A 95754-nucleotide genomic window follows, 5' to 3' on the forward strand; every position below is an offset into this window, starting at 1 on the left:
CCTGTTTTTCGGAAATGGACAGTTTGTGCCCTAACTTTTCTTTTGCAGCGGTCTGGATCATTTCCAGGTCAATCTGATCAGCTGTTTTCTTTTCTGCTATGGCTTTGATGACTACTGCTGCAATCAGTTCATGTGCATCTCTGAAATCAAGATGCGCAGCCCTAACCAGTACATCGGCCAGATCGGTCATGGTTGAGAAGTTTTTTCTGGTATAATCAAGCAGAATTTGTTTGTTGACGTGTAAGGTCCTGACCACACCGGTCATGGTATGGGTCGCGGCCAGGATTGCATCCAGTGCTTTGGGTTCCAACATGAGCCGGACCCCGCTGTGTTGGTATTCTATACCATTCAGGGAAGTCAGTATTGACATCAGCTGACCGCTGGTTAATGCTGCCGCTTTACGGGTCCTTTCCAGGGCATCGGGATTTTTTTTCTGTGGCATCATACTGCTTATACCTGCATAAGAATTATCCAGTTCCACTGAATTGTACTCATCTGTACTCCAGAGTTGTAGTTCTGAAGCCAGGCGGCTCAGTCCATTCATGTAAATCGCATTATCGGCTGCAAATTCGGTAATGTGGTCCCAGCCTGCGGCCCCCTCTATCGTATTGACAACAAGTTGTTTGAAACCCATAAGCTCGGCAACTCTTTGTCTGTTTAAATCCCAGCTGGTGCCGCCGCTGGCCCCGGAGCCCAAAGGACATTGGTCAATGCGGTCATAAAGTTCAATATAGCGCATTAAACTTTTGGAGAGGCTTTCATCAATAGCTGTTAAATAATGTGCCAACGTACCTGGCTGTGCCTCTTTTCTATGTGTGTAAATTGGCATAATGGTTTCCAGGTGAAGCAGCGCCGTGCTTTGGATGGCTTCGCGGAGCTGGATAACAGCACTGATTACCTCCAGCAACTGATCACGCAGATATAAGCGGTTGGTGGTGTTGTCCAGGTCATTACGGCTGCGACCGATGTGCATCTTCCCTCCAGTGCTCCCCACTTCTTTGATCAGCTGGGATTCGTAGGGGAGGTAAACCTGCAGTGCAGTGTTTTTGACGGCCAGTTGATCGACTTTCAGGATGCCCTGAAGAATATTTTTCGCTTCATCAGGGTTAAGGATTTTTTGTTCGGCCAGCATAATTACATAGGCTTTATGCAATAAGGTTTGGTAAGGAAAGGTCTCGCCGATCAGGTTTTTGGAACTGACTTCATAATCATAAAGCTCCTGAAATTCTGCCGCTTTTGAACCCGAAGCCCGCCCAATCCGGCTGGCATCGGAAAGATTTTTAAGTCTGGTGTTTTTTGAACTGTCGGTTGTTGAGACTTTCTCGTTTAAGAATTGTGCCTTTGACTTTAAAGGCAGCAAAAAATAAGTCAGGACTGCCAGGCTATAGAGGGGGTAAAATTTGAATTTCATCATGAACGCAAATTAAATAAAAGCATTTAATAAATGAAACTAAGTTGCGTTTATAAAAAACATAAATAGGCAGACATTCAGTACAAAATGATCAGCAGTGACATTAGTTTTAATATCAATGGCCCTATGTTTTAGGTGAATAATTTATGTTTTTTTTGTTAATTAATTGATTATGATAATGTTGTGTATTTTTTAATATTAATTCTATCAAATTAGTATACTTAATATTAAAAAAGCATACCTTTGTCAAAAAAACATTTTCCATGTTAAGCCATCTTATTATTCAAAGCAGATCCCTTTTGTTCAGATTACCGTTAGCAAGTTCAGCCTTTACCACGAGCTGTTGTTGTCTCTAATTCACTGCTGACCGGTCCCGGTTAGCCCCATTAATCATTTTTCATTTTTTATGCCATGCCGTCAAACCAGAAGACGTGCATACTGGAATTGTATTACCTCATTTTTTATCAAATTTTATGACCCATTTATTCTACAAAATTTTATTCTTTTCCCTGTTTTTTCTATTTCAGGGATATGCCCAGGCGCAAGACCTGACCATCAGCGGAAAGGTGATCTCGGGCAGTGACCGCTTGCCCATACCGGGTGTTTCAGTACTCAATCAAAAGGGCTTTCCCAATACGGTTACAGATGCGAACGGAAACTTTACTGTTCACACGAGTAAGGGTAGTGTATTGACTTTTACCTTTATTGGGTTTTTGTCTAAATCCGTTACGGTTACTGATGCTTCACCATTGAGCATCACCTTATCTGAAAATGTTAAGGGCTTAAACGAAGTGGTTGTGGTTGCATTCGGCAGCCAGAAAAGAGAGGAAATTACGGGGTCTGTTCAGGAGCTTAAAGCGAAAGACATTACTTCGCTGCAAAATGGGAATATTTTACAGGGCTTGGGGGGTAAAGTTGCCGGTGTTCAGGTCTTTACCACAGGCCAGCCAGGCTCCGCGGCCACCATCAGGATGCGGGGCATTGGCTCTATTAATGCTTCCAGTGACCCACTGATTGTTCTGGATGGTATTCCTTATGATGGTTCGCTGAATTCCATTTCCAAATCAGATATTGAAACACTTTCCTTTCTGGAAGATGCGTCTTCCAATGCCCTTTATGGCTCCAGAGGGGCAAACGGTGTAATTATTGTCACGACAAAAAAAGGTAAGGGCCAGGGTTTGCAGATAGAGGCTGATGTGAAAGCTGGCATAAATTTTAGGGCAACACCTGATTATTCCATTCTGAAATCGCCAAAGGATTACTACCTGGCTTATTACAACAGGGCCAGGATCGGGGAAATTGTCCGGGTACAGAAGGGAGGAAGCGTTACTTCGAGTCCCCGTCAGGTAGCCCTGAATTCTATGAAGAGTACCCTTGGATATAATGCTTACGATGTACCATTTGAACAGTTGATTAATGACAATGGCAGTTTTAATGACGCTGCCAATTTGAGGTACCAGGACGACTGGGCCAAACTTTTATTTCGTACGGCATTCCGGCAGGAAGCGAGTTTGGGCTTGTCTGCAAATTCGGAAAACCTGAAATCTTATACTTCATTTAATTACCTGAACGATAAGGGCTATTTGATTGCATCTGGTTTTAAAAGGTTGGGTTTAAGGTCTAATTTGGTCTATGACCTGAGCAAGAGTTTAAAAATTGGAAGCAATTTAAGTTATGCGTATACCAGCCAGGATTTTGGGGAAAGCGGTGGGTTTTCCAATCCTTTTCAGTTTGCCAGAAATATAGCACCTTTTTATCCGGTTTATCTGAGAGATAACGATTTTCAAAGGGTCTATGACGCTAAGGGAAGGCCAGTTTATGATTACGGATCGGGAAAAGGGCCTTTTGGGGCGAGCCGATCCTATGCGGTTTTCGAAAACCCGGTAGGCAACAGACAATATGATAAAGACAATACGTCAAACAATCAGGTCAATGCCAATCTTTTCCTGAATTATAAATTTTTGAACGATTTTGAGTTTACTTACAATTTTGGCGCAAATGTCGATAACACCAGGAGGCTGGTTTTTGGAAATACCTATGGGGGAACATCTTCTTCGGCGGGGGGGAGCCTGTCCAGAACCTCGCTGTATAAGTATAACCTGAACCATCAGCAATTGTTGAATTATACCAAAAAAATAGATAAGCACAGTATTGCCGTATTGCTTGGACATGAATTGAACAAAACGGTCAGTGATCAGTTTGCAGGTTCAAAACAACAATTGTTATTGCCCGATTTATTGGTTTTTGACAATGCTGCAAAAATTACAGGTTTAAGTGGAAGTCAGTACGGATATGCGGTGGAAGGCTATTTTTCGAGGTTGGTATACAGCTACAATAACCGTTACTTTTTTAACGCCAGCATCAGAAGGGACGGCTCGTCTGTGTTTGCACCTGAAAGCAGGTGGGGAACTTTTTATGGTTTAGGCGGTGCCTGGGATATTGCAAAAGAAGATTTTTTAAGTGAAAACAAAATCGTCAATTCCCTGAAACTAAAGGTTTCCTATGGACAGCAAGGGAATGACAACGTTACCCTGAGTAGTGGTGCAAGGGATTATTACACTTATTATGATACCTATTCGATCAATGACTTTGGTGACAATACCCCTGTGGTTTCACTGAACAAACTGGGGAACAGGGACCTGAAATGGGAAACTTCAAAAAACCTTAATGCAGGTTTTGAGGCAAGCCTGTTTGACCGGAGACTTACAGTAAACGCAGAATATTTTGAGCGGAAAGTTTCCAATATGATTTATGCGCAGGCCCTGCCGCCATCCAATGCGGGTTCTTATGCCAGGTTCGCCAATATTGGCGATATGAACAATAAAGGAATACAGCTTAGCCTGGCAGCAGACCTGGTCAGAACGGCCGACATCAACTGGAGTGTTACCGCCAATGCAACACATTACAACAATAAAATCACCAGGCTTCCTGATGCGCAGAAGGCAACCGGACTGGTAAGCGGATCTTTCATTTTAAAAGAAGGGGGTGACCGCTATGCTTATTATTTAAGAGAATTTGCAGGGGTAGATCCGAAAAACGGAGATGCTTTATGGTTTACCGATCAGTTGAACGCATCGACAGGCCAGACCGAAAAACAAATTACCAATGATTATTCTAAAGCTACAGTATATAACATTGGGAAATCTGCCATACCAAAAGTGTACGGAGGTTTTGGGACCGCGTTCAGTTACAAAAATGTAAGCCTTTCTGCTAATTTTGCCTACCAGTTTGGGGGCTACGGATTTGATGACATTTATAGGAGCCTTTTGCATTCGGATAATTATGCTTCTAATTACCACACAGATGTCAATAACAGCTGGACCCCAGAAAATCCCGGAGCAGCCTTGCCACGGGTGGACCTGACCAGTGCCAACCAAAATGCCTCTTCGACCTTGTACCTGATCAAATCTGATTACATCAGTTTACAGGACATCAGTTTAAGCTATGATTTCGCCAAAGAACGCTTAAAATGGAGTGGTCTGGCAGGTGCAAGGGTATATGTAACAGGGAATAACCTGTATTTGTGGTCTAAAAGAAAGGGCTATGATCCAAGGACTTCTCTAACAGGGCTTTCATATGCTTATACCTATCCTTTATTGTCCAGTGTATCCATTGGCGTAAACCTTAAATTTTAACCTCAACCATGAACGATAATACATATAAACAAATGGCAACGAACATAAAATTATTCATTACGGGCCTGTTTTTAGCAAGCATTGGCTTTGCAGGCTGCAGTAAAAACTTAAATATAGAACCCGGAGGCAATGTTTCTAAAGAGCAAATTGCACAAGATCCTGCAGCACTGAACAAGGCTTTAAATGGAATATACCTGGACCTGAGGAGCAACGGTGCAGGAGGGACTACGCTCCACTCGGATTTTGGACTAATTGGTATCCGCTCAGGAGCAGATTTAATGTCAAATGATGTGATACAGGCAAAAAGCCAGCATTTAGGGATGTTTTATACTTATGATGCCGGTATTTCCAATAATGTAGGAACATCTATTGTCTGGACAACTTATTATTCGAGGATATTTTCTATAAATGGCCTTTTAGGAGAGATCAATAAAATAGGGGTCAACAGCAGCAACAGAAGTTCTTACGGTCAATTGCTGGCGCTAAGGGCACTGTCCTATTTCAATTTAATCCGTTTTTACACCTTTACTTATAAAGGACATGAAAATGATCCGGGTATTCCGCTGGTCTTGAGCAACAATGACCTGGAAACAGGTTTGCCAAGGGCTGTGGCATCGGAAGTCTACAATCAGATCACTAAAGATATAGAAGGCGCAATTGTGGCATTGGATGGTTATAACCGTCCTTCCAAAGCACAAATTGACCAAAGGGCAGCAAAAGCCATTGCTGCTGATATTTATCTGGAAAAAGGTGACTATAAAAAAGCAGCGGATTATGCGTACCAGGCCAGAAAAGACATTAACCTGATGACTGAATCGGACTATACAGGTACAGGTTTCTCAAGAATAGATAATCCCGAGCTGATCTGGGGTTTTGACAACAACATCCAGACCATCAGCATCGGTAATTACTTTGCTTCTTTTTTCTCTATGTTCGACAGTACCAATCAGGGTTATGCAGGTGCTGCACAGATTTATAAATTAATTGATAAAAGATTGTATGAGTCCATTCCGGCCAGTGATTACCGGAAAAAAGTATTCAACGGAGCAAATTCCAGTCCTTATTCCTTTAACGGGACCACCAAAACTTATCCACCTTATGTCAACTGGAAGTTTAAAGATCCTTCTCTTTTTGAAGGTGATTACATTTATATCCGCTCTTCCTCTTTGTATTATATAGAGGCTGAGGCCTTGGCCAGACTGGGTAATGAAGCCCAGGCGAGGCAAATATTGTTTGACATTACCTTTACCAGGGACAAGGCTTACCAATTGTCCCTAAACTCAGGTCAGGCATTATTGGATGAAATTTACCTGCAAAAAAGGATTGAATTATGGGGTGAGGGTTATGCCTGGTTTGATATGAAACGTTTAGGTATTGCGCTGGAAAGAGACTATACAAATTCCAATCATACTTTCGGCAAATTTAATTTACCTGCAAACAGTCCGAAATTCAGGTTCCAGTTTCCGGATAAAGAGATCAATAACAATCCGAAAATTATACAGAATTCATTGTAAAAAAATGGGCTGGCTAATCAGCCGGCCCATTTTTTATTTGTCCATTAAAGCTTAAGCCGGTGATTTTTTATTGGGGTCTATAACTATTTTTTAGTTGTATAACTGAAAAATAGTTGTGTAACTAAATTTTAAGTTATATATTCGGTTAATGGAAGAATTAACTAAAAGCGAAGAAAGGGTGATGCAGGTCCTTTGGAAATTAAAAAGTGCATTTGTTAAGGATATTATTGAAGAACTGGACGAAGAACCCAAACCACCTTATAATACCATTTCCTCAACGGTAAGACTGTTGGAAAAAAAAGGCTACGTATCTTATAAGGCCTATGGAAAAACCTATGAGTATTTTCCTTCAATAAGTAAAGAGGCCTACACGAAAACAACATTTTCAAAATTGTTTGCCGGATATTTTGATAATTCTCCTGCCAGTTTACTTTCTTTTATGGTGCGGGAAGAGCAATTAAGCGAAAAAGATATTGAAATGCTTAAGGCAATTGTTCAGAAAAAAAGCTGAGGATGGAATTTATAACTTACTTGCTTAAAGTCAGTACCTGCCTGTTGGTTTTTTATGGAAGCTATATGATTTTTCTGAAAAATCTCAGTTTTTTTAAAGCCAACCGGGTTTACCTTTTGGCTACATTGTCTCTGAGTTTTATTATCCCATTGCTTAAATTTGAACGGAGCCCGGACCTTGCTGTGGTCCCTTTTTTTAACGGATATATTCCAGCTGAACAAATAACAAGCAGGGCACTTGCACCGATATCGTTAAATAATGAGGTAAATACTTTATCACTTTCGGGCTTAGTATTTTGCCTCTATCTGTTGGTTGCAGTGCTGTTGTTATGGAGAGGTCTTTCTAAAATACGTCAGATCACCAAATTTATTGATACTGATTTTGTCCGCGTAAACGGTTTAAAGGTTATTTACAAAAAATCGGGTTTTGTAAACTGTTCATTTTTTAATTACGTTTTTATTGATAAAACCGGACTGACACCAGAAAACATACAGATTTTGTTGAAACATGAAGAAGTGCATGCCAGACAACTCCATAGTCTGGATAAGCTGATTATGGTTGTTTGCAAGGCTTTACTTTGGTTTAATCCAATTATATACTGGTATGAAATGGCACTGGAGGAGGTCAATGAATTTGAAGCGGATGCTGTTACCGCAAATGTCTATTCTGCCGGTCCATATGCTGGTCTGCTTATTGAACTGGCCACGAAAACACAGTTAAACCCGGTTCTGCATTATTTCAGCAGATATTCGCTGAAGGGAAGGATTACCATGTTATGCAGAACGGCATCCGGAGCAAATTTAAAATGGTCTTATTTAAGTGTGGTGCCCTTATTGATTTGCCTGAGCTGGCTATTTGCTTTTAAGGTACCCGATGTTTCTATGAAAAGGGAGACAGGTAGCAGTGATTTTATCGTATTGCTGGATGCAGGCCATGGCGGAAAGGACAATGGGGTAATGGCGGGTGGATTTTTGGAAAAAGACCTCACCCTGGCCTTATTGCAAAAAGTGAATGCCATTGCAAAGGAAAGAAAACTGAAAGTAATAAACACCAGAAATACAGATCATTATTTGTCTTTAAAGGATAGGGTGAATACGCAGGGTGATCTGCTGTTGTCTTTACATGTGAACCAGGATGTGGATGCGAAGGTCAATGGGATCCAGCTGGTACTGGGAAACGCTGGTGGAGATAAAACCAAAGCTGAAAAACTGAAGCACATTAGCTATCAGTTTTATAAAAATCTGCAGGGCTTAAGCGGAATTGGTATCAATAATGTCCCTAAAGAAGTAAAAGGCTTATATATTTTAGACAAGAGTAAAGTCCCTGCACTTATTTTGGAACTGGGTTATTTAACGCATCGGGAGGACAGGCATTATTTGACTGATCCCTCAAAACAGCAGGAACTGGCAACTGCAATTGTGAATTCAATTTTAGATTATCGGAAGACCTTGAAATAAGGGTAAATCACATTTTCATGTTTAAAATCGCAGACTTTTTTTTGTTTGCCGGTATGTTGTTGCTGGCGAATGGCGCTCTGGCGCAATCCAAAATTGTACAAAAGGTAGATACAACCGATAGCGCAAAGCTAAAAAAAATCAATTTACAGGGGGTGGAAATCAACTTTAAAAAGGCTTTAATCGAAAAAAAGGTTGACCGGACGGTTTTCAATGTAGAAAGAAGTGTGGCCGCCATTGGTACGGATGCACTAGAGCTGATGGCTAAAGTTCCGGGGATCCGTGTGGTGAATGACAGGGTTTCCCTGGTGGGAAAAGGAAGTGTGAACATCATGATCAATGATAAACTCAGTCCATTGTCTGAAGACGATCTGGCTAATTATCTAAGATCTATTCCTTCCGACCGTATTGCTAAAATAGAAGTGATCACAAATCCTTCCGCCAAATACGATGCCCAGGGGAATAACGGGCTGATCAATATCGTATTAAAAAAGATCATTGAGCAGGGTTTTAAAGGCTCTGCAAACCTTGGTTTTACACAGGCCATTTATCCGACAGGATCAGCGGGCGGAAATCTGAGCTTTAAAAAAGATAAAATTACCTTGTTCAGCAATTTCAATATCCGAAAAGGTTCCACAGTTCCTTTTGAGCAGAGTAATGTTTTTTATCCGGATCAGACCTGGAATGTAGTCAACCGGGACAGGAATTTCAGACTGGTGCCTGGTGGGCAAATAGGGATGGATTATCAGGCGTCTAAAAATACGTTAATAGGTTTTTCTTATAACAGGGGACTGACTAATTTTCACTCGGAGGAAAATATAAAGACCAGGGTGCTGAATAAAGTACAAAGCCTGGATTCAGTATTGAACTCTGATGCCCATGCCAGGATCAGATCAAATTACAATGCTGCAAATCTTTATCTGAAAGGTTTTATTGATTCTTTGGGAAAACAAGTGACCATTAACGCCGACTGGTTTAAATACGAAGACAATAACCAGCGTTTTTTTGACAACAGGAGCTTCGATCAAAATGGCGGGATGATCCCTGGCTCCTTTGCTCAATATTTGTCTTCCAGTGCCCAAAACCTTAATTTATATACTTTAAAAGCCGATGCAGATTTGCCATATACCTATTTTAATCTTTCCCTTGGCACAAAACTCAGCTTTATAAAAAATGAAAGCGGAGTGTCTTTTTATAAAAGCAGAAATGATGTGTATGAACCAGAGCAGAGTCAAAGTAACCGGTTCAGTTACCGGGAAAATACCCAGGCCTTGTATGTTAATGTCAATAAAACCATAAAAAAATGGGATTTCCAGTTGGGACTGAGATCAGAATATACCCAGATAAAAGGCACCTCTGCAAATTCCATAAATGAGAATGATTATTTAAAACTGTTTCCAACTTTATTTATTGTTTACCGTTTGAAGGAAAAGAGTGAATTTTCCTTAAGCTATGGTCGCCGCATCAACAGGCCGGCTTACAAAAAACTCAATCCTTTCCGCTGGTACAACAATCAATATTTTTATTCAGAAGGAAACCCTTTTTTGCAACCTTCTTATAGTAATAATGTGGAGTTGTCTCATACCTATGCCGGACTGTTAACCAGTACATTGTCTTTCAATAATACCAGTGACGGCTATAACGAGGTGAACTTTACCGATCCGGACAACAATATTCAAATTTTAAGGCCTGTAAATTTTGTCAGCAGTTACAAATATCAGCTGAGCAATTCCATCACATTTAACCAGCTTAAATGGTGGGAAAGTTTAAATCAGCTGGATGTTTTTTATATCCGTTCCCGTTCTTCCATTGCCCAGACTATACCGCTTTTAGATGGATTCGGTGCTTATTTTTCGACTTTAAACCAGTTTATTTTTAACAAATCCAGAACCATGATGGGGGATGTGAATTTTTGGTGTCAGTTTGCTGGGGTGAACGACTTGAATCAAATGAAAAGTCAATATAGTTTGGATATTGGTGTAAAAAGGCTTCTGTTGGATAAAAAACTCCAGCTGGCTCTAAATATAAGTGACATTTTGAAAAGTAGAAAGGACCGTTATAATAGCCTGGTAAACAACATCAGGCAAGAATATGATCATTATTATGATTCCCGGTATGTGCGCTTGAGTATCCGGTATAACTTTGGAAACGATAAGATGAAGCCGCAAGACCATAAACCTGGTAACGAAGAGGAACGTAAAAGGAGCAATTAAGGGTCAGGATAATTCTAAAAATATCCCATATTATATTACAGGCCCATTAGATAATTTAAAATCGTATTTATATTTTGCAGGCCTAAAAACAAACACAGATATGGCTTCAGGTTTTTTTGCAGTTTTAGATGATATTGCTGCTTTGATGGATGATATTGCAGTGACCTCAAAAGTAGCGACGCAAAAAACGGCTGGTATTTTAGGTGATGATTTAGCGGTAAATGCAGAAAAAGCAACAGGATTTGTGTCTTCCCGTGAATTACCTGTGCTTTGGGCAATTACCAAAGGCTCCTTGTTAAACAAACTGATTATCATTCCTATCGCCTTACTGCTCAATGCGTTTTTTCCGGTAGCTATAAAAGCCATTCTGGTTTTGGGAGGATTTTATCTGGCCTATGAGGCCATTGAAAAAATAGTGGAATACTTTTTTCATCGTTCGCATGCTAGCAAAGAAGCAGCTGCTGAGGTTAGCCCAGATGACAATACCGCTGAAAAAACAAAAATAAAATCAGCGGTTACCACCGATTTTATTTTATCGGTAGAGATTGTAATTATTGCACTTGGAACTGTTTTGGAACAAAGCCTGCCCATACAGATTATTACGGTTTCTATTGTCGCCTTGTTGGCTACCATTGGTGTTTATGGTATTGTTGCCATGATTGTAAGAATGGACGATGTTGGTTACAAAATGATTAAAAGTGCTAAAGAAAAGGGATTCTTTGCAAAACTGGGCATTTTATTGGTAAAATCCCTTCCTGTAATGATCCGGATCCTGAGCGTAGTCGGAACAATTGCTTTGATTATGGTTTCAGGAGGGATTTTAGTTCATAATATTGAATATTTGCATCATTTGCTTCCGGGAATTCCGTCTTTAGTTAAAGAAGTCCTTATGGGTTTACTTGCGGGTTTATTTGCCCTTGCCGTTGTAACCGGTGGTAAAAAAGTGGTTTCGTTGTTTAAGCGATAAGTTAACCCAGGCAACCGATGTACAAATATGGTTTGATACTTGCTTCTTTATTGTTTATTGCCTCTTGCAAGGAGCCGGTTGTTAAAAACAAGCAATTGACCAGTCGCGAACCGCATGGAAAGTACCTTGGGACTGATCAAGCAATCAGGACAAATCAGATAAAAGCAGATACCATTGTGTACTCAGAAAGTCTGTATATCAACCAACAGTTATTTGTGGTTCATCAGACAAATAATGACAGGATTTTTGTAATTAAAGAAAACAGGGATACCATTTTTACAAGAAACGACTTTAGTTCTGATTTTGAATTTAAGGATTTTAACGGGGATGGATATAAAGACATTATCATACACTACAGGACCAATGTTCCGGGAATTGAGGACTTGTTGCTTTATGCTGCGGATGAAAAGACCTTTAAGGAAGTCCTTGATTTTCAAAGTTTCCCTGCACCAAAAAAAATCAAAGGTACAGACTATTATTATTCCTACCACAGAAGTGGATGCGCGGATATGAACTGGACAAGCGATTTGTTTTACATTAAAAATTACAAAGCCATAAAAATAGGAACAATTGAAGGATACGAATGCGGGAATGCAGGTATTAAAGATGGTATTTATATATCGAAAGTAGCCGGAGATCAAGAATTGCCAGTAAAACAATACCCTATTCATGTTATCAGCAAGTATAAAAGCTATAAATGGGGTTTTATACAAGAATACTGGAAAAAAAACTGGAGATCATTTCTGTAAGGCAAAAGGAAACCTTCCGCCTTACAGAAATTTCGGTCTAGCTGTTTCTTATAGTGATGCTTTTTCATGAGCTGCTCAGGAAACAAAAATGAGCTTCTGAAGACAACTTTGATGAGTGTTCGGCTTTATTTTTGTATCCTGAAATGACGAAAACAGAAAAAAAGCATAATAAGTTCTTTTGTATGACCAAATGGCTTTTACTTATACTCGCTGTTTTTATAGGTATAACCGCTTTATATATGATGCATCCTTTATTTGGAAAGAGACCTTCAGGCCAGCGTCTGGAACGATTGAAAAAATCTCCTCAATATCGTGACGGTAAATTCCGGAATACAAATCCAACCCCGCAACTCACACAGGGGTTGGGTAAGGCCCTTAACGATTATCTGTTTAAAAAATCAAAAGACATCAGGCCCGCTGTCCCTATACCTTCCAGAGTAGTGGATTGGAGCAGAGTTCCTGCAAGGCAAGCCAGTTTAATCTGGTTGGGGCATTCCTCTTATTTTATGCATATAGATGGGAAAAATATTCTGGTCGATCCGGTATTGAGCCAGAGTGCTTCACCGATACCTGGCGGGGCAAAGGCTTTTAAAGGAACAGCAGTTACCTCAGCAGAGGCTTTACCGGATATTGATTACTTGTTGATCTCTCATGATCATTATGACCATATGGATTATCAAACCTTAAAAAAAATCCGGTCAAAAGTTGGTAAAGTGATTTGTGGTCTGGGGGTAGGGGCCCATTTGGAGTATTGGGGTTACTCTGCTGCTCAGATTATTGAAAAAGACTGGTGGGAACAGGCCGATTTAGGAGATGGTTTTAAAATTACCTATACACCTGCCCGGCATTTTTCTGGCAGAAGCATCTGGTCGTCCAATACCTTATGGACTTCTTATGTATTACAGAGCCCCTCTAAAAACATTTACCTTGGAGGAGACAGCGGTTATGATGTTCATTTTGCAGAAATAGGTCAAAAATTTGGCCCCTTTGATCTGGCCATTTTAGAAAATGGTCAGTATGACAAAAGCTGGAAATACATTCACATGCAACCTGAAGAGGTGATTCAGGCGGCAAAGGAGCTAAAGGCAAAAATGCTGTTTCCGGTCCATTCTTCAAAATTCGTTTTGGCTAACCATGCCTGGTACGAACCTTTGGAACGTATTTCCAGGTTAAGTGAAGCTCAGCATGTACCGCTCCTTACACCACTTATTGGGGAAATAATTGACATGGAAAGTGTGACGGGGAAACCTTCTTTTTGGTGGGAAAAAATAAAGTCATGACCGAGATAGAAAATTTGCATGGGATTTTGCGGGGCTGTTACACCAGGAGCAGCAAATCCGGGGAACAGTTCATTAAAGAACATGGTCTTTCTTGTATTGTCTCGGGCGAAATGGAAGCTTTTGATGGGGCTGTAAGGCATGTGTACCGAAAAGGAGATGTGGTACTGTCCCGTAAAAACACATTGATCCGCTTTGTAAAATATCCGCTAAATGATGATCCTTTTGAGGCCATTTCTATAGTTCTGGATGAGCCGCTTTTAAGAGGCTTTGCGCAGCAGCATCAGTTGGTTTCTCAAAAGGGCGTCAAAGAAAGTTTGTTCAAACTAGACCAGGATGATTTTATGACGGCTTATTTTTCTGGATTAAAACCCTGGTTCGGGCATAAAAATAAAATAAGCACAGAACTTGCCGAAATTAAAAAAATAGAGGCTATACACCTGATTTTAAAGTATAACAAAAACTTTAAAGATGTTCTTTTTCATTTTGCGGTGCCCGGTAAAATCAATTTGGAAGCATTTATGAACACGCATTTTCAGTTCAATGTTCCTTTAGCGCAGCTGGCCTTTCTTACAGGCAGGAGCCTGGCCACGTTTAAGCGTGATTTTGATAAAATATTTAAGATTTCGCCTAGTCGATGGCTGCAGCAAAAAAGATTAGATGAAGCCTATTATTTGCTTCAGAATAAAAAAATGAAGTCGAGCGAGGTTTACCTGGAAGTTGGATTTGAAACCCAGTCACATTTTTCTTATGCCTTTAAAAATAGGTTTGGGCTAAACCCTTCCAGTATCTGATGAAATAATAAATAGATGTGAATTACCGGCAGGAGGTTTTGTTTGAAGCTATTGCCGCCAGGCCCTATTATTTTCTTCAGTAAGTCATCTTTTTTGGGAATTAATTTGACATTTCGACAAAATTTATAAATTTGTCAAATATTTATTTGTAACGTGTATCCAAGACCATGAAATATGAGCCTTTCACAAGATGAACAACTGGTAGATCAGATTTTACAAACTGCGCAGGAATTATACCAGCGTTACGGTACAAAAAAGGTAACCATGGATGATGTCGCTAAAGCAATTGGAAAAACCCGGACTGCGCTGTACTATTATTTTAAAAATCGGGATGAACTTTTTGAAGCGGTCATGTTGTCCCTGGTTCAGGAAGTGAAAGCAGAACTGGCCCATGTAATGGAGCAGGAAAAAGATTTGGAGGCCAGAATCTTTGCCTTTTGTATCGCCAAGATTAAGGGTTCTGAGAAAAGCAAGAGTTTTATTGCAGCCATAGAATCGGGTATGGATCTGGAGGAACGTTCAAAATATACCAGTATCATGTGGGGTGTACATCAAAAAATGATGGAAGCAGAGCATGTTTTACTAAAAAAAGTGATGGAGCAGGCCATAGACCAGAAGGAAATTCCTGCACAGGATTCCGCTCAGCTGGAAGTGGTGATATTGGTTTTACTGAGTGGTATCCGTGGCATCAGAAGAGAAACTGCTATTGATGTTTATGCTGGTCAGTGGAAAAAAGCGGCTGCTGTGCTGTCGAGTATGATTGTAAAAGAATTAAAGGGTTAAAAAAATTTAGCACAAATTTGACGTTTTTATGTTTTTTGTCAAAATGGAGGTGAAAACTAAGTGCAGATAATTTTAAAAAAAGAATAACGATGACAATAAGCAGTATAGCTACATTCAGGGCCTTTAAAAGTGATCAGTTCAAATATTACTTTGCTGGGCGTTCCATATCACAGTTTGGGACCTGGATGCAGCGTACTGCTGTTGTATGGATCATCTACTCCCTTACCCATTCGGCATTTATGCTGGGGGTAACCGTATTTGCTGAGCAATTTCCTTCCTTTTTGTTTTCCTTTATTGGAGGTGTTGCTGCTGACCGTTATGATCGCAGCCGCATCATCAGGTGGACACAAATTGGTGCTGTTGTACAAACTTCCTTATTGGCACTGCTGCTGTTAAGTAATCATGTAGTGGTGTGGGAAATTTTAAGTCTGAGTGTTTTACTGGGGGTCATTAATGCCTTTGATGTTCCGGCCAGGCAAACCATGATCCATCAGGTGGTCCAGGATGAAAATGACGTGGGGAGTGCACTGTCTTTAAGCGCTGCCATGTCAAGTCTGAGTAAAATACTGGGACCGGCATTGGCTGGTTTTGTATTACAGCACTGGAATGCCGGTATCTGCTTTGTATTCAATGCATTTGGTTTTATACTGGTTATGGTTTGTTTTTCAATGATGAAACTGCAGAAACAGAAAAAAAAACCGGTTCATAAAAGGATTCTGGAGGAGCTGAAAGATGGAATTGTTTACCTGAAAGAGGCAAGTCATATTGGTCTGGTGATTTTAATGCTCAGCTTGGTTGGATTATTGGTGCTTCCTTACGATACCCTAATGCCACAAGTGGCTAAAGTCACTTTCAATGGTGGACCGGCTACTTTTGGCTACATATCTGGTTTTATCGGATTGGGTGCGGTTTCCGGGACGATTTTGCTGGCCTCTTTAAGGCGCAGCGATAAGCTTCGTTTTTATTTAATTTTAAGTACGGTTGTACTCGGTGCCGGACTTATCTGTTTTGCACTGGCCACCAACTTTTACTGGGCAATGCTGTTTGTTATGTTTACTGGTTTTGGTTCGGTGATGCAGTTTACCAGCTGCAATATCATTGTACAATCTGAGGCTTTGCCGCACATGAGGGGCAGGATCGTCAGTATATTACTGACGGCTATTTTTGGCATGTTGCCCCTTGGAAGCTTATTAACAGGATATGCTTCTGAGCACATTGGCAGCAGTAATACTCTTTTTATCCAGGGACTTTTAGCCATTCTGATTGCCATTATATTCTATCGTTTATTCAATACGCCTAAAAAGGATCCTCTTTCTTTGATTGATACAGAGCGGACAGATCTACCGTAAAATTTAAAATTTATAAGAAATGGAAAGTACAAAAAAAACAGCCCTGCTTGTAATGGATTTACAAAATGTCATATTACAGCATGTTACAGACCCCACAGAGATTATCAGTAAGGTATCCAGCGCAATTGCAGAGGCAAGGGCCAAAACCATTCCTGTAATTTATGTAGTGGTCAACTTTCGCCCAGGGGCGCCAGAAATCAGTGAACTAAACAAAAACTTTTCCAGGTTTGGGGATAAAGCCATGTGGACCCCTGAATTTTGTGCCCAATGGGGACAAATTCATCCGGATTTAAGCCCGCAAGAGGGGGACATTGTGGTTACTAAACGTCGCTTTAGTGCATTTACAGGCAGCGATCTGGAAGTGGTTTTAAGGGGGCAGGGCATACAGCATCTGGTTTTAACCGGAATCAGCACTTCAGGAGTGGTTTTGTCCACGCTTCGGGAGGCAGCAGATAAAGATTTCCAGTTAACGGTCATTAAAGATTGCTGCGCAGACCGGGACCCGGAAGTACATCAGGTCTTAATGGACAAAATTTTTCCGGTCCAGGCAGAGGTGGTCTCTCTGGGGGCCTGGTTAAGTTAAATCAGTAAAAGACCGGCCTGCTTCAAGGCCGGTCTTTTTTGGTGAGGACCTATTTACAGAAGCTCTATATATCCATCAGTCCCATTCAAACGGATCCGTTGTCCGTCTTTGATCAGTCTGGTTGCATTTTCTACTCCAACAACTGCCGGAAGGCCATATTCGCGGGCAATGACTGCTCCATGGGTCATTAATCCACCCACTTCAGTGACCAGACCTTTTATAGATACAAAAAGGGTGGTCCAGCCAGGGTCGGTAAAGGAAGTGACCAATATATCGCCAGGCTCGAGTGCAGCCCCTTCCATATTTAAAACAACGCGCGCCCGGCCCTCAACCAGGCCGGCAGATACAGCCAGTCCTATCATGGCCCCCGCAGGAAGGTTTTCCCTTTTGTAAGCACCGTTAATAATTTCCCCATCAGAGGTGATCACCCGTGGCGGGCTTAGTTTTTCATATAATTTATATTGCTCCTTTCTTTTGCTGAGGAGTTCCCGGTCCAGCTGGTGAGTACGGACCACTTCCCTGAATTCTTCAAAACTGAGCTGGTATACATCTTCTTTTGTTTCAATAAGGCCAGATAAAACAAGTTTTTCGGCTTCTTTAAGTAAAGCCTGTTTGTAAATAAAAAGCCGGTTAATGATGCCATATTTGGGGTATTCGCGATAACCGGCAAAATTCCGGAGCAAATTGATCATTTGTTTTGTTTCTGACACTTTTTGTTCACCATCTGTCAGCTGGCTCAAGCGCTTGAGCAGTTCCTGTTCTTTTTTTAGTGCTTCCTGTTGCCCCAGTTTAAATTTTTGCTTAGCTGCCCCAGGGTTAAAGTTTTTGATGTTAGCAAGTATCATGGGAACAAGTACTATTGGTTTTTCACTCCAACGATTTTTAGTCATATCGATCTCTCCTGCGCATCGCATGCCGTATTTGTTCAGGTAGGCATCAATGGCATCACGGCTTTGCTGTCCACCCTGAAACTGAAGCAGGCCATCTAAAAAATCATCTTCCTTTACCTTTTGTAAATAATCAATTATGGCAGTGTAGGGGCGTATTACATCTGCAACCTCCAATAAGTCCAGGCCCATTTCTGAGGTAATGTTGTTGGGCGCAGATTGAGATAGTGCATCTGCTGCATTTTTTTCACCCAGCCATTTATTCATGTTTTCATTGATCCAGGTGGAAGCATCTACTGAAGCCATAATGGCATTCATATTTTGAGAATTGAAGAGCTGCTTCTTGGATTGCTGGCCATCTTCGAGGATAAAATCAAATAATTCCGGTCCAGATTTGCTTTGAATGTTTTGTTTTAAGGCTGCTATTAACATTTGACTGCTCCTGATCAGATCTGTCACAACTGACGGATCGTTTTCGATTTGTGCCAGAATCGCTGAGGTGGATTTACCGATACTGCTTTTAATAGTGACCGGTTCTTTTTTGTCAGCGGTTAATGGTTTTATAAAATCATCGCGGTCTGTGATGGTGATCAGTGCATCTTTTATCAGCGGATCATGCTCACCCATGACATCGATGATCATTTTTCTACCGGCAGGTGTAGCGAGGTTATCGGTAATGTCAACAAATAATCTTCCTGCGGCTTTAAACATGGGCCGGAAAGCAGTCAATTGCCATAAAGACAAACCAAGGGCTTTCATTGGATCAGTCATCATTTGTTGATGACCAACCGATACATATACATGATTTTCTTTATCACCAGATTCAGGTATGGGATATAAAGTTGTAATCGGGCGGCTTTGAACAATGTAAAAAGTATCTCCGGCCAAACACCATTCGATGTCCTGTGGACATTGGAAATGTTTCTCGATTTTTCTGCCAATGCCCTCCAGCTGCAAGATCTGTTCATCGGTCAGGGCTTGCTGATTTTGTAGCTCAGGTGAAAGTGCTTTTTGGTAGGTGCTACCATTTTTTGAGGGGTAAACAGCCAGCTTTTTGGTGGATATTTTCTTAGCGGTAATTTTGCCCTGACAGACTTTATACAGATCTGCATTGACCAAACCAGAGACTATGGCCTCGCCCAGTCCAAAGCTGGCATCAATGGACAGGACCTTCCTGTTGGAAGTTATGGGGTCGGCAGTAAATAGAATTCCCGCGGCCTGCGGAAAAATCATTTTCTGAACAACGACAGACAGCTGGACCTTATGGTGGTCAAAGCCATTTTGAATGCGGTAGATGATTGCCCTTTCGGTAAATAAGGAAGCCCAACATTTACTGATGTGCTGTAGGATGTTCGTTTTTCCGCTAATGTTTAAATAACTGTCCTGTTGTCCTGCAAAAGATGCGTCAGGTAAATCTTCGGCCGTTGCACTGGAGCGAACTGCAAAGGCATCTTTTTCTTCGAAATGATCCAGAGAGGTTGTAATCTCCAGTGCAACATTAAGGGGAATAGGTATGCTTTGAATGAGCATCCGGATTTTTGTCGCCAGGGTATTGATCTTATCCAGACCAGACACCTGAATTAAAGTCAATTCATCTAATAAACTACCCAGTTCCTTGTGGTCCTGGGTTATTTTTTTGTAAACTTCTGTACTGATACAAAACCCATTGGGTACCTGTATCCCTTCCATCCGGGAAAGCTCCCCAAGGTTGGCACCCTTACCTCCTGTAAGCAGGCGCATTGTGGGGTCAATATCCCTTAAGAAAACAATATTCTTGTTTCTGTTTTTTTTCTTTTGAACTGGACTTGCCTGAGGATGTTTTCTGATCGGACTGACTTTGTTTTTAAGAGACATATGGAGGGCTTTTTAGGTGGATTTGATTCAAAAATACAAGGTCCTAAACATCAAAATTCTGTTTTTTAACTATATTTTTTTTAAGGCAATAATGTTGGGAACAAGGACGTTATCCAATTAGATTGAAAGTTTAAGAAACACTAAAAATCGGGGTGACACCTTAGGTAATGCATACTAAATATACTATCTTGCAATATGCAGCATCAAGAATTTGAAGCTCCTGAAGTGCTAAGGGATATCATAAAGTGCTTTTGGTATAACCGACGGGAATCCGAAGAACTACACTTGGGTTTTGAGGTTATTCCTGACGGTTACGCAGAAATTATTTTTCATTTCGGAAATACCTTACAGGTGGCGCACAGGGGGGAGCTGCAAACTTTACCCTCGCCATTTATGATGGGGCTGCTTAACCAGCCTGTTCCCTTTTACGCCAAAGACCGTTTAGAAATCATCGGTGTCCGGTGCTTTCCCTGGGCGGTATTCGATTTACTTGGATTGCCGACTGTTAAAGGTGAGGTCCACTTGTTTGAACACGCTATTGCAGATGTACAGGTTGCTTTAATCCAATATATTGAAACTGGCCAGATCAAAGAAGCAATGAACTTGATTAAAGCATATTTTCTTGACTTAAGGTCAAAGGTGGCCTCCAATAGTGTGCTCTTTAAAGCTGGGAAAGCAATGAGAGAATCAAAAGGCACCATGCCGGTAAAGCAGGTCGCGATAAAGGCGCATGCTACAGTTCGTACATTGGAAAGAAATTTCAAGCAATCTTCTGGTTATACGGTTAAAGATGTATCTGGTTTAATGCGCTTTGAACAGGTACGGAACCGCTTATGGCATTATCCGGATTCCAATCTGGCCAGTCTGGCAGCGGAGTTGGGTTATACGGATCAATCTCACCTGAGCAGGGAATTCAAACGATATTGCGGAACCACCCCAGCCGCATTTGCACGAAAAGCAATACAAAGAAAACTGATTACAGATCGTGATTTTGTCGCTTTTATACAAGCCTAACCCGCCACCATTCCGGAATTTTGTGTTTTAATCATTCTATTATGAATCCGACACCAAAAGACAACAAATCTGTAGAAAATAATATGGTTTATGATGTAATCATAGCCGGTGCAGGGCCAGTAGGCCTTTTCCTGGCCTGTGAACTGGCACTGGAAAATTGTTCAGTCCTGATACTGGAAAAAGCAGCGCATCCGCATTCCCCCTTGAAGCAACTTCCTTTTGGCCTGAGGGGGCTTAATGCACCTACTGTTGAAGCCCTTTACAGAAGGGGCCTGCTTGAAGGACTTGAGGTACATAAAAGTCTTAAAAATCCCCATTCAAATCCAAAGAAGGGCGGCCAGGGCCCGGGAGGGCATTTCGCGGGTATTGTCTTTCAGAATGAAAATATTGATGCCTCGAAATGGCAGTACCGATTTGATGGTGCTACCCAGACCAGTTTAATTTCTGAAATGGAAGAACTTGAAACGGTACTGGCCCATCGTGCGGAGTCACTGGGCGTAAAAATCAGGCGGGGCATGGCCATCGCTGATTTCCATCAAAGTGGGGAAGGGGTAACAGTTCAATCGGATAACCACTCTTTTAATGCCAAATGGCTTGTTGGCTGCGATGGTAGCCGCAGTGTGGTCCGTAAAAAGGGTGGTTTTGAATTTGCAGGAACAGAACCGGAATTTACGGGCTACTCTACCCTGATTGACCTTGCTGATCCCGAGAAGCTTAGTTCTGGTCGAAATGTGACAGAAAGGGGAATGTATGTCCAATCCCAGCCCGGTTATGTTGTGATACAGGATTTTGATGGTGGGGCTTTTCACCATTCAAAGAAGCCGGTTACCTTAGCACATCTTCAAGAGATGCTAAGACGCATATCTGATACGGACGTGACCATAAATGCCCTGCATACTGCAACCACCTGGACGGATAGGGCAAGACAGGCCACGAGCTATCGGAACGGACGGATATTTTTAGCGGGTGACGCTGCACACATTCATGCACCACTGGGTGGGCAGGGGCTGAACCTGGGCTTGGGAGATGCCATGAACCTGGGCTGGAAGCTTGCTGCCACTATTGGAGGGAATGCGCCGCAGGACTTGCTGGATAGCTATTATATCGAAAGGTACCCTATTGGTGCACAGGTCCTGGACTGGTCACGTGCCCAGGTGGCCATCATGAAACCAGATCCGGGTTCCCGCGCATTGAATGCAATTGTACGCGACCTGATGAACACCCGGGATGGTGCTACCTATTTTGCAGGACGGATATGGGGTGTTTTGACGCATTATGCTTTGGATGGCAGTCATCCCCTTACTGGCTACAGCGTTCCCAATTTTGAATTTGAAGACGGTACAAAGATGGGCGAATTGATGCGAAACGGGAAGGGGATTCTTCTGGATTTTGCCGCCGATACTTCCCTTAAAACATTGGCTGGCGAATATACTGGTCAAATGGTGTACCTACACCGGCCGGCAAAGGAGCAATTGGGTTTGAAGGCTTTACTGATTCGTCCTGATGGATATATTGCCTGGGCTGCAGATAAGGACTCCGATGATGTGGAAGCCCGTAAGTCGGCCTCCCATTGGTTTGTGTCTGATGCAGACCTAAAATCTTAACATAAGCTGAAATCTGGCTAAATTAATAATAGCAGTCTTGAACCTACAAGCTCAAGACTGCTATTATTTTATGGGGCAACGGTTTTTAATCTGTTCCTGGTCCCATTTGTTTTCAGGTATTCGATGAGTGCTTGCGGATGGTCAGTCTGCATGCCCTGGATGCCTTTGCTCATTGCATTTTTCCAGTCCTGAGAAGATTCACTGGCTTTTTGGACATCCAAAAAAACAGCTATGCCCAGGGCCCTGATATCGGGTAAAAGTTCTTCGGCCGGAATATTATCTATGGCCTCCAAAGGCATTTTTTGATGCGCTTTTAAGAGGTCTTCCTTTGTTCTGATTGTCCTGTCCAGTCCCAACATTAAGGGCATTGCCGGAGCAATTTTTCTCCAAGAAGCATAGTTTTCTGTACCGTTGACATATACCAATACCTGTTTTTCCATTCCGGCGCTTTCAATTGCCCTGAAGGCCTTGGCCACTTCTGCCGCTTTAAAATCCAGATAAATATTGATCCTGCCTTTACAGGTTTTCAGTGCATCTTCAAAACTGGCAATCTGATGAAGGCTACCGTCTGTACCCTTGAGAGTTAGTTTTTCGACCTGTTCAAAATCAAGATCCTGTATACGGCCCTTCCCATTTGTCATTTTGTCTACCGTCTCATTGTGTAAAAGGACAAGCTTTCCGTCGCGGGTGGTCCTCAGGTCTATTTCTACATAATCGGCCCCAAAGGCAATTGCTTCTTCAATGGATGCGATGGTGTTTTCGGGTTTGACCAGATGGCTGCCTCGGTGTGCAATCACGATGAAGCCGTTTTTGGATGCGGGTAATGGCCGGAGCACATGCTGAGCAAAAACAGCGCAGTAAAAGCAGCTGAGGATAAATGTGCAAAGCGCTATTTTGATTTTTAGTTTCATGATCAGGGCTTGTTAGCTGGTTTCATATCTGTAAATTCTGCTGCATGTTCCCTGTCTGCTTTTATTAAAGAAAAAGCATCAAACAGCTCACCGGAAGTTTTATAGGCTTCAAATTTAAGCTTCCCTCCATCGATATGGATCACCTGGAACAATTGGGTGTTTTCCAGTGATATGTCCATCCATTTGGTACCATCTACCTGGTACATTTTTGGTCCCGCAACAGAGACCAGGTAGACCGGACCACCTGTTTCTCTTCCCGAAAGCCCTCTTGGAAGGTTTTGTCCGCGGCTGTAGGTGTGGTCGTGGCCTTGTAAAACCAGGTCAATATGGTACTTGTCAAATAAGGGTTTAAAACGTTCCCTGAATTCCTTATTGTCCCTGCTTTTTGCCGTAGAGAAAATAGGATGATGGAAAGTGATGACTGTCCACAACTTTTTATTTTCTTTTAAAACAGAATCCAGCCACTGGTACTGGGCTTTTGCTGCAGCCTGATCAAGGGTAATCATTTGTGAATCCAGGGAAATGATCCGTACATCCTGATAATCTGTATAGTAAACGGATTTTTCCAGCCCTTTTGGACCATTGCCGGCAAAAGTGTACTGTACGCCCCAATGCGGGTCAAGGACCAGTTTTCGCTGGTCATCGCGTACGTATTCGTGGTTGCCGGGAGAGGGGAGGCTTGGGATCATTCCATTGATGAAGCCACCGCCATAGTGCCATTCACCCCATTCCTTATCGTTGTTGGAACGGTTGATCAGATCGCCTGCATGAATGATGAACCTTGCATCGGGCTGATGAGAAAAGGCCTTACGGATCACACGCGACCACTTGGAACGGATGTCATTCTGTGCATCACCAAGATAAATAAAAGAAAAAGGCTCGTTTTGTACCGCTGCGGTCCTGAACTGAAACCATTCGCTCCAGTGCTCTCCCGAGCCTACGCGGTAGGCATATAAAGTTGCGGGCTTCAAATTGTTAAAGGTCACATGGTGATACTTTGCGGTCATGTATTGAGTTCCGCCTCTTAAAAGCGTAGAATTTGCCTCGTAGGTCTGAACGGATTGTTCCAGGGCCGGATTGGAATCCTCTGCTTTAACCTGTGCTTTAGAGGCGGCAATTGTGGTGTCGGTACGCCAGTTGACAGTTTGACTGGTGGATGGGTCACCGGCCCAGGTTAAAATGACCCGGTCGGGAAAATGCCCGGGAGGGAAGTCCTGGGCGAGGATTTTAGTTCCTGTGCCAAGGATAAAAAGGCTAAAGAGCAAAACTGATTTTATAAATATTTTCATGTTGAATTTCTTGAAGGATTAAAAACTATTTCAGCGACCACATCAGGGTATACTGATTGTCCGGGCCAAATACAGAAACCGCCTTTTGATAGCTGGCTTTGTTTTTGGCGCTTTCTGAATCGGGGTAAATGTACCGTTTGGGGATCCCTCTTCCAGCTGCCAGTGGACCAGTCACAAAAGCAGGATAACCTGTACGCCTTTGATCGAACCATCCTTCAGACCCTTTAAACAACATCGCCAGCCATTTCTGGGTGATCAACTGGGTTAAGGTGCCATCATATTTCACCAGCGCCTGATCGTAGTAGGCAGCAGGGGCAGATGCGCCATAGCTGCTCATGGATTCTTTGATTCCTTTGTAATACATGGATTCTGCAGTTTCTCCATTAAAGGTGAGTTTGCCTTTTTGCATGGCTTCTGCCAGGATAAAGCACATTTCTGTATAGGTAACCAGGCTGGCCTTCAGCAGTGGATTGGAGGTGCCTCCGTTTTTTCTGAAAAAAGAAGAAGAAAAAACAGAGACATGGTCTTCGCCACCATTGTATGCTGATGGAGCATCAATCGCATTGGGCACACCTACATATTTGTTGAAATCTACTGTTGATCCGGTGGTGGTTTTAACCGGCTCCACCCAGACCGGGAGCCTGGGGTCATTTCTTTCGATCAGCCTGTCCACAAGTTCTTTACTTACTTTGGTTTTCTGATAATCGAAGTCAATCATGGCCAGCGGGCCACCTGGCCAGCTGTAAGCAGCCAGGTTCCCCAGATAAGCTATTTCTGCATTGTCTGCACTGCTTTCGAAAATGGGGAATGCGCTTTTATCATTTACAATTTCCTGCATTTCGGTAAAGGCAGCGCTGTAGTTTTTAGAAATGCGCAGGAGCATACGTAAACGCAAGGTATTGGCAAACTTTCTCCAGGCCAGGGCTTTGCCCTTGAACATAACATCTCCTTTGGCATTTATTTCCTGTGAATTGCCTTTTAACAGGTCGTTGGCCTCCCTGAGTTCCTTTAGCAAATCTGGATAAATGGCTTGCTGCTGGTCGTATTCGGGATAGATCAGATTGGCTTCTTTAGACTTGAGCGCCTGGGAATAGGGGACATCACCATACAGATCGGTCAGATAACCAAAATTGAAAGCCTTAAGGATTTTGCTGATCGCGACATACTGGTTTTCTGTGCGTTTTTGTGCAGTTTCCATAAAAGTTTTATTCACGGACAGGCGTGCATAAATATCGTCCCAGTCAACCGGGCCCCAGTCCAGCAGGTCATAGCCCGTGTTGCGGACCAATGTAAGGTAGCGTGCTGCAGATGCCGGTCTTCGGCCCACTGCATTTTCCTGATAGGCATAAGCTGTGGAAATCAATACATCAGACATTAAAAACTCGGTGCTGGTTGTTTCAGGGGCATTGGGATTGGTGTTGATTTTTTCAAAATCTTTGGTACAGGCGCCCAGCAATGCAATGAGCAGGAGCAGGATGGTTTTATATTTGAATTTCATTTTGATTCAGGTTAAAAATTACAACTTAATTTACAGCCAAACGAGCGGGTGCCCGGTAAAGTCCAGTGGCCTACACCCAACTTAAAGCCTTCGGTTACGCTCATGGTGGTTTCCGGATCATAGCCCAGCCCATTCGCCGTCCAGGTGTACAGGTTTCTGCCAATCAGGGAAATAGAAAGATTGCTGATTGGAAGTTTTCGCAGGAATTTTTTATCAAATACATAGGTTAGGGAAGCTTCCCTGATTTTAAGAAAGGAGGCAGAATAGGTTAACCTTTCATAATACTTGTTATACGTGTTATTGTAAAAATCCGAAGCGGCAATGATGATTTTGTTTTCGCTCAGGCTGCCATCTGCATTGGCAATGTAGCCTGGAATGATCATCCCGTCATTTCTTTGTCTGCCCTGGGAATCGACCCATGGTAAACCACCGGTTTGCGCATCCCGGCCGGCCAGGGTGTTGTCTGTTAAGCCGGAATTGATGAGACTTTTGACAACATAGGAGTAAAAATTACCGCCTTTTCGCCAATCCAGAAGCACATTTAAAGTAAAGTTCTTATAACTGAAGGTATTGTTAAAGCCAACTGTAAAATCGGGATTATAATTGCCCACTTTGATGTATTCTGTATTGTTGCGGATGTAATGTCCTGTTTTGTCCAGCAGGGCTGCACCGGCATAAGGCCCGCTGCTTACTTTGGTATAACTTGGGGTATAAAAATCGCCTATTTTGGTTCCTTCTTTGATCAGATAGCGGATGTTGTCCCCATCGGCACTGCCCATGGAGTATTCTTTCAGCCCTTCAGATAAAGAGATGACCTTGTTTTCATTTTTGGTGAAATTGATGTTTGTTTCCCATTTAAAAGCACCCTGGAACGGAACCCCATTTAACCCGATTTCCCATCCACTGTTCTGAATGTTGCCCGCATTGATTAAGCGGTTGGAAGAACCGGAGGTAATTGTGGTAGGGATGTTGATGATCTGGTTTCTTTTATTGGTTTTATACCAGGTGACATCCAGCCCAAGACGGTTCTTGAAAAAGCGCAGATCTGCTCCAAATTCGTATGAGGTGGCAATTTCTGGTTTCAGGAAATTATTTTTAAGGTTAAATTCAATGGTAGCCCTTTTTACATCTCCCCAGTCCTGGTTAAAAGGAATGGTATTGTACAATTGATAGGGATCGGTATCACTGCCGACCTGGGCCCAGTTTGCCCTGATTTTAGCAAAGGATAATACATCAGACTTGATTTTGAAAACCTCAGTCAGGATACCGCTCAGGGATGCGGAAGGATAAAAATAAGAATTGTTCTGTGCAGGGAGTGTACTGGACCAGTCATTTCTGCCGGTTACATCCAGAAAAACCATATCCCTGAAAGAAACCTGCCCCAATCCATACAAGCTGTTGATCCGTTTACGGGAATTGTATTGTCCGTTGATAATGGTGCCCGCCTGGGCATTGGCAATGTTGTATACACCAGGAATGCTTAGGCTTTCAGTCCGCTGGGCAGTACTTCTGTTGGTTTGTGTCATTTGATTTCCACCAGCAGAGAGGTTAAATGACCAGTCGGGGTTTAGTATTTTTTTATAGCTCAGTAAAAAATCGGAATTCTGTTCTTTAAAAAAGGAATTGTCTATTCCATAACCTCCAAACTTAAAACGCTTGGAACTAAAAGGACGTTTGGTTTCATGTTCTTCATTGTATAAATCCAACCCTGTACGGACCATTAAGCTCAAGTCTTTGGTAATGTCCAAAACAGCTTGTACGTTACCGGTGATCCGGTTTCTGTTGTAAGCGTTGGTGTGCTGAAAAGCAACAAAGTAGGGGTTGTCAGAGTCATCAGCCGAAAACTGTTCTATATTTTCCCGTCCGGGTTTCCAGTAATTTCTCAGGTCATTGATGTTCATGTTCGGCGGAAGGGAGTAAAGCATTTGGGTAACGCTTTCCCTGTAAGCAGAAGGCCTGTTGTCACTTTGGTTGTTCACATAGCCCAAATTGGTACTGATCTTTAGCCTTGGGTGCAGCACATAGGTTGCCGACAGGTTAAGGGTATTCCTTTTCAGGTCTGTATTGGGCACAATGCCTTTGTTGCTCAGGTTCGTAAAGGAAAGTCTGTAATTGCCATCTGCATTTTTTCCTGTAATGGCAATATTATTGGTATAGGTAGCGCCTGTCTGATAAAAATTCTGAGGATTGTTCGGATAGGATACCCAATCTGTCGGTACAGGTTTTCCGCTGGCATCTAAAGGACTGTTCCATTGCAGGTGTTTGGTTCCCACATCCAGTCTGGGCCCCCAGGCAGATGAAGTAGAAGATGCGGGATCGTCGGTATATTCACCGCCCCCAAACTCGTGCTGGAAATGTGGAAACATCCAGGCTTTGTCATACATCGCGTTGGAGTTGAAGCTGATTCCAAGGCCTTTTTTAGCTGTAGTCCCGCTTTTAGTGGTAATCAGGACCACACCACTGCCCGCTCTGCTGCCATATAGTGCTGCAGCGCTGGCCCCTTTTAATATGGTAATGCTTTCTACATCGTCAGGACTGATGTCTGCAATCGGACTGCCATAGTCTACAGAGGAGCGTCCCACTTCTGAGGTTGCCCGAAGGGAATGTGCCACCGGGACACCATCCACCACAAACAGGGGCTGATTGTCGGTTGCAATAGAAGACTGCCCCCTGATGGTGATAAATGCACTGGATCCCGGATCCGAACCTGCACTGACCACGTTCACACCAGCAACTTTTCCCGCCAGCGCATTCACCACATTGACCTCTTTTACCGTGTTTACATCACTGCCCTTTACGGTGGCAATCGAATAGCCCAGGGCTTTTTCTGCACGCTTAATGCCCAGGGCAGTGACCACGACTTCCGAAAGTGCGGTTTCATCGGGTTGGAGGTTAACATTGATTACGCTTTCTCCCTGCAATGCAACTTCTTTGATCTGATAGCCCATCATTTTGAAAATCAGGCTGGTCGAAAGATCACTGACATTGAGATTGAAATCTCCATTCAAATTGGTACTGGTTGAATTTCCCGTGCCCTTTTCTATAACAGTTACTCCAGGTATGGGCAGGCCTTTTTCATCGTTCACCTTACCTTTAATCCGGGTCGCTTTTTTAATGATAATCCGGTTTTTCTCGATCAGGTAGGTAAGTTGCCTTGGAGGCAATATCCGGTTAAGTAAGCTGCCGAGGCTTTCATTTTCTGCCTTTAAACCATTAAGGTGTTGGTTTTCCAACCCGTCCTTATTGGTATAGACAAAATACATTCCGGTTTTCTTTTCTATACTTTTGAAAAGATCTGTTAAACTGCCTTGTTTAAAATTGAGGCTTACTTTAACGTTGAGTTCCTGTGCTTTTACAGGTGAGGCCTGCCCTGCCAGGAGCATGATGGAGAGCATAAAATAAATGAGGGCAAAAAAACGCATTGCGCTAAAAATTAATTGACTAGTCACTGCTGACTTTTTCATAACTTTGTATGTTTTAATCTTGATGGGTTAAAATAAAATTTAAAAATTCTTAGCTGTAGCATGCGCCAACATGCTGCAGCTATTTTCTGATGGTGTCTAATTACATTTACCTCCTTTTATATAAATGGTTTGTTTGTTTATGGTATAATGGATGTCAAATGTGAGTTCAATGGTCCTCATTACTTCTTTCATGCTCACATTGTCGAATTTTGCCGTCAGTTTACAATTGTCAAAAGAATGGTCACTGACAATTTTAACAGCGTATTTACGGGATATGCTTTCAAAAACCTCTTCCATTGGGGTCTTGTCAAAAACCATTTTTCCTGTTCTCCAGCCGGTTGATGTGCTGGCATCTTCTACATTTTCGCGTCGCAACTGAGCTGATTTTGTATCATATACCGCTTTTTGGTTTGGTAAAAGATGAACAACTGCCACTTGTCTGCCCGCTGAATCTACAGATACTGCGACCTTTCCGGTAAGGACAGTCACTTCGGGCCTGTGGTTTTTCCATGCCTGAATGTTAAAACTGGTTCCCAGTACCCTGGTCTGGATGTTTTGACTTTGAACAACAAATGGATGGGCAGGATCCTTTTTTACTTTGAAAAAAGCCTCTCCATTGAGCTTAACTGTTCTTAGGGCGGCATGCTTCAGGTTTTGAGGAAAGCTGATGCTGCTACCGGAATTTAAGCTGATTTCTGAGCCATCCGGGAGGATAACATTAACAATTTTACCCGCATCAGCGCTTCTGGTTGCCCAGACTACCGGCTCTTGCGAAATGGGCCAGACTTTTTTACCCGCAAAAACAAGGAATACCAGCGCTCCGGTGACTGTTGCTGCTACAGCTGCAGCCGGCCACCATTTGAACATTTTGACTTTTTTGGCGGGCACCTGATTGAGCTGTTGTTTTAGGATATGGAAGCTGTCTTTCCAGGATTCCTCGTCGGGCATTTGGGCAGTATCCTGCCAAATGGATAAGGCCTGCTCCAACTGATACTGGCGTTCAGGATCATGACCCGCCCAGTCTTTAAGGCCTTGTTTTAGCGTATTAATTTCCAGGTCACTGCTGCGGGGATTTTCCCTTGCAGCTATATATTCGAGTACGAGTTTCCAGGTTTGCGGATCCATTCCATGTTTTTATAACTACAGGACAAAATCAGCACAGGTACTACGGGCCGAAAGCTGTTAACTTTACATTAAGAAATGGTTAAGCTGTATTTTATCTGAATTCCGATTCGTTTTTCAGGACCATTTGCTGAAGAAATTGAAACCCTTTTACCAGGTGATCTTCCACGGTCCTGATGGATATATCCAGTAAGTTTGCTATTTCTTTATAGCTGAAACCTTCAATTCTGTACAGGTAAAAGATAAGGCGCCTTCGTTCTGGAAGCTGATCAATAAGGGCATAAAGCATTCGGTTGCGGTCTTTATTTTGTAAGACCTGGTCCGGGGTTTCTTTCAGATCAATAATTTCCGGCGCTTCATCTTCACCATCTAGATGCCAGAAGCCAGGCTTTGGGCTTTTGTGATAATTGAGGGATGCATTTTTGACGGCACGGAAAAGATAGGCTTTTTCATTGGAGAGCATGGTGTTGTTTTTCCATACGGAGATGAATACGTCATTTAAAATGAGTTGCGCCTCCTCGGTATCCTTGACCAGATAAACCGCATACTTTTTAAGTGTTGGGTACATACGCCGGTAAAGATCTTCGAATGTTTTTTCATCGAATTCCCTTCCTTGATAACCTTCGGATCCGGCAGTATTGTTTTCGCCCATAAACTATTTGGCCAAAATTAGAGCCGCCAAATGACAGGCATATTAACTGAATATTAAATGCTAATGATTCCGGAGGTAAATTGAACCTCGAAAGACTGAAGTTTCAGGGCGTGTTTTTGAAAAGCCTTGGGCTGGGTTGATTATACCAGATGCCCTAAACCCCAGCAATTGGGTAGCCTACCTTAAAAAGATATAACGATATTCTAACCTCCTCTTAAGGTGTTGCCGGATAGCCTCTAATGCTGATGGTCTACTTTTGCTTTCATCAGGTATTTTATTTCTTAAACCATTTAAATACAATTTATGAAGCAAATTATACTCGCATGGATCTGCCTTTTTTTAGGCGCTCAGGCGTTTGCACAAAACAGAGTCATTGAAGGGAGCATCAGGGATGCGGTCACAGCAGAACTCCTTCCCGGGGTTACCGTAAAGGTTTTCAACAGCAATATAGGAACAACTTCTGACGGGACCGGGCACTATAAATTAAATGTTCCGCCTGGCTATTTTCAGTTAAAATATTCTTTCATTGGATATAAGGATACGCTTATTACATTAAAGTCCGGAAACGGGCCACAGGATATTCTATTGAGCCCATCTGCACAGTTTCTCCAGGGAGTTGTTATTGCAGGTTATACCAGTCAGAGCAGGGAAAAATTAACGGGGTCCATTTCAAAAATTAAGGGGGCCGATGTGGGCGCTGCACCGGTTGCTTCTTTAGACCAGGCCTTGCAGGGGCGCGTACCGGGGGTGTACGTAGCCTCTGCATCTGGTTTGCCAGGTACGCCGGGCCGGGTGACCATACGCGGCATTGGCTCTTTGCAGGGTGGAAATACCAATCCACTTTACCTCATTGACGGCGTACCGGTTGAGCCGGCTTCCTTTGCAGCTTTTAATCCTGAGGATTTTGAATCTTATACTGTACTAAAAGATGCGGCCTCAACGGCACAATATGGTTCAAGGGCAGCGAATGGGGTAATTGTAATTACCACGAAAAAAGGACACAAAACGGCTGATGGAAAACTAATGGTGCACTATCAAAACCAGTTTGGTTTTTCTCAGGTCAACAATTCCAAATGGAACATGATGAACAGCGAGCAGCGATTACAGTTTGAGGAAATGCTTAAAGATCCCGCTTTTCCCGGCTGGCAATATTCAAGGAAAAACAATGTTAACCCTGATGGCAGCCTGAAAACAGAAGCGGATTATAATTTTGGGGACCACTTTCTGGATAGTTTGAGAGGTGTTAACAATCATTTGAAAAAATATCTGCTCAGAACCGCATTCACCCAGTCACACCATCTGGATGTTTCGGGCGGGACTGATCAAACTACTTATTATCTTTCTGGAGCTTATTTTCAACAGAACGGGGTATTGCGCAACTCAGGTCTGGACCGTTTCAGTTTAAGGTCCAATGTCGAACACCGGAGTGGAAAACTGAAACTGGGCCTGAATATAGGATTAGGGTATGTCCGCTCTAAAATAACTGAAGGTGATTTTAATGTATCCGAAACCAATCCTGTAGCTGCATTGTATTTCTCTTTACCTTATGAAAACCTTTTTAACCCCGACGGGACACTGGCTACCGGTACCAATAAATATGGGGCCAATGCACTTTCTATGTATCAGGACATCAGCCGGCAGCAAAACCAATTGAAAAGTGTACTCTCCGCCAATATTTCTTATCTGTTGGCCCCAGGTTTAAAATTAATGGGAAATGCGGGGCTGGACTTCCAGCAGATGCACAACACCGGCTATATCCGTCCGGATTCCTATTTGGGAAGCCTGGTAGACCGGGGAGCAGCGGGGAGTTATCAGAACGGTTATGTCAATAAACTGGGGATGATTGCCACTGCAGGCCTGTTGTATACCAGGTCCTGGGGCAAGCATGAAATTGAAGGGAATCTGCTTACCGAAGTGAATAAAAATACATTGAGCAGCTCTGGTTTTACTGGCTATGGCTTGATTCCTGGAATTATAGGTACACCTGCCGGCATCAGTCCGGGAACAAATGAAAATGCTTTTATTCCTTTGCTCAACGGTCAAAAATCTCAAAGCATTTTACTTTCCCAGATCGGTTTGTTCCGTTATTCTTTTGATCATAAATACACTTTCACCGCAAGTTTACGCCGGGATGGGTCATCCAGGGTGCCGGAAAGCAACCGTTACAGAATGTTTTATGCTTTGGGTGGTAGCTGGAACATTTCCGGGGAAGATTTCATGAAAGAAGGGAGTGTGTTCAGTAGTCTCCGTTTACGTGCAAGTTATGGGCGTACCGGGAATGCTTCAGGTTTTGCCAGTGACTTTGGATACCGGTCTCTTTACGGGGCAGCGGGCTATGGGGGGAAACAGGGGCTGATCCCTGTATTTCCAGGAAACCCGGCTTACAACTGGGAACTAAACGATATGGGTAATGCAGGACTGGAATTTGGATTTTTAAAGGACCGGATCCGGGGAAGTATTGATGTATACAACCGGATGACCTCTAATCTTTTTATTCAGAAACGCTTGTCTTATACTTCCGGTTTCGAAAGTATGGCCGCAAATGCCGGAAAAATCAGGAACAGGGGCATAGAGATGTTTCTGGAAGGGGACGTGGTACAGCAGAATGATTTTAAACTAAGCCTGGGACTTAACCTGGCTTATAATAAAAACAGGATAATGGATCTGGGAGGGCCAGATCAGGTCGTGACCGATGATTATTCCATTAACAGGGTCGGTATGCCTTTAGGCCAGTTCTATATGGTCAGATGGGCGGGGGTAAATGCCCAGACCGGGGCACCGCAGTACCTGGACGCTTCAGGAAACATCACCTCTACTTTTAATCCCGACGATGCGGTGCCGGTAAAAGGTTCTTTTGACCCCCCATTGAAAGGAGGATTTAATATTAGTCTGACCTATAAAAGATTTGAGCTGAATACCATGTTCACCTTTATCAAAGGAATGTACCGTTTGAATACAGCCGAACTGTTCAGGACCTCTGCTGATCCGAACTATAGGCAATACAATCAGTCGGTAGAGATGCTGGATATGTGGCAAAAACCTGGTGACATCAGTATGAACCCGGGAGCAGCTTACCCACGCTATATGACAGACCGCGAATTACAAAATGCAGATTACATTAAACTTCGTAATGTCCGCTTGGCTTACAGGGTTCCAGGATTTAAAAAAATGGGCAAATCCACGACAATGCAGGTGTTTCTACAGGGGCAAAACCTAATTACCTGGACCAGGTTCAAAGCCTTTGATCCTGAAGACGACAACAACTGGTACCAGTATGAATATCCATTGCCACGGACCATTACTGCAGGACTGAGCTTAACTTTTTAATTGATAAATCACTATAAAAACGAACAGATGAAACTAAATCATATCTTAAAAAAGACACTGCCTTTGCTTTTGTTTCTGGGCATATGCTCCATGTCTTCCTGTAAAAAAATGTTGGACATAAAACCCTCGGACCAACTCGATCAGGCCGATGTTTTTTCTTCGGTCGCTAAGCTGGAAATGGGCGTTACTGGTGTGTATGAAGGCTGGTATCCGGAATATGCCTTGAGGATCGGGACTCTGATGGCCGACGAATGTAGGATAGGCCCGCAGAATTCAGGCGTGAGTTCAGCTGGACAAAACCTGTTTCGCTGGACATTTTCCTCTGTTGATGAAGAAATACTTGCACCCTGGAAAAACGATTATACCGTTATAGACCGGGTAAACCGTTTGTTAAAAGGTTTACCGGCAGTGCCTGTGAAAAATGAAAAAGAAGCTGGGCAACTCAAAGCCATCAAGGGAGAACTGCTGGCCATAAGGGCCTGTCTGCATTTTGAATTGTACCAGGTTTATGCCTACTCCGGTGTCTACCGTGCGGAAGCTTATGCAGTGCCTTATATGCTGGAATCCAGTATTTCAAGTCAGCCTTCACGTCCTTTATCAGCTGCTTTTTTTGATTTATTCTATAAAGACCTGGACAATGCAGAACCATTGCTAAACAACGACAGCAATGTGCGCTTGGGCTTGAATGCTTTATGGGCGTTGCGGGCAAGGGCTGCTTTGTATACTCAAAAATATAATGAGGCCGTTTTGTATGCCGGCAAAGTTATAAAGCAAGTGCCTTTAGCAGGCAGGTCGGGTTTTGAAGCGATATGGACCGATCAGAATAACGCTGAGGTGATCTTTAAACTTAAAAGAACGGGCCTGAGCAAAATAAAACCGGGAGATCTTTTTTATAACATTAGTGCCGATAGGATGTTGTTCGTACCATCTGTTAAGTTAATGGCTTTGTATGACCCTGTTGCAGATGTGAGGTACACCAGCTGGTTTAAAACGGATTCTTCCCTGCCCGATAAAGGAGAGCTTGCTCAGTTTATCAGTAAGTATCAGGGAGAGAAAGGAACATTGAATTTAAGGGATTTGAAATTGTTCAGAACAGGAGAAATGTACCTCGTCCGGGCAGAGGCCGCTTTGTATAATGGCGATCAGCAAATGGCAGAAAAGGATCTTAACACCCTCAGAACAGCAAGGATTCAAGGTTATTCAGATCAGCACTTTAACGATAAAAACCAGCTTCAGGCTGCATTATCTGCCGAACGCTTTAAAGAACTCCCTTATGAAGGGCAGCGGTATTTCGATTTGAAACGCCAAAACCTTCCCTTGGAACGTTCTGCTGAAGACGCTGAAAGCAGTTTTCTTGCTTTAGCGCCTGATGCATTGCATTATTATATTCCCATTCCCCAGTCTGAGGTGATGGCCAATCCGAATATCCGTCCAAATAACAAAGGATGGTAGTATTGTAATTTACCTGTTGTGGTAAAAAAACGGCCTGTCAAATTAAATGACAGGCCGTTTTTATTTATAGAAGATGCTTTTATCTTTTCTAATGAAATTCTAAGGAATTTCTATTGAATCTCTAATGATCTTTTTCATGACATGGATTTACCTTTGCGACGCATTTAAGAAATAACAGATTATAAAAATTAAAAACGAATCCTTATGGACAGTGGTCCCAGTCAATTCATCAAATTATTAGACCCACCTCTTAAATAGCGTCCCTTAAATTCAAGCGGCCTGTTTATCCGGTACAATTTAAAAGGCCATGCTTAAAAAACATTTCAATACCCCGTTTCCTCAAACCTCTGCATCAGTTAACAGAATTCCCGTACAATTTAATTCTCAACAAAAACGTCATTCCAAAAAAAATCTGCAAAGCCAGGGCGCAGGTTGTTTTTCATTTTCTTTGAAAACTTCTTACGACCCGGAGGTGCTCTGCAGTATTTGGCTTGCTGACCACTAGACTTCAGACAAAATACACGAACAAATAAAGCCTGCTGTTTGCCGGAGGGGATAGTTATGCCATCATCGTACGGTTCAGTTGGGTTTTTACCCCGGCGATAAAGATATCGTCTGGCGAGCTATTGCAAAAAATATTTCATCAGAAAATGAATCCATAATTATGAAAATACTTCTAATAAAAGATATAAAACAGATACTGCTGTATGCGGCCATTAAAATAAAGGCTGAACATGAGTGTAAACTTATACTAACATTGCTATTGTTGCTATTCAGTTCGGTCACCCTGTTTGCACAGACTGTATTTAGCGGAAAAATCACCTCCACCAAAGGAGAAATCCTGCCAGGTGTAAGCGTTCATCTTGCCGGCACAAATACCGGAACAAGATCTGATTCAACTGGTACCTATACCATTCAGTTACGGGAAAAAGGTGGTACGCTTATTTTTAGTTATATAGGTTTTAAAAGCCAGGAAGTTAAAACCGGATCTTCTTCCGGCCGGCTGGATGTGGTTCTTGAACCTGCAGGCCAGGAGTTAACTGAAATCGTGATTACCTCCGGACTTGCTACAAATGTTAAAAGGAGTAATGCGGGCAATGCAATTGTTGCACTGCCTGCGGTCCGTTTAACGGGCACAACGGCTCCCTCAACATTGGACGGGGCAATTAGCGGTAAAATAGTTGGTGCAACAATTACACAAATGAGTGGTGCGCCGGGCGGAGGGGTTTCTGTACAGTTGCGGGGAATTTCTTCCATTACCGGTAGCTCACAGCCGCTTTTTATTATGGACGGGGTGATCCTGAACAATGCAAGTTTTGATGCCGGAAGAGGTACAAGTGCATTTACCGGGGCCAATAGTATTTCCAAAGGACAGGATAATCTGGCCAATCGCCTGGCAGACATCAATGCCAATGATATTGAGTCGGTAGAAGTGTTAAAGGGACCAAGCGCAGGCGCAATTTATGGTACCCTTGCAAACGCTGGAGTGGTAATTATCACCACAAAAAAAGGGTTCAATGGTCCTACAAAAATTACGTTCAGCCAGGATGTCGCAGCGATCTCTGCGACCAAATTACTTCCTTATGGCAGTTGGGACGAAGAAAAAATAAAAGCGTTTTATTCAGATCCCAACCAGCAAAGTGCAGAAATTGCAGCCTACAGGCAGGCTAAGGCATCTGGCCGGATTTACAATTATCCAAAGGAAATTTATGGCCATACGGCCCTGGGCACTTATAGTCAGCTGGGACTTAGCGGAGGATCGGAAAATACTAAATTTTATGTTTCGGGGGGGTACAACAACGAGAACGGGATTACAAAAAATACGGGTTTTAAACGGGCAAGCCTGCGGGCAAATATCAGCCACCGCATAAACGATCGCTGGGACCTTCAGTTCAATTCGGCTTATATGAACAATATAACCAACAGGGGCTGGGAAAACAATGACAATAACGGGGTAAATATCGGCACGAATTTAACCTCTTTGCCTTCCTATGCGCAGATCCATCGTCTGGAAGATGGTAGTTATCCGGTCAATCCTTACTATGCCGAAAACCCTTTCCATGTGTTGGATGCTTTTATCAATAGGGAAACCACCAATCGTTTTATTGAATCTTTCTCCACTTCTTATACACTGATCAGAAAAGATCATCACCAGTTAAAAGCAAGTTTTCAGGGCGGAATAGATTATTTAATGACTGAGGCCAAACTTTATGCACCGGATGATGCGCAATCACAACTGAATGCCATTAGCGGTTATCCAGGAGCATCCAGGTTTACCAATAACCGGAATGTGAACAGTAATTTTCAACTGGCATTGGTCAATACCCTGGATGGGGCAAGTTTTAGACACACCACCTCCGCTGGTTTGGTCCGCTTTAATCAGAACCTGAACATTCAGGCCGTGCAGGGTGAAGGCCTGCAAAGCGGACAGATCAATCCGGTAAATGCTGCTGTGCGTTCAAATTACAGTTATTTTCAGGAGCTCATCAATACCGGTGCATTTTTACAGCATGAAGTGAACTGGAGGGACCGCATCATTGCTACGGCGGCTTTAAGGATTGATAAGAATACAACCAATACCGCCTATAATACTTTTTATCCATTTCCAAAAGCTTCCCTGGCGGCAAACCTGACAAATTTCGACTTCTGGAATATTCCTGCCATTAATCAGTTTAAACTTCGTGCCGCCTATGGACAAACGGGTGGACCGGCGGCTTTTGGAAGTAATTTCAGCCCACTGAACCCTACCGTATACCTGAATACTTTGGGGATTACCGCTCCGGTTACCATTGGAAACAATAAGGTCAAATACGAAATTGCCAGTGAAATTGAATATGGTGCAGATTTTGGTTTTTTTAATAATTTAATTACCCTTGAACTCACGCTTTATACAAAAAAAGTAAAGAACCTATTACAGCCCTTTACATTAGCACCTTCTGTGGGTTATTCCAGTATCACCGGATACCCTATTGGTGATTTGCAAAATAAAGGTCTTGAAGTATCGCTTGGTGCCACCCCGGTCAATAAGGCCAATTTCAAATGGCATACCCAATTGAACTACTGGTACAACAGGAGCCTGATCACCCGGTTGGTTATCCCACCTTCAGCGGCTGGTCCAAACCTGGGCGCGCTCTATGGTTTTAATGAACTTAGGGTGGGACAGTCACCGACAGAGTTTGTAGGTACACCTTTAAAACCGGATGGAACATTAACCCGATATGGGGACGCACAACCTAAGTTCCAGCTGACCAGTTACAACAAAATTGATTTTCTTAAGCATTTTGAACTTTCCTTTTTACTCCACTGGAGCTACAAAAGCTATGTGAGCAATTTTACCAGGTTTCAACAGGATCAGGGTGGCCAGAGCCCCGACTGGATGGTGCCCACTCATTTTGATGCTTCCGGAAAACAAATTCCTGGAAATGCCATTCCTACTGGTCTTGCCAGACAAATTGGTTTGAATGCCGGGTATTTTATTGAACCAGCCAGTTATTTAAAACTCAGAGAAATAGGTCTTAGCTATACTATAGATAAATACAGCTTAAAAAAACTTTTTGGGGATCATGTAAAGGGTGTTAAATTGGGTATATCTGGAAACAACCTCCTCACGATAAGCAAATATACCGGACTGGATCCAGAAGTATCTGCATTTGGACAAACCTCTGTTGGCAGTAACTATGATATTGTAAGTGCGCCCTATACCAAAAGGCTGCTGTTCCACCTGGGCCTTGATTTCTGATCCGCTATCAAATTATTTCACCTTCAAAAAAAAGATTTATGAACAAGAAACTTATCATAATGGCTTCCTCAGTCATGCTACTGACTGTCATTTTTTCCTGTAAAAAAATATTCGACAATCCACAAATCAGCAATCCCAATGGGGCCGAACTGTCTACCGTATTAAAAAATGCGACGCGAAGCCAGTTGGTCCAGCTGGCCATTGGTACCTTTTCGGCCATGCGTACGGGTTACAACACCAGTCCTGGCAACGGGACCAGCAGTTATGAGTCTTATTGTAAGGTTGCCGGAACTTTAGGCCGCGAGGTTTATGTCATCAACCAGTCGGAAACCCGTTGGGTAAACGAGCTTGCAGGTCTGAACGGCGTACTCGATCCTGGCGCCTTTTACAATGGCTATTATTTTGCTTTTAGCAGTGCCAGGCAAACAGCTGCTATTTTGCAACAGGCTGCTTTAAATACTGGCTCGGTCAGCAGTCAGGAAAAAGCAGGGATTGAAGGTTTTTCAAATACAATCATGGCCTTTGAAATGCTGCACATTCTAAACATGCAGGGAAAAAACGGAATAAGGACAGACCTTGCCAATTACCTGCAACCAGGGCCCTTTGTTTCTTATGAGGAAGGTCTTAAGGCCATAAAAGGCTTATTGGACCTGGGCAGCAGTCAGTTAAAGCAGGCGGGAAATACCTTTATTTTTAATGCACCTTCTGGATTTTCGGGATTTGATACCCCTTTGTCCTTCCTTAAATTTAACCGTGCCGTTGCGGCAAGGGTGGCAATTTACCAGCAAGACTGGCCAGCTGCACTGAATAATTTAAAAGATTCTTTTTTTAGCCTGGATGGAGCACTCTCTACCGGACCGGTTTTTAACTGGAGCATTCCGCCAGATGCGCTGAATCCGCTTTATCAGCCCCTGGGAAATGCAGTGTCGGTTGTGGCCAACAATTCTTTTGCTGAGCAGGCCGAAGCAGGAGATGCAAGGCTTGGAAAAATAGCCCTGCGCAGCTCACCGATTAACCTGGTGGGGATTTCCGGGGCCAACGATGTCAATCTCTATCCGACAAATACCAGCCCTGTTTCTATTATCCGGAATGAAGAACTGATTCTTATTTATGCCGAATGCATGATACAATCCGGGCAATTTGATCAGGCCGTGCAAGCCCTTAACATCATCAGAACGCAGGCAGGAAAACTCCCTGTTTATTCGGGTTCCCTGACCAAGACTGCTTTAATCGACGAGCTTTTGAAGCAGAGAAGATACTCCTTGTTTTATGAAGGGCACCGCTGGATCGATATGCGCCGTTACGGACGTCTGGGTCAATTGCCTGTTGATCAGCCAGGACAAACGATTTTTGACGCCATGCCAAGACCACTGGCAGAACAAAACTGGAAATGATGCTGAAGACGAGTGATTTTTAAGTTTTCTTATGAGACTTTTGGCTAAAACCAATGTCCTTAAATAAACAAATCATCAGTTTTAAAATAGTTGCAATCACTTATGAAAACTACAATTCTAGCATCGGTTCTGGTGCTCTCTTTTATAGCCTGTCAAAAAGAAAACACAGGGTCTGAAAACATAAAAAGTAGTAATGAACTGGATCCCAGACCGCCTGCATCTGACAAAATATCCTGGTGGCAGCCCAAAGTTGGTGTGTCCTTTGACTGGCAGTTGGATGACTTGAAAAACGGGGATACTTTTACCGCTGATGTCGTGGATGTAGATGCATTTACAACAACCATTGAACAGGTTGCGGCATTGCATGCCCAGGGGAAAAAGGTAATTGCCTACCTTTCTGTAGGGACCATAGAAAACGACAGGCCGGATGTTTCTTTACTGCCCCAGGAAGTTATAGGTCAAGTATATCCGGAATGGCCAAAAGAACGTTGGCTGGATATTAAACAACTGGAAAAACTAAAACCCTGGCTCAATTCCCGCTTGAATATGATTATAAAAAAAGGTTTTGATGCGATAGAGCCGGATAATCTTGATGGCCACAATAGTAAAACCGGTTTTGACATAGGTTTAAATGACGCTAAAAAGTATTGCGATTATCTGATTAAACTGGCTCATGAAAATGGTTTGGGAATCGGACAGAAAAATGTACCGGAACTTTCTACAGTATACAGTGAAAAATTTGACTGGGCTTTAACTGAAGATGCATTTGACCAAGGCTGGCAAAAGGATTTGAAACCATATATAGATAAAAATAAACCCGTTTTTGCAGTAGAATATACCAACAAAACATCGGAAAAAAACTTTTCAGACGTGGTATGTCCTCAGGCCGGGCTTTTAAAGTATACGGCTATTCTTAAAAAAAAGGGCCTGGATAAATGGGTGTACAGGTGTCAGTAAATAAAGTTTTCCTATGGTTTGAGTAGGTGATAAAACAGGGCAGCTTTAACCAGAAAGCTGCCCTGTTTTTGTATGCTGCTCTTAATTAAAAGATTGCCGGAATTCCAGGGGAGAAGTATTTGTTTTTCTTTTAAAGAGCTTGTTAAAGGATTGGGGATGTTCAAAACCCAGTTGATAGGCCACTTCTGCTACCGATAAGTTGCTGGTGGATAAAATCTCTTTGGCTTTTTCGATTAGTTTTTGATGAATGTATTGTTGTGCATTCTGGGCAATTAGAGAACGCAGCATGTCACTTAAATAGCGTGCGGAAACATTCAGTTGTTCTCCAAGATACTGCACAGTGGGCAAACCCTTTATCAATGCAGTTTTGTCATTGAAGTAACCATCAAGTAAAGCTTCTGCTTTTGCCAGCAAATCGTTATTTACGGCTTTGCGGGTTATAAACTGACGTTTGTAAAAACGATTGCTGTAATTGAGCAGCAATTCGATTTGCGAAATGATCACATCCTGACTGTATTCATCTATACCGGACTGAAGTTCCTCACCAATATTTTTCAAAATGGTAAGTATGATTGATTTTTCCTTTTCAGACAAATGCAGTGCCTCATGGGTATCGTAAGAAAAGAACCCATAGTTTTTGATGTTTTTCCCTAACGGATAATTCCGGATCAAATCGGGATGAATGAGTAAGGTCAGGCCCTGGTATTCGGCATCGTCTGTAATGGCCAGCAACTGGTTTGGGGAGGTAAAGGCCATACCACCTTCATCAAAGTCATAATAGTTTTGTCCATACCTTATTTTTCCGCTAATACCTATTTTATAAGAAATCTTATAAAAATTAAGCAGGAAGGAGTTGGGCAGCTGTTCTTTTTTAACGCTTATTTCTGTATTGTCCACCAGACTAACCAGCGGGTGCAAAGGTTTATGCAAGCCCAGCACCCGGTGTAAGTCGGATATAGAATTGAACTGATGCGGAATAGGCGTTTCCTTTTTCACCTGATAAAGATAAGTTTTAAAATTTTTTAGTCTTCTAAAAATGTTTGTGCCATCTGAGTCCTGAAAGTTTCATCACCGAGTTGCAAGCGTTGTGCATACAGTGCTTTTGCATCTTCACCTGCAACATATCTTAATTTGTCTTCTCCATCCGTTGCGGCCTGGTAAACAACCTGGGCAATTTGAAGGGCTGGTGTGAAATGATCTTCATTCAGACTGGAAAACATTTTATCCATCCACTTTTCATAAGCAGGGTGTGTGGACATGTCTGCGGAACGGCTTAGAAAATCTGTTTGAATGCCCCCCGGGGATACCGTTTTGATGCCCACGCCAATTTTTTTCAACTCAAAGGCCATACTTTCGCTCCAACCCTCCAATGCCCATTTTGTGGCATGGTATACTGAACTGAAAGGAAAGGTGATCAGACCGCCTATGGAAGAGGTGGTGATAAAGAGGCCGCTTTGTTTTTTCCTGAAATAAGGGATAAATGCTTGCGTAACCCTGATGACCCCTAAAAGATTGGTGTTTAACTGGCGGACCAGCTGTTCATCACTGATCGATTCCAGGGGTCCCATTAAGCCGTAACCCGCATTGTTAAACACCACATCAATATTTTCCATAGCAATGGCTTTTTGAGCAGTTGCGATAATTTGTTCCGGATTGGTCACATCAAGGGGAAGCAGGGTAATGTTTTCGATCAGGTTCAGTTCTTTTTCATTTTCGGGCTTGCGCATCGTTGCGATTACCCTCCAGCCTTTTGCAGCAAAGAGTTTTGCGGTTTCTTTTCCCAGGCCTGTAGAGGCTCCTGTTATTAATATTGTTTTCATCTGTTTAATATTTGTTTGTATACCTATTTACAATACAAAGTTGTCAGAAAACAGAATGGTCCATGTTGCCATAGTGAAGATTATTGTAGCCAAAATGACGGGACAAAGAAATTAACCAATTTGGTTTTTCTCTTTAAATAAGAAGATCTCCTCTACTGCTTTGGGGTATCCACCCGCCTGGCGAAATGAATCTGCAATTTTTTTTGTGTTGGTTTTATAGGAAGGGTCATTGAGCACTCTCTCTGTAGCCCCGATCAGTTTTTGAGCACTTAAATCTGCCACATCCAGCGATAGCGTTGCCCCAAGTTCCGCAGCCCTTTTAGCCAAAAGAGGCTGGTCGGCCCCAAGCGGTAGACAAATAAAAGGTACTTCGGCACTGATCAGATCGCTGATGCTGTTCATACCTGCATGGGTAATGGCGATATCTGTGTGTTTTAATAGGGTCGATTGAGGAACATAATCCATTACGATAAAATTCTCAGGAAAAAGGGCTGGGGACAAGTCCACCTGATGAGCGGCCATGACCACTATTCCAGGCCAGTTTTTAAAAGCCTCGAAAAATAAATGATATAAATGTGTATCAAAATTGCCAAAAACCGTTCCCAACGAAATGTACATAACCTTTTTTCCATGAAGTTTTTCAAAAGGAAAATCCAGATTTTCTTTGCGCTCAAAGACAGGTGGACCAACGAATTTATACGTATCATCGAAGAATTCCCGGTCAGGTACAAAATATTCAGAAGTGTAAACCAGGTTCAGTGTGGCTTTGTTCATGAGCAATTCCATGAGTCGTGCCGGCATGTTAATCGAATAGCTTTGTTCAAGCGATGCCGCAATATGACTATAGTTTTCCAATAATTCCCCGGCCCCCGGAAATTTACTGAAGTCCCTGCCGGAAAAATCGCGGAGACCGGCGTACACCGCAAGTGATGAAACCGCAGATATACCCAGGATCTGGACCATAGGTTGGGTAAAAATAAAGGCTGCCGAGTGGATCAGGTAATCGAATTTTATATCCCTGGTCTGATTCAGGATGTCGGCAATAATAACAGGGGCATCACTGATCACTTTGTACATGGCCGTGAAAAGGCCGCCAGGTTTGCCGGATGTCTGTCCAGCGCCTGGTGTAAAAATATCCAGATTGCGATTGTAAGCTTTAAAAATTGCTCCTGCAGCTTCTATTTTTTCCTTGAAGGGTTCTGACGCAAAATAAATAACTTTTTCACCCTGTTTAACCAGTTCACTCACTAAACCCAAAGTCGGGTTTACATGCCCGTGAGAAGGCATACCTAAAAATAATACTGTTGACATTGATTCTCGTTTTTAAGGAAGACGCGGCAACTGTGGTTTTACTTTAAATCATTTTTTCAGATCAGCTGTTGTTACCTTGGGCAGTGTCTTCTGCGGAATATGCTTTCAATACATTTAAGGAAGGTGCAAAAAACAAGCTTCCGGTTTGTGCAGTGCTGAAATCCAGTATCCGGTCGTAATTTCCTTCTGGCACCCCTATAAACATTCTTTCCAGCATTTTTCGGGTGGTACTGAAGGTATTGGCGTAAGCAATAAAATAAGTGCCGACCTCATTTTTTGCCGGACTCCCAAAAGGCATGTTGTCCCTTACAATTTTTAGTTCGTTTCCATATTCATCTTCCAAGGCCGCCAGGGCACTGTGTGAGTTATCGGGTTTAACCTCATCAGGCATTTCAATATCACTCATTTTATACCTTCCAATTACTTTTTCCTGCGCTTCAACAGGTAGTTTTGTCCAGTCCTGCATATTGTGCAGATATTTTTGTACAAAAAGATAACTTCCACCTTTGTATGCCGGATCTTCCTCACCCACAGTTGCAAAAAATTGCCGCTGGTCTCCGATTGGATTTTCCGTTCCATCTACAAAACCCAGAATAGACCGTCCGTCCCAGTACCGGAAGCCATGCACCTCTTCCAGACAATCGGCGACAGGAGACAGGACCTGGGTGATGGCACTCATCATGTCAAAACATACAGACATATCTGTGCCCCGCAAATGAAAATGCAGGTCACCGGGTGTGGCTACAGCTACATGTTTTGAGCCGCTGATGGCTTCAAAGTTTTTCAGTTCTCTGGGGAGTGGTTTGGGGAGCGAAAGTTGTATCCAGGCATCATATCCAATGCCCATGACGCAACTGCTTCGTCCGTCCGGGACCCGGATGGTAAAGGAATGATTAAGGTTTGCAACCAGACCGCAAAGCTCCTGGAAAGCATTTTTTACTGCTGCATTTTGTTTAAATTTCCAGACAGCGAATATGGTGTTGTTATTCGGATAGTCGGTGATGTTCTGTGGTTCCTGTACAATGGGTCTTTTCATCATGGTGATGTATATTGCTTAAAGGGATATTGTTTTTAAATGTGTACCTTCGGCGCTTTTATCAATTACGTGCAAATTATGAAACTTGAAGAACAACTACTCAGCAGGAGTGAAAAAAAATGTGAGCTATGCGGATCAGAAGATAACTTAAGTATTTATGAAGCACCTGGACGGACCAACCATACGATAGAAGAATGTGCGATGATTTGCGGAAAGTGTATGGCGCAAATTGAAAAAAAAGAAGTGCTGGACAGTAAACATTGGCAATGCCTGGGTTCCAGTATGTGGTCGGAGGTTCCGGCAGTACAGGTCATCAGCTGGCGTATGTTAAACCGGCTAAGGCAGGAGAGCTGGGCTATTGATTATCTGGATATGATGTATCTTGATGATGCAGTCCTGGATTGGGCGAAAGCGACAGGTGATCATGAAAACGATTCGGTTGTTGAATTTCATAAAGACTGCAACAATAATATTTTAGAAAACGGTGACACCGTGGTTCTGATTAAAACACTTGATGTTAAAGGTTCTAGTCTAAGTGCAAAATTAGGCACAGTAGTTAAAAATATTAAGCTGGTAGAGGACAATAAAGAACAGATTGAAGGTAGGGTGGAAGGCCAGCTGATTGTTATTCTTACTAAATTTGTCCGTAAGCAAAGCTAAGCGGCGCGTTCAAAGGTTAACCGTGATAAACCCTTGAAGCGGTGATTTCACCATCATTGACTTCCAGAACTTCAGCAACGAGCATATCTGGTTCGTTCTCTACGGTTCTGGTGTATTCCATAAAAACCCGTTTTTCATTTGCGGTAAAAGACTGAGGCTGGTAATGCAATGTCGGTAAACGGTCAAAAGCGTCTTTCCACCATACCCGCAGGGCTGCTTTTCCACTGATGAGTCCATTGGTCTGGGGCTGTCTTAATTTTAACTTTGGGCTGAAATGGATGGCTTGTGGATGGTATAAGGCTAAAAGTGCCTCCAGGTCGTGTGCATTAAAGGCGTCGAACCATTTTTGGGCAATGGCTTCCAAAGAAATGCTGTTCATATGTAAATCGTTTTGTGCGTAAATTAGAAAAAATAAGGGAATTTGTATTCTTGTCTGTCATGTTCCGGATCGATCAATACCAAAAAATAGTTATCTTTATAAGAACTGCCTTTGGCCGCTTAAATCTATAATTAAATGGCTCACCCTTAATTTGGCCCGCTTGAAGGAACAATTTTTAACAGCACTTCATTCATTAAGTACATTTGTCGTTATGGAAGAAAAACTGCCCGTAAAGCGTTTAAACCGGTTGAGCTGGTTACTGGCCATCATCATTGGCATTATCTTTTACATTATTATTTCCCATTCTAAAGACCAGAACCATGCTTATATATTTACTTTCTTTACTTTTTTAGGCATACTGATCACCGGATATGCCGATGTGGGATCAATGATCTTTTTAGAAAAAAGGTGCCGGTTCAGGTCAAAAATATTCACTTTATACCGGTACTTATTTACTTATCCTTCCAGTATTCTTATTTATTTGTTGTTATGGCTGATTTTTGCAAGCACTGTACATTTGGACTGGTCCTTTTGGGACGTTAATTTATTCCTGGCCTTTGTTGGGTCCGGAGTGGTGGTGAATACTATGGTCATTACTTTACATGATTCGGTGCTGTTGTATGAACATAAGTTGCGTAGTGAATTGGAACTTTCCAGGTTGAGGGCAGCGAATGCAGAAGCAACCAATTTGCTGCTCAAACAACAGATCCATCCTCATTTTTTGTTCAATGCAATGAATACCCTTAAGGCCCTTTATCATAGTGATACCCAGGTGGCGGATACCTATCTTGTCCATATGGCCAATTTTCTGAGGGCTTCTGTTTTTCACCATTCATCAAATGTTTCCAGTCTGGAAGAGGAGTTGAAATTGTTAAATGATTATTTGGCCATGCAGCAAATCCGGTTTGGTACAGCATTGGAATGCAGCATCAATTTAAGTCAGGAGGCATTGAAAAAGTATGTACTTCCTTCGTTTTCTCTGCAACCCTTAATGGAAAATGCAATTAAACACAACAATTTCACACCCGAAGATCCCCTAAGGGTAAATATTGTCCAGATAGAAGACCGGCTTGTTTTCAGTAATAACCTTCAAAAGAAAAAAATAAAGGAACCCTCTACCAATTATGGTCTGGCCAACCTTGCCGAAAGATACCGGCTCGGTTCAGGAGAAGAGGTCTTGATTAAAGAAGATGAAAACACCTTTTCAGTAAGTATTAAATTGTTAAAAAATGAAAATCGTAATCATTGAAGATGAAGGCCTTGTTGCACAGGAACTGGAACTGAACATCCGGAGATTGCTCCAAAAACCGGTTGATGTTATGCAATTGAGGTCTGTAAAGGAAGCGGTGGCTTACCTTAAAAAAACAGAGCTGCCCGATCTCATTTTTAGCGATATTCAATTGGGTGACGGGCTTAGTTTTGAGATCTTTGTTGAAGTGCCGGTTGCCGTTCCCGTGATCTTTTGCACTGCTTATGATGAATATGCGCTGGATGCATTCAAAGCAAATGGAATAGATTATATTTTAAAACCTTTTACCCAGCAAACGCTTGATGCGGCACTTCAAAAATACCAGCAGTTGAAACAGATATTTTCAGCAGATCAAACGCCGCAATATGCTGCCCTGCTGCAAATGCTGAATGCGAAAGACACACAGCCTGCGGCTTCCGTACTGGTTTATCACCAGGATAAAATTATTCCCATAAAAATGGAAGATATCGCCTTATTTTATCTGGAGAATGAAATTACCCATTTGCTGACTTTTGCGGGAGCTTGTTATTATCCCAATAAAAATCTGGATGAACTCGAGCGTACTTTTGGTACTTATTTTTTCAGGGCGAACCGGCAGGTTTTGATTTGCAGGAAAGCGATTATTGATGTATCCAGTTTTTTTTCCAGAAAACTTTCTTTAAATCTTAAAGTGCCTTTTTCTGAAAAGGTTGTTGTCAGTAAAGCCAAGGCTTCTCAATTTCTTAACTGGCTGACTCGTTGATCAATAAAAAGTCTTGTTCCTTTCAGTTCCTTATAATTCATTTCCACCCCAACTTTGCCCGCTTCGGTAATTTATTCCTTTTCAGGGGGCTTATTCAGCTCCATCTTTGACTTAAATAAAGCTTTAGCCAATCAAGGCAGCACAAAAAAAGTCACATATAAAAAGAAGAATTTATGAAAAAGCTAATGTTAATGGTATTGGTTTTAGTATCTGCAAAGGGGTTTGGTCAGAACAATCCCGCAAATGAAAGTTTTGCAAAAAAGTTAATGAAAAAACTAGAGTTTGGTATTACCGCGGGGGGAAATTACAGCAATTTCAGTAATGCCGGTTTTGCCACAGATCCGCTTGCCGGTTTCCATGCCGGGCTTACGGTTTCTTACAAGATCACAGATAATTTTCTTATCTCTGAAGAGTTCCTTTACTCCCTGCAGGGGGCCAAAGTGAAAGATGGACAGTTTGCCGGGCAGGAAATAAAACTTTCCTACGCTTCGGTTCCAATCCTTTTAAAATATCGTACCAATTCTGGGTTTTATGTGGAGGGAGGCCCACAGGCAAGTTTTAAAGTGAAGGAAGATGTTGGAGGGTTGACGGATGCCAAGTTTGCCAAAAAGATTGATTTTGCGGTGGCTGGGGGCCTTGGATACCAGTCGAAAATGGGACTTGGTATTGGTGCCAGATATGTTTATGGCTTGCAGAAAGTTCAGGAAAGACCATCGCCTGTTCTGGGTGATTTCAAAAACAACAGCATTCAGGCAAGTATCTTTTACGTTTTTTAATCCAAACCAATCTATTTCAACCAAACGGAAATTTATCTTAAGGCGTTTTATAAGGCCTTAAGATAAATTCCCGTTTGGTGTTTTTTTAAGTACATTAGGGATCAGCAAATTTGTAAACGGTGCATTTTTATGAAAAGAATACTGATCCTGTCGTTCATGGTCTCCGTGCTTTTTACTCTCAGTGCCGGTGCACAATCTTTAAGGGCAACTGTAAAGCAAATAAAAAGTCTTAGGAATGTGAGTTTTACTGAAGTTGTAAAGTTTAAGTTCTCTTTTCAGGATGAATTTTCTTTAGATACTTTAAACTCGAAAATGTTTATAGTTACTGGAGAACCTCAAATTGGGGGCTATTATAAAATTGATGGCCATCAGCAACAATATCTTTTTGACGGGAACAAATCCATCTCGCTAAATTTAAAGGATAAAACCTACAGAATGTCGAAACAAGCTATTGTAAATCAGTTTACCCGTTCTTTATTGTATTGGCAGAAACAAATGGAAGCCTATTTGAAATCTCCTGCTAAGATCAAGCAGCTTAAGGATACTATGATCAGCAAGGTGGTTTACAATTATTTTATGGTTACCCGCAAAGATACCGTTCAAAAAAACGAACACATCCACGACCTTGTTTACCTTGTAACAGACAAAAGGACTTATTTACCCGTTCTGATTAAATCAGATTTTAAAGGTTTTGCCAATGATGGGGCATTGATTGGTGCAATAGAACAACATTCTTTTACGAATTATAAACTCAATCAAAAAAACTTTCCCGATTTGTCTGAGACAAAAGTGCCTGATGGCTTTAAGTTACCTGTCAAAAGTATAAAACCTGTACCCTTGGCTATTGGTACAAAAGCACCGCAAATAGATCTACAGGACGCGACAGGAAATACTTTCGATCTGGGGCGATTAAAAAATAAAACAGTGTTGTTAAACTTTGCACTTCTGGGTTGTCCGCATTGCATCAATTCCGCTCAGATGCTAAACCGTCTTTATGATAAATTTAAAGGTCATAATTTTGAAATCATTAGTATTTATCAGCTTAAAAATGATCACCATGAAGGAATTTCAAAATTCGATAAAAAGTTTAACATCAATTACCCCAGTTATACAACAGGAAATGATGCAGAGAAAATATATCGTTTTCAGGGCTATCCTTACTTTTTTCTGATAGACAAGCAAGGTCATATTGCTCAGGCTTACGAGGGGTTTTATTTAGACCTTGAAAAGGAATTAACAGATAAAATAGAAAGCATTAAATAATAAAAAGTAAATCAGTGTAATCAGAGTATTTTCAATTCTTTCGCAATCTCAATTCTCCATTGTTTCTCCTGTTCAAGTTTCCAATTGTATTCTTCTATAGGGAGGTTCCTTAGTTCAAATAATTTTTCAGCTGCTTCAAACCCAATTTTATCACCAACGTAGAGGAATTTTTCAATAGAGAGTTCATCATCGATCTTACTGTCAAAGTATTCAATCATAATGTCCATTAACAATAGCTTCCAGTTCTGTTGGTAATCCGTATATATTCTATCATTTTCCAGTTCAAAATGAATTATTTTTTTGGATTCATGATCAGAAGCAAGGACGTAAAAACTTTCACCACGATCATAAATGGGTACAATGGTTTGGTTTTCCAGAATTTTATAATTGGATATCGTTGGCAGGTAAAAATATGCGCCATCAGTATTTCCAACACGGGATGCTAATTCAGGTATGTTTCCAATATTTTCGACAAAATTTTTTGGAAAACCGAAAGCCAGCAATTCGCTCCCTCTGTTTTCTTTTGAAATGAGATCTGTCATATATTACAGGTTTTTGATTAATATCTTATTTTGATAGATATGGTATTAATTATCTGATAAAGTTAGGCTGCATTCTTTTTGTTGCGGGGGGAATAAGGATCATATCATAACGTTCAATATATTCCCTTACGGTTTTGGATAATTTAATCCTGCCTTGCCAGCGGGCAATTTCCAGCTTTTTGAGGTCAATCAGGCTCCAGGAGTTTTCTTCGGTATATTTTAAAAGCTCTTTATCCTCGGGTTCCAGTAGGTCGGTAACATTTCCCTGTTCATCTTTTCTATATCTGGCAAAGGAAAGTACGGAGAATGCCCTGGTACCTGAATAGTTAGCCAACTCATAAATCGTATTCCCTACTTCCTGGAAGCCGCTTGAACTGGTTCCTCTTGCGGTATGTACGGCACCCATTTTGATGAATACTTTGGGGGATTTTTCGTTTTTTATTTCATTTTTATATTGCCCAATAAAACTTTGCTTCATATTGTTCACCCTGGTGTACCAATTGTTAAGGGTTTCCTGATTCCTAATTTTCCAGGAAGTCAATAGGTCATTTTGCAGTTTTTTAACCTCTTGACGATGTGGAAGGAGTTTGAAAAAGGATTTGATTTCGGATGATTCAAGCATTTTTGCATAAACCAGATGCTTTTTCAGGGTGCTGTCTTTTGCATACTCTTGAATTACATAAGTACGGGCTTGCTGATAAGCCTGTTTTAGAGCCATATTTTTGGATCCTTTTGCATACAATTCATCCAGTATATACAATGGGGCGCCATGGTTTTCGTAATCTATTCCCCATAGTTTTAATCCGTTATTGAGTGCTGAATTTAAAAACACTTCTTCCTCCTTTCCATCAAAAAAGCCAAAGGGACCAGAATTAAAGTACTTATAGTATTTGCTGTTAAATTCCATTAAGGACCCTTTGTGATGATATATATAGCTGAGTTTATCCGCAGCAGAGGAACCTATTTCAACAGCAAAGTTTCGATAACCATTATTTTTTAGAAAAGGCATGAGATGAGCAGTCAGCATTTGCAGTTCAGTCATATCATGCTCTTCACCAATGAGAAAAAAATGCGATCCGGAAATTTTCATTTTGAGTGTATCTGCTCCGGGACCTGATAATATATTGTTTTTGAGGACGAAATGATAGGTCGCTTCTTGCACAGGATCTGTTTGACCATAGCTTTCCCGGCTCAGGAAGAACATAAAAACTGAACATAAAAACACCTTAATTTTAAGCATCTATTGTTAAAGATAAACGATTTGAATGAACAATTTCATTACCTGTCCAGCCATTGCTTAAAAACCCGGGATTTGTCCCGGCTGATGATGATCTTTTCAGATGGCTCAGGCTTGAGTACGATGTGTAGTTTTCCGTTAAAATAGTTGTGAATGTGACTAATACTTTTGTAGTTGATCAGGTATTGCCGGCTTATCCTGAAAAAGACCTCCGGATCCAGTTGTTCTTCCAGCTCTTCCATCGTAAAAGGAATGATATGATGCTGTTTATGATTCATTACTGCCCTGGTGGTCCTATATTCGGTATAGAAATAAGCAATTTCCTCAATCCTAACCGTATAAAAAGAATCCCGGTTTGGAACAAGAAACCGGGTCCGGTAATTTTTTTGCTGTTGTTTTAAAATCGCGGCCACATCATCGAGCACCTGGGTCAGGTTAGGGGCCTGCTTGTTGGTTTTAAATTTGTGAATACTCTTTTCCAGTTCCACTTTTTTAACGGGCTTAAGCAGGTAGTCTATGCTGTTTACTTTAAAGGCCCTTAATGCATACTCATCAAATGCCGAAGTGAAAATGATGGGACAATTGGGCCTTACCTTGGAGAATATATCAAAACAAAGCCCGTCTGTTAAGCGTACATCCGTAAAAATAAGATCGGGCTCTGTTTGTTCCCTAAACCAGCTGATGCTTTCATTTATGCCTTCGAGTATGGCAACTACTCTTATTTCCGGGTCGATTTCTGTCAGTATTGTCTTTAATCTTTTGGCATTATGCCGTTCATCTTCAATGATCAGTACTTTCATGACTAACTATTTTGGTTTAAAGGAAGTAAAGGGACCTTGACCACAAAGTCAAAATCAGTTTCCGTAATTTCAGGGAGCTGGCCCGATAACAATTTATAGCGGTTGATGATGTTCTTTAAACCAATTCTGGAAGAAGGGAGGGAAGAAGGCATTCTCTGTATGTTATTTACGACCAACAATTGGTCATTTTCCGGAAAAATCCGGATGTGAAGGGGCTGGCTGCGCGAGGCGATGTTGTGTTTAACTGCATTTTCGATCAAAAGCTGGAGCGTAATGGGAGGAATACCCTTATGCAAAAAGTCCTCCACACCAGCGACTTCGATCTGCAGGTTTTCTGAAAACCTGATTTTAATCAGATAAATATAGGCGCTTATAAAGTCCAGCTCTTCTTTTAGAGGAATAATATTCCTGTCCAGATTATAGAGCATATAGCGGTGTACTTCTGAAAGGCGTTCCAGAAAAAGTTGGGCTTCGACGGGGCTTTCCGAAATCAGACTGGACAGCGTGCTGAAATTGTTAAACATAAAGTGAGGGTCGAGTTGCAGCTTCAAAGACTGGAGCTGCGATTGCAGGGAACTCTGCTTTAACTCATTGGCTTCGGTGATGGAATTTTTCCAGTTGACGATCAGGTGGTTGCCCGTATGGATTGCAGTCACAATAAAGGACAGGATGATGCTGATGAAAAGGACCTGCCGGAAACCCATCCAGTCTTCCTCGGTATTTCCTTCATTGGGTGTAAGCAGAAAATCAGTTAACCACAGCAGAAAACTCATGAGCACCACTACACAAATGCATTGGGCGAGGAGCTGCAGGAAGAAGCGCTTGCCGGAAAATTGCTCCCAGGGCAGTAGCCTGTCCAGATAAGAAGAGACCAATATACTCGATTCGGTAATCACCCAGCCCAGCAAACCAAACCAAAGGAGGTCTGTAAAAGTATTCCAGCTGAATTCCAGCGCCAGAATATAATTTAATTCACTTAACGGATTGATGATGATCAGGGAAAATACCAGAACAATAGCCACTACAAAGACAATAATGATCTTGTAAAATCTGGAATTTAAAGAGGAAGTAACCTGACTGGATTTCATTGAAAAGGCTTTTATTTTCTAAAGAGAAGCATTTAAATTGCCCGGTTTAAATTTAAACAGATCTGTGGATGTTTTGAAGGACAATTGACTGAACAGGCTTAAATGTCTCCTGAATTTACAGTTTGGCCTGCTAAAAAGCATCTTTTTCCAGTAGGCCAGCGGATTGTCTTCGAGGTTCAATTCAGTAAAGATTAGTACCAATTGACGTAGCAATTTAGCAGCTTGGGTCAGTTTACAGACGATTGAAATAATCGCCAAAACTACTTTTGTACCATTAATAATTGATTAATAGTACATCAGATATGCGTTATTTTTGTTTTATTTTTTTTCTACTTGGAACATTAAAAACTTTTGCCCAGCAGGACATTAGAGGTAAGGTGACCGATGAACGGAACCTACCCTTGCCAGGGGCGACCATTACTTTAAAACAGGCCCGGGATGCTAAAGTGTTTTCCTATGCCATTGCCGACTCCCTGGGCAATTTCAAATTGAAGAACATAGCTGTGGGCAGTTACCAGCTCGAAGCTGCTTTTATGACTTATAAAAATCAATTCAAAGCCCTCACTATTGGCAACGGGCCTTTAGAAATTCAGGTTTTTAAATTGTTCCCGGAAAACCAGCAACTGCAGGAAGTTACCATTAAAGGAAAAAAACAGGCGATTTCTGTGTCAGCTGGGAAAACCACAATGAATGTAGAACAAAGCAGTCTGGCCCAAAGTCAGTCCGCTTATGACCTGCTGAAAAGCCTTCCAGGGGTAAACATTAGCAAAGATGGGGACATTCGGATTAAAGGTAAATCGGGTGTTACGGTTATGATTGATGGGGAACCGGCTGAAATGGGCAGTTCACAGCTGAAAAGCCTGCTTAAAGGCACTCCCGGAACCACGCTGCAGTCTATAGAGGTTTTGAATAATCCGCCGTCGAGTATGGATGCGGCAGGCACCGGCGGAGTGATCAATATTGTTTTCAAAAAGAAGGTTAAAAAAGGCTTTAACGGGACAATCAGCTCAAATGTGGGTAAAGGGAGGTATTACCGGACCAGCCAAAGCCTGAACATGAGCTATGGTACTGAAAAATGGAACCTGAACATGCTGTATGCCTATGACTTTGACCACAGCCAGAAACGGGACAGCTTGTACCGCAGCCAAAGTGCAGCTGGTACTTTGGGGGGGACAGTGGATCAACGTTTTTACATGAGTCAATTGCAATTAAATCCTGAAAAATCTACAGGTCATCTGCTGAAGTTAGGTTTAGACCACCATTTTGACGAAAAGAATACGCTTGGCTTTAATCTTTCTTTTAATGATGTGGTCAATCCAACGGATGGACGTACCCTGACCCGTTTTGGCACGGGCACAGTGCAGGATTCCCTTTTAAACCAGCGAAACGATTTACGGAATGCCTTGCGCAACTGGGACTATGCATTAAAATTCAAGCATAAATTCACTGAATTGAAAAGCCTCAGTGCTTCTCTGCAATTTAATAATTTAAAATCCAGGGGCATTGAAGACTACAGCATCCTAAAACTTTTAAGTTCGGGACTGAGCCCGTCGGAATTGCGATACCGTAATACTTATCCTTCAAAAATCGATAGAAAAATATTCAAAGTTGATTACCTGCAGGAGCTGATGCGCGGTGATCAGAAAACCGGTAAATTTGAAGCAGGATTTAAAAGTTCACAAACCAATCTCCGAAATTCCCAATGGAGCGAAAATAATACAAAAGGGCAATGGGAAACCGATAGGATTAGAAGCAACAGTTTCCGGTATCTGGAAGCCATTCAGGCTGCATATACTTCTTTGGAATTAAAACTGGAACCCTGGACCATTAATGCTGGCCTGAGGGGAGAGTATACTCATGTGAGGGGAGAAGTTGTTAACGATGGCAGTTCAGTAAGACAAAACTACTTTTCCTTGTTTCCGAATGCTTTAATTGGTTATAAGGTAAACGACAGGTATAATCTTTCTGTGAGTTATAGCCGAAGGATCGAACGTCCAGACTATGATAAACTTAATCCCGCTATCCGTTATCTGGACTTGTATACCACCCAACAAGGAAACCCGAACCTGAAACCACAGTTCTCCAATAACATCGAACTGAATCAGCAGTTTTTTAGTTTTATAGACCTTACCCTTGGCTACAGCAGCATCAAAGACCCCATTTATTCTGCATTTTTAACAAGCCCCGGGGCAAGATCCAGTTACAGCACTATCAATACTGGCCATCAACGGCAATGGGAGCTTTCGTTGGCCTTTCCTATACCTGGCATAGACTGGTGGGAAAATTACCAGAGTTTTTACTTTTATACCTCCCAGTTCAATGCAAATCTGGAAAATAAGGCTTTTAAGGAAAAAGCAAATAGTTTTGGCCTGCTCTCCTATAATTCCTTTAAACTGCCTTCCAACTTTAGCCTGGAGCTCACCGCCTGGTACCAGAGTGGCGGATTGTTCTCTAATTTCAGGTATAAGCCCATGTCCGAAGTCAGTGCAGGAATCAGTAAAAAATTGCTAAGTGATCGACTCACCCTTGGTTTAGCTGTGACAGATGCCTTTTATTCAGGGGTGTTCAAAGCAGGTGTTTTATCTAATAATGCACAAACCTTTAACCTCGATTCCAGAACAGATTCACGGCAGCTTAAATTCAGTCTGAGCTGGAATTTTGGTAAAAAAGGAAAAACTGAAAAATCTGAAGCTGAAACTACAGACGACAACCGTTTGCCATCGGGTAAAGGCAATCCGGTGCGCAAGCCCGTAAAATTATAATATTTAAGGTCCGGGCTTTGGTCACCTAAGGGACTTTTTGTCATCCTAAAATTTAACCAGATGAAAATTTACAGAAACCTGCCAACTGAATACCTGATGGATGCCGGAGCACTTTTTGCTGAAGCATTTGAACGTAAATTCAGCTATTTTTTAGGATCAAAAAGCACCATCCAAAAGATTATCCCATGTCTGCTAAATCAGGATCAGGTAGTTTCTATAGTGTCAGACAGTGATGAGCTTATTGGTATAGCGGGGTTCAGTTATAAAAGAAAAAACATGTTGTCTGTTCGTGTTAAGACTATGATAAAGGAGTACGGACTAATCAGGGGCTTATATAAGATGGTCCAACTGGACATCTATTTTCCAAATTCATTTCCAGTTGGTTACCTCTATGTAGATGCCATTACCATAAAGTCCGGGTACAGGGGAAAAGGCTACAGCCATTTATTGGTCGAAGAGTTGGAAAGGCTTGCTTTTGAAAAAGGAATAACCAATTTACAGCTTGATGTTGCCTACGATAATTTGTCTGCCCGCAGGGCCTATGGGAAAATGGGTTTTTACGAAGCAGAATCAAAAGACCTTAGTGATCAGGTGACCAGAAGGATCGGGATTTCCAAGGTAATCAGAATGGTTAAATTGCTGGGGCATTATCAGTTTAAAAATAACAATAGGTAATTGCTTAATTTTGAGGAAAAGAAGAACAAACTAGTATAAAGACCCGATGAAGATCACGTTTGAGCCCTATAACCCCCTGTGGAAACAGACTTTTAATGAAATCAAAAAAGAACTTACAGAAATCCTTTGTCCGGTAACACCAGGAATAGAGCACATTGGTAGCACCTCTGTACAAGGGCTGTCGGCAAAGCCGATCATTGATATTTTAATTGGCCTGGAAACCGAAGCCGATCTGGATATAATACCTCCTTTGCTCATGGCAAAAGATTACATGTATTATGAAAAGTATAATGAAGATATGCCATACCGCAGGTTTTTTATTAAATTAAAGGTCAGCCCTCAAAGCCTATCTTTGCCAGTTTACATCAAAAAGTCAGATATAGTCCCGGAAGAATCACATAATCACGCCTTTCGCATGGCTCATATTCATGTTATACCCGTAAACTCTGAGCACTGGATGCGTCATATTGCTTTCCGGGATTACCTGCGGGCGCATCAGGAAGTGAAAAATGAATACCAGCGGTTAAAAGAAAAATTGAGTATGATGGAATGGAAAGATGGAAATGATTACAACCAGGCGAAAGATTGTTTCATAAAGGAGGAGGAGCAAAAAGCGATAAAATGGTACCATGAGTTTTATAAATTAAATAGAAATGGATAATTTTTCCAGAACATTTGAAGATATTGCTTATCTGGCATCAGGGAATGAAAGACAAAAAGATGCCTTTGCTGTTTTGACTAAGGGGCAGGTGATGGAGCGTTTAAAAGATTTTGATCCTTTGCTGGTAGGAACAGTGCCTCTTGGAATTGATGTGGAAGGAAGCGATCTTGATATTATATGCAGTTGTGGCGACAACAAAACCTTTCAGGAAGTTTTGGTCAGTAATTTCTCAGCGTGCCGGTTGTTCAGAATATGGAACACAGTAATTGGGAGTGCAGAAACAGTACTGGCAAATTTTTTTCTTGAGGGCTGGGAAATAGAAATTTTTGGTCAGAAAAAACCAAGCCGGGAGCAAAATGGTTACCGGCATATGATTGTAGAACATCGGCTGCTGGTCCGTTATGGACAAAGCTTAAAGGATCAGGTCATTGCTTTAAAAGAGAAAGGAATAAAAACTGAGCCTGCATTTGCGATGGTCCTGAATTTAAAAGGAGATCCCTACCAGGCACTTTTAAAACTGGACCTGTAATTGTTGCAGTTAAAAAAGAGCATAAAGCTGCTAAAGGGTTAAAACAGAAGAGCAGTTTAAGTGTTGTATATTGATAAACGCCACTATGAAACAAAAACTACCTCTTCCATTATGGACCATTGTTATACCCGTTTTGGCCTGGTTGGCTTATTTTGGGATTTCATTTAATTTAGGGAACCTTTATAGTATTGTTCTGGCAGCAGGACTGATAGGCAGTGTTTTGGCTGCTGTACATCATGCAGAGGTTGTTGCCCATAGGGTAGGTGAACCTTATGGTACACTGGTACTGGCCCTGGCCATCACCATTATAGAGGTTGCGCTTATTGTTTCTTTAATGCTTACTGGCGGCCCGGAAACGGCTGCGCTAGCCAGAGATACCGTGTTGGCCGCAGTGATGATTATCCTCACCGGAATTATTGGGATGTGTCTGCTGGTGGGCGGTGCCAGATACAAAGAGCAGGTTTTCAGTTTGCAGGGGGTCAGTGCATCATTGGTTACCCTTACTGCCATAATGGTGCTGACCCTTATCCTGCCTAATTATACGACCAGCAGGCCCGGACCCGAGTATAGTCCGGTGCAATTGGTTTTCGTAGCGGTTATTTGTTTGGTTTTGTATGGAACCTTTGTCCTGGTACAAGCCATCAGGCACCGGGATTTTTTTCTTCCTCCTGAGGCCGATGGCAATGAAGATATCCATGCCGACCCACCTCCTAAAAAAGTAGCATGGCTAAGTACTTTGTTGTTGTTGGTCTGCCTTGGGGTGGTTGTGGTTTTGGCCAAAGCCCTGGCTCCTGATATTGAAAACGCAGTGTTAAAGGCTGGAGCACCAGAATCTCTGGTCGGCGTAATCATTGCGGCAGTTGTTCTTTTACCCGAAGGGCTGGCGGCTTACAGGGCCGCAAAAAAGAACCGGCTGCAAACGAGTCTGAACCTGGCTCTGGGATCTGCACTGGCCAGTATAGGGCTAACCATTCCTGCAGTCGCCATCGTATCTATTGTGACAGGTATGTCCATTACCCTTGGTATTGATATGAAATCAACGGTGTTGTTATTGCTTTCGCAATTTACCATTATGTTGTCGCTGGCAACAGGTAAAACAAATATTTTACAAGGGGTTGTGTTGCTGGTGATATTCGCGGTTTATTTGTTTACCATTATTGCCCCCTGAGCAGGCCGCGGTGTTAAAAAAACTCACCGAAATGCCAAAGGATACCTGAGGGGTCGTGCAGAAAACATTCTTTACCCCAATGCGCTGTTCGTATTGGAGTAAGTTTTGCCTCTTTGTACTTGTCTGTGAGACCCAGTTCAGAAAGCGCTTTCCAGTAACGGTCAACATTATCCACTTCTAAAAAGACCATGGTATTGTCAACCCAGTCCTGGATATAGGCATCCTGTAAATAAAATGCTATACCCTCTGTTTTAAAAACGGACATATTCTGCGTCAGAACTGTTTCCTGAAAACCAAGGTCCCGGTAAAAGCTTCTTGAACGCTCAAAGTCTTTGGCGCCAATAAATGGCCGGATAGATATCGCTTTGTGTTTCATTTTTTAATGTTTTATTAACCTTTACAAAATAGAAAATATAAGTACAAAACTGCGGTGGTTTAAGTATTGCTGTGAGAACGAAATCATTGGAAAAAATTGGATATAACCTATTTATGTTTGTAAATTTAAATGATTATAGAAGATTTCTTTATGAAAAAAAACATCCTGTACCTGATCTTAGGCCTGGCCCTTATATTTCATAGTGTTTACGGTCTGGGACATTTCAGTCAAAGGGGCACTTCAAACGTAAATACACTGAATTTACTTTTTACAGCAGCTGAATTGTTGCTGGGCGGTTATCTCTTTTACCTATATAAAAGATCTGACCTTACTAAAAATCAAAAGGCTACGGTTTCCCGGCAAAAAGGCCATGTTAATATCGCCGGATTCGGGTTTGGTTCCATTGTGTTAGGTGCAGGCATATATCTGATGTATTTAAAATTTTATCATCATAAAGGAGATATTCTTACCGATCTTTTCTTTGTTCTTTTTGGAATTTCACTTTTAGGCTGTTCTTTTTATCAGTACAAAAAAAGTTCTTAGGCAATGTTCATGATCAGAGTGATGCTTTTTAAACAATCAGTTTCAAGGCTTCCTTTTTATAGCTCCTGCCCACAGGAATAAGATGTTGCTGAATTTTTACCTGGATGGCACTAAAAGACTCCACCTTGTTTTTTGCCACAATGAAAGACCGGTGAATGCGGATGAATAACTGCTGGTCCAAACGGAGCTCTATTTCCGTAAGCTGTATTCTGGTTTGATAACTGCCATTTTCAGTAACAATAAGTACATATTTTTTTTTGCTTTCGATATAAAGGATTTCGTCAAAATAAGCTTTAACTTTTAGCTTCTGAACAGTAATTAATAAGTATTTTCTTTCTGTTTTTTCTTCAGCAACACCCGGGCTTGCTTTTTCTTTGTCCTCCTTTTTTAATTTGTTAACGGCCATCAAAAACCGGTTAAACTGAATAGGCTTTAATAAGTAATCGGTCACATTTAGTTCATAACTATCTATAGCGTATTCCCTGTAGGCTGTTGTAATAATGATCTGGGGGACCTGGTCTAGAATTTTAATGAAATCCAGGCCTTTCAGCTTTGGTAAATGGATGTCTAAAAAGATTACATCTATTCTGAATTGTTTTAAAGCGTCCAGTGCCCATAGTGCATTCCTGTAGGTACCTTTCAACTCCAAAAAATGAACTTCGGCGATATAATCCTGTAGAATTTCTGCTGCTAAGGGTTCGTCTTCAATAATAATGCAGTTAAGTTTTTCCATAGCTTAGCAAATCAAGATATAAATAGACTTTAAAAATACCCGCTTGCGGTGTTATTTCTATTTTATGGTTTTTATATAAAAGTTTCAGTCTTCTGGAAACGTTTTGCAGGCCTATTCCATTGGAAGACTGGTTTTGCAAGGGATCATAATTGTTTTCAATCCAAAAAATTACTTCATTGCCTTTTTGGATGATCTCCAGAGTGATAGAAATCTCGTTTTGAGATTCGCTGGCCCCATGTTTAAAAGCATTCTCTATTAAAGGCAGCAGCAGCAATGGAGGGATCTGTGCAGAAGGATCTTCAATGTTTTTTTTAAAACTAAGAGAAAGCCGCTCATTGTAACGGATCTTTTCAAGGGCAATAAAATCTTCTAAAAACTGTATTTCACTGGCCAGTGTGATGGTGTCTGTTTCAGATTTATACAGCATAAAGTCCAAAAGATTCGAAAGTTTTAGTACCGCATCGGGCGCCATATCCGATTTTTTTCGTGTCAAAGAATAAATGTTATTGAGTGTATTGAATAAAAAATGAGGATTTAACTGATTTCTTAATGATTTTAACTCCACACTAAGTCTTTCCTGAACTAACATTTTTTCCCTTTTTGCCAGTCTTGTCCGTTTGCGAAATAGCTTTAAAGAGAGTGCCAGGCCGGAAGAAAATCCAAAGAAAACAAACGCCCTCAAAAAAATCGCAATGTTCCATGTTTCCGCTCTTGTGAGCCTCTTTTGGTATGTCCAGTTGTTTATAATGTAAAAAGCAAACAGTTTTAAGAGTACAACACAGCCAAGGAAAACCAGAACCGTTAATATCAGGTTTAAGAGTCTTAAACGAGGGGTATTCAAAAACCATTCATAGGCCACATACAGTATGTAATAGGCGAAGATTATTTCTGGTACTATAATCCCACCGACGGAAAGGAACATGTCTGGCAACAATTGAAGCAGGGTCCTGTCTGGTAAAGCGTCTTTTACCCACATGTATTCCATATTCATATAGAATAAAAAATAGCAGGACCAAAACAAAATATGTTGCAATATTCTTATCATACCCGATAAAAATCGATAAAAAACACAATATATAGTAATAAAGAGCTGAACAACGCTTATTGTGGTATAAACGACATTATAAAGGATTTAAAAGGTTGTTAAGTTATGGTTTAAACTAGGGGTGGGGTGAACAGAAAACAGGTTTCTGACCCTATAAAGATTTTATTGCGCATAAGGGGATGTGTAACTTTGGTATGGTTCAGAAAATGATGACCAATTTTTGAATTTGTATGAATAAACAGATAAGACTTGTAATTGTTGATGATCATCCGATTGTAATTCAGGGGCTTCGGAGCGTGTTCATGAACAATGCCCATATTTCCATAATTGCGGACTTTAACCTAGGAAAGGACCTGACAGATTTTATGGCCACAAATCAGGTCGATCTGGTTCTTCTTGATGGAATGCTCCGGGATGGAAATGGGATGGATTTATGCCGGAAAATTAAAATGATTTCTACCGATACTTATGTACTGGCTTTTAGTCATTCTAATGAACGAAGCACTATTACCCAGATGCTCCACAATGGTGCAAGTGGTTACTTGCTTAAAAATGCCTCTGTGGAAGAATTAACTTATTGTATCTATAAGACTTTAAACGGTGAAGTCACTTTTAGCAAGGCTGTAAAAGAAGCTCTGGCCCGCCCGGTCTCAAGTGACCTGAAAAGGGTCCCCGAACTGACTAAAAGAGAAAAAGAAGTATTGGGCCTCATCGCTGAAGGAAAAACGACGACATTAATGGCTAAACAGCTTTTTGTAAGTCCTTTAACTATAGAAAGCCATAGGAGAAACCTGCTTCAGAAATTTGAAGCAAAAAATGTCGCCTCATTAATTCATCTTGCTTCAGGGCAGGGACTTTTTAGAAGTACAGTCTAAAGAAATGGCCTTTTTTTGTAACTTTTGACTTCAGTATTTAATGAATGTCGGACTCGCAAAATTACATGATCCCTCCGGGGTGTAAAACCCAAAGGGATCAGTTGAAAAATTAAAATTTTTTTACCATTCCGGCACCCATGGCCCCATGGTTATAAGAGGGTAGAATTATCGTGTTGTTTTTTGAACGATCAGAGAATAGGTTTTTGATCTTGGGATACAGCCAATAGGAGGTTTGTGTGGATAAAATTCCCAGTCCAGCCCCTGAGATGACATCACTCAACCAATGTTTGTTATTATACATCCTTAAATAACCAACCAAGACAGCTGCTGAATAACCTGAAACGGTATACCATGGTGATATTTCATTGTATTCCTGCCGCAGAAACTCTGCGGAAGCAAAGGCTTCAGCAGCGTGGCCCGAAGGAAAAGAATTGGGTGCACCATTGGGTCTGGTTACTGCGGTAATTCTTTTAAGACTTTGGCAGGTCGTATTTAATATGATGTTGGAAACCAGGTAGACCCCGCCTTGATCAGTCAGACTGTTTTTTCCTTTAATACCCATCGCATTCAATGTAAATACCGCCGCTCCTGGAGCAAACTGCAGGTAGTCATCTATTGTGAATTTACGGTGCGGATGCTGCGCGTAGAATTCCTGCCTGGCTTTTTCGTCAAGCTTGGTTAAAGCACTATTGTTTAGTTTTACAAAGCCGTAAGCCAGAGCTGTTGCCGGGACGATGATTCCGGTTATTGGAATTGTATTTTTAAAATTTTTTGACCGTATTTTTTGATTGGAACTTAAACTGTCCATAGCGTTAGGTGGATTTATCTGCTGGTGTCTGGCGGAGGACGGATTTGCCCAGATTATCCATAAAACGGATACTGTATATATGAAGTACTTTTTCATTTTTCTTTATTTAAAAACCATTCTTCGGCCTGTCTTATGGCCTCTTCTACAATGGCGAGTTCATTAACACTTTTTTCTTTTTTCATGCGGTTAGCAATCTCAATTGCCTTTTCCCTTACAATAGCAGGCAAGGCCTGCATCTCCATTGGGAAATTTTCAATTGTCCATTTCATAATTGGTTTTCTTAATGAATCAATATTTGTTTCTTGCAGGGCGTTAAGAAGGTTATCTGTATTTTATGATGGGTCGGCCTGAAAACAGAGGTCAGATCGGTGCATAAAAAGAGTGAAAACTTTGCATTGGCGAAGCCTTTTCCAAAAGAAAGGAAGAGATGCAAATTGGGTATTAGACGAACTTAGGCGGCTGCCAGATGGAGGAATTGCTCTGAATAGCCCGGTCTGTACAATCGCAGAAATACACCATACCTGATTGAGCAGGGGTATCGATAGAAATTGATAAAGATCTTATGATTGCCATTGTGTTACAGCAGAGACAAGTACATAATGGAGCGCATGAATCTTTTATCGAATCCTCATGATGATCAGCCTCAGATTTGATTAAAACAAAAGATGATGAAGATAATTTGTTAATGGTTATGTCTTTACATGGCATGAAACTCATGCTAATGACGACTAAAGACAATATCCACCCTAATATTTTCAACATCTGTTTTTTCTTAAAGGTATAAAAAAATAGAATTCCGTAACTAGGGTTTGGATATAGTTGGATACTTTTTTATAGATTTTAGTCCAAACAGTTATTTTTTACTCTAAAACTGATTACACCCCCAGTACAATCAGGATCCGTCCAACCAGGTTAATTACAGAGGTCGCAAGATTGATAATATCATTGATGTTGTTTAGCTGTTTAATGCTTTTGGTTAAATTGTCTGCTTCTGTCTTTGCCTGATCTGTAAGTTGTTTATACAGATGATTGTTTTCATCAAGTTCCCTTTGCAGAATTTCAAAATAGGCATCCCTGAGTACATCATATTCCTGTTCAAGTTTTTCAACAGCATCTTGTCCGCCGCTTTGGAATGCTGCCTGTAAAAGCTGACTTCTTTTGCTGTTGAACTGGGCAATTGCAGCTGACAGTGATTTCTTTAATTCCTGTTGCATTTATTTTGTCTTTAAAAGTTCTTCGATTCGGTTTAACGATGAAATGATGGTACTGAGATCTGGTTTTTCCTTTGCAATTTCAGCATGTGCAAGGGTTAATTCTTCCAATGCTTTACCCAAATCGTTTAACTGTTTTCTGGTGTCATTTTTTTGCTTCATGATCTCATCCCGGTTCCTTAACCTGTACATTAAAATAATAGTCGCTTCATCTTTGTAGGGTTCTTTTATGTCCTGAGCTATTTTTGCAGCATCATAACGTTTGGAGTCAACGGTATTCAGCCCGTCTGCATAAGAATTATAAATTAAGTCAATATATTCTTCCCAGGTGCTTGTGTCTGCTTTCCAGAGACTTAAGTAAGCCTGTGAAAGGGCATATAAGATTTCATTATGTGCCCTTATTTTCTTTGCCTGTATGGAGCCTGTAATTAATTTTGCCACTCCCGGAAGCTTTGATTTAACAACATCGGGCAAATCGGGGAGTTTGCTGATCGCATTGTAACTGTCTTGTAGTGCACTGACAGCTTGTTCGGTTTTATCTGCATATTTACTGTCTGTTAAAAGAGCAAATGCAGCATAAACGGCCATCAGGCTTTTGTATGCTTGTATTCTTGGGCTTAACTGATTGGAAAAATCTTTTGCTTTCGTATTGGGTAATGGCATGGTGGCCGGACTTGGGTTTGTAAGGACCTTGAGCTTATCCTGCTGTGACTTATCAATTGCAGCCTGATTAGACAAGACCGAATACACATCTAGTGCCTTCTGTGAAACTTCTGCTCCTTTAACAGATGTTTTGCCTCCAAGTTCAATAATTTTTGAAGAGGAGCATGAAGTAAGCAACAAAAATAATAAGAAGGCCAGTTTTGGTTTCATCGATTCAATTTTAATAGGGTCAGAACTTTGGTACTAAAAATGGAAGGGCTGTATAAACAAAAAGGAGTAGGAGCGTATTGGGTGTCAAGGTTACCTATAGGACAGCCGTATACTCAAATATAAAAAAAATGGAGTTAAGTTTATGTTGTTTTTTAATGAAGCTTATCCTCTTATTCTGCAGGAATACAGACCTATAGAAGACAAAGTCTGCTGATTTACCTTTGCTTATTTTTTAGGTGTAAGAAAGGCGGTATCAGGTTTGGTGTTTACGAAGACATAACCTATACTTTCCCCGTGCTGAGACCATACGGTTAACAGGGTATCAGGTCCGTAATCCGGGGAAGAAAAAATGAGATCAGTAATGGACTGAGGATCTTTTTTTATTTTAAAATAACCTTTTGTATCTGTATAGGCCGATTTCGCATTTGAAGGATAATCTTCTTTAACCTGAATGTTTGCCAGAGGTTTTTGAGTTTTCTGGTCATAAACATATCCATGGTAAAATTCAGGAGCTTCTGAACAACCCGTTAAAAATACTATACAGAAAAAAGTGTTTCTCCATGACATCATTTTTACCAGACAAAAATGCTGCCATTCTCAATCCCTGCCCTGGTAAAAAGCAGTTTTAACAAAGCAGATTTACCAGGAAAGTAATACTTGCAAAGCAAAAGCAGTAAAAATAAAACGAATATTGAACAAATGGATTCATTTGCTCAATATTCGGCACTTTGGGTATTGCTTTAAGCGACTTGCAACAGATCTTGCAGGCGGTCAAACATGCTGAACCAGCTTTGATACGCACCGGTTTTTTTAGCTTCTGCTTCCGCAACGGTCTGGTGCAGCTGCACTTTGGTTTGTTGACCAACAGGGCTAAAAGTAACGGCGGTGACAATCGCTTGTGGCCAGTCCTGAGATTTTCCGGCAACATCTGCCGTTACGTTTTCTCCCTTTTCATTGGACAGGACCATCAGGAAAACCAATTTTTCATTAGGTTTTATTTCTGTGTACTTGCCTTTGATCCAGCAGGGGCCATGGACAGGGTCATGAACACAGGAATGGAAAGTCCCGTTTTCACTGACATCTATCGATTTAAATTCGATCTCGCAGCCCTGGGGTGCGTACCATTTTTTTAAATGTTCAGGATCTGTCCAGGCTTGGAACACCAGTTCCAGCGGAGCGTCAAACAGGTGACTAATAGATAGTTCTTTACTTGTCATTGTTATTGGTTTTAATTTCGGTTAAATACTGGTCTAATTTTTCAAAACGGTTTATCCATAGTTGTTTGGATTGTGCAACCCAGTCGGAGACCTCATCCAGTTTTTCCATTTTAGCCTGGCAATAACGTTCGCGTCCTTTTTGGGTAATTTCAACCAGCCCGCATTCGGTGAGAATTTGCATGTGTTTTGAAACCGCCTGTCTGCTGATGTCAAAACTTTCTGCAACACTGTTTAGGTTTAAAGGCTCAGCAGCAATTTTTAAAATAATGTCCCGTCTTACCGGATCAGCTATGGCCTGGAATACATCTCTTCTTGTGATCATATTTGTGCAACTATGTGATTGCAAATATAAATGCAATCATTTGATTGCGCAAATATTATTTGAAATATTTTTCTGCAAGAAGGTGAAGCAGGCCCAAATTCTTTTAAACAGCTTGCTTTCGACGCTCTTAAGTGTATTCTCTTATTTTAAAACAGTCTAAATACTATATATTTGCGGCAAAATAAACCTGATCGATGCCGGGCCCCGGGGCTGCTGCTGAATACCAATGGGAAAGAGATTTAAAAAAATTGTCAGACAAATACATTTGTGGTTGGGTTTAAGTACCGGCCTTATTGTTTTTGTGGTGAGCATTACCGGCTGTATGTATGTCTTTGAAGAAGAGATAAGGGATTATAATCAAAAAGACTATTTACATGTGGCTGTAGAGAAAAATCCTTTTTACGGCCTGGAGTCTATAATCAGGAATTTCGAAAAATTGGCTCCAAAAGAGGGCATTACTTCCATCCGTATTACAGATAGTGAAGCTAATGCTACAGTTCAGATTTTTTCTAAAAAGAAAAAGGTATATTTTTTTAACCCATACAACGGTACACTGGCTTATAAAACCGGAAATGACTGGCTGACAACGGTCCTGGAGTTTCACCGGACCCTGTTGCTGGGCGAAACCGGCAGGTTTATTCAGGGATGGGCTGTGGTGATTTTTATTGTGATGCTCGTTTCTGGTCTGGTTTTATGGTTTCCCGGACAAATGCGTTTGCTCAAGCAATCACTAACGATTAAATGGAAAGCTTCGGCCAAAAGAATCAATTATGACCTTCATAATGTACTGGGGTTTTATGCTTCCATTTTTTTATTGATAATTGCTTTATCAGGAACATACTTTGCTTTTAAAGGTGTAAAAACGGCTGCGGCTTTTTTAACCGGGACCAAGTTGTCTGACGGAAAAAAACAAAAGGAGCCTAAGCCCCTGGTAATTGATTCCCTTGCCAAACGATATGCTAAAATCTATCAGGCGGCTGCTTTAAAATACCCGGGGGCAACATCCACAAATTTATCAGTCCGCAAAGGTGGGGAGTTGCGTTTAAGAATGATTTATCCTTATAAATGGACACGTAACCAGAATACTTTTTATTTTGACCAGGCCAGTGGCCAGTTGCTGAGGGTAAAGCTATATAAAAACAACAATGCAGCAGATCTGATAGAAGCGACGAATTACGATTTGCATACCGGAAAGCTTTTTGGATTTGCCAGCAAAATTATATGGCTGCTGGCGAGCTTGATCAGCGCTTCCTTGCCCATAACAGGTTTTTTGATCTGGTGGAAAAAGGGAAGAAAGAAGTCCTGAGAAGCAATTTTATGCTTTTCAGCTGTTTTTTTAGAAAGATTGCCGATTTCGTTCTATTTTGTAGACATATAACAGATGATCTACAACAATGAAAAACTATCTCTTCCTGGCACTGGCTATTGTTTTTGAAGTAATTGCCACCACTTCGTTAAAAGCATCCGGTCAGTTCACAAAATTCTGGCCCTCTGTTGCGGTGGTGATTGGCTACCTTATTTCTTTTTATTGCCTGAGCATTACCCTGACCAAACTTCCTCTTGGAATTTCCTATGCAATATGGTCTGGTTTGGGAATTGTACTGGTTTCCATATTGGGGCTGCTGGTTTACAAACAAAAACTTGATTTGCCGGCCATTCTTGGCATTGCTTTGATTCTAATCGGAGTACTGGTCATCAACCTGTTTTCCAAAACAAGTGTTCATTAGTGTTGCTATCTGTTGTTTTAAAGGATTTTTGTTAATACGTATATTTTTGCAATTAAATGCAAATACGCATATATTTGCATTTAATTAAAGCATTATATCTCCGGAAATAAAACAATACACAGATGAAGGAACAAATCACTAAGGCCAGAAAGGCAACAAAATCTATATTTTTAGTTTGCGGTCTGGGAATTTCCAGCTGGGCACCTATGGTGCCTTACGCCAAGGAGCGACTGGGTTTAAATAATGCCGATCTGGGCTTGCTCTTGTTGTTGCTGGGGGGAGGCGCCATATCTATGATGCCTGTCAGCGGAATACTTGCGCACCGTTATGGAACCAGAATTGTGATCAGGTATGCTGCCTTGATCATGGCCCTGACCCTTCCTTTACTTTTATTGATCAGTTCCCCGGTTTGGATGGGACTGGCTTTGTTTATTTTCGGAAGCGCTGTTGGTGTGGTTGATGTAGCGATGAATTCACATGGAGTGCAGGTGCAGAATGCCTCTGATAAACCAATTATGTCCGCTCTTCATGGGCTTTTTAGTGTGGGGGGATTATTTGGATCATTGGGTTTGGGTTTTTTAATGAAAGCGGGATTGAGTCCGGTGACTGCGGCCATTTGTATAGCCGTTTTGCTGGTTGGTATCGTTTTTTGGAATTATCGTTTTTTGCTGGATGACCGAAAAGAAAAAGAACTGATCAGGCAATTTTCGGTTTCTGCAAAGGATCAAAATGTAAAATCTTTTTCCTGGTTAAAGGCCAGTGTTTTATTCCTGGGCCTGATGTGTTTTTCTTCTTTTCTCTCAGAAGGGGCCATGCTGGACTGGAGCGCAGTTTTTCTGAGCGAAAATAAAGGTGTAAACCCCGAACTGGCTGGTGTGGGTTATGCCTGTTTCTCGGTTGCTATGGCCATTATGAGGTTGCTTGGTGACGGTATTGTATCCCGTCTTGCCGGTAAAACGGTTGTCACAGTGGGTGCAATTATTGCCGCTTCTGGGCTTTTTCTGGCCGTTTTTAGTCCATGGGTATTTGCTTCTTTACTGGGGTTTGTGCTGCTGGGAATTGGGGCTGCTAATATTGTTCCTGTATTTTTTAGTGAAGGGGGAAGGCTGAAAGATGTTCCTGCAACAATTGCTATTCCAGTTATCAGTACGATGGGTTATGCCGGCCAGCTTGCGGGACCGGCTTTGCTTGGGTTTATCGCTTACCATTTTTCCCTGAATGCCGCGTTTTTATTTATTGCAGGGTTGTTGTTAATGGTGGCCATAACCTATGGTTTAAGAAAGCAAAAAGCGGGGTGAAAAACAGACATAACAATTTAATTTTGCATCTTGGATTTTAAACCGTGTACATATGAATATTAAATTAAGAAAATGGGATATGAAAGACCTTGATCTCTTGGTCAGGTATGCAAACAACTGGAATATAGCAAAAAATCTAAACGACAGGTTCCCATTTCCTTACGGTGTTGAACAAGGCCTGACTTTTATTGAATTGACCTCAAAAAATATGCATACCGAGATATTTGCAATTGATTTGGATGGTGCAGCGATAGGAGGGATCAGTATGGATGTACTTCCCGATGTTCATCATAAAAATGCAGAAATAGGTTATTGGCTGGCAGAACCTTTCTGGGGAAAGGGGATGATGCGTCAGGCTATCGAGAAAATGCTGGACCATATTTTTTTAAATTACCAGGTCGAGCGGGTAGTTGCCAGACCATTTGGAAGCAATACGGCTTCCCACAAGGTTCTTGAAAAGGCCGGTTTCCAGCTTGAGGGCCGTTTTGAAAAAACACTTTATAAAAATGGGGAGTATATGGATGAACTTGTTTATGCAGTAAGGCGTAAAAACAGATGGAAAGAACTATAAATACTTTTTCCAGGGAAAGCTTTCATCAGATTTGTGATGAGCTTGCATGGAGAGACAAAGAGCTGGCCACCGTGATGCGAAATTATGGTTATCCACCCATGTGGACAAGGTCAAATTCCTTTGAATCGCTGGTACATATTATCCTGGAACAGCAGGTCTCTTTAGCTTCAGCACTCGCTGCACTGAACAAGCTTAAAGAGAAAATTGTTGAAATCATACCTGAAAATGTTTTGGCTTTAAGTGATGAAGAGCTCCGGGCCTGCTATTTCAGTCGTCAGAAAACGGTTTATGTAAAACACCTGGCCCAGGTTCTGGCCGATAAAAAGATTGACCTGAACCATTTGCCCTTGTTGCCTGATGAGGAGATACGCAAAATATTAAATCAGTTAAAAGGGGTTGGCAACTGGACCATTGATGTATACCTGATGTTTGTGTTGCAACGGACCGATATCTTTCCTGTAGGGGACCTGGCGGCAGTGAACGCCTTTAAAAAACTAAAAGGCCTGCCGGCAGATACCACAAAGGAACAATTGATCGCAATTGCCCGGAGTTGGGGGCCTTACCGGACCGTTGCAACGATGCTGTTATGGCATTATTATTTATCGCTTCGGACAAAGTCGTAATCCATACTTTTTCCATCACCTGAAATAACGGCTTTCACTTTATTGCCAGTTCTGTTGTAGGTGATTTTTTTTGGAAAGTCATGCTCCTGGTTTTCACAGGTAAAGCTATCGTTACTTAATTCGGTGAGCTTAAAGTAAACAGGATCTTTCTCGTGGGTAACACGTACAACTAAAAAGATATCCTTGCTTTTTGAAATGAATTCCATATCCTCAACAAAAAGGGTTTCTTTTCCTTTAAGGGTTACGCCTTTTCCGGTAAATTTCAGATCGGATACTTTGGCCCAGGTTTCATAGCCGGAATTTCCGGGTTTCGAATTGGTCCGGGTCCATTTACCAATAAGCCATTCCAGTTTTTTAAATTTTTGTTTGTGATTTTCCTGCCCATGGACTGTATTGATCAACAATAGGGTACCAATGACTAAAAGTAATTTTGTTGGGTTCATAAGGTTTGTTTTTAAGCAAAAGTAACTACAATGCGGTATCAGGTATTGTACAAACCCGACCTGTTCTATTTATTCAGAAAAAAGTTGGCCATATTTTTTTCTTCAAAAAAATAAGAGGAGGGGTCTTCTCCGGTAAAAGCTTTGAAATTCCGTATAAAATGAGATTGATCGTAATAACCGGATTGATATACAATTTCTGTCCAGCTGCATTTTTTCGACTTTAACAACTGGAAAATGTAATTGAAGCGGATGATCCTGGAATAATATTTTGGGGAGAGCCCGATGTATTTTTTAAAAAGCCGTTCCAGCTGGCGTTCCCCAACACCGGCAGTTTTAGTCATTTCGGCTACTGTAGCCATACCATTTGTGCTAAAAACAAGATCTAATACTTCTTGTAAAGGATTTTCGGTTCCATTTTTACTCAAACCCATAAAATAATTGTCCAACTTCATTTTGGCTTGTTGCTCATTTTCAAAAGGAAACAGGTTATCCTTCAGACCAGAAAGTAAGGGATGAGGAAAGGTGTCCAGGTCTACAATCTGATCCAGGTACTGGTCCATTTGGAGCTTAAAAAGCTGCGTTAAGGCGGCAGGTTTGAGTTTAATGGCTATAGATGCTGTAACACCGGTATTTTCCAGGTAAAAATACCGGCTGATTTGCCCAGCCAGCAGGTTTGGCGTTTGCAGTACCCAGTGGTCTTTCATTTTTGCTTTATACACTGCTCCATAGTTAAAAATGAGTTCTGTATAACCATCAGGTATAATTTTTTCTATTTGTGGGCTGGGATCATCACTTTGCATCATCCAGTAACATTCAATAAGTGGTTCCAGGTCTGGATGAGGTGCAATTCTGATGAAATTCATAAGGGAAATTAAGAAATCAGGAGGTCAAAAAAGAATATTATGTAACTTGGTTTTAAATAACACTTCAGAAAAAATGCGATGATTAAATTTGCCTATACCATTTTATATGTCCGGGATGTAAGCCGTACGGTTACTTTTTATGAAAATGCTTTTGGTTTCCAGAGAAAATTTATTGCACCAGGTGGGGATTATGCCGAATTGCTTTCGGGTGAAACCACATTGTCTTTTGCAAAGACCGAGTTGGCCAGGACAAATTTGTCAGCTGGTTTTATAGAAAGTAAAACAGAAGGACAACCTTTTGGAATGGAGATCGGTTTTACTACAAATGAGGTGGAAGCTGTTTTTAACAAGGCCGTTAAAGAAGGCGCAATTCCGGTTGAAAAATTAAAAGTAAAACCATGGGGCCAGCAGGTGGCTTATGTAAGGGATCCGGATGGTTTTTTGGTAGAGATCTGCAGTCCGATGGGATAAATATTATGTGCTAGTTGATACTATAGTACTTTATTTGGTAAATAATACAAAAATACAAGTATGTTCATCTTGCCTTCTTTTCGTAAAAAAAAAACAAATTATTATATATAGGAAGATGAAAATAAAAAATAAATACCTGATAATTCTAAGTGGTATCCTTTTAGGAATAATTCATTTGAGTTGGAGTAGTTCAGTAAAAAAAAATGAAACTGATAAAAGTCAGGATTTTGACTTAAAAATTAGCGCTGCAAAAAATTACTGTGTTTTTAATGAAAATGGAAAAGCTTTAGATGCTTTACTTTTTATTAATAATAAGATGTTCTCTGGAAAAAGAACAAAAGAACTAATTGTATATTTTAAGATGGGGTCAGAACCTATTGTGCTTATTATTGCATTGCCACCTAAGCTGATTGGAATTCCAGAACTTTACAATACAATGAGATTGGATAAGGATACTCTTTTTCTCCAAAAAGCATCTTTGAAATTCACAGTAGTGAACGTGGGGATTGAAAAAATGATTGATAAATGGTCAATTGAAGATGGTACAATTAGGTTTAGTACGTTTGAGAGATTGAACGCATTGGGTAAAGAGATCATCATAAAGAAGATTAAGTAAGGTTCTCAAGAATTGAATTGTTAGTCCAGAAAAAAAATACCATGTAGACCAGTTTGATGATCATGGGATTATATTCCTAATATTGGTCTTTAAAGACATTAAGATCAAGAAAATGAACAACTGGTTAAATGAAACAGAACTGAAGGGTGAATTGGTAACACTGCTTCCTTTTCAGAAAACTTATAGGGAGGAACTGCTTCAGGCTGCTTCGGACGGAGATTTATGGAACCTTTGGTTTACTTCTGTCCCCTCAGAAAAAACGATAGATCAATATATCGAAACTGCCCTGGTGGAAAAAACAGAGGGCAAATCCTTACCATTCATTGTGGTAGATCAGAAAACAAAAAAGGTCTTGGGCAGTACCCGTTTTTGTAATGTTATTACAGCACACAGAAGGCTTGAAATCGGTTATACCTGGTATGCTAAAAGTGTTCAAAGGACAGGGGTCAATACAGAATGTAAATATTTGCTGCTCGGTCATGCATTTGAGACGCTGGGTTGTATTGCCGTAGAATTCAGGACCAACTGGCACAATCAGGCATCCAGAAATGCAATTGCAAGGTTAGGGGCCCGGCAGGATGGCGTGTTGAGGAACCATCAGATTGACCCGAACGGAATTTTAAGGGATACTGTCGTTTTTTCCATTACAAGGGAAGAATGGCCTGCTGTAAAAAAGTCTCTTGAGTTTAAGATGAGCAATAATCAGAACCGGTAAAAGGCTAGCTGGTAAAATAAAAAGCCCGCAGAACAATTTTCCTGCGGGCTTTTTTATAACATTAGTAAGTTTATAACCTGAAACCTACTCTTAAAGCCGCATAAGAAGTTCCTGCATCTTCAACCCTGAAACCCGCATCAATCCGGTTGTTGAATTTATAACCTAATCCACCACCAACTAAAAAATGGGTTCCATAACCATTAAATCCAATCGCGGCACCCATATTAAAGTTCACGAAAACTTTAGGATCAATAAAATACTTAACGCCTCCTTTTAAGGGTAAAAAAGTATAATTACTCTGCCAGTCGTATTTAGGGAATAAAGTCTCCACTCCGGTCGCAAGAGAAACACCTAATTTCTTCTCTACAGGCCACTCCGCTTCTAAAATACCTCCAATACCCACATTGTAGGCTTTACTAAAAGGAATCAATAATTCTGGTGAGAGGGTTACTTTTGCTGATTGTGCGTATGTTTTCACTGTAAAGCACATACATATCACCCCAACCAATCCAATCATTAAAAGTTTCTTTGTGTTCATAATGTAAATTTTTTTTGTTTGACCAGCTGTAAACAAAGATTAGACCAGATATTCAGAATAGGTTTAAAAATTATCTTAATTTTCATTTAAAGCTGTTTTCATTTTATCGGGCAAATAAAAGAAAAATCAAAAATGATTAGATTAATAGACGGGGCGATCTGAAGAAAGGAGCTTTAGAGGCCAATCCAGTTTTTTACATCTTTTGCAAAATTCTGTACTTCATTTATCAATTTTGAAGTATGGTAACCATCGGCAACAGCGTGGTTCACAAAGACAGAAAAAGGAATAAACATTTTTCCATTTTGCTCATAAAATTTACCGAAGCGGATGATTGGATACAATAGGGAGGATTCGCTGTAGGTATCCTGGCTAAAGCTGCTGAAACTTAACCAGGGCAGGGCAGAAACAGGACAGAAATTCGGTGGACGGTTGGCTTTGGCCTTGATCCCCTTAACATCTTTATATTTGACCATATCGCTCAGAAGGGATTCGTAGAACTTATGGAATTCCTCATGATAATCGCTCCAGATGTCAGAGAATGTCTGATCGTCTTGATGAAAAATGGTATAGGAAGGAAGTACATAATTCCATTGCCCAAGTTGTCCCTGCTCATTAAAGGCCATACGGAAGGCCTCATTTTGATTCACAACCCTTAAGATCACATACAAAAAACTGGGATAGAACTTCAATTTTCTAAGCCTCAGCTCTTCCAGTAAACAGGTAATATCAATCTGGTGAGTGATGTTGTATTTGGTTTTAATGGTGTAATAAAAATAATCAAAATAGGGCTTCCTGCTCCAATCCGGATCAACGGGCTTAAATATCGCTTCCATAAAAACAAATTTATGGAAATCCAGCTCTTATAGGAAACGGTCAATCCTATTGTTTTTTCTAAGCACCAGGACCAGTCCGTAACTTAGTAAAAGAGAAAGTATAAACGTAATGAAAAATTTCTGACCAGCGGGGAGTCCTGTTTGGAGCAAAAAAAACTGGATCCACAGTACAAAGATAAAATGGACCAGATAAATGCCGTATGCATTTGCAGAAAGGCTTTTAGATAAAGGGCTTACAAGATTAAATGCCTTTTTAAATAAAGTCAAAAAAGCAATGCAACTCAAGGTGCAGGACAATACCCACAGGGAACGGTAAATAAGAGTAGCTGGTAACAAAGCGATTTGCTTTGTTTCATACCAATTTGTTAATGGAACTTCGCTTAATTTCAACAGGCTATATGCAAGGCCACAAGCCAGTACCCAGACATACCATTTTTTCACGAACAGGCTCTGTGAGGAGAACAAGCCTGAATTTAAAGGAACAGCCCCCAAAATTGACCCCAGCAAAAAATAACTTACATACAAAAGGATGCGGCTCAATTGGAAATCAAAAGGGCCAATGCCCGTCCATTGACCCGGACTTGTTGCCATTAATATAGGAATATAGGCCATCCAGGTAATCAGGTACCAGATCAGCAATAGTTTAAAAGGTTTATTGTTTAGAGACACAAAGAATACCCCGGTTTTTTGCAATGGCTTTTTTAAATAGGGGTAAGTCATTGCTACCAGGAGGTTAAACAGAAATAAAACCCATATAAACCAGGGTGGCCCTACAGGCCAGGCTTGTGTCTTGAAAAAGTCTATTAGAAATGGGCCTAAACTGAATTGTCCATGAGCAAGTAAATAAGAAGAAGAATAGGCAATAGGCATTAATAGAATTACTCCTGCAAGAAAAGGAATAAAAAGACGCTTAAACCGTTCGGAAATAAATATGCTAATCCCTTTTTTGTTCAGACTGCTTATAACAAAAACACCACTGATCAGAAACATCAGTGACATAAAAAAAATATCGTTGAAATCTTCAAAAAGATCCATTCCTATCCACCGGGCAGGATCTACTATAGGATGGGTTGAGGAAGCATAGGCTTTTTTGTTAAAACTGGCAAAGGTCGTATAGGCCAGTGAAGAATGGTGTGCAACAACCAGAACAGTAATAAAGCTGCGCAAATTATCTATCCAGTAGAGGCGTGAATCTTTTTCTAAACTCATTGTTTTTATAAATATAGAGATATTGCACTGACCGTTGAAGAGATGGGAAAACAATTTTAACCGATCGCAGCAGGTCTTTGGCATTTGCTACTAGACGTCACCCTCAGCAAGAAGGTTGCTTTAAAAAAGCAATAATTGAACTGTCCAGGCAGCTCTTCTATTAAATTTTAAAAATAATTTGCGAAACTGATCGGTTGCGTATATATTTGCAACTGATCGGTTGCTAATTTAATTTATATGAGAAGAGATGTATTTCAAGCCATTGCAGATCCCACACGCAGGGCGATTTTAAGTCTAATTGCCCTTCAGGCCATGACACCCAATGCCATAGCTGAACATTTTGACAGCAGCAGACAGGCCATTTCCAAACACATTAAAATTCTAACCGAATGCCAGCTGGTCAATCAGCAGCAGACCGGCCGGGAGATTTACTACTATTTCAATGCTGTAAAGATGAAAGAAGTGGACAGCTGGATGCAGCAGTTCCGCGAACACTGGGAGAGCCGTTTTGACCAGTTGGATGACTTACTAAAAGAACCTTAAAACATAAACATCATGACAAAAAGAGAAGCTGTCTTTTCAAAAGACCTGGAGAACAAAAAACTAACTGTTGTAAGAACATTTGATGCGCCCTTGAAAAAAGTATGGAGCGCCTGGACAGAAAGTGAAAAACTGGACAAATGGTGGGCACCAAAACCCTATAAAGCCGAAACAAAAAGTATGGATTTCCGTGCAGGAGGATATTGGTTGTACTGTATGGTCGGACCACAGGGAGAGCGGACCTGGTGTAAAGTGACTTTTCATAAAATAGAGGCCCCAACGAATTTCAGCTGTACCACTGGATTCAGTGACGAGCAAGGCGTCGCTAACACTGACTTTCCGGCCACGCACTGGAACAATGAATTTCAGGAGGGTACAGGGACGACTACTGTGACAGTAAATATTAGTTTTGATCAACTGGCCGATATGGAAACGATCATAGCCATGGGTTTCCAGGAAGGTTTTACCGCCGGGCTGGTTAATCTCGATGAATACCTGGAATCAGGTCATTAGCATTAACCTCAAATTGAAAAGGGTTCATCTGGTAAAACATTTGGACCCTTTTTTTATGATGTAAAAATGCTGGAAACGGAACCTGGTTAAATCATAAAATAATCTGTAAGGAATTGAACCAATCCCGACTAAGAAGAGGTAAACCCGGAGCGTAAGGCTGAAATAGGGTTGGCTTTTGTCAGCAGGAAATCAAATCTGTGTCCTAACAATACCTTTGCGAACTTGTTTACGTACATAACAACAAACATCATCAATATAAAAACTCATGAAAAAGTTAATTTGCAATCTCTTTCTTGTTCTGTTCAGCACGGTTTCTGTGTTTGCTTCTGCCCCAAAGAGCCCGAAAACGCTGAAACCTGTTTCCCGTTTGGATACTGCAACCCTGGCCACAGGTTGTTTCTGGTGTACTGAAGCCAAGTTTAAGCAGTTAAAAGGTGTAGAAAAAGTCGTTTCTGGTTTTACGGGGGGGCATGTTGCCCACCCAAGTTACAGGCAGGTCTGCACAGGGACCACAGGCCATGCGGAAGCATGCAACATCATTTACGATCCTAAAAAGATTTCTTTTGATGAATTGTTAAAAGCTTTTTTTGTTGCACATGACCCTACCCAGTTGAACCGTCAGGGCAATGATGTGGGGACGCAATATCGTTCTGCCATTTTTTATCATAATCCGGAACAAAAGCAAAAAGCGGAATATTACATCAAAAAGCTAAATGCAGAAAAGGCCTATAAACAGAATATTGTGACTGAAGTGAAACCTTTTACGGTTTTTTATAAGGCTGAAGATTATCACCAGGACTATTTTAGCCGGAACGGGGATGTCCCTTATTGTAAATATGTCATCCAGCCTGAACTTGAAAAGTTCAAAAAGGTTTTTAAAGACAAACTGAAAAATTAAAACTGATCCAATGAAAACACTTTTTTTGATATCTGCAATCGTATGGTGCTCTTTTTCTGTTGCCTACGGACAGCACCTCAAATCGGTGGGTGGTCATGAACATAATCCTTACTACTCCAATACCGATACCCGTAAACTCAATGTGTCCAATGCCGAATGGAAAAAAATTCTTTCGCCGGCCTTGTATGCAACTGCCAGGGAGCAGGCCACGGAAAAGCCATTTACAGGGCAATACTGGAATAAGGATGCAAAGGGTACCTATTATTGTGCTGTATGTGGCAATATGCTTTTTAAATCAGATGCCAAATTTTCCAGTACCTGTGGGTGGCCGAGTTTTTTTGAGCCTGTGCGAAAAAATAGTGTCATTTATCGCTCCGATAGCTCTTATGGCATGGACCGGACAGAAGTACTCTGTGCCCGCTGTGGGTCGCATCTGGGACATATTTTTGACGATGGGCCTGCCCCTACGCACAAAAGGTTTTGTATGAACTCCATTTCTCTCGATTTTCAGCCGGACTGATAAAAGAAGCATGTTAGTTGCATTTAACTGTTGGATAGGGGTTTTCGTCTATGATTTTTGCCTATCCAACTGGTCTCTATTCTAAGCAGCTTAAATGGATGATAGTTTTACCGGTCTATTTAAGCTCAACATCATGAATATCTTGTCCACGATTACAGAAGGGGGAACTCATGCCCCCAGGTTAAAAGGGACGCTCTCACTACATCCCGATCAATTGGTTATCAATGCACTGGAAATCCTGCTGGACCATGACCTGGAATCATTGCCCGTTTGTAAAAATGACCATTGCGTTGGTATAGTGTACATTAAAGACCTGATCTGGTTTCTCACGACCGGGAACAAAAAGCACGACCTGCTTTTTCATAAGTTTAATTTTGATTTGCACACAGCCGTAAAAAAAATGAAACAAATGCGTTAAAGAATATTGGTAAAAAAAATCCATTGACAAAGATGTAAATGGAGTGTTAAAAGCAGCAGCAAACCAGGATGTTGTGTTAAGCCTGCATCAAGATTTGATTAACCTTTTTTGCAGGTTAGAGGATCTGTTTAAATATCATTTCTTTTGGTCTTTGAAGACAATTAATAAGAGATCAAACAAATGAAAACGAACTCCATATCCCTTCTTGTACTGGCTGCCACATTGCTTTTGGGAGGATGTACCAAGAAAAACACTGAAGAACTTCCTGCAGAGCAGGACATGAACCCCGTTCAGTTTATTTTTACTTCCGATGCCCATTATGGTTTAACCCGGGCATCTTTCAGGGGAAACAGTAAAGTGGATGCCCATGTGGTCAATGCAGCCATGGTGGCTAAAATGAACACTTTATCTGATTTGACCCTACCCGATGACGGTGGCGTAAATGCAGGAAAAAAAATAGGCTATGTAGATTACCTGCTGGAAGCCGGAGATATTGCCAACAGGATGGAAACCAGTGCAAGTGTACAAACCGCGGCGCAATCCTGGGAACAGTTCAAAATCGATTACCTGCAAAGCCTGACCTTAAAAAACAGAAAAAATGAAAAAACGGAACTCTTTATCGTTCCCGGCAATCATGATGTTTCCAATTCCATTGGTTTTTACAATACCATGTCACCTCTGACAGATGCCAGCTCTATGGCTAATATCTATAACCTGATGTTAAAAGCCCCTGTAGCCAAAACAGCAGCGACCTTTAATTACGCAACGGACCGGATCAACTATTCAAAAGAAATTGGAGGTGTTCATTTTTGTTTTATCCAAATGTGGCCTGATTCTGCGGTTCGCACCTGGTTAAATAAAGACCTGCAAAGCGTAGCAAACAGCACACCGGTTATTCTGGTTGCACACGATCAGCCTGCAGTGGTTTCCAATCATTTTACGAATCCAAACGGAACATTCTCAATTAACCCGACCGATAAATTTGACAATGTACTCGATGAGCATTTTAAGGACGGAAAATTGGTTACAGCAACAGCCCTGATTGAGCAGAAAGCTTTTGCCTCTTTTTTAAAGCAACACCCTAACATTAAAGCTTATCTGCATGGGCATGTGCATGAGAGTAAATTTTATACCTGGAATGGTCCGGATAATGATGTAGCCCTGAGCGCAGTAAGCGCAGATTCCCCGATGAAAGGACTGGTTTCTGCTACAGATGAAACAAAGCTGACTTTCCAGTTTGGGGTATTGGATCCAAAAACGATGCAAATGACCATCCGGGAATGTTTCTGGAATTCCAATCCTGCTAATGCGGCCGAAGCAATTAAATGGGGGAGTTCTGTAACCATTAAACTAAAATAATAGCTTAACTGATCACCATCAGCGCAAAAGAACCTCTCTGAAAAGTTATTAAATATAACTTTTCAGAGAGGTTCTTTATTTTTTAGGGACCACCAAGGGCTGCTGATTGACCAGGAAAATGTAATTGAACATGCAAAAAGAAGCAATTGCACCGAAGCTGTGCCACAAAAAATGTGTACCCGAATCCAGCCAGTGCCACTGATCTGCAATGCGAAAAGTCAGGGCGCAGATAAAGGAAACCAGGGCAATGCCAACCCATTTTCCATGTTTCCAGTTGCTGTGTATAAGATAAGCCAGAACAGGTAAAAGTACTAGTGTCGCCATCATGGCGTAATTGATATTGATCAGTAGTTGTATGTCCTGTTTTGAAATTACTGTTCTGAGCCAAAACTGGATACCCAGGTAAAGTACCAATGCAAGCATTGCATAATACCACTTCATCAGCTTGCTCAGAAAATAAACACCTGCAGATAAACACAGCAGCATAATAGGTACCCAGTCCATCATAATAAAAAAATGCCATCTTCTTAAACCATGGTACAGGGTTCCTCCGATTCCACCAATGTACAAGAGCAATAAAGCGAAGCTCAGGTAAAGGTGCTGTTGATGTTTATTTCTTAACCTGAAAGTCCAGTATAAAGCGATACCCAGAAAAAAACAGCTGGTGATGGTATTTAAAGGTTCAGGGAAAAAATGATTTAAATTGGTTTCGGTATAAACTGAACCGCCATCAGCAGGAGTGGTCAATAGGGTCATGCCTGATTTTTATGTTTATTAACAGCAGGGCATTTTAAATTGTTTGAAAGAGAAATGGTATTTTTATTTTAAACTTTCAATAACTTTTGAAAGTTTAAAATATTAATTACTTTTGGTCCATCAGCCAGATGTCGTTAAAGGGTGGCTGTATATCCGTTAACCAGTTAAAGACCATAGGAAATGAAATTTTATAAATCCGATTTATTTAAAGGTTTTGCAGCAGCCAATCTTTTTGCTTTCCTGCTCATAGGTATTCTAAAATACACCGCATTACAAGGCAGCAACACGCTGATATTTTCCATATTTGTTATTATCCCATTGATGATGGGGATTATCGCTTCCTGGTTTTGGAGAAATCTGGATTTTAAGAGCAGGACTTTACTCGGTAATTCCATTTTGAATGGAGCACTTGCAATTCTTTTTAGTGCTGTTTTTTTAAGAGAGGGGGTCATTTGTCTGATCATTGTATCCCCGCTTATTTTAACTTTTATCATTACCGGTGCATTCCTGGGGCATAGGATGTTCAAAAAGAACAATCAAAAATTAAATGTCAGCATCATATCCCTGCTTTTTGTTGTTTTTATTGCAGATTCATTGTCCAGTCACGATCATGTGAATATGGTTTCGGATGAAATTATTGTCAAAGCCAGTCCGGAAAAAATATGGAAAAATGTTGTTGCTTTTGAAAAGATAAAGCAAAAGGATCAGTTCTGGTTGTTTCGGGTAGGAATGCCAAGCCCAATGCAGACCACTGTTGAAGGGTACCACCAGGGAGCAGGCCGTAAATGCATTTTTAGTAACGGCTACACTTTTGATGAAAAAATAGTAACTTATAAACCAAATGAAGATTTGACGTTCCGGATCACCGGACAACCCCTTGATCCGGAGATTATGGGCCATATAGATATACAACAAGGGCAGTTTCTGCTGAAAGATAATGGGAACGGAACAACCACTTTAACCGGTAACAGCTGGTATAAACTGCATGTGTTTCCTTTATGGTATTATGATCTTTGGGCCGAAAGCATCACCAGAAATGTTCATTTAAGAGTAATGGAACATATTAAACAACTTAGTGAAAACAAATAGCTTATTTTCTTTTGTACTCAGGTACCTGGGTTTTTTAAAGGCAGTACCCCTGCTTCCCCTGGTATTTGACAGTATGTTAAAATTACAAACTTTATGGACAAATGCAGGTCTGTTGGACTGGATGGATGAACTGGAGGAAGAAATATTAACCTGGCAGGGTACCAGTACGGGCTTACACCAGTACGGAGGGGTACAGTTTAATGCCTATGGAAAAGAAATTGGGCATTTACACAGCAACGGATTGCTGGATGTTTTATACAGCAAAAGAATAAAAGCTGCGTTAATCAAGCAGGGGAGGATTGAGCCTCATCACATTTTTACAGATTCAGGTTGGATCAGTTTTTACATTAAAAAACAGGAAGATAAAAATTACGCCAAAGAATTGCTTGAAATGGCTTACTGGAGGTTACGGTCTAAGGATTAAAATATGAAACGGATTTCAAGAAATGAAGAAATAAGTATTGCATACTTCGAATTACTGGACAGGCATCTGGCAGATCTGATTTCCGGGAAGGAAACAGAAATGCTTACATTGAACCAGATTGCAGGAATTCTATGCATTACCCCTGAGCACCTGAGTGCAAGTATTAAACTCCGCCTGGGGCAGCATCCCTGTTCTTTTTACGACGCTAAAATTATAGCAATTGCCAAAGACCTGTTGACTGGTACAACGCTTTCAGTTGCCGAAGTGGCCAGGCGACTGACCTATGACCCTTCTAATTTTTCTAAATTCTTTAAAAAATATACTGGAATGCCTCCCGGAGCGTTTAAGGACCAGCATAAAAAGTACTAAGCGTATTTTCCCAAAAGTTCACCATATTTCCCTTGATCAGGATAAATAGTTTTGTTGAATCAATTGAAAAACAAAACGATATGTCTAAACAAGATTTAAAAGAAAAAGTAGTCCTGATTGCCGGAGGCGGAAAAAACCTGGGTGGATTACTAAGCAGGACCTTTGCGAAAAGGGGGGCCAAAGTGGCCATTCATTTTAACAGTGAAAGTACAAAAGCCGATGCAGAACAAACCCTGTCGGATATACAGGCCGCAGGAGGGACAGCCTTTCTTTTCCAGGCAGACCTGACCAGGGTAGAGAATATTAAAAAACTTTTCTCGCAGGCAAAAGCCAGCTTGGGAGGAATTGATATTGCGATCAATACGGTTGGAAAAGTTTTAAAAAAACCTTTTGGGGAAACCACCGAAGATGAATATGACAGCATGTTTGACATCAATGCCAAAGTCGCTTATTTCTTTATCCAGGAAGCCGGAAAGCAGATCAATGATCATGGTAAGATTTGTACAATTGTGACCTCCCTGCTGGCGGCTTATACCGGCTTGTATTCTACCTATGCCGGTGCTAAAGCACCCGTTGAAGATTTTACAAGGGCTGCTTCCAAAGAATATGGCCCAAGAGGAATTTCCGTTACTGCAGTAGGGCCGGGTCCAATGGATACAGCTTTCTTTTATGGTCAGGAAAGCCCGGAAGCCGTTGAATATCACAAGTCTGCTTCCGCTTTGGGAGGTTTGACCAAAATAGAAGATATTGTGCCTTTGGTCGAATTTTTAGTGACCGATGGCTGGTGGATCACCGGGCAAACCATTTTTGCCAATGGTGGCTATACGACCAGGTAAATGTTAAAAAGGTCATTTCCTTTTCGGAAATGACCTTTTTAGATTATTTAACCGTCGTTTTTTGGCCGGCCCTGACAACAGACATCACCTGGCCACTGTACACGCTAATACAGTTTGCAAAAAAAATGTTAAACAAAAAACTTCTTTACTTGTTTAGTGTTTAATCGTGTTGACCCTATTGTAAATATCTGTTTAAAGCAGATGTTCTTTTTGAAGTTCCGGATTTGAATAAAAGGCGGGCAGGTAATGTGTTTGAAACTAACGATTTAAAGCAATAGAAAATTGCTTTAGCATTCAAAATTTCTTACCTAAAACTATACACATGAATTTAATTGAAATGTTAAAGAATGAGCTTAGCGGACCGCTTGTCTCTTCTTTAAGCCAGAAAGCCGGCGTCAGTGAAGATCAGGTTAAAACCGGTTTTTCTGCTGCAATTCCTGCCGTTTTAGGCGGTATTATGAAAAACGGGGCCGGATCAGCTACAGGCTTATTAGATGGCTTGTTGCCAGGTACAGCTCCAGCAGAAGACCTGGCCAGCGCTGATGGAGATTCTTTGATAGAAAAGGGCAAATCCATGCTTGGCGGATTATTTGGCAGTCATGAGGCCACAGTAACAGAAGCAGTTTCGGCCTCCAGCGGGCTCAGTTCTGCAAAAGCTTCCGGTTTACTGGCCATGATCGTTCCGGTAATTACAGGATTTATTTCCAAAATTATGGCCACAAAAGGCTGGGGGATTTCCGATTTGCTTGGTAAAATTTCAGAAAGTAAAACAGATATTGCCGCTGCATTGCCTGCAGGGCTTGCCGGCTCTTTAGGTCTGGCCAATCTTAAAATGCCCGATGTGGAAATTCCTAAAACAGAACTCCCTAAAGTAGAACTGCCGAAAGCTACCCCTTTGAACTATCCTGCGGCAGCACCAAAATCAGGCGGGGGCTTTTTAAAGTGGTTTATCCTACTGGTGATTATCCTGGCCGCTTTATGGTGGATCCTGGGCAGGTCTGGTTGTAATAAATCGGGAATGGATAAGGTTGCCGGGCATCTGTCCGACCAGGCCGATTCGATGGGAAATAAGATGGATTCAGCTGGGGCCGCAGTAAAAGCAGGTGCTCATGCTGCTGCGGGGGCTGTGGTGGGCAAGTTAAACGAAGCCGGTGATTTTGTGCGGGACCTGGGTGCAAAACTGACCAAAAAACTGCCCGATGGTACCGAGCTGAGTATTTCTGAAAATTCTGTAGAAAACCGTTTGATTGCATTTATAGAAGATAAAGATAAGCCTGTTGACAAAACCACCTGGTTTACCTTTGACAGACTTTATTTTGAAACCGGAAAGAGTACCCTGAAAGCAGAATCGCAGGAACAGCTGAAAAATATTGCCGCGATTTTAAAAGCTTATCCAAATGTCCATTTGAAACTGGGTGGCTATACAGACAATACCGGTGATGCAGCTGTAAATAAAAAGATTTCCAATGAAAGGGCAAATGCCGCTATGCAGGCCCTGGTGAAGCTGGGTGCAGACCCTAAAAGGCTGGAAGCCGAAGGCTATGGCCAGGATCATCCTGTAGCAAGCAACGATACGCCCGAAGGTAAAGCCCAAAACCGCCGGATTGACATCCGTGTAACTCAAAAGTAAATTAAGCTTTCATAAACAAGAAATGTCCTGTCGGGTCTGACGGGGCATTTTTTTTTGCCCTTATGCCTACAAAGTCAAATCGGACGATAATTATTTTCTGTTTTCTTTTTCAAAGCAGTACTTTAGCATTAAAATACTTGAAACGCAGCTAAATAATGCCTCTGCTCTGCAAAAAATATCTGTTCTGTTTACTGCTTTGTATTTCTTCTATAGTATATGGACAGGATGTTCATGTGTTGAGCAATGCAGCGTCTTTCGAAATTGGAAGTTATGCCGTACAAGCCGACAAGCAGTATAGTTTCGATAAAATTCAAAAGGAAAGGGGAGAGTTGTTTAGTAAAAATACGACTTTAAATACTTCCTCTAAAGAATACTACTGGTTAAAAACCAGTATTTACAATCCCTATCCAAATAAAGAATACTACAGGCTCTCTTTATCTCCGCTACTCAATTATGACCTTTATTTTTTTGATGATGCGACCGGAAAATGGGCAAGGCAACAAGCTGGGCCTGCAGTGCCAAATGGACAAAGAGAGCGGGGCGTGGTCCCATTGGTGTTACAGGGAGAAAGGGAAAATATACTTTACCTGAAGATAAACGTAAAAGATGTCCGGTCTTACGGTTACCCTATTAAACCGGTGATTGTTTTAAATAAGGAGATCTCCTATGCAGGAAATGAAAAAAATGTTTGGCTTTCCTGGCTCATTTGCATGGTGATCCTGCTTTGTTTTTCAGGCTATAATCTTTATATCTACATCCACTTAAAGGACAAAACCTATTTGTACAGTGTTGTGATCCAAATGGGCGCGATCCTGTTTATTACTGCTTACAAACATTTTTTCACCCTGTTTATACCCCTGAAAATCTATCAGTTAAGGCTAAATGCCGATGGCTCTGTTTATAGTTATACCCTGAATTCACTGTTTTTGCACCTGGGTGCGGTGCTGATTATAACAGGCATGATCCAGATGACCAGGGCTTACCTGCAGAGCAGGATTTTATTGCCAGCTTACGACAAGGGATTAAAACTTTTGATGTATGTATATATCGGAATTGGACTTGTTCCGGCAATCATCACGATTTCAGGTCTGTTTTACCTGGACAGTTATACTTTGTTGTACATTAATATTTGTATTCTTGCAATTGTGCTGTTCATTTTTCTGACCTGTATTGCAGCATACAGGAAAAAGGTCCGCGCGGCCAAACCATTTTTACTGGCCAATACCATACCCATAGTACTCACTTCTTTTATAGCCTTGTATTATGTAATCAATTCGGCCCCAACCTATTCAAACAACACTTCTTATTTACCTGAACTGGCTATACTTTCCCAGATATTTACTTTTGCAGTAGCGCTGGTGGCAAGAATAAGGACCGTAAATGAAGAATTGGAAAAGAAAAGACTGGAAGCTGTCAAACTGGAAACAGATCTGGAAAACCGGGAAAAGTTTCGCCAGCGTATTGAACAGGATAATGAATACATTCTCAGGGCCATGAACCAGGAGAAAAGCAAAAACAAGGAACTGCAGCAAAAACTGGAAGCCAATCAAAGGGAACTGGTGGGCAATAACCTGTACATTCATCAAAAAAACAAATTACTGGCAGATCTGAAGGCCCAGATACAGGATATTGATCATTTATACCCGCATGTAAAACACCCGGCCCTAAAAAGTATTGAAGATTCTTTTCGGGACAGCCGGTATCTGGACAGTGAATGGGATAAATTTAAACTTCATTTTGAACAGGTCCATCCTGGTTTTTTTGAGAAACTTCGTGTCACACATCCTGCTTTGACCGCATATGAATTAAGGCTGGCCGCTTATTTTCACATGAACCTGAGCACCAAAGAAATTGCTGCCCTGCTCCACATCGAACCTTCCAGTGTAAGACAGGCCAAGGCCAGGTTAAACAAAAAACTGAACCAAAGCGCAGCCATTGTTTAAGCAAGACCTTTGTTCGCTCTGTTAAAAAGCCTTTCCAACGCCCGGAATCACAAAAGAAATCCTGCCGCCTAAAAAATGGGCATGTATACACTTTGTATACACCTGTTTTTCGTGCTTTTGCCCCCGATTGGCGTTCCTTTACCAATCCTTACCGGGAGCACGATATGAATAAATTTTACCTCAAACCATTCCATTTTTCCATTTTTAGGGAGTCTATAAACCATTTTCTACTTTGGTTTTTCATGATGTCTGGCACAGCAACGGCTTTGTACGCACAGGCACCATCCCTTAGTTACGGCACCAATTCGGTACGCTTTGTCGCGGGACAATCGATTACACCCTTAACGCCCAGCAGCCTTAATGTATCTGCTTTTGGTTATGGGGCAGTGCCCAGCCAGATTTTTAATGGCGTTTCATCTACCCTGGGGCCGCTTGCAACGGATAGCCAGGGGAATATATACACCCTATTTCAGGGGATACTAAAAAAAATACCGCCGGCAGGAGCACCGGAGGTCGATTTGCTAAACATTCCGAATCCTTCAAGGGCCATTACCACCGATATTGCCGGGAATGTGTATATCGCTGATTTTACAGATCAGGCCTCGATTACCAGGATCAGCCCCTCGGGTAGTACAAGTGTTTTGGCAAGTGGCCTGAATTACCCGGGCAGTCTGGCTGTAGACCCAAACAACAACATCTATTTTACTGAAATTGGGGGCACAGCTGCCATTAAAAAGCTGAAACCCGATGGCAGTATCGTTACCGTAACCACAAATGTGCCCAATCTGGGCCCCATGACCATAGACCGTTGGGGCAATTTATATGCCGATGGGTTGTCACGGACAGGGGAAAATGTTTATAAGATCCCGGCCAGCATCAGTACGTATCCCGTACCTCTTGCCGCAATGCCGGTGGTGAGTACAGGGCATGCGAGCATCAGCGGATTAAGTGTGGACAATGCCGGGAATTTATATGTAGCCCAGTACAACAACATCATTTATAGGGTGCTTAATGGGGTAAAAACACAAATAGGTACTGTAATCAGGCCTACTGCAGGTGGCCTTGCCCTGGACAGTTATGGAAATGTACTCGTTTCTACCCAGGGCCGTCCGCTTGGCATTATGCAGGTGCAGCAAACAGGTGGTTATTACATCAGCCCGGCACTTGCTGAGGGATTAAAATTTGATATGACGACAGGAACCATCAGCGGTACCCCCTTAACAGGTGCTCCGGCGGTGGATTATACCGTGAGGGCTTACAGCAGTTCCGCAGGGATGGCCACCACTGTTTTAAACATTGGGATCCAAAGCAAGCATTATGTAAAACAAGGGGGAGCGGGTTCAAAGGATGGTTCCAGTTGGGCAAATGCTTCCGATGATTTGCAGCTGATGATTGACAATGCATTGGCCGGAGATGAAGTTTGGGTGGCCGGTGGAATTTACCTGCCCAATCGAAGAGCAGACAACACCGCAGGCATTACGCCCAAAGACCGCGACAATGCATTTGTGTTGAAAGCAGATGTTAAGATTTTTGGAGGGTTTGCAGCAGTTGAAAACAGTTTAAACCAAAGAGATTTAAGCAATCCGGCAAATAAAAGTACTTTGAGCGGAGATTTTAACCAGGATGATGTACTAAGCGGAACAGGAGCTGCTTTAAATATCGCCAATAATACAGAAAACGCTTACCACGTGGTTGTCGGTGCCGGTTCATTGGGTGCGGCACAATTGGATGGTTTTACCATTGTTGGCGGAAATGCAAATGCAGCCATTGGATCACTCATAAGGGTGAATAACACCTCTGTGTTCCGTAACCAGGGAGGTGGGATCGGGAATTTTTCTTCTTCGCCGCAACTGAGCAATCTTGTCTTGACTGCCAACAATTCCAGGGGTCCGGGAGGAGGGATCATGAATATTAATTCTTCCTCTCCGCAGATGAGCAACATCACCATAGACCGGAATATGGCTTCTCCTTCCCTCGCGACCAGTTCGGGAGGGGGCATGGCTTGTATCAGTAATTCTTCACCAGTATTAAACCAGGTGGTCATCAGCAACAATACCTCTTTTGGCGGCGGCGGGGCATACATTGATCAGGGTTCCTCTCCGGTATTTACCAATGTCATTATCCGGGGCAATTATACCAAAGGAACTGCTTTCCCGGCAGGAGGGGGTGTTTATAATGCCGATAATACTGTACCCGTATTTACCAATGTACTCATTGCAGATAATTACGCCCAGGAAAATGGTGGCGGAATGTATAATTATGGAAACGCTGCCCCCATATTGACCAATGTGACCCTGGTCCGCAATATGGCAGCCGGACTGGGTGGGGGAATGTACAGTGATGGTGTTGCAAGGCCGAAAATAAGGAATTCGATTATCTGGGATAACAGCAGCAGCATCGTTACAGACCAAAGTGCTTTAGCAAATGTAAATTACAGCCTGGTTCAGGGAGGCTATGCCGGGACTGGAAATATAAATGCCGATCCGGTTTTTACAGATGTAAACCGGGGAGATTATACCCTCAAAGCGGGTAGCCCCGCAATTGATGCGGGCAACAATAGTTATTTTGACAGTGGCCAGGTGCCGGATCTGTCGACGATAACCACAGAACTAAACGGTGCCCCGCGTAAACTGGGGGCTGGTATCGATATGGGGGCTTATGAGTTTAAGCAGCTGTCATCTGCGGCGGCCCTGAATTTTGATGGTACAGACGATAAGGTGGTTTTTCCTGCACCAGCAACTACAGTTTCCGGTAGTTTTACGGTGATGGCTTGGTTGAGACCTACCGATGCGGTAAAAAGCATGCACATCCTGAGTACCAGACAGAATGGAGGTTATGGTTTTGAGCTGCAGCTAAAATCAGGAAATACCATACATGCCAATATTGGAAACCAAAACGGATGGCTGAGCACAACGGCCGATGCAACCTTCAATTATAGCCCGGGCCGATGGATGCATGTCGCCTACACCGTAACCCCAGCCGGCTATCAGGTATATGTTAACGGGGAATTGTCAGGCAATGGCACTTTTTTGGGAAGTCCGGTCCCCTTGTTTTTTGACAGCAACCATCCCTTACAAATTGGCAACAACGGCAATGACAATACCTTCTTTAAAGGAGATATGGATGAGCTGAGGATTTACAATACCGCACTTACCCAAGCCAATGTACAGGCCGATATGTTAAGCCTTAAAATTTCACAGCCCGCAAGTTTAATGGCCCGTTATAGTTTTGATGACGGGCAGCCAATGGCCGCTAATGCCGGCCTGGTGGCCCTGACAGATCAAAGTGGTAAGGGATATAATGGCACATTGACTGGATTTGCACTGACAGGAGCAAGCAGTAACTGGGTGGAGAGCTATGCCATGACCGTGCCGGTAGCTGGGGCTTCAACTGATTTATCTGCGACGGGTTTTACCGCAAATTGGGCAGCGCCGGCGGTAGGTGTGGTGGATAACGGATATGTACTGGAGCTGGCCAATGATCAGAATTTCAGTTCAATGATACCGGGTTCTCCATTTACCAGTACATTGAGCTCAAAAAACATTTCAGGCTTATCTTCCGGCCATACTTACTATTACCGTGTCCGGGCTGACAAATTAAGTGTAACTGGTCAGGGTGCCTATTCAAAAACAACAGCCATTACCATTGGAACGGCTCCGGGCAGTGCCCTGAATTTTGACGGGATTGATGATTATGTCGCTGTTGCGGCGCAAAGTAAAGTCGTTTCTGGTGCATTTACCGTGATGGCCTGGGTTAGACCAACCCATGCCACCAAGACCATGCATATTTTCAGTACCAGGGAAAGTGCCGACCAGTCTTTTGATGTGCAATTGGTTGGGGGGAATAAAATTCATGCCGACATTGGCTCGGGTGGCAGCTGGATAACCACCAGTGCTGATGCCAATTACAATTATCCGGTAAACAGGTGGACCCATATTGCCTATTCTGTCTCTGCTTCGGGATATAAAATCTATGCGAATGGGGTAGAAGTAGGTGCAGGGACATTCTCGGGAACACCTTTACTCCTGGACGCTGGCCGGTACATCACCATAGGAAAAAATGCCAATGAAAGCACCTATTTCCAGGGAGATATGGATGAAATCAGGGTCTATGACCGTCCATTTTCTGCCGCTGAAATCCAAACTGATATGCTCAGCCCTGTACCAGCATCCACGAACCTGATTAGCCATTATAATTTTGATCAGGCCGGAAGCAACATACTGACCGACCTGGGAACATTTGGTTATAATGGAGTATTAAACAACTTTTCCCTCAGCGGCCAGTCCAGCAACTGGGTAGAAAGTTATGCTATGGTGGTGCCCGTAATTGCTGCTCCAGGTACCGTAACTTCAGGAAGTTTTACCCCCAACTGGTCTGCACCAGCAGTTGGTCTTGCAGACAATTACGTCGTGGAGGTAGCCAGTGATGATACTTTTACGACTAAAATCAAAGGTACACCCTTTATCGTTCAGGGAAACACGGCAAAAATTTCAGGTTTAAGCCCTAACAGCACTTATTATTACCGGATCAGGGCAGATAAAGCCAGTCTGAGCGGACAGGGTACTTATACCGCTGCAACGAAAATTTTAACCACTTTGCCCAATGCCGATCTTTCAGCGCTTGTGCTAAGTGAGGGTACATTGGCACCGGTATTTTCTCCATCAGTTTTAAGCTATACGGCTTCTGTTGGGTATTCCATATCATCTGTAACGGTCACGCCAACTGCAGTTAACCCAAACGCAGCCATTCAGCTGAGGGTAAATGGCTCAGGTCCGCTTGCCTTGCTTAGTGGCAATACTTCTGCTCCACTGGCCCTTAATGTGGGTGACAATACGATTCTTATAAAAATCACAGATGAAGATGGTGTAACGGTAAAAGAATATAACCTTACTTTAAGCCGGGCAAAAGGCAATCAAAATATCAGCTTTGCGGCCTTAACTGATAAAACCTATGGCGACCCGGATTTTAATTTGACCGCTACCGGTGGTTCTTCCGGTAATCCGGTTACCTATCAAAGTTCCGATCTTTCTGTTGCTACAATTAACGGAAATGTAGTGACCATTGTCGGTGCAGGAACAGCAACCATAACGGCTTCCCAGGCAGGCGACGCAACTTATCTTGCCGCTGCAGATGTGACCCAAACCCTTTTGGTTCATAAAGCAACGGCTGTAATTACCTTAAGCGACCTTACAGCAACTTACGATGGCACCGCAAAATCAGTTACCGCGACCACCAATCCGGCTGGTTTAAGTGCGGTGACAATAACTTACGACGGTTCGTCGGCGCTGCCTAGCCAGGCGGGCAGTTATGCCGTTGTGGCCAGTTTAAGCAATTCAAATTATACAGCACCTGATGCGACTGGTACTTTAGTGATTGGCAAAGCAACAGCTTCAATTGCCCTGAGTAACCTAAACCAAACTTACGACGGGACCGCAAAATCAGTTACC

The 95754-nt window shown here is 41.7% G+C and carries 86 protein-coding genes (1 of these 86 only partly in view); 52 read left to right on the forward strand and 34 right to left on the reverse strand.

Annotated elements, in window-relative coordinates; translation table 11 throughout:
• Positions 1-1414, reverse strand: partial view of an argininosuccinate lyase gene (gene argH / locus B0O44_RS09400; RefSeq protein WP_110829606.1) — the 5' portion only. The gene continues 200 nt to the left of window position 1, outside the view; the window shows 1414 of its 1614 coding nt (coding positions 1-1414); its start codon is at positions 1412-1414; the stop codon falls past the left edge of the window.
• 470 nt (positions 1415-1884) lie between these two features.
• On the opposite strand from argH, the gene B0O44_RS09405 reads away from it, so the two are divergent.
• From B0O44_RS09405 to B0O44_RS09460, 12 genes are all read left to right on the forward strand, one after another.
• Positions 1885-5046: a SusC/RagA family TonB-linked outer membrane protein gene (locus B0O44_RS09405; protein WP_110829607.1), complete on the forward strand. Its 3162-nt coding sequence runs from the start codon at positions 1885-1887 to the stop codon at positions 5044-5046.
• Positions 5047-5078: 32 nt separating this feature from the next.
• A complete protein-coding gene (locus B0O44_RS09410; protein ID WP_110830408.1) occupies positions 5079-6560 on the forward strand; it encodes a RagB/SusD family nutrient uptake outer membrane protein in 1482 nt (493 codons plus the stop codon).
• 148 nt (positions 6561-6708) lie between these two features.
• The gene (locus B0O44_RS09415) at positions 6709-7071 is read left to right on the forward strand and encodes a BlaI/MecI/CopY family transcriptional regulator (RefSeq protein ID WP_110829609.1); all 363 of its coding nucleotides are present in this window, start codon (positions 6709-6711) and stop codon (positions 7069-7071) included.
• Positions 7072-7073: 2 nt separating this feature from the next.
• A complete protein-coding gene (locus tag B0O44_RS09420; protein ID WP_110829610.1) occupies positions 7074-8528 on the forward strand; it encodes an N-acetylmuramoyl-L-alanine amidase in 1455 nt (484 codons plus the stop codon).
• Between the two features lie 17 nt (positions 8529-8545).
• Positions 8546-10738, forward strand: coding sequence for an outer membrane beta-barrel family protein (locus B0O44_RS09425; protein WP_110829612.1), 2193 nt, complete (start codon positions 8546-8548; stop codon positions 10736-10738).
• A 100-nt stretch (positions 10739-10838) separates the two neighbouring features.
• Positions 10839-11705, forward strand: coding sequence for a DUF808 family protein (locus tag B0O44_RS09430; RefSeq protein WP_110829614.1), 867 nt, complete (start codon positions 10839-10841; stop codon positions 11703-11705).
• Between the two features lie 17 nt (positions 11706-11722).
• Positions 11723-12454: a hypothetical protein gene (locus tag B0O44_RS09435; RefSeq protein ID WP_110829615.1), complete on the forward strand. Its 732-nt coding sequence runs from the start codon at positions 11723-11725 to the stop codon at positions 12452-12454.
• A 239-nt stretch (positions 12455-12693) separates the two neighbouring features.
• The gene (locus B0O44_RS09440; protein WP_245943632.1) at positions 12694-13734 is read left to right on the forward strand and encodes an MBL fold metallo-hydrolase; all 1041 of its coding nucleotides are present in this window, start codon (positions 12694-12696) and stop codon (positions 13732-13734) included.
• Complete coding sequence (locus B0O44_RS09445; RefSeq protein WP_110829617.1) at positions 13731-14525, forward strand: helix-turn-helix domain-containing protein; 795 nt, start codon at positions 13731-13733, stop codon at positions 14523-14525. The genes B0O44_RS09440 and B0O44_RS09445 overlap by 4 nt, the downstream gene beginning before the upstream one ends.
• 174 nt (positions 14526-14699) lie before the next feature.
• Entirely contained in the window at positions 14700-15308 is a 609-nt protein-coding gene (locus tag B0O44_RS09450; protein WP_110829619.1) for a TetR/AcrR family transcriptional regulator, read from the forward strand.
• Between the two features lie 89 nt (positions 15309-15397).
• Entirely contained in the window at positions 15398-16657 is a 1260-nt protein-coding gene (locus B0O44_RS09455; protein ID WP_110829621.1) for an MFS transporter, read from the forward strand.
• A 19-nt stretch (positions 16658-16676) separates the two neighbouring features.
• Positions 16677-17240, forward strand: a complete 564-nt coding sequence (locus B0O44_RS09460) for a cysteine hydrolase family protein (RefSeq protein ID WP_110829622.1) — start codon at positions 16677-16679, stop codon at positions 17238-17240.
• Positions 17241-17293: 53 nt separating this feature from the next.
• Here the strand turns inward: B0O44_RS09460 and ppsA are convergent, their stop codons facing one another.
• Positions 17294-19981 carry a phosphoenolpyruvate synthase gene (gene ppsA / locus B0O44_RS09465; RefSeq protein ID WP_110829624.1) on the reverse strand — a complete coding sequence of 896 codons (2688 nt, stop codon included), beginning with the start codon at positions 19979-19981 and terminating at the stop codon, positions 17294-17296.
• 195 nt (positions 19982-20176) lie between these two features.
• Here ppsA and B0O44_RS09470 point away from each other — a divergent pair, with 195 nt between their 5' ends.
• Both B0O44_RS09470 and B0O44_RS09475 read left to right on the forward strand, forming a co-directional pair.
• Positions 20177-20995 carry a helix-turn-helix domain-containing protein gene (locus tag B0O44_RS09470; protein ID WP_110829625.1) on the forward strand — a complete coding sequence of 273 codons (819 nt, stop codon included), beginning with the start codon at positions 20177-20179 and terminating at the stop codon, positions 20993-20995.
• A gap of 41 nt (positions 20996-21036) precedes the next feature.
• Complete coding sequence (locus B0O44_RS09475) at positions 21037-22599, forward strand: FAD-dependent monooxygenase (RefSeq protein ID WP_211321353.1); 1563 nt, start codon at positions 21037-21039, stop codon at positions 22597-22599.
• A gap of 68 nt (positions 22600-22667) precedes the next feature.
• Here B0O44_RS09475 and B0O44_RS09480 read toward each other — a convergent pair whose 3' ends face one another.
• The 6 genes from B0O44_RS09480 to B0O44_RS09505 all read right to left on the reverse strand — a co-directional run bounded on the left by B0O44_RS09480 (position 22668) and on the right by B0O44_RS09505 (position 31535).
• Positions 22668-23510 carry a glycerophosphodiester phosphodiesterase family protein gene (locus tag B0O44_RS09480; protein ID WP_110829627.1) on the reverse strand — a complete coding sequence of 281 codons (843 nt, stop codon included), beginning with the start codon at positions 23508-23510 and terminating at the stop codon, positions 22668-22670.
• A 2-nt stretch (positions 23511-23512) separates the two neighbouring features.
• On the reverse strand, positions 23513-24799 hold the full coding sequence (locus B0O44_RS09485) for a purple acid phosphatase family protein (protein ID WP_110829628.1): 1287 nt from the start codon (positions 24797-24799) through the stop codon (positions 23513-23515).
• Between the two features lie 25 nt (positions 24800-24824).
• Positions 24825-26297 carry a SusD/RagB family nutrient-binding outer membrane lipoprotein gene (locus B0O44_RS09490; protein ID WP_110829630.1) on the reverse strand — a complete coding sequence of 491 codons (1473 nt, stop codon included), beginning with the start codon at positions 26295-26297 and terminating at the stop codon, positions 24825-24827.
• A gap of 11 nt (positions 26298-26308) precedes the next feature.
• Positions 26309-29761 carry a SusC/RagA family TonB-linked outer membrane protein gene (locus tag B0O44_RS09495; RefSeq protein ID WP_110829631.1) on the reverse strand — a complete coding sequence of 1151 codons (3453 nt, stop codon included), beginning with the start codon at positions 29759-29761 and terminating at the stop codon, positions 26309-26311.
• A gap of 96 nt (positions 29762-29857) precedes the next feature.
• Entirely contained in the window at positions 29858-30886 is a 1029-nt protein-coding gene (locus B0O44_RS09500) for a FecR family protein (RefSeq protein WP_110829633.1), read from the reverse strand.
• A gap of 91 nt (positions 30887-30977) precedes the next feature.
• On the reverse strand, positions 30978-31535 hold the full coding sequence (locus tag B0O44_RS09505; protein ID WP_110829634.1) for an RNA polymerase sigma-70 factor: 558 nt from the start codon (positions 31533-31535) through the stop codon (positions 30978-30980).
• A gap of 303 nt (positions 31536-31838) precedes the next feature.
• Here B0O44_RS09505 and B0O44_RS09510 point away from each other — a divergent pair, with 303 nt between their 5' ends.
• The 5 genes from B0O44_RS09510 (at position 31839) to B0O44_RS09535 (ending at position 42404) form a co-directional block, all read left to right on the forward strand.
• Positions 31839-34862: a SusC/RagA family TonB-linked outer membrane protein gene (locus tag B0O44_RS09510; RefSeq protein ID WP_211321354.1), complete on the forward strand. Its 3024-nt coding sequence runs from the start codon at positions 31839-31841 to the stop codon at positions 34860-34862.
• 27 nt (positions 34863-34889) lie between these two features.
• Complete coding sequence (locus tag B0O44_RS09515) at positions 34890-36314, forward strand: RagB/SusD family nutrient uptake outer membrane protein (RefSeq protein ID WP_110829638.1); 1425 nt, start codon at positions 34890-34892, stop codon at positions 36312-36314.
• Positions 36315-36978: 664 nt separating this feature from the next.
• The gene (locus B0O44_RS09525; protein WP_110829641.1) at positions 36979-40053 is read left to right on the forward strand and encodes a SusC/RagA family TonB-linked outer membrane protein; all 3075 of its coding nucleotides are present in this window, start codon (positions 36979-36981) and stop codon (positions 40051-40053) included.
• A 38-nt stretch (positions 40054-40091) separates the two neighbouring features.
• Entirely contained in the window at positions 40092-41447 is a 1356-nt protein-coding gene (locus tag B0O44_RS09530; protein ID WP_110829643.1) for a RagB/SusD family nutrient uptake outer membrane protein, read from the forward strand.
• Positions 41448-41549: 102 nt separating this feature from the next.
• The gene (locus tag B0O44_RS09535) at positions 41550-42404 is read left to right on the forward strand and encodes an endo alpha-1,4 polygalactosaminidase (protein WP_110829645.1); all 855 of its coding nucleotides are present in this window, start codon (positions 41550-41552) and stop codon (positions 42402-42404) included.
• Positions 42405-42485: 81 nt separating this feature from the next.
• Here B0O44_RS09535 and B0O44_RS09540 read toward each other — a convergent pair whose 3' ends face one another.
• The 4 genes from B0O44_RS09540 to B0O44_RS09555 form a co-directional block, all read right to left on the reverse strand.
• Entirely contained in the window at positions 42486-43400 is a 915-nt protein-coding gene (locus tag B0O44_RS09540; RefSeq protein ID WP_110829647.1) for a helix-turn-helix domain-containing protein, read from the reverse strand.
• Between the two features lie 26 nt (positions 43401-43426).
• A complete protein-coding gene (locus tag B0O44_RS09545; protein WP_110829649.1) occupies positions 43427-44224 on the reverse strand; it encodes an SDR family oxidoreductase in 798 nt (265 codons plus the stop codon).
• Positions 44225-44335: 111 nt separating this feature from the next.
• Entirely contained in the window at positions 44336-45535 is a 1200-nt protein-coding gene (locus tag B0O44_RS09550; RefSeq protein ID WP_110829651.1) for a macrolide family glycosyltransferase, read from the reverse strand.
• A gap of 61 nt (positions 45536-45596) precedes the next feature.
• A complete protein-coding gene (locus tag B0O44_RS09555; protein WP_211321355.1) occupies positions 45597-46574 on the reverse strand; it encodes a Dyp-type peroxidase in 978 nt (325 codons plus the stop codon).
• A gap of 75 nt (positions 46575-46649) precedes the next feature.
• Between B0O44_RS09555 and B0O44_RS09560 the strand changes: the two genes are divergently transcribed.
• Complete coding sequence (locus B0O44_RS09560; protein WP_110830416.1) at positions 46650-47231, forward strand: PhnA domain-containing protein; 582 nt, start codon at positions 46650-46652, stop codon at positions 47229-47231.
• Positions 47232-47247: 16 nt separating this feature from the next.
• Here B0O44_RS09560 and B0O44_RS09565 read toward each other — a convergent pair whose 3' ends face one another.
• The gene (locus tag B0O44_RS09565) at positions 47248-47610 is read right to left on the reverse strand and encodes a nuclear transport factor 2 family protein (protein WP_110829653.1); all 363 of its coding nucleotides are present in this window, start codon (positions 47608-47610) and stop codon (positions 47248-47250) included.
• Between the two features lie 211 nt (positions 47611-47821).
• Here B0O44_RS09565 and B0O44_RS09570 point away from each other — a divergent pair, with 211 nt between their 5' ends.
• From B0O44_RS09570 to B0O44_RS09585, 4 genes are all read left to right on the forward strand, one after another.
• Positions 47822-48859 (forward strand): sensor histidine kinase, encoded by a 1038-nt coding sequence (locus B0O44_RS09570; RefSeq protein WP_110829654.1) that lies wholly within the window; start codon positions 47822-47824, stop codon positions 48857-48859.
• Positions 48840-49601 carry a LytR/AlgR family response regulator transcription factor gene (locus tag B0O44_RS09575; RefSeq protein WP_110829656.1) on the forward strand — a complete coding sequence of 254 codons (762 nt, stop codon included), beginning with the start codon at positions 48840-48842 and terminating at the stop codon, positions 49599-49601. Before B0O44_RS09570 ends, B0O44_RS09575 begins: the two co-directional genes overlap by 20 nt.
• Positions 49602-49774: 173 nt before the next feature.
• Positions 49775-50377 (forward strand): porin family protein, encoded by a 603-nt coding sequence (locus tag B0O44_RS09580; RefSeq protein WP_110829658.1) that lies wholly within the window; start codon positions 49775-49777, stop codon positions 50375-50377.
• Between the two features lie 129 nt (positions 50378-50506).
• Complete coding sequence (locus tag B0O44_RS09585; RefSeq protein WP_110829660.1) at positions 50507-51640, forward strand: TlpA family protein disulfide reductase; 1134 nt, start codon at positions 50507-50509, stop codon at positions 51638-51640.
• A 20-nt stretch (positions 51641-51660) separates the two neighbouring features.
• Here the strand turns inward: B0O44_RS09585 and B0O44_RS09590 are convergent, their stop codons facing one another.
• From B0O44_RS09590 to B0O44_RS09605, 4 genes are read right to left on the reverse strand one after another with little or no spacing between them, the layout of a single operon-like run.
• The gene (locus B0O44_RS09590; RefSeq protein WP_110829662.1) at positions 51661-52182 is read right to left on the reverse strand and encodes a hypothetical protein; all 522 of its coding nucleotides are present in this window, start codon (positions 52180-52182) and stop codon (positions 51661-51663) included.
• A 49-nt stretch (positions 52183-52231) separates the two neighbouring features.
• A complete protein-coding gene (locus tag B0O44_RS09595) occupies positions 52232-53422 on the reverse strand; it encodes a hypothetical protein (protein WP_110829664.1) in 1191 nt (396 codons plus the stop codon).
• 38 nt (positions 53423-53460) lie between these two features.
• A complete protein-coding gene (locus B0O44_RS09600; protein ID WP_110829667.1) occupies positions 53461-54219 on the reverse strand; it encodes a LytR/AlgR family response regulator transcription factor in 759 nt (252 codons plus the stop codon).
• A gap of 2 nt (positions 54220-54221) precedes the next feature.
• Positions 54222-55307: a sensor histidine kinase gene (locus B0O44_RS09605; RefSeq protein WP_110829669.1), complete on the reverse strand. Its 1086-nt coding sequence runs from the start codon at positions 55305-55307 to the stop codon at positions 54222-54224.
• Positions 55308-55609: 302 nt separating this feature from the next.
• Here B0O44_RS09605 and B0O44_RS09610 point away from each other — a divergent pair, with 302 nt between their 5' ends.
• From B0O44_RS09610 to B0O44_RS09630, 5 genes are all read left to right on the forward strand, one after another.
• Complete coding sequence (locus B0O44_RS09610; protein ID WP_110829672.1) at positions 55610-58069, forward strand: outer membrane beta-barrel family protein; 2460 nt, start codon at positions 55610-55612, stop codon at positions 58067-58069.
• A gap of 60 nt (positions 58070-58129) precedes the next feature.
• Complete coding sequence (locus tag B0O44_RS09615) at positions 58130-58744, forward strand: GNAT family N-acetyltransferase (RefSeq protein ID WP_110829674.1); 615 nt, start codon at positions 58130-58132, stop codon at positions 58742-58744.
• 46 nt (positions 58745-58790) lie between these two features.
• Complete coding sequence (locus tag B0O44_RS09620; RefSeq protein ID WP_110829676.1) at positions 58791-59405, forward strand: GrpB family protein; 615 nt, start codon at positions 58791-58793, stop codon at positions 59403-59405.
• Positions 59398-59934: a DUF4269 domain-containing protein gene (locus B0O44_RS09625; RefSeq protein WP_110829678.1), complete on the forward strand. Its 537-nt coding sequence runs from the start codon at positions 59398-59400 to the stop codon at positions 59932-59934. The genes B0O44_RS09620 and B0O44_RS09625 overlap by 8 nt, the downstream gene beginning before the upstream one ends.
• Before the next feature lie 85 nt (positions 59935-60019).
• A complete protein-coding gene (locus B0O44_RS09630; RefSeq protein ID WP_110829680.1) occupies positions 60020-61102 on the forward strand; it encodes a calcium:proton antiporter in 1083 nt (360 codons plus the stop codon).
• A gap of 13 nt (positions 61103-61115) precedes the next feature.
• Here the strand turns inward: B0O44_RS09630 and B0O44_RS09635 are convergent, their stop codons facing one another.
• Positions 61116-61478: a VOC family protein gene (locus B0O44_RS09635; RefSeq protein ID WP_110829681.1), complete on the reverse strand. Its 363-nt coding sequence runs from the start codon at positions 61476-61478 to the stop codon at positions 61116-61118.
• Positions 61479-61628: 150 nt separating this feature from the next.
• On the opposite strand from B0O44_RS09635, the gene B0O44_RS09640 reads away from it, so the two are divergent.
• A complete protein-coding gene (locus B0O44_RS09640; RefSeq protein WP_146229797.1) occupies positions 61629-62021 on the forward strand; it encodes a hypothetical protein in 393 nt (130 codons plus the stop codon).
• 28 nt (positions 62022-62049) lie between these two features.
• Here B0O44_RS09640 and B0O44_RS09645 read toward each other — a convergent pair whose 3' ends face one another.
• Positions 62050-62754 (reverse strand): LytR/AlgR family response regulator transcription factor, encoded by a 705-nt coding sequence (locus tag B0O44_RS09645; RefSeq protein ID WP_110829685.1) that lies wholly within the window; start codon positions 62752-62754, stop codon positions 62050-62052.
• Positions 62741-63745 (reverse strand): sensor histidine kinase, encoded by a 1005-nt coding sequence (locus B0O44_RS09650; RefSeq protein WP_170123298.1) that lies wholly within the window; start codon positions 63743-63745, stop codon positions 62741-62743. The genes B0O44_RS09645 and B0O44_RS09650 overlap by 14 nt, the downstream gene beginning before the upstream one ends.
• 284 nt (positions 63746-64029) lie before the next feature.
• Between B0O44_RS09650 and B0O44_RS09655 the strand changes: the two genes are divergently transcribed.
• Positions 64030-64674: a response regulator transcription factor gene (locus tag B0O44_RS09655; RefSeq protein ID WP_110829689.1), complete on the forward strand. Its 645-nt coding sequence runs from the start codon at positions 64030-64032 to the stop codon at positions 64672-64674.
• Positions 64675-64783: 109 nt separating this feature from the next.
• Here the strand turns inward: B0O44_RS09655 and B0O44_RS09660 are convergent, their stop codons facing one another.
• From B0O44_RS09660 to B0O44_RS09685, 8 genes are all read right to left on the reverse strand, one after another.
• A complete protein-coding gene (locus tag B0O44_RS09660; protein WP_110829691.1) occupies positions 64784-65578 on the reverse strand; it encodes a phosphatase PAP2 family protein in 795 nt (264 codons plus the stop codon).
• Entirely contained in the window at positions 65575-65751 is a 177-nt protein-coding gene (locus B0O44_RS24965) for a DUF2188 domain-containing protein (RefSeq protein WP_170123299.1), read from the reverse strand. Before B0O44_RS24965 ends, B0O44_RS09660 begins: the two co-directional genes overlap by 4 nt.
• 172 nt (positions 65752-65923) lie before the next feature.
• On the reverse strand, positions 65924-66244 hold the full coding sequence (locus tag B0O44_RS25385; protein ID WP_394340867.1) for a DUF6660 family protein: 321 nt from the start codon (positions 66242-66244) through the stop codon (positions 65924-65926).
• A 113-nt stretch (positions 66245-66357) separates the two neighbouring features.
• Entirely contained in the window at positions 66358-66696 is a 339-nt protein-coding gene (locus tag B0O44_RS09665) for a hypothetical protein (protein ID WP_110829693.1), read from the reverse strand.
• Positions 66697-67566 (reverse strand): hypothetical protein, encoded by an 870-nt coding sequence (locus B0O44_RS09670; RefSeq protein WP_110829694.1) that lies wholly within the window; start codon positions 67564-67566, stop codon positions 66697-66699.
• 225 nt (positions 67567-67791) lie between these two features.
• Positions 67792-68133, reverse strand: a complete 342-nt coding sequence (locus B0O44_RS09675) for a carboxypeptidase-like regulatory domain-containing protein (RefSeq protein WP_146229798.1) — start codon at positions 68131-68133, stop codon at positions 67792-67794.
• 173 nt (positions 68134-68306) lie between these two features.
• Positions 68307-68783, reverse strand: coding sequence for an SRPBCC family protein (locus B0O44_RS09680; RefSeq protein ID WP_245943633.1), 477 nt, complete (start codon positions 68781-68783; stop codon positions 68307-68309).
• Positions 68773-69105: an ArsR/SmtB family transcription factor gene (locus B0O44_RS09685; protein WP_110829699.1), complete on the reverse strand. Its 333-nt coding sequence runs from the start codon at positions 69103-69105 to the stop codon at positions 68773-68775. The genes B0O44_RS09680 and B0O44_RS09685 overlap by 11 nt, the downstream gene beginning before the upstream one ends.
• A gap of 226 nt (positions 69106-69331) precedes the next feature.
• Between B0O44_RS09685 and B0O44_RS09690 the strand changes: the two genes are divergently transcribed.
• The 5 genes from B0O44_RS09690 to B0O44_RS09710 all read left to right on the forward strand — a co-directional run bounded on the left by B0O44_RS09690 (position 69332) and on the right by B0O44_RS09710 (position 73324).
• Positions 69332-70411 (forward strand): PepSY-associated TM helix domain-containing protein, encoded by a 1080-nt coding sequence (locus B0O44_RS09690; protein WP_110829702.1) that lies wholly within the window; start codon positions 69332-69334, stop codon positions 70409-70411.
• Positions 70412-70499: 88 nt separating this feature from the next.
• Positions 70500-70832 carry a DMT family transporter gene (locus B0O44_RS09695; protein ID WP_110829703.1) on the forward strand — a complete coding sequence of 111 codons (333 nt, stop codon included), beginning with the start codon at positions 70500-70502 and terminating at the stop codon, positions 70830-70832.
• A 122-nt stretch (positions 70833-70954) separates the two neighbouring features.
• Entirely contained in the window at positions 70955-72130 is a 1176-nt protein-coding gene (locus B0O44_RS09700) for an MFS transporter (protein WP_110829705.1), read from the forward strand.
• Positions 72131-72182: 52 nt separating this feature from the next.
• On the forward strand, positions 72183-72701 hold the full coding sequence (locus B0O44_RS09705; RefSeq protein WP_110829707.1) for a GNAT family N-acetyltransferase: 519 nt from the start codon (positions 72183-72185) through the stop codon (positions 72699-72701).
• Positions 72686-73324 (forward strand): DNA-3-methyladenine glycosylase family protein, encoded by a 639-nt coding sequence (locus B0O44_RS09710; RefSeq protein ID WP_110829709.1) that lies wholly within the window; start codon positions 72686-72688, stop codon positions 73322-73324. Before B0O44_RS09705 ends, B0O44_RS09710 begins: the two co-directional genes overlap by 16 nt.
• Here B0O44_RS09710 and B0O44_RS09715 read toward each other — a convergent pair.
• Together B0O44_RS09715 and B0O44_RS09720 are read right to left on the reverse strand one after the other, a co-directional pair.
• Positions 73297-73767, reverse strand: coding sequence for a DUF6265 family protein (locus tag B0O44_RS09715; RefSeq protein ID WP_110829710.1), 471 nt, complete (start codon positions 73765-73767; stop codon positions 73297-73299). The two genes, B0O44_RS09710 and B0O44_RS09715, sit on opposite strands and share 28 nt — an antisense overlap.
• Positions 73768-73832: 65 nt before the next feature.
• Positions 73833-74630 carry a helix-turn-helix domain-containing protein gene (locus tag B0O44_RS09720; protein ID WP_110829712.1) on the reverse strand — a complete coding sequence of 266 codons (798 nt, stop codon included), beginning with the start codon at positions 74628-74630 and terminating at the stop codon, positions 73833-73835.
• A gap of 78 nt (positions 74631-74708) precedes the next feature.
• On the opposite strand from B0O44_RS09720, the gene B0O44_RS09725 reads away from it, so the two are divergent.
• From B0O44_RS09725 to B0O44_RS09735, 3 genes are all read left to right on the forward strand, one after another.
• Entirely contained in the window at positions 74709-75101 is a 393-nt protein-coding gene (locus tag B0O44_RS09725) for a VOC family protein (RefSeq protein ID WP_110829714.1), read from the forward strand.
• 115 nt (positions 75102-75216) lie between these two features.
• Positions 75217-75717 (forward strand): hypothetical protein, encoded by a 501-nt coding sequence (locus B0O44_RS09730; RefSeq protein ID WP_110829716.1) that lies wholly within the window; start codon positions 75217-75219, stop codon positions 75715-75717.
• A 112-nt stretch (positions 75718-75829) separates the two neighbouring features.
• Positions 75830-76432 (forward strand): GNAT family N-acetyltransferase, encoded by a 603-nt coding sequence (locus B0O44_RS09735; RefSeq protein WP_110829719.1) that lies wholly within the window; start codon positions 75830-75832, stop codon positions 76430-76432.
• Positions 76433-76502: 70 nt separating this feature from the next.
• Here the strand turns inward: B0O44_RS09735 and B0O44_RS09740 are convergent, their stop codons facing one another.
• The 3 genes from B0O44_RS09740 to B0O44_RS09750 all read right to left on the reverse strand — a co-directional run bounded on the left by B0O44_RS09740 (position 76503) and on the right by B0O44_RS09750 (position 79012).
• Positions 76503-76970: a hypothetical protein gene (locus tag B0O44_RS09740; protein ID WP_110829722.1), complete on the reverse strand. Its 468-nt coding sequence runs from the start codon at positions 76968-76970 to the stop codon at positions 76503-76505.
• Between the two features lie 173 nt (positions 76971-77143).
• Entirely contained in the window at positions 77144-77803 is a 660-nt protein-coding gene (locus B0O44_RS09745; protein ID WP_110829724.1) for a CatA-like O-acetyltransferase, read from the reverse strand.
• Positions 77804-77830: 27 nt separating this feature from the next.
• Positions 77831-79012, reverse strand: a complete 1182-nt coding sequence (locus B0O44_RS09750) for an acyltransferase family protein (protein WP_110829727.1) — start codon at positions 79010-79012, stop codon at positions 77831-77833.
• Between the two features lie 237 nt (positions 79013-79249).
• On the opposite strand from B0O44_RS09750, the gene B0O44_RS09755 reads away from it, so the two are divergent.
• The 6 genes from B0O44_RS09755 to B0O44_RS09780 all read left to right on the forward strand — a co-directional run bounded on the left by B0O44_RS09755 (position 79250) and on the right by B0O44_RS09780 (position 83260).
• Positions 79250-79555 carry an ArsR/SmtB family transcription factor gene (locus tag B0O44_RS09755; RefSeq protein ID WP_110829729.1) on the forward strand — a complete coding sequence of 102 codons (306 nt, stop codon included), beginning with the start codon at positions 79250-79252 and terminating at the stop codon, positions 79553-79555.
• Between the two features lie 12 nt (positions 79556-79567).
• Positions 79568-80065 (forward strand): SRPBCC family protein, encoded by a 498-nt coding sequence (locus tag B0O44_RS09760; protein ID WP_110829732.1) that lies wholly within the window; start codon positions 79568-79570, stop codon positions 80063-80065.
• A gap of 265 nt (positions 80066-80330) precedes the next feature.
• Positions 80331-80963: a peptide-methionine (S)-S-oxide reductase MsrA gene (gene msrA, locus B0O44_RS09765; protein ID WP_110829734.1), complete on the forward strand. Its 633-nt coding sequence runs from the start codon at positions 80331-80333 to the stop codon at positions 80961-80963.
• Between the two features lie 10 nt (positions 80964-80973).
• Positions 80974-81483 (forward strand): peptide-methionine (R)-S-oxide reductase MsrB, encoded by a 510-nt coding sequence (gene msrB, locus B0O44_RS09770; RefSeq protein ID WP_110829736.1) that lies wholly within the window; start codon positions 80974-80976, stop codon positions 81481-81483.
• Positions 81484-81616: 133 nt separating this feature from the next.
• Positions 81617-81901 carry a CBS domain-containing protein gene (locus B0O44_RS09775; RefSeq protein WP_170123300.1) on the forward strand — a complete coding sequence of 95 codons (285 nt, stop codon included), beginning with the start codon at positions 81617-81619 and terminating at the stop codon, positions 81899-81901.
• A gap of 180 nt (positions 81902-82081) precedes the next feature.
• Positions 82082-83260 (forward strand): metallophosphoesterase family protein, encoded by a 1179-nt coding sequence (locus tag B0O44_RS09780; protein WP_110829740.1) that lies wholly within the window; start codon positions 82082-82084, stop codon positions 83258-83260.
• 75 nt (positions 83261-83335) lie between these two features.
• Here the strand turns inward: B0O44_RS09780 and B0O44_RS09785 are convergent, their stop codons facing one another.
• Positions 83336-84016: a hypothetical protein gene (locus B0O44_RS09785; RefSeq protein ID WP_110829742.1), complete on the reverse strand. Its 681-nt coding sequence runs from the start codon at positions 84014-84016 to the stop codon at positions 83336-83338.
• 180 nt (positions 84017-84196) lie between these two features.
• Here B0O44_RS09785 and B0O44_RS09790 point away from each other — a divergent pair, with 180 nt between their 5' ends.
• From B0O44_RS09790 to B0O44_RS09820, 7 genes are all read left to right on the forward strand, one after another.
• Positions 84197-85105 carry an SRPBCC family protein gene (locus tag B0O44_RS09790; protein WP_110829744.1) on the forward strand — a complete coding sequence of 303 codons (909 nt, stop codon included), beginning with the start codon at positions 84197-84199 and terminating at the stop codon, positions 85103-85105.
• Positions 85092-85529: a luciferase domain-containing protein gene (locus B0O44_RS09795; protein ID WP_245943634.1), complete on the forward strand. Its 438-nt coding sequence runs from the start codon at positions 85092-85094 to the stop codon at positions 85527-85529. The genes B0O44_RS09790 and B0O44_RS09795 overlap by 14 nt, the downstream gene beginning before the upstream one ends.
• Positions 85530-85532: 3 nt before the next feature.
• Positions 85533-85898: a helix-turn-helix domain-containing protein gene (locus B0O44_RS09800; RefSeq protein ID WP_110829746.1), complete on the forward strand. Its 366-nt coding sequence runs from the start codon at positions 85533-85535 to the stop codon at positions 85896-85898.
• Between the two features lie 80 nt (positions 85899-85978).
• On the forward strand, positions 85979-86734 hold the full coding sequence (locus tag B0O44_RS09805; RefSeq protein WP_110829748.1) for an SDR family oxidoreductase: 756 nt from the start codon (positions 85979-85981) through the stop codon (positions 86732-86734).
• Between the two features lie 322 nt (positions 86735-87056).
• Complete coding sequence (locus tag B0O44_RS09810) at positions 87057-88364, forward strand: OmpA family protein (protein WP_110829750.1); 1308 nt, start codon at positions 87057-87059, stop codon at positions 88362-88364.
• Between the two features lie 155 nt (positions 88365-88519).
• Complete coding sequence (locus B0O44_RS09815; RefSeq protein ID WP_110829752.1) at positions 88520-90307, forward strand: 7TM diverse intracellular signaling domain-containing protein; 1788 nt, start codon at positions 88520-88522, stop codon at positions 90305-90307.
• A 242-nt stretch (positions 90308-90549) separates the two neighbouring features.
• On the forward strand, positions 90550-95754 hold a 5205-nt coding region (locus B0O44_RS09820), incomplete at its 3' end, for a LamG-like jellyroll fold domain-containing protein (protein WP_211321356.1).

The sequence above is a fragment of the Pedobacter nutrimenti genome, assembly GCF_003208655.1.
In the GTDB taxonomy this organism is placed as follows: domain Bacteria; phylum Bacteroidota; class Bacteroidia; order Sphingobacteriales; family Sphingobacteriaceae; genus Pedobacter; species Pedobacter nutrimenti.

Bases quoted from the DNA above. Each gene is read 5' to 3' on its own strand.
- B0O44_RS09405 (WP_110829607.1), top strand. From the start codon at position 1,885: ATGACCCATTTATTCTACAAAATTTTATTCTTTTCCCTGTTTTTTCTA.
- B0O44_RS09410 (WP_110830408.1), top strand. From the start codon at position 5,079: ATGGCAACGAACATAAAATTATTCATTACGGGCCTGTTTTTAGCAAGC.
- B0O44_RS09415 (WP_110829609.1), top strand. From the start codon at position 6,709: ATGGAAGAATTAACTAAAAGCGAAGAAAGGGTGATGCAGGTCCTTTGG.
- B0O44_RS09420 (WP_110829610.1), top strand. From the start codon at position 7,074: ATGGAATTTATAACTTACTTGCTTAAAGTCAGTACCTGCCTGTTGGTT.
- B0O44_RS09425 (WP_110829612.1), top strand. From the start codon at position 8,546: ATGTTTAAAATCGCAGACTTTTTTTTGTTTGCCGGTATGTTGTTGCTG.
- B0O44_RS09430 (WP_110829614.1), top strand. From the start codon at position 10,839: ATGGCTTCAGGTTTTTTTGCAGTTTTAGATGATATTGCTGCTTTGATG.
- B0O44_RS09435 (WP_110829615.1), top strand. From the start codon at position 11,723: ATGTACAAATATGGTTTGATACTTGCTTCTTTATTGTTTATTGCCTCT.
- B0O44_RS09440 (WP_245943632.1), top strand. From the start codon at position 12,694: ATGATGCATCCTTTATTTGGAAAGAGACCTTCAGGCCAGCGTCTGGAA.
- B0O44_RS09445 (WP_110829617.1), top strand. From the start codon at position 13,731: ATGACCGAGATAGAAAATTTGCATGGGATTTTGCGGGGCTGTTACACC.
- B0O44_RS09450 (WP_110829619.1), top strand. From the start codon at position 14,700: ATGAGCCTTTCACAAGATGAACAACTGGTAGATCAGATTTTACAAACT.
- B0O44_RS09455 (WP_110829621.1), top strand. From the start codon at position 15,398: ATGACAATAAGCAGTATAGCTACATTCAGGGCCTTTAAAAGTGATCAG.
- B0O44_RS09460 (WP_110829622.1), top strand. From the start codon at position 16,677: ATGGAAAGTACAAAAAAAACAGCCCTGCTTGTAATGGATTTACAAAAT.
- ppsA (WP_110829624.1), bottom strand. From the start codon at position 19,981: ATGTCTCTTAAAAACAAAGTCAGTCCGATCAGAAAACATCCTCAGGCA.
- B0O44_RS09470 (WP_110829625.1), top strand. From the start codon at position 20,177: ATGCAGCATCAAGAATTTGAAGCTCCTGAAGTGCTAAGGGATATCATA.
- B0O44_RS09475 (WP_211321353.1), top strand. From the start codon at position 21,037: ATGAATCCGACACCAAAAGACAACAAATCTGTAGAAAATAATATGGTT.
- B0O44_RS09480 (WP_110829627.1), bottom strand. From the start codon at position 23,510: ATGAAACTAAAAATCAAAATAGCGCTTTGCACATTTATCCTCAGCTGC.
- B0O44_RS09485 (WP_110829628.1), bottom strand. From the start codon at position 24,799: ATGAAAATATTTATAAAATCAGTTTTGCTCTTTAGCCTTTTTATCCTT.
- B0O44_RS09490 (WP_110829630.1), bottom strand. From the start codon at position 26,297: ATGAAATTCAAATATAAAACCATCCTGCTCCTGCTCATTGCATTGCTG.
- B0O44_RS09495 (WP_110829631.1), bottom strand. From the start codon at position 29,761: ATGAAAAAGTCAGCAGTGACTAGTCAATTAATTTTTAGCGCAATGCGT.
- B0O44_RS09500 (WP_110829633.1), bottom strand. From the start codon at position 30,886: ATGGATCCGCAAACCTGGAAACTCGTACTCGAATATATAGCTGCAAGG.
- B0O44_RS09505 (WP_110829634.1), bottom strand. From the start codon at position 31,535: ATGGGCGAAAACAATACTGCCGGATCCGAAGGTTATCAAGGAAGGGAA.
- B0O44_RS09510 (WP_211321354.1), top strand. From the start codon at position 31,839: ATGAAGCAAATTATACTCGCATGGATCTGCCTTTTTTTAGGCGCTCAG.
- B0O44_RS09515 (WP_110829638.1), top strand. From the start codon at position 34,890: ATGAAACTAAATCATATCTTAAAAAAGACACTGCCTTTGCTTTTGTTT.
- B0O44_RS09525 (WP_110829641.1), top strand. From the start codon at position 36,979: ATGAAAATACTTCTAATAAAAGATATAAAACAGATACTGCTGTATGCG.
- B0O44_RS09530 (WP_110829643.1), top strand. From the start codon at position 40,092: ATGAACAAGAAACTTATCATAATGGCTTCCTCAGTCATGCTACTGACT.
- B0O44_RS09535 (WP_110829645.1), top strand. From the start codon at position 41,550: ATGAAAACTACAATTCTAGCATCGGTTCTGGTGCTCTCTTTTATAGCC.
- B0O44_RS09545 (WP_110829649.1), bottom strand. From the start codon at position 44,224: ATGAAAACAATATTAATAACAGGAGCCTCTACAGGCCTGGGAAAAGAA.
- B0O44_RS09550 (WP_110829651.1), bottom strand. From the start codon at position 45,535: ATGTCAACAGTATTATTTTTAGGTATGCCTTCTCACGGGCATGTAAAC.
- B0O44_RS09555 (WP_211321355.1), bottom strand. From the start codon at position 46,574: ATGATGAAAAGACCCATTGTACAGGAACCACAGAACATCACCGACTAT.
- B0O44_RS09560 (WP_110830416.1), top strand. From the start codon at position 46,650: ATGAAACTTGAAGAACAACTACTCAGCAGGAGTGAAAAAAAATGTGAG.
- B0O44_RS09565 (WP_110829653.1), bottom strand. From the start codon at position 47,610: ATGAACAGCATTTCTTTGGAAGCCATTGCCCAAAAATGGTTCGACGCC.
- B0O44_RS09570 (WP_110829654.1), top strand. From the start codon at position 47,822: ATGGAAGAAAAACTGCCCGTAAAGCGTTTAAACCGGTTGAGCTGGTTA.
- B0O44_RS09575 (WP_110829656.1), top strand. From the start codon at position 48,840: ATGAAAATCGTAATCATTGAAGATGAAGGCCTTGTTGCACAGGAACTG.
- B0O44_RS09580 (WP_110829658.1), top strand. From the start codon at position 49,775: ATGAAAAAGCTAATGTTAATGGTATTGGTTTTAGTATCTGCAAAGGGG.
- B0O44_RS09585 (WP_110829660.1), top strand. From the start codon at position 50,507: ATGAAAAGAATACTGATCCTGTCGTTCATGGTCTCCGTGCTTTTTACT.
- B0O44_RS09590 (WP_110829662.1), bottom strand. From the start codon at position 52,182: ATGACAGATCTCATTTCAAAAGAAAACAGAGGGAGCGAATTGCTGGCT.
- B0O44_RS09595 (WP_110829664.1), bottom strand. From the start codon at position 53,422: ATGCTTAAAATTAAGGTGTTTTTATGTTCAGTTTTTATGTTCTTCCTG.
- B0O44_RS09600 (WP_110829667.1), bottom strand. From the start codon at position 54,219: ATGAAAGTACTGATCATTGAAGATGAACGGCATAATGCCAAAAGATTA.
- B0O44_RS09605 (WP_110829669.1), bottom strand. From the start codon at position 55,307: ATGAAATCCAGTCAGGTTACTTCCTCTTTAAATTCCAGATTTTACAAG.
- B0O44_RS09610 (WP_110829672.1), top strand. From the start codon at position 55,610: ATGCGTTATTTTTGTTTTATTTTTTTTCTACTTGGAACATTAAAAACT.
- B0O44_RS09615 (WP_110829674.1), top strand. From the start codon at position 58,130: ATGAAAATTTACAGAAACCTGCCAACTGAATACCTGATGGATGCCGGA.
- B0O44_RS09620 (WP_110829676.1), top strand. From the start codon at position 58,791: ATGAAGATCACGTTTGAGCCCTATAACCCCCTGTGGAAACAGACTTTT.
- B0O44_RS09625 (WP_110829678.1), top strand. From the start codon at position 59,398: ATGGATAATTTTTCCAGAACATTTGAAGATATTGCTTATCTGGCATCA.
- B0O44_RS09630 (WP_110829680.1), top strand. From the start codon at position 60,020: ATGAAACAAAAACTACCTCTTCCATTATGGACCATTGTTATACCCGTT.
- B0O44_RS09635 (WP_110829681.1), bottom strand. From the start codon at position 61,478: ATGAAACACAAAGCGATATCTATCCGGCCATTTATTGGCGCCAAAGAC.
- B0O44_RS09640 (WP_146229797.1), top strand. From the start codon at position 61,629: ATGAAAAAAAACATCCTGTACCTGATCTTAGGCCTGGCCCTTATATTT.
- B0O44_RS09645 (WP_110829685.1), bottom strand. From the start codon at position 62,754: ATGGAAAAACTTAACTGCATTATTATTGAAGACGAACCCTTAGCAGCA.
- B0O44_RS09650 (WP_170123298.1), bottom strand. From the start codon at position 63,745: ATGAATATGGAATACATGTGGGTAAAAGACGCTTTACCAGACAGGACC.
- B0O44_RS09655 (WP_110829689.1), top strand. From the start codon at position 64,030: ATGAATAAACAGATAAGACTTGTAATTGTTGATGATCATCCGATTGTA.
- B0O44_RS09660 (WP_110829691.1), bottom strand. From the start codon at position 65,578: ATGAAAAAGTACTTCATATATACAGTATCCGTTTTATGGATAATCTGG.
- B0O44_RS24965 (WP_170123299.1), bottom strand. From the start codon at position 65,751: ATGAAATGGACAATTGAAAATTTCCCAATGGAGATGCAGGCCTTGCCT.
- B0O44_RS25385 (WP_394340867.1), bottom strand. From the start codon at position 66,244: ATGTTGAAAATATTAGGGTGGATATTGTCTTTAGTCGTCATTAGCATG.
- B0O44_RS09665 (WP_110829693.1), bottom strand. From the start codon at position 66,696: ATGCAACAGGAATTAAAGAAATCACTGTCAGCTGCAATTGCCCAGTTC.
- B0O44_RS09670 (WP_110829694.1), bottom strand. From the start codon at position 67,566: ATGAAACCAAAACTGGCCTTCTTATTATTTTTGTTGCTTACTTCATGC.
- B0O44_RS09675 (WP_146229798.1), bottom strand. From the start codon at position 68,133: ATGTCATGGAGAAACACTTTTTTCTGTATAGTATTTTTAACGGGTTGT.
- B0O44_RS09680 (WP_245943633.1), bottom strand. From the start codon at position 68,783: ATGACAAGTAAAGAACTATCTATTAGTCACCTGTTTGACGCTCCGCTG.
- B0O44_RS09685 (WP_110829699.1), bottom strand. From the start codon at position 69,105: ATGATCACAAGAAGAGATGTATTCCAGGCCATAGCTGATCCGGTAAGA.
- B0O44_RS09690 (WP_110829702.1), top strand. From the start codon at position 69,332: ATGGGAAAGAGATTTAAAAAAATTGTCAGACAAATACATTTGTGGTTG.
- B0O44_RS09695 (WP_110829703.1), top strand. From the start codon at position 70,500: ATGAAAAACTATCTCTTCCTGGCACTGGCTATTGTTTTTGAAGTAATT.
- B0O44_RS09700 (WP_110829705.1), top strand. From the start codon at position 70,955: ATGAAGGAACAAATCACTAAGGCCAGAAAGGCAACAAAATCTATATTT.
- B0O44_RS09705 (WP_110829707.1), top strand. From the start codon at position 72,183: ATGAATATTAAATTAAGAAAATGGGATATGAAAGACCTTGATCTCTTG.
- B0O44_RS09710 (WP_110829709.1), top strand. From the start codon at position 72,686: ATGGAAAGAACTATAAATACTTTTTCCAGGGAAAGCTTTCATCAGATT.
- B0O44_RS09715 (WP_110829710.1), bottom strand. From the start codon at position 73,767: ATGAACCCAACAAAATTACTTTTAGTCATTGGTACCCTATTGTTGATC.
- B0O44_RS09720 (WP_110829712.1), bottom strand. From the start codon at position 74,630: ATGAATTTCATCAGAATTGCACCTCATCCAGACCTGGAACCACTTATT.
- B0O44_RS09725 (WP_110829714.1), top strand. From the start codon at position 74,709: ATGATTAAATTTGCCTATACCATTTTATATGTCCGGGATGTAAGCCGT.
- B0O44_RS09730 (WP_110829716.1), top strand. From the start codon at position 75,217: ATGAAAATAAAAAATAAATACCTGATAATTCTAAGTGGTATCCTTTTA.
- B0O44_RS09735 (WP_110829719.1), top strand. From the start codon at position 75,830: ATGAACAACTGGTTAAATGAAACAGAACTGAAGGGTGAATTGGTAACA.
- B0O44_RS09740 (WP_110829722.1), bottom strand. From the start codon at position 76,970: ATGAACACAAAGAAACTTTTAATGATTGGATTGGTTGGGGTGATATGT.
- B0O44_RS09745 (WP_110829724.1), bottom strand. From the start codon at position 77,803: ATGGAAGCGATATTTAAGCCCGTTGATCCGGATTGGAGCAGGAAGCCC.
- B0O44_RS09750 (WP_110829727.1), bottom strand. From the start codon at position 79,012: ATGAGTTTAGAAAAAGATTCACGCCTCTACTGGATAGATAATTTGCGC.
- B0O44_RS09755 (WP_110829729.1), top strand. From the start codon at position 79,250: ATGAGAAGAGATGTATTTCAAGCCATTGCAGATCCCACACGCAGGGCG.
- B0O44_RS09760 (WP_110829732.1), top strand. From the start codon at position 79,568: ATGACAAAAAGAGAAGCTGTCTTTTCAAAAGACCTGGAGAACAAAAAA.
- msrA (WP_110829734.1), top strand. From the start codon at position 80,331: ATGAAAAAGTTAATTTGCAATCTCTTTCTTGTTCTGTTCAGCACGGTT.
- msrB (WP_110829736.1), top strand. From the start codon at position 80,974: ATGAAAACACTTTTTTTGATATCTGCAATCGTATGGTGCTCTTTTTCT.
- B0O44_RS09775 (WP_170123300.1), top strand. From the start codon at position 81,617: ATGAATATCTTGTCCACGATTACAGAAGGGGGAACTCATGCCCCCAGG.
- B0O44_RS09780 (WP_110829740.1), top strand. From the start codon at position 82,082: ATGAAAACGAACTCCATATCCCTTCTTGTACTGGCTGCCACATTGCTT.
- B0O44_RS09785 (WP_110829742.1), bottom strand. From the start codon at position 84,016: ATGACCCTATTGACCACTCCTGCTGATGGCGGTTCAGTTTATACCGAA.
- B0O44_RS09790 (WP_110829744.1), top strand. From the start codon at position 84,197: ATGAAATTTTATAAATCCGATTTATTTAAAGGTTTTGCAGCAGCCAAT.
- B0O44_RS09800 (WP_110829746.1), top strand. From the start codon at position 85,533: ATGAAACGGATTTCAAGAAATGAAGAAATAAGTATTGCATACTTCGAA.
- B0O44_RS09805 (WP_110829748.1), top strand. From the start codon at position 85,979: ATGTCTAAACAAGATTTAAAAGAAAAAGTAGTCCTGATTGCCGGAGGC.
- B0O44_RS09810 (WP_110829750.1), top strand. From the start codon at position 87,057: ATGAATTTAATTGAAATGTTAAAGAATGAGCTTAGCGGACCGCTTGTC.
- B0O44_RS09815 (WP_110829752.1), top strand. From the start codon at position 88,520: ATGCCTCTGCTCTGCAAAAAATATCTGTTCTGTTTACTGCTTTGTATT.